Source organism: Stutzerimonas chloritidismutans (genome assembly GCF_051486945.1).
Classification (GTDB): domain Bacteria; phylum Pseudomonadota; class Gammaproteobacteria; order Pseudomonadales; family Pseudomonadaceae; genus Stutzerimonas; species Stutzerimonas chloritidismutans_B.
In genome coordinates this window covers 1,141,217-1,254,982 of record NZ_JAHVDX010000001.1, presented here as the reverse complement: position 1 = coordinate 1,254,982, position 113,766 = coordinate 1,141,217, and the positions used below count along the sequence as shown (strand labels likewise).

The following is a 113,766-nucleotide window of genomic DNA, read 5'->3' as shown; positions in this document are numbered from 1 at the left end:
CTCGAGCTGACCGTGGGCCGCGGTGACGGTGAAGCGCGTTATGCCGGACGCGGCATGGACGGCAGCCAGTTCAAGCGCGAGAGCGCGGCGCTGCGGTTCGAGCGGTCCAACCTTGGCGAGGTGCTGCAGAAGATCGAGGCGCGCGTCTACTACAACTATGCCGACCACGTCATGGACAACTTCAGTCTGCGCACGCCTTCGGGTACCGGCATGATGGCCAACCCCATGGCGGCCAACGTCGACCGGCGCACCCTGGGCGGCCGGTTGGCCGCGACCTGGCAGTGGGACGACTACACCCTGGTGTCCGGGGTCGATGCGCAGCGCAACGAGCACCGCAAGCGCAGTTCCCGCTACGACATGATGACCGGCGACTTCACGGCGCATGACCGTTTCGCCTGGGACAAGGACGCGGACTTCCACGATTACGGCGTGTTCGGCGAACTGACCCGTTCGCTGAACGATGATAGTCGCCTCATCGGCGGCGCGCGCCTGGATCACGCGACCACGCAGGACTACCGCAGCAGCGGCCCCTCGGCGGGTGACAGTCGCAGCGACAACCTGCCGAGCGGCTTCCTGCGCTATGAGCAAAACCTGCGTTCGCTTCCGGCAACGGCCTACGTCGGCCTGGGCCACACCCAGCGCTTCCCCGACTACTGGGAGCTGTTCTCAGGCGGTGCCAATGCCTTTGCCAACGTGAAACCGGAAAAGACCACCCAACTCGATGTCGGCCTGCAGTACAGCCAGGGCCCGCTCGATGCCTGGGCCTCGGCGTATGTGGGGCAGGTGCGGGACTTCATCCTGTTCAGCTACGGGACCAACATGATGGGCATGTCGACCTCTAGCGCCGGCAATGTCGACGCGCGCATCATGGGCGGCGAACTCGGCGCCACCTACCGCCTGAATTCGAACTGGAAAACCGATGCCAGCCTGGCCTATGCCTGGGGCAAGAACAGTTCCGATGGCCAAGCGCTGCCGCAGATGCCGCCGCTGGAAGGGCGCCTGGGGCTGGGTTACGAGCGCGGCGACTGGAGCGCGGCGGGCCTGTGGCGGCTGGTCGCGGCGCAGACCCGGGTGGCCGAAGGGAAGGGCAACGTGGTCAGTCGGGACTTCGATGAGAGCGCAGGTTTCGGGGTGTTCTCGCTCAACGGCGCCTATCGCCTGAACCGTCATCTCAAGCTGAGCACTGGCATCGACAACCTGCTCGGCAAGGCCTACAGCGAGCATCTGAACCTTGCCGGCAATGCCGGAATCGGCATGGCGGCGGACGAGCGCATCAACGAGCCGGGCCGCACCTACTGGGCTCGTGTCGACATGAGCTTCTGACCAGCAGCGCCATAAGCCGGGGCAGGGCGTTTTGCTGCTCCGGCTTGCCGGTTGGCCAAGCCGGCCGCGTCGACCGGCAGCGCGCCGCAGCGCCAGACGGCTTTTAGGGTGGGCTGGTGCCGTCCGGCGCGCCCGCTTGCGCGGCTCTCGTCACTTCGCCGGGTTGCCCAGACGTGGCGCGCCAGTCGCGCATGTCCGCGCCGCTCGGGTGCTGGAAGACGCGCAAGCCGAACTCCGGCAGGATCGCCAGCAGATGGTCGAAGATGTCCGATTGGATGCTCTCGTACTTCACCCACTGCACCGTATTGGTGAAGCAGTAGATCTCCAACGGCAGGCCATCTGCCGTCGGGCTCAGTTGGCGGACGATCAGCGTCATGGACTGATGAATGCCGCCGTGGCTGCGCAGATAGCGCTCCACGTAAGCGCGGAAGCTGCCGATGTTGGTGATGCGCCGAGTATTGACCGGCTCCTTGCCGCGCTCTTCTAGCTTGGCGTTCCACTCGTCGATCTCGCGGCGTTTCTCGGTGAGGTAGTCGTCGAGCAGGTTGAAGCGGTGCAGGCGCTCGCACTCGTCCGTGCTCAGGAAATGCACGCTCTGCTGATCCAGGTAGAGGCAGCGCTTGATGCGCCGGCCGCCGCTTTCCTGCATGCCGCGCCAGTTCTTGAACGAGTCGCTGATAAAGCGCTTGGTCGGGATATTGGTGATGGTCTTGTCCCAGTTCTGCACCTTCACGGTATGCAGCGCGATGTCGATCACGTCGCCGTCGGCGTTGAGTTGCGGCATCTCGATCCAGTCGCCGACGCGGATGATGTCGTTCGAGGAGATCTGCACGCTGGCAACGAGCGAGAGGATAGTGTCCTGGAAGATCAACAGCAGCACCGCCGCCATCGCGCCGAGGCCGGACAGCAGGATCAGCGGCGAGCGGTCGATCAGTGTGGCGATGATGAGGATCGTCGCAATCGCATAAATGGCGATCTTGATGACCTGCAGGTAGCCCTTGATCGGATGGACGTGAGCATCGGCACGGCGCTGGTACATCAGGTTGATGATGTCCAGCAGCGCGCCCAGGGCGAGCGCGATCGTCAGGACGATAAAGCCGCTACACACATTGCGCACCACGGTGACGGCCGCTTCAGGCAGGCCGGGCACCGCGTTGACCCCGACCGAGAGCACCAAGGCCGGAACGATGTTCGACAGGCGGCGGATGATGCCAAAGTCCTGCAATTGCGCATCCCGCGAGCTGCGCAGCACCTTGTATAGGCCGCGCACGAGGATGCGCTTGACCACCCAGTTGGCCAGCCAGGCGGCAAACAACAACGCCGCGCTGGCGACGAGTGTCTGGAGCTCGGGATGGGCCCTGAGCCAATCCATTGAACTGCTCAGTTCGTCCTGCATCGGTATGACTCCGTCATTGGGTAGCGGTCAGCGTATGAATTCGCGGCTGATCGAGCGGAACAGGTCCGTGCCGGCCTGTTCCATCCATTCGAAGGCGACCATTTCGCGCGACACGATCTGCGCGCCAGCCTGTTGCATGCGCGCGAGCCCGAGCGCCTTGTCAGTGGCGCGCCGGGAGCCGACGGCCTCCTCGACGATGAACACCTGGTTGCCGCGAGCGAGAAGGTCGAGCGTCGTTTGCAGCACGCAGATATGGGTCTCGATACCGCTGATCACGAACTGCTGCCGCTCGCCGCCGGGCCGTTTGAACAGCTCGCCGTCGCGGGCCGCCGAGAAATGCAGCTTCTCAATGATCGCGTCTTCGGCAATGCCGTCGCGCAGCGAGGCGAGCGTCGGACCAAGGCCCTTGCTGTATTGCTCGGTCAGCAGCACCGGCACGCCGACGCGCTGCGCGACCTGGATCAGCCAGGCACTGTGGTCAGCCAGCGTGGCGCCGCCCTCGATAGCGGGAAACAGCCGCTCTTGGATATCGACGATGAGCAGGGTGGATTGCTGCGGGTGGATGAGCATGGCGGCTCCTCAGGGTTTGAATGCGCCAATGAAGATAGACGGGTCGACGCGCGAATCGTTGAGGCTGACGTTCCAGTGCAGGTGCGGGCCGGTCGCGCGACCGGTCGAGCCGACCCGGCCGAGCACTGCGCCCCGGTCGAGCGCGTCGCCGACCTGCACCTCTACCTTGGACAGATGACAGAACATGCTGATCAATCCCTGGCCGTGGTCGACGAATACTGTCTTGCCATTGAAGAAGTAATCGCCGGTCAGGATGACCGTGCCGGCGGCGGGCGCCTTGATCGGTGTGCCGGCCGGCACGGCAAAGTCGAGCCCCGAATGCGGGTTGCGCTCCTGGCCGTTGAAAAAGCGGCGCAGCCCGAACGGCGAGGACAGCGGGCCGTCGACCGGCTTGTCGAATAGCAGATTGCTGGGCTGGCGCGCGCTGAATGCTCGGTAAGCGCGTGTCTGCTCGTTCAGTTCGCGCTCGATGCGCTTGAGATCGTCGGGGTTGGGATCAACCTGGCGCTGATTTTTAAGGGTGATGCGTTGTTCTCGATAGGTGCGGGGCGAGACGCGGAACGGGCGGGGCTGGCCGTCGACGTCGAGCGTCTGCTCAACGGCCTTGGTCGAGAGGGGAATGCCGACGATCGCGATCCAGCGCTGGCCGTCTTCACGGATCACCAGTACCGGCTTGCCATCGTACCGGGCACGTGGAGCACTGGCTGCATCGCCCAGGTCGACGACCGCGACGCCGCCCGGCACGGGTTTGTTCAGCAAGCGAGTGAGGAAGCCCTCGGCATGGGCGGGAAGGGCAAGCAGGAGGGTAATCAGCAAGGCGAAGGCGCGAAGCATGCGGGGATCCGTCTGGAGAAATGGCCCATCCTCGCGTAAACCTCCAGCCAGCGAAAGAGGCGGGGAGGCGCGGCTCACAGCGCGGTGGGCCTCCAAGGTGCCTCAGAGCAGCGGCAGGGTCACGGGTACGAGGTGGTTGTCCTCGACCCGCACGTCCAGTTCGCCTTCACCCAGGCGTGCCTTGAGCCGCTGGCCGGGTTGGGTCTGCTTGGCGCTGCGAATCGCCTGGCCTCGCTCGTCGAGCAGGATGCTGTAGCCGCGTGACAGCGTGGCGAGCGGGCTGACTACATTGAGTGTTTGCACTGCTGCCTGGAGCTGGTGCCGCTGACCCTTGAGCCGGTCCTGCATGGCGCGGGGCAGCCGCCCGGACAGATGCTCGAGGCGCTGTTTCAGGAGCGTGAGGTTACGCCCTGGATGTTGCGCATTCAGCCGGGTGTCCAAGCGTGCAAAACGCTCCTGTCCGGCACAGAGGCGGCGGTCAATGCCGCGCAACAGGCGCTGTTCGAGGTCGTCGATCCGCTGGGCTTGTTGCTGGAGGCGTTCGCCGGGATGACGCAGACGTCGCGTCAGGCTGTCGAGGCGGGCCCCGTCGCGATGCAAGCGGTCATGCATCCGCAGCAGCAACCGCTGGCGCAGGCCTTCGAGGCGCTGGCGCACGTCGGCGCTACTGGGTGCTAGCAGTTCGGCGGCGGCCGAGGGGGTTGGGGCGCGCACATCGGCGACGAAATCGGCGATGGACACGTCCGTCTCGTGGCCAACCGCGCAGACTATGGGCGTCTCGCAGGCGGCCACCGCGCGCGCTACGACCTCTTCGTTGAAGCACCAAAGATCCTCCAGCGAGCCACCACCGCGGGCGAGAATCAATGCATCGAAACCGCCACGATCGGCCAGTTCCAGCGCACGGACGATCTGCACCGTCGCGTCGCGGCCCTGTACCGGGGTAGGGACCAGCGTCAGCGCGACATGCGGTGCGCGGCGGCGGAACACGGTGATGATGTCGCGGATCACCGCGCCGGTGGGCGAGCTGACAATGCCGATCCGTCGCGGGTGAGCGGGCAGCGCGCGCTTGCCGGCTGCGTCGAACAGACCCTCGGCGCTGAGCTTTTCTTTCAGCGCCTCGAACGCCAGGCGCAGGGAACCGTCGCCCGCTGGCTCGACATTGTCGAGGATCAGCTGGTAATCGCCACGGCCTTCGAAGAGCGATACGCGGCCGCGAACCTTGACCGCCAGGCCGTCACGCAACGCCTGCCGCACGCGCAACGCGTTCTGGCGGAACAGGGCGCAGCGTACCTGGGCGTTCTTGTCCTTGAGCGTGAAATACAGGTGGCCGGAAGCCGGCTTGGCCAGGTTGGAGATTTCGCCTTCGACCCAGACCTGGGCGAACACGTCCTCCAGCAGCAACCGTGCGCGGTTGTTGAGCTGGCTGACCGTCAGCACTTCGCGGTCGAGATTCAGGCGTTGGAAAGGATCGTTGAGCATGGCGGCGATGATAAGGGAAACGGGCGAGGGGTGCTGCAACCGACCAGCCGGCATTGACCTCCCCTGGCGTGGCATTAAGCTGCGCGGCCACGACATCACCTGCAGAGCCGTTCATGGGCCACAGCCAAGCCATCATCGTCCCTCGCGTCTCCACCTTCCCGGGCCATGAAGCCAAGGCGCGCATGATCCTGCGATGGCTGGCCGAACGCCGCATCGTCGAGCCATTGCCCACGACTTGCGCGCGCGGCGCGGGTGGAATGGGGTATGCGATCGCCCCAGGAGCGCGCCGCGTGGTGCATCACCCGGACCGTTTGCCCTTCGGCGAAGCGATCAATGGATTGGAAGTCGTGCTTAAACGCTGCATCTATACACCCACCCGCGATTTCGCCGAGGAGGCCGGCTGCCCGGAGTGCCGTCGGGAAATCGGGGAAGCGTTGTTCGAGAGTCTGGACGAATGGATGCCGGCGCAGACGGAAAATTTCATCTGCCCTGAATGCGGTTTCGAGGACGACATCAACGGGTTTCTCTTCATCCCGGCCTGCGGTTTTTCCAACCTGGGCTTCATCTTTAACGGCTGGGGCGACGCGGAGTTCAAGCCCACCTTTATCGAGGAGTTTGCCGAGCGCCTCGGTTTTGCGGTGTCGCTGATCGTCGCTTCGGCGTGACCGAACGGTCAGTTCGGCAGCGACGCGCTCGGTGGTGTTTCTGGACACTAATGCGCGCGCATTGAGCGTAAGGGGCGGCGTGGGTATAATGCCGCGCTTCCTTTTTCCCGCCTGGGAGCCCCCGCCATGCTGCGTATCAGCCAAGAAGCCCTGACTTTCGATGACGTTCTCCTGATCCCGGGTTATTCCGAGGTCTTGCCGAAGGATGTCAGCCTCAAGACCCGCCTGACCCGCGAAATCGAGCTGAACATTCCCCTCGTTTCGGCCGCGATGGATACCGTTACCGAGGGCCGCCTGGCCATCGCCATGGCGCAGGAAGGCGGCATCGGCATCATCCACAAGAACATGAACGTGGAGCAGCAGGCGGCTGAGGTGCGCAAGGTCAAGCGTCACGAGACGGCTATCGTTCACGATCCGGCCACCGTCAGCCCTGAAACCAAGATCAGCGAGTTGCTGCGCAAGGCGCGCGAACTGGGCTTCTCGGGCTTCCCCGTGGTGTCGGGCAAGGAGCTGGTGGGTATCGTGACCGGGCGCGACCTGCGCTTCACGCCGAACGTCGGTGATTCGGTCGCCGCGATCATGACGCCGAAGGAAAAGCTGATCACCGTTCAGGAAGGCACTGGTCTCGAGCAAATCAAAGCCAAGCTCCATGAGCACCGCATCGAGAAGATGCTGGTCGTCGACAGCAATTTCCACCTGCGTGGCCTGGTCACCTTCCGTGATATCGAAAAAGCCAAGACCTACCCACTGGCGTCGAAGGACGATCAGGGTCGGTTGCGTGTCGGTGCTGCGGTCGGCACAGGTGCTGATACCGCCGAGCGCGTCGAAGCACTGGCAGCAGCCGGCGTTGACGTGATCGTCGTCGATACCGCTCACGGCCATTCGCGCGGCGTACTCGATCGCGTGCGCTGGGTGAAGGACAACTTCCCACAGGTACAGGTCATTGGCGGCAACATTGCCACCGCCGAAGCCGCGCTTGACCTGGTCAAGGCCGGCGCCGACGCGGTCAAGGTCGGCATCGGTCCGGGCTCGATCTGCACCACCCGCATTGTCGCCGGTGTCGGCGTGCCGCAGATCTCTGCCATTGCTAACGTCTCCGCTGCGCTCGAAGGCACCGGCGTGCCGATGATCGCCGACGGCGGTATCCGTTTCTCCGGTGACCTGTCCAAGGCCATCGTCGCCGGCGCCAATGCCGTGATGATGGGCTCTATGTTTGCCGGTACCGAAGAAGCCCCGGGCGAGATTGAGCTCTTCCAGGGCCGCTCCTATAAAGCCTACCGTGGCATGGGCTCGCTTGGCGCAATGTCCCAGGCCCAGGGCTCGTCCGACCGCTACTTCCAGGATTCCGCCGCGGGTGCCGAGAAACTCGTCCCCGAGGGCATCGAAGGGCGTGTGCCGTACAAGGGTTCGCTGGCTGCGATCATCCACCAGCTGATGGGCGGCCTGCGTGCCTCCATGGGCTACACCGGCAGCGCGACCATCGACGATATGCGCACCCGCCCGCAGTTCGTACGCATCACCGGGGCCGGCATGGCGGAGTCGCACGTGCATGACGTGCAGATCACCAAGGAAGCGCCCAACTACCGGGTTGGTTGATATTTCTGTCGCTGGAGGCTGAACGCCGAGCGGCTGGATGAGCACATGACTCCTTCAGCCGCTTGCGTTCAGCCTTCAGCCGTTTTTCCCAGGGGAAAAAAATGGCCCATCAAGACATTCACGCTCACCGCATCCTGATCCTCGATTTTGGCTCCCAATACACCCAGTTGATCGCCCGTCGCGTTCGCGAGCTCGGTGTTTACTGCGAGTTGCATCCGTGGGACATGAGCGAGGACGACATCCGGACTTTCGCCCCGCGCGGCATCATCCTCGCGGGTGGCCCCGAGTCCGTTCATGAAGCGGGCAGCCCACGTGCGCCGCAGATCGTCTTCGACCTTGGTGTGCCGCTGTTCGGCATCTGCTACGGCATGCAGACCATGTCCGAGCAGCTGGGTGGCCGGGTTCAAGGCTCGGACGAGCGCGAGTTCGGCTATGCACGGGTTGATCTGGTCGGCAAGTCCAAGTTGTTTGACGGCATTGAAGACCACATGGACGACGACGGCGTGTTCGGCCTCGATGTCTGGATGAGCCACGGCGACAAGGTCACCGATTTGCCGAAGGGCTTCCATATCCTGGCCAGCACGCCGAGCTGCCCGATTGCCGCCATGGGCGACGAGGAGCGTTGCTATTACGGCGTACAGTTCCACCCGGAAGTGACCCACACTCGCCAGGGCGGGCGCATTCTGTCGCGCTTCCTGCTGGAGATCTGTGGCTGCGAGGCGCTCTGGACGCCGTCCAACATCGTCGAGGACCTCGTCGAGCAAGTGCGCGCTCAGGTGGGTTCTGACAACGTTCTGCTGGGCCTGTCTGGCGGCGTGGACTCTTCCGTTGTCGCGGCGCTGCTGCATAAGGCCATTGGCGAACAGCTGACCTGCGTTTTCGTCGACAATGGCCTGCTGCGTCTGCACGAGGGTGACCAGGTCATGGCCATGTTCGCCGAGAACATGGGCGTCAAGGTGATCCGGGCTGACGCCGAAGCGCAATTTCTGGACAACCTCGCCGGCGAGGCCGATCCGGAAAAGAAGCGCAAGATCATCGGCCGTACGTTCATCGACGTCTTCGACGCTCAGGCGAGCAAGCTCGACAACATCCAGTTCTTGGCTCAGGGCACGATCTACCCGGACGTCATCGAATCGGCCGGCGCCAAGAGTGGCAAGGCGCACGTGATCAAATCTCACCACAACGTCGGCGGCCTGCCGGAGGAAATGAACCTCAAACTGGTCGAGCCGTTACGTGAGCTGTTCAAGGACGAAGTCCGCAAGATCGGGCTCGAACTCGGCCTTCCCTACGATATGGTGTATCGCCATCCCTTCCCGGGCCCGGGTCTGGGCGTGCGTATTCTCGGCGAAGTGAAGAAGGAATACGCCGACCTGCTGCGTCGCGCCGATGACATCTTCATCACCGAGCTGCGCAAGGCGGATTGGTACCACAAGGTCAGCCAAGCCTTCGTGGTATTCCAGCCGGTGAAATCGGTCGGTGTGGTGGGGGATGGGCGTCGGTACGCCTGGGTCGTCGCGTTGCGTGCGGTCGAAACCATCGACTTTATGACGGCCCGCTGGGCGCACCTGCCCTACGAGCTGCTGGAGAAGGTCTCCAACCGCATCATTAACGAAATCGAAGGTATCTCCCGCGTGACCTACGACGTGTCGAGCAAACCGCCAGCAACGATCGAGTGGGAATGATCGACCGTCCGGCAATGTCCGGCACTAACTGGCAATAGATGCCTTGGAGCCCGCGTAATTGCGGGCTTCTTGCATTTTGCGTGTGGAATTTTCTGGCAAGTTTTGGCAGCGGCAAGCAACTCTTTTGCGTGGTACAGATAATGGTAGTATCCAGATGAAATGCCATGCGCTGCCCTCGATACCATGGTGGTGTCGAGCTGGCTTCATGGTATTTATTTTAGGTTAGTCATTGATTTATAAGGGTTTATATCCTTTTAGATTGAGGCCTTTCTATCATGGTATTTCTACTTGGAGATTCGCCAGGGCGATGCTGACCGATACCAAGCTGCGCAACCTCAAACCGCAAGAGAAGCTATACAAAGCCAATGACCGAGATGGTCTTTATGTTGCGGTCACGCCTGCCGGCTCAATCTCATTCCGCTACAACTACGCAATTCACGGCAGGCAGGAGACCATCACCTTCGGTCGCTACGGGGTTGGTGGAATTACCTTGGCAGAGGCGCGGGAGCGCTTGGGTGAAGCGAAGAAGATGATCGCTGCAGGCAAGTCTCCTGCGAAGGAGAAAGCGCGGGCCAAGGCGCGCGTCAAAGATGCAGAGACCTTCGATGCTTGGGCCCAAAAATGGCTACGTGGCTATCAGATGGCTGATTCAACTCGTGACATGCGCCGTTCGGTCTATGAGCGTGAGCTGAAGTCGAAATTTGGTAGCCGAAAGCTCATCGAAATCAACCATGAAGATCTGCGAGCACTCGCTGACTCCATTGTCGAGCGCGGTGCCCCGGCGACGGCGGTGCATGCGCGCGAAATCGTACAGCAGGTGTTCCGCTGGGCAATTGAGCGAGGTCAGAAAGTTGAGAACCCCGCCGACTTGGTTCGTTCGGCAAGCATTGCCAAGTTCGAACCTCGTGACCGCGCATTGGCGCCTGATGAGATCGCCCTGATGTACCAGTATATGGACCGTATCGGTACTGCATCATCTGTGCGTGCCGCAGCCAAACTGTTGTTACTCACCATGGTGCGCAAGAGTGAGTTGACCAATGCCACATGGGGCGAAATCAACTTTACGGAGGCGCTATGGACCATTCCCAAGGAGCGCATGAAGCGTCGTAACCCTCATTTGGTGTTCCTGTCTAGGCAGGCCCTGGACTTCTTCATTGCGCTAAAGACCTTTGCGGGCGGCTCGGACTACGTTTTCCCGTCTCGTTACGATTCCGATCAGCCTATGAGCGCTGCGACGATCAATCAAGTGCTGACTTTGACCTATCGACTCGCGCAAAAGGAAGGCAAACCGCTTGGCAAGTTCGGGCCGCATGACCTGAGGCGTACGGCAAGCACGCTTCTGCATGAGGCAGGTTACAACACCGATTGGATTGAGAAGTGTCTTGCTCATGAACAGAAGGGCGTGCGAGCGGTTTACAACAAAGCTGAGTACCGCGACCAGCGGCGGGAGATGTTGCAGGATTGGGCCAATATGATCGATGACTGGACTGCTGGTAATTCCCGCTGATTTTTTAGCGGCTAAATTTCACGCTGATGTTACCGCTTCAAATGGAGCGCATCAGGAATGGACCCCAGCGCCTTCGATACGGCTTGGCGTCCGATTCCCAATCTTCGCCCAATCTCCGATTGACTGAAACCGAAGTGCAGCAGTGCAAGCATCTGCTTTTTTCTATCTGATAGCTTTGAATCCACCATGAGGCGCGCTTGATAGCGGAGTTCCGCCTTGTCCGCTGGCTGGGTTGTTTGGCCCAACATGTAATAGTAGAAATAACTGTCTACCAGCGGGGTCCCGGATGCTGCCTGTGGCGTGGACCGTTTCGCGCATTGACGGTTGAGCCTTGCGAGTTCGAGATCAAACTGTCCCTGGGATCGTTTAGCTGTCCGATACGTTGGGTTCCATGCGCCATCCATCCGCTTCGGCCGGTGCTTGAGGCAGTATCGGTGGCTGAGTTCGAGCTTTCTATGGTCGTCCAGTTCGACATCATTGATACGCCCATCAGCTATCGTCGCCATGAAGGCAGCGAACTCGGTTAGATTGCCGCAGAGATCGCAAAAACCATGTTTTCGTTGGCTATTTAGGTTGACGCCTTTTGCGGGGTTTGACGTTTTGGGTCGTTTGCAGGCGCAGTCCCAGACCAATTCTATAATTGACTCCAGGGTTGCGACAAAGCGCTGGTCTGTAGCGGTCTGCCTATCCTCCGTCTTGATAAATTGGCGTAGCAGCTGACGTTGCATGCGAACCATAGCGTCAAGTCCTACTAGCCGAATGATCGCGCTGAGACTAACGCCCGTACCAGATCCCGGCACGTATCCACTGTACTTGTCCGGAAGAGTCGTCATGTATGCGGCCACAGCGGGATCGATGACTTCTTCTATCAACCCAATGATTGGATAGCGCCGAGAAGATATGGAATACGGCTGCCAGCGCCCCTCGAATTTCCGAATGGCTTCCAAAACTGAAGGTGCGCAATTTGCCCATACGACGATGCTAAATTCTTTTCTCATGTCAACTATTATGGACAATTAACACGGTAAAGCAATGTGCACCGCTTGGCAGCATGAGGCAGGTATCGGTAATTGGAGGCCAAGCCATGCAAGCATTGCAAAGCAAGACGTTGATCAACCGAAAAAGGTTATCGGAGATAATCCCTCTCTCGACGCGAACTATCTATAACTTGGAGCAGCGGGGGGAGTTCCCGCGCCGTATCGTGCTTACTAGCAGAAGTATCGCGTGGGACTTGGCGGAAGTTGTAGAGTGGATTGAGGCACGCAGAGCGTCAGGTATTCAGGCAGCCCGCCCCGGCGACGAGAGGAGCTGATATGGCCCTCGACCTAATGGCAGGATTCACCAAGCTGCCTCCGCCGATAGATTACGTTTTACCTAATATGGTTGCTGGCACCGTGGGCGCACTTGTGTCGCCTGGCGGGGCTGGTAAGTCTATGTTGATCCTGCAATTGGCCATGCAGATCGCCGGCGGGCCCGACTTATTGGAAGTGGGGGAGCTGCGCAATGGCACGGTGGTGTATTTACCCGCCGAAGACCCACCTATAGCAATCCATCACCGTTTGCACGCCCTTGGCGCATACCTAACTGCCGAGCAGCGGCAATCCGTGGCTGATGGTCTGCTGATTGAGCCGCTAATCGGAAGATGTCCCAATATTATGGCGGTTGATTGGTTCGATCGCCTCAGACGGGCTGCCGAGGGGCGTCGTCTGATGATTTTGGATACCCTGCGCCGGTTTCATATAGAGGAAGAGAACGCCAGCGGGCCTATGTCGCAGGTGATCGGCCGAATGGAGGCCATAGCCGCCGATACGGGCTGCGCAATTGTGTTTCTGCACCATGCCAACAAGGGCGCCGCCCTGGCGGGCACTGGCGATCAGCAGCAGGCCAGCCGTGGGTCATCGGTGCTAGTTGATAACACCCGTTGGCAGTCGTATTTGTCAGGCATGACGCAAGTCGAGGCCGAGGAGTGGGGGGTTGATGAAGGTCAACGTGGGTATTTCGTCCGCTATGGCGTTAGCAAAGCAAACTACGGCGCACCTTTTCGGGAGTGTTGGTTCCGGAGGCACGAAGGCGGCGTCCTCAAGCCTGCTGTGCTCGAACGACAGAAACGCCTTTCACCTGCGAAGTTGAAGTCCGTAACGAGGGGCGGCAATGAAAACTGGTAACCAGGTCGCCCCGACCAGCACGGTATTGCAGGCACGAGTAATGATCTATCAGCCCAGTCAGCGTCCACGAGAGCTGGCGGGGCAATGGATGGACACCTGCTTCGGTCGATGCCGCGTAACCGGCAGGCTGGGTCAGCGTCATGCCGATATCGTGGAGTCCATGTTGTATGTGGCTGAACGCCGACGCGAAATATCAGACGGCGGCATCGAGCTGCTGATCGACCCGGCGAGGCTGCGCCGGATGCTATCCGATCACCAGTACAGCCACGACCGCATCAAGAAGCTGCTGACCGACCTGCGGGCCGCCACGGTAGAAATCGTGACGCCGGAGCTGGAGTGCAGTGGTGAGCGGATCATCGGCGGCCTGATCGACCACGTTATCCCGTCACCTATGACCCGACGTGATCCGCTCACTGGCGGCGTTCGCCATTTGTGGCGCGTCCGGCTAGGTGTTGCTCTGGTGATGCTGTTGGAAAGGGACTTGTCCCTTTACTACCCGCCTGGCCCCATCGCCCGGTTGCAACACGGGATCAGCCAGGCGCTTGCGCGGCATGTCCTGACCCACAAGCAACACCCGGCGGGAGGCTGGCACCTGGACACGTTGATTCGTGCCGTAGGAGGCGGAGCAGTCGATAGCATGATGCTGCGCAATTATCGGCGGCGGTTGAAGGAGGATGCCGCTGGATTGATCGAAGTCGGCATTGAGTTAGCCGCCGCGGACAGAGTAAAGCGTGTCACAGCGGCCCGATAGCGTGCCACAACGGCCCGATGGCGTGTCACAGCGGCCCGGCAGCGTGCCACAGCGGCCCGATTTTTTGCAGTTTTGGCAGGATATTCAGGATGTCTTAGGATATCCAGGCGGTGTAATTGCCCGCTTGAGACGGGCGCTTACACCTTTTTTGCGCACGGCCTGATGGTTCGCTCAATCGGTTTGAGGCCGATGGTTGGACGCCAAGGGGGAGGGAGGTGGCAGAGGCCATCTCTATACGTCGTCAGGCGACAAGTCCCCTGATTGTTGATTCAAGGGCTCGCTGCGATTTAGAGAATTAGCAGCTAAAGCGGCAGGGCGCTTCAGCTGCTAAATTTCCGCCATGATCTCAGAGGTGTTTGTATGCAAAGTCCAGACGAACACGCTGGTTTGCTGGTACGCATGGTATTGATTAAAGCAGCGGTGGCTGACGCGATAGGCGAGAATAGGCAGCTTGGCCTAAGTGATGTTGAGCCGTCGGCTAAGGAAGGAATTGCCGCAGAGGTTGCCGAGATTGACTTCTCGCGTTGGAAGTCTGTTCCAGTGGCGTAGCGATTGCCCCGGCACCATTTTTAATAGCTAGATTTCTCGTCTCGTCGGCCGCGATTAACTATCGCGGCGTTCTCATCGGCAGGTCTTACCGCTATCGCTTCCAGAACCGAGGCTGTTCGAGAAGATCTTCACTCTCCGACTGGCTTATGCCCCCGGCAACCGAAACCTCTTAGGTTTTCTTCCCCATCTGCCCCTGCCGCCTTAGCGAGTCCCCCCCTCTGGCGTTCAACCTGCTTTTTTGGTTTCGACATGCGCACGTAACTGTTGGCGTCGTGCTGTAGGAGCTGGGGACAATCGCTCGGAGCGCTCGGCTCCATCGAGACGTCATCGCTCTTGACCATGGCGCGCTTTTCGCCATCTCGGTGGTCTTGGATAGCCCACTTGTACTTCAGTTGTGCTCCAGTTGCGCTCCGGTGGTGTTCTGAAGGCTTTCAGCGGATATACCGATTGATGCTCAGTCGATGTTAGTTGATTTGAAGAACAGACAAAAACGCGGTGGAACTGCGGGCAAGACAGGTGAAGTAGGCCCACCCGCAAGCGGGCGGATCCTGCTTCACTTGCCCTAATTCGCGCTACGCGCTCAATCGGGAGTCTTGCTCTGCGAGGCTGTAACACGCGCAGGCTGAAAGCTGAGTGGAGGCTGGAAGTTTGTTACATCGGCTAGAAACACACCCAGGACGGCGTGCAGCAACACTGCTTACTGCCCGGCTCGCAACGCAGCCGGAATCTTTCCCTGTCTCGAATTTTGTCGGCACTTTCGAGGGTGCGGAATTCAGCCTGGCGAATGGAATCTGGGATAGCCGGCGCCTCTCCTTCAGAGCGATGAAACGAGAGCTAAGCATGCGTGGCGAGGGGCTTGGGCCTGTAAACGGCCGTGCATTACTGACGGTAGCTTCTGGTGGTCGCTGCTGCCGACGCAGGTGCGTTGAATTTATCAAGACCGCTTTTCGGCGAGACGAGCTCTGAGGTTTTACTACAGCCGTAATCTTTCCCCCATAGAGTTAGCTAAGTAATTGTGGGGGCGATGCGGGCTGAGCGTTATTTTCTCATGTTACGTCTGCGTGCCAGTTCGGCCTTCATCCGAGCCGATGATTCGGCCATATCTCGGCGAAGCTCTGCGAGTTCAACGTCCGTCAATGCCCGAACGTTTTCGTTGGAACCGTCCGCTTTGACTGGCAAGACATCGTTTCCGCCAATGTCACATTGTGTGGTGTCGTTTTCCCCCATGCGCACCTCCTAGTCTTCTGCTCGATAGCTCCACCACAGTCCGTATAGCGTCTGCGCGATAGGCTTCGAGTATGAGTCGCCACGTTACGCTGACTTACTGTTTTTACATTATGCCCGCGCACACCGAGCCGAGGCTGCGCGTCGTGCTGTAGATTGAAGGCCAAGCCCTCCGAGACAAAAAGCTCATGGACAGCCGCGATTGTGAGAATGCTTGCGCTTTGCTAGAGTGCAAGAGTATGCATCATAAAAAGGTTTTGAAAGATGCCATCTGTTACCGTTCGAAATGTACCCGATGAGGTACATCGTGCGATCCGCGTGAGAGCTGCTCAGCACGGCCGTAGCATCGAGGCCGAAATGCGCGACATCCTGGAGTCCGCGGTGAAGCCGAAGGGTCGGGTTAAGCTAGGCTCACTGCTGGCCGAAGTCGGTCGTAAGGCCAAGCTGACCGATGAAGAGTTCGCTTCCTTTGAGAGTATGCGCGATAGAACTCCCGCCCGTGCAGCGAGTTTTGAATGATTCTTCTCGACACGAACGTAGTTTCGGAGCCGCTACGTCATGCGCCCGAGGCCCGCGTTATCGAATGGATCGATGCACAACCGCTGGAAACGCTTTACCTGTCAGCGATGACCGTAGCCGAGCTGCGCGCCGGGGTGGCGCTTCTGCCGACCGGCAGGCGTCGTACGACGTTGCATGAAAGCCTGGAAAAGCAAGTGCTGCCCATGTTCGTTGGGCGCGTTCTGCCTTTTGATTTAGCTTGCACGCATGCGTACGCCGAAGCGCTGGCGATGGCCCGCAAGTCAGGTAGCGGCATAGAGGCAGCCGATGCGTGCATCGCAGCGGTCGCCCTTGCTAACGGATTTGTCGTTGCCACTCGCGACACAAGACCCTTTCAAGCTGCCGGTCTGACTGTTATCAACCCTTGGGAGATCTAGCCCTCACCCTGACGCCGTGAAATGAACATAAAGGCCGGGCTTCGGTGTCGCTCTGGTCAACTACCGATTAGCTACGTGGCGCAGCTATTCGATGACCCTGAAAGCCACTTTCAGAAAAGGTTATCGAACCATGAAGCACTTCCGCATTTTAGCGGCTAAAACCGCGCTCGCCGCCGTCCTGGTCGGCGGCATACACATCACGTCCACGCAAGCCGGAATTCCTGTCATCGACGGCACCAACTTGTCGCAGAACATCATGACGGCAATCGAATCGGTGGCCCAAACGCTCAAGCAAATTGAGCAGTACAGCACTCAGCTTCAGCAATATGAAAACCAGCTTCAGAACACGATGGCCCCGACCGCGTACATCTGGGATCAGGCGCAATCAACCATCAACGGCTTGATGAGCGCGACCAACACCCTGAACTATTACAAGAACCAGCTCGGCAGCCTGGACAGTTACGTCAGCAGGTTCCAGGACGTGAACTACTACAGGGGGACCCCGTGCTTTTCGGCCACCGGCTGCTCTGCCACTCAGTGGTCGGTGATGAACGACGTACAGCACCTCGCCAGTGAATCGCAGAAGAAGGCTAACGATGCTGTGTTCAAGGGCCTCGACCAGCAGCAAGACAACCTGACCTCGGATGCGGCGACGTTGCAGCGCCTCCAGACCGGCGCGCAAAGCGCTCAGGGCCAGATGCAGGCAATCGGATACGCCAACCAGCTCGCCAGCCAGCAGGCCAACCAGCTATTGCAGATTCGCGCCCTGTTGATAGCGCAGCAGAACGCCTTGGCAACCAAGATGCAGGCCGAGGCGGATAAGGAAGCCCGGCAGCTGGCAGCCGGCCTTACTTCAAGGGAGTCCAGGATCGAGCTTACGGCTAGCCCGAAAAACTGGCTCGAACTGACCCGCTGACGGAGGCAAGCATCATGAAAAAGGTAATGCTGCTTGCCGGCCTTGCGGCGGCGATGCTGTCCGGCTGCGACAACAAAACCGCCATCCCGCCCATGCCCGAAGTTAATGACACTAATTGCCAAGTTCAGGCAATCAAAATGATCAAGGACAACGCCACGCGCGAAACCTTCGCCGGGCTGTGCTCGCGCCGGACTCCGGCCGGCGGTGGCATCGCTCCGACCGAAAAGCCGCTGAACTGGTTGGAGTTGACCGACCCGAAGCACACCAATAAGCAGGAGGCGACACTATGAAAGCACTGCACAAGGCGGCGTTGATGGGGGCCATGCTCGCGGTTTACTCCTCGGCCGCATCGGCCCAGCTCACTAGCCAGGGAATGCTTGACCAAGTTGTGGCTGAGTTTGCCACTCGGGCCTCTGCTTGGCAGGCGGTGGTGATGAGCGCCGCGACGTATTTGTTCTGGACGCTGGGCATGATCTCGCTGGTCATCACGTTCGGCTTTATGGTGCTACGCAAGGCCGACATTGGTGAGTTCTTCGCCGAGTTCATCCGTTTCATGCTCTTCCTCGGGTTCTTCCTTTGGCTGCTACGCAACGGCCCGGAAATCGCCAATTCGATCATTCAATCACTGGCCCGGATCGGCGAGCAGGCGTCAGGGGTGGCGTCGGTGACACCTTCGAGCATTGTGGACGTCGGGTTCATGATCTTGAAGCAGGCATTCAGCAACTCAACAAATTGGTCTCCTGTGGATAGCTTCATCGGAGTGGTATTGAGTGTCGGCATCTTGATTCTGCTCACCGTTGTCGCCGTGAACATGCTTTTACTGCTCGTCTCGGGTTGGCTGCTGATGTACGCCGGAATCTTCTTGCTCGGCTTCGGCGGCTCGCGATGGACGTCGGACATAGCGATCTCCTACTACAAGACTGTTCTGGGACTAGCCGTGCAAATCATGACGATGGTGCTGCTGGTTGGCATCGGAAACGACCTGCTTTCAAGCTTCTACGCCAGGATGAACACCGGTGTGCAGAACTTTGACGAGCTGGGCGTGATGCTTGTTTTCTGCGTGGCATTGCTAATGCTGGTGAATCGTGTGCCACCGCTGGTGGCCGGCGTTATTACCGGTGCGGGCATTGGAAACGCTGGCGGCATCGGTAGCTTCGGCGCGGGCGCAGCTGTAGGTGTCGCGATGGGCGCGGCCAGTTTTGCGGCTGGAGCTGCAAGCATGGCGGGTAGCGCCGTGCTGAGTGGTGCAGCGAACCTCGCTGGCGGTACTTCGGCGCTCAATGCCGCTTTCATGAAAGCCCAGAGCGCAATGAGCGATGCAGGCGGAGGCGCTGACATGATGGCCAGCATGCGCGGCGAGGGTGCTTCGGCGGGTAACGAGTCGGCCAGTGCAGCGGAGACACCGTTCGCACAGGCGGCAGGCTTCGGCGATTCGTCTTGGGTTGCAAGTAGTACATCGACCGGTAACGGTTCGGGCTACTCAAGGGGTGGTGAGAAGTCCAGTACTTCGGCGGCCAGCGTTGGAGGCGGTGCCGAAAAGGTCGCTGATAGCGAAACCGATCTCTCGGGAGGCGCAGTGTCGAGGCAGCAGGGCGGTCCTCAGACTGGATCCGCCAGAACTGGCTCAGGTGGATTCACTCGTGCCGCAACACTCTCAGCGGGCGAATTAGCGAAGGGCGCAGGGACCGTGCTCAAGGGCAAGGCCCCGCAGCTCGCAGAGCGCTTCCACGAGCGCATAGACCAAACGATAGGCGGCCAAGTAGCAATGGCTATCCGGGGCGGCACGGCGGCCGATGATCCGGCCTTCGATGGGGACAGCTTAGCCGGAGAGCAGGTCGACAATGAAACCGCTGATCCCGATGGTGAGATCGCTGCTTTCGTAAATCGCTCGACACCATCGTAAAAGGCGCGTCGGCCGGTTTGGGGCCGGCCGACACTTCCACAACCCACCTGATAGAGAGGTGAATCATGGCAACCGCGAATTTTAACAGCGTAACCCAGGCAGTTCATTATGCAGCCGTACAGCTCGCAGCTTTGGACTGGATCGACCAGGAGGAGGCTCAGCAGCTCGGGCCGTTGGCTGAAGCAGTCGCCAACGCCTTCATGGTCGTCTTCTACCAGGCCGAAACTGGGAAGGCTACGCCAGCGGATTTCCGCGAGGCTCTGGACGCGGTGCGGCAGTCACTCGGCACGTAGTCTTCGCATCGGGAGTAGCAGGGAGGGGCAGCCAATGGCCACCTCTATCCTTTTTGTAGGCCGAAGACGAAAGTGAGGCGTTCCCAATGGGCGGCGAATCAGGCATGTACGGTTACTTTGTGTCCATCATGCGGCGGCTTTCCGAGCACTCTGCAGAGTCCCGTTTATAGGCCTCCGAACCAGAATGAGATGGGATTCAGCGCTGATCGGTAACGGCCACCGTCCAAATTTTCGGGCGTCGCAAGGAAGTGACGCCGCATAGCCGATTGGCCGCCAGCTGACCGGGAATCACCGCACCCTACGCCGCTTCGGCTTGTAGCTGCAGATGGGGAAGTTGGAGCAAGAGCGAAACTCCCCGTAGGGTCCCGTGCGCAGCACTAGCACACCTTGCTTGCAGACCGGGCAGGCCTCCTCTTGGATGGCCTTGCCCTCAGTGTCCACAACCACCACGGCCCCGTCTTCCTGCAGTTCCCGAAGGAACGTCGAGCACTGGCCTCGTGCGCTGAGCATGGTCACGGTGCGTCGGGCCCGGGTCAGGGCCACGTAGAACAGCCGGCGCTCTTCTCCCAACGGAAAGGTGTCGCCCTCGGGCATCGCCAGGGTCAACACCGGGTCGTCGGTGCGAGTGTTGGGGAAGCTACGCCGACGGTGTGCGCTGATCATTTCTGGGAGGATGACGTAATCCGCTTCGCTGCCCTTGGAGCGGTGGATGGTCAGGAACGATACATCGACCCAGCGGTTGAAGCGTCCCGGATTAATCGGCATATACTGCCGATCCGCGTTGTAGCGGCCCAAGACGTAAACGGACACTTTGCCGTTGCGGCCTGGTTGGATCGAGCCATCGCGCACCCCTTCGGCTAGATTCACCACGAACCGGTCGATGGCATCGGCTAACTGCTCTGTTTTATCCACCTGGAATGCCTGGAGGACCGGGCCATGGGCTGGGGTGGCCGAATGCACGCGCTTGGAGATCTGCCCAGGGTTTTTGGATACGAACGCGCTGGACACGTCGCACAACGCTTGAGGGCAGCGGAAGGTTTTCTCCAGCTTGAGCACCTGGCCGTGGCCAAACCATTCACGAAAACCCGTCATCACCGACACGTCGGCGCCTGCAAAGCGGTTAATCGACTGCCAGTCGTCGCCCACCGCGAAGAAGAAACGGCCCTTGTCTTGAACCAACCCGCGGCACAAACGGGCCCGGGCACGCGACGCGTCCTGGAACTCATCGGCCATCACCAAATCAAAGGGCGATTCCACTCGACCGCTTTCAAGGTGGCTGGCGGCGAGGTTGGGCATGTCCTCGAAGTCGATTCCGTTCTCGGCCGCCAAGGCTTGGTCCCATGCGCCCACCACTGGGCAGGCAATGTCGAGGAACATTTGGTGCCGCAGTTTGAACGTGTCGGCGGGCATCGCGTCCAACCGCCGCTGCAGGTCCGAAGCGCTCAGACCATTACTCTTGGCGTGGCTCATGAACGTGCGCACAAGTGCGATGAGTTCGATGGACTCCATGGGCTTTCGGCCGTCTCTGGGAATTTCCCGGTCAGGGTTGGGGTCGAGCACCAGCCCTCGGGCGGTTAGCTCGCGCTCTAGGCGATCGAGATCGTTGCCGTGACGTAAGCCATGGGAGGTGGTCTCAAAAAGGGCCGTGCCTTTTTCCGCGTGCAGCTGCCGCTTCCAAATTACCCCCTCAAGGTAACCTTCGAAGTGCTTTGGCGGCACGCCGTCCGCGTCGAGCGCAAAATGTTCGTGGAAAAGGCCCAAATCAGGGTAGTAGAAATCGGGGCGGTATTGCCGGTGCGTTTCGTCGGCAGTGCTATGGGGGTAGGGCGCTTCGTAGTCGTAGTTCACTCCGTTCAAAAAGAGAAGGTTGGCGATCATCACCTCTTCAAGGCTCTTCACTCGCTCACCGCGGTTGGTGACCAGCGCGCCCTTACCTTGAGCGTCCCAAACGTCGGCCGGTTCCGGAGCACCAGAGGCCGGCAAATCCCGCCCAAAGACGAAGCGGAACAAATCCCACTGGCGGCGAAACGCGGGGGAGCGATCTTTCAACAGATCTACGATCTCCGTGAGCTTGCGTACCCCACCGGCCGCGTCAGTGGCCCAGTCGGGTATGTCGGGCTTTTCTCCCGTGGCCTTGCCGATGAGGCGCAGGCCCAGGGCGTGGAAGGTGGAGGCCTCCACGGTCACGTCCGACATGCCCAATCGTTTAAACGCTTGGGCCGCGCGCTCCTTGAGTTCCTCCGCAGCTTGCTTGTTGAACGCCAGCAAGACGATCCGCTTGGGATCCACGAACCTGCGATGGATGGCGTAAGCTGCTTTGGCGACCATGGTGGACGTCTTACCCGAACCGGCCGAGGCCACGACCTGCACACGGTTGTCAAAGCACACTACGGCTCGCGCTTGCTCCCGGCTGAGCGGCTTGCTTTCCACCTGATCCAGCAGATCCTTGCAGGCCACCAGCTCCCTTTCCACGTGAGCAGCGTTGAGCGCGGCCCAAGCGGAGCGCTGGTCGGCCTCCCAAGCGTCCAAGGAGCGTTCGATCGCCTTCGCCGCCGGTCCTAAACGAACCGTCACGCCCGGCTTCTTCAAGCAGGAACGAACGGCTGCGAGGTCAACCGTGGGCTGGGCCGCTAGGACGGCGTCCTGCTGTTCGCGAGTGAACCAGCGCCGCTGCTCGGCGCAGGCTTGCTCCTGCTCGGCCTTATGCGCCAACCAAGCCTCGATCGTGCGCTGCGCGCCCTTGAGAAATGTGACGTCCTCTCGCAGGCGCTTCTCCCTCAAGGCCGCATTCAACGCTTGAACAACGGCTGCGCCCTGGGTGTTGGGCAGGCCATCGACTTTCAACTCACGGCTTTGCCCCGGGTGTAGCGTAATGTCCGTCCAGAACGTGCCCGCATGGACACGGTAAGATGCCTCGTCCTCGACGTTGACCGAATGTGTGTGGCGCCCCAACGTCAAGGCAAGTTCCAAGTCTTTCAAGCGCAAGCGCCAATCCGGTGATCTGGTTAGGCGCCGGCCCCACCATGAGGGGGACCATTGCTTTGTTGTGTCTTCCTGGATAAGCCGGTGCGGAGGCGTCACGTCGACCGTGTCAAGCACCTGGTCAGGAGGCACGGTCCGGGAAGGGCGAGTGTTCTCGTTTGACAGACTTTTTGAGTTCTTGGGATCGGTCATCAGCGAGTCTTATCGAGCCAGGCCACCGTTATAGCATCGCGGGTGCCCATGCGGGCTAGCTGCTCACTCGCCAGGTCGGCCATGCTCATGCCGTGTGTTGCCTCGTTGGCGGCTGCTTTGACCTCCATTGCCGCCAGCAATGTCGCTGAGATCGCTTTGAAGGTCAAATCCGTTCCCGATGATGTAGAGGGTGTTGGCGTTAGGTACGATCGTATGGACAGAGTGCAGTGTCTCCCAAGCGTAGCTGGCCGACCAGCGCGGCTGGAGAGAAGTAAGCTAACGTGGAGCATACCGTACGAACATCGGCTAGCCACGCCTATAGCAACAAAACCCAATTCGAACGCCCGCATGTCTAGTTCGCAGGCCATAGCCTCCAAAGCTTAATAAGGAATCAAGATGGACCGAAAGGATTTCAATTTTGCCATCCAACGTTTTCAGGCAGGCGAGAGGCCGTTTAGCTTCAGAGAGCCGACTTGGCATATTGTGGCTAACGACGGATCGTTGGTGCCCTTGAAGTATGTCTACGCAATGGCGTTGGGCGTCGATTCGCTCGATACCCACACCGATAAAGCCAAGGCTGCTGCAACAGCTGCTGGTTTTACGGTTGTTGCTATAGGCGAGGCCGGCGAGCGACGAGAGACCCGGTATTGGTGGGTTAATCACAAGCAGACATACAAGGCTGAGCTAGAGGGGGGCTACATCTGGTCGCCGAAGGAAAACCAGAACGGTTCCCGCAATCAGACATACATCAATCTCACCTTGGTGAGACCGGGCGATGTGGTGATCTCTTACGCTGGCGCCGAGATTCGCGCGATCGGCGTTGCCACAGGTGCACACCAAGAAAAGCCTAAACCGAAAGCCTTTGGGCAGGCCGGTCAGAACTGGTCGGAAACCGGTTGGTTTGTACCGGTGGAGTGGTCAGTTGTGAGTAAGGCTGTGTCGCCGAAAGCCCACCTCGCTCGCATCGTGGATCTCTTGCCAGAGAAGAACTCACCTCTACAGCGTACCGGCAATGGTAACCAAAGTTGCTACCTGGCAAGCATTTCTTCTGATCTAGGCTCGCTCATACTCAGCCTGATCCGAGCAGCTGACACCGCGGTTGTTGATCGAGTGAAGGAACTGGAGGACCAGCTAAAAGCTGATGAGGTAGAACAGGTGATCCAAGATGACGAGGCACTCTCTCCGACTGAGCGAGAGCAGTTGGTCCGCTCGCGTGTTGGTCAAGGGGCTTTCCGCCTCCACGTTATGGCGGTCGAGAAGGCTTGTCGCCTAACTGGGGTTGCAGATGGCCGCTTCCTGATTGCCAGCCACATCAAGCCCTGGAGAGACTGTACAAACGCTGAACGCCTGGACGGTGACAACGGCTTGATGCTCGCGCCGCACGTGGATAAGTTGTTTGACCGCGGCTGGATCTCGTTCGCTGATAACGGTGACCTGCTAATCGCGGCGGACGCCCCTCTCGCCGTAATAAATTCCTGGGGCTTCAATGCTGGCCTAAACGTCGGAGCTTTTTCGGCGAAGCAGCGAGGCTATCTTCAGTATCACCGCGAGGTAATCCTCCGCGGCCCACTGAATTGCTCCTGAGCTCGTAGAATCTTAATGACCGCTTCTGGCCGATGTCAGTCTCGGCAAGGTCCTGTTCCACGGGACGCTTTTGAGTCCGTGTTTAGCATCTGAAACGATGGTTGGCTGTAATGGTTAAAAAAATTCGGTTTTACGCCGTGGTACACGGACGACAAACAGGCATTTTCGATAAATGGAACGGTGGTGCTCGCGAAGCGGTTGAGCGGTTCAATGGTGCGCTTCATCGCGCTTTTAGCAGCCTTGAACTCGCTGAGGAATGGTACAGGCAAAATAGCCACACCCCTAAGTCCGCTCATTCTGCTGTTTACCATTTTGATACAGCCACAGCTGCTATAAAACCCGTTGAGTCTTTTCGGCAGATTCCGTTCGAAGGAACCGGCGCCAGAAAATTTGCTGTTTACTTCATTATCGATCCACATAGCGATGAACCGTTTTATGTTGGCGAGACGGGTAATTTAATTAGGCGTCAGAGCGCACATTTGAAATCAGCAACTAATAAAGGAAAACGTGCCTCGGCTAAGATTGCCCAGATTCTGGCCAGCGGTCAGCAGCCGGTCTTCAAAATTGTAGAATGGGTGGAGACCAAGGAGGCCGCATTAGCTGCGGAATCTCGTCGCATCAAGGAGTGTGTCGGACAGGGTTATACAGTATGGAACCGCACAAGAGAGCACCGTGAAATCAGTGAAATTTTCCAGGCCGCAAAAGTTCAGATGGACAGAGTAATTGGTGACGGCCCTATTCAGCTAGGGACGCACTCTTATACATCTCGCTTTGAATTCAAGACAAAATTATTTTATTACTTATCGAAACAGCCTTTTGGTCGGCTAACCCATCCTGTTGCGGTCGAAAAGTTAGGTTTGTTATGGGACACAACAAAATCCGGGACGGGAGCATTGGAATTTTGGTTAGTGCCTACGGATAAAGGTCATGCTTTAGAAGTGCTCGATTCGTATTATCAAAGAGTGCGTTTCAACTACCCCATAGCTATAGACCGTATCAGCTAAGCTAAAGAAATGATCGGGAGTGATACGAGCCTGAACGCTTGGCGTCATCAGGTCAGGATGAGCAGTCAGAAATTTCGACTGCCAAGCTCCACAGAATAGACAATGCCTATAAAGAGCGTGCCACGATATTACTTACTGGCTGTAATGAATCCACTACGGCCTCGTGACAGACATAAGGCTGCCAGCAACTGCCTTCGATATACGCCTGATTCTGGCCGATTCTGTTGAAAAAGTTCCGTCGCGATTTTTGCCCATGAAAGAGCGTGAGCGACGTTGAAATCTGGTGCGCTCAGAAGGCAGAGCTGCCTTGGTTTTTTACGTAGCAACGCCGAAATCGAGCATTTTTTGAGCTGCCGATAAGCAGCTCTCTCAGAGGCCGACTTTTTCAACAGAATCGGCCAGGAGCAGACACTCAGCGGTGTGCAGGAAGCCGGGACGATTCATTAACACCTTGCTGCCAGTTCTGAAAGGCATGGAATCGGCGCTAGCTGATATAACTATAATGCTTTGGCAACGATGCAGTACTCGCAGGGCTTCGAAAATTCAGAAACGGCAGGTGTGCACATGACAAAATTGAAGGTCTATGCTGATTTAGTAAATGACATTTTCGGTCCAGGAACAACCACCTTCAATATCGAAGCAACGACATCGAACGATGTCGTTGGAGCAATAGCCAGCATCACAAACTTTGAGGTTTTTAGGGGGAATTTTACAGCCCGTCTTCGCAGACTCCAAAGCGCAATTAAGTCAAATGAGGAAATTTCCGTTCCTATCATTAACGCGGTTAATGGTGTCGCCAAGCTAGGCGGATGGGAAGGCTACTACGCAGAATTGGCAGCACTGGATTATTTCTTAAGTGATGCAGAAACGGGGCCTGGAGAGATCAAACTAGACGTTACATATCCAGCATCAGCCGCAATTGCCTCCGAATTTGGAATGCAAAATATCAATTACGACTTGTGCATTCCTTCCTTAGGCGTCGTCTCCGATTTCAAAATTCTTTCAGACAAGAGCGGCGGAATTCTAGAAGGTATTTTTAAAGAGTTCCGCTCCACCAAGGGTATAGGTCGGCTAACGATCTTGCCTGAATACTCCGATGACGAGGATTATGAAATATTTCAAAGGCAACGCAGTAGCCTACTGAAAGAACTCATTGATGAAATCGACCTAACGATAAGACCCCCTTATTTTCGTAGCAAAATAATCGATGGCCTTTCCTATCGGTTCGGATGGGGAGCTGGTGTAGTGTTCGCGGAGAGTAGTTACGATTCGAAAACTCACGCATCAAATCACCAGCGGCTATTGGTGACACATGCAAAAAAATTTTCACGAAGAGATCCTACAATAATTATTTTTGTAGTGTTCCCCTGGGCTAGCGAAAGAATCATGCTTTTTAGCGAAATGGGTATTAGCCAAGAATTCATCTACAATCTCGGCTCTAAATTTTTTGACACGACTACAACTGCTCACACTGAGGCCAGAAGCATAAATAAAAATATAAAAACCGCAATCACACTTGCAGAAATATCTCGCCACTTATCCGGAATCATCCTGATTGAGGATAATGCCATTCTATCCACTGAAGATAATTCAACGTTGAAGACAAGCTATATATTTAACACTAACGCGATACACGATCTTCATGGCAGCAAACTAGAAACCTATCTAAAGCGGAGAGGCGCAGACAATCTTGCAACCTTGCCACCAAGATAGTGCCGCTGATAATTTCGTTCCCTAACCATGTGCGTCCATTATAGACGACATGCTTTCAAACGCGTTCTTAAGAACGACTACGGCATGCTCAACATTGTCCGAGTGGCAGATTGTTGGTCAATCGCGGCCCCTCACGACAGGCAGAAATCGGCCAAAAGCAGACTATTCCGCAGTGATTTAACAGACCGCCTTTGTGGCTTGAAGGTATCTATGAAGGAATGGGCAATTCAGACTGATCAAGCGAAACCATTGATATAATCCCCGGCCTAAAGACCGGGGATTCCTAACAACAGCTCCTAAGATTTGCATACCTTGGCCCAATAGTGGCTAAGCGACTTAAAGTGGCCAAGGTATTGGCCAACTCCGTAAGCCAGTATCAGGCAAGAGAACATCAGAAGGTACTTTGTACGGAGTACGAAATAGAACGATTCTGCGCACCCACCACTAGCTTTTGGCAGGTCTTCTAATGCGTAGGAGCCGGGAACTCCTCCGGTATAAACCACATCTTTGCAGCCGAAGGGGTAGCCAGAGAGGATCGTCATCTGTTCGTTGAGGCTCCAGAGAAGGCCAAGTCTCGGCTCGTAGCCGTCTGAGAGGATAATGCTGGCGATCATTGTGATGATGGCAATCGCTATCAGGATCGTACCTTCTTTCTGGTGATTACTACTTGGCAGTGGAGCTTTACCGATTGCTGGTGCAGCCACTGCGGCTTGTTCTGGCTCTGGTGTCGGGAGTTGCTGGGTTATTTGGGGCTCTTGGATATCGATTTCGATTAGGCACTCAGCCCCGGCTTGCTCGACGCGGGATTTGATCTTGTTAGCGAGGGTAAGGTTAGTGCCCTTTTTGATGGTGGCCTTGCTTGTAATCAGATGCTCAATTTCGCGCTTATTTTTAACCTGGATGAACGTCGACAGGTCTTCAATTACATCCTCCATCGTGCCGTTGAGAAGGTTGCCTGTCAGGCTCACATTAAATTTTTGCTCCATGTCATCCCCCGTGACTCACTGCATCAGTATGCCGCTTAGAAAGTGTCGTTCTTGCTCACCTGACGACGGTAACGCTCTACCTTGTGCGGATCACATTCCACCTTCACTCTTTTAACGTAATGAACTTCTACCGAGGTTGGGATGACGTCTAACGTCTCCTCGCGCACATCCTCATCCTCAGGGATATGATGAAATGCCATAGCCCAGGGGCTTGACGCCAGAGCAGTCTCAGCCTCGTCAGGCATTGGGACTTCCTCCCGCACGCAATAGTCGGGGTACCAACCATCACTGTCGCAACTCATGGTGCTGGCACTCAGCTCGACGCCTGATGGTAGATCCATGCTCTTCACGCGTGACGCCTTGTGGAACAGTACGATGTTGTCTCCCTCTTCTGACTGTGTCGAATTGAAGAGGATGCCGTCCAACGTCGGATCGTTTTCGGTCGCCAGGAAATCAGCCACCGCCTGCGTGGAGAGGTAGTCGAACTCCTGATCATCGGGCATCACCGGCCGCGTCATCTTGCGACCGAGCGATTGCAGGAAGGACACGCGCTCCAGCCGTTGGAGCAGCGTCGGGTCGAACACGCTCCCACCGTCTGACGCATTTTCAAGCGCGGAAAGATCCAGAAGGCGTAGAGGGCGGATGATTCTGAAAGTAGCCAGCGCGACCTGGCTACCCACTGGCGGCCGAACCTCAGCGAGAGCAACACCTGGAGAGGTGGCCCCATAGAATACCGAGATACCTCGGGCATTCATTCTGCCCGCTGCCGCAGCACGGGCGGGGGGAGAGCCCAGGTGGCGATCGGGACGGCAAAGTGCCTCTTTAAGCGGCTCCTCCGACTGGAACACTCGCGCTCTGAAAAGAATCGCAATCGACGTACCGGGGCCAGCGTCGACAACAACCGGCTTGCCATCCAAGGTGCCGAGCTGATCTATCCTCCCGAAAACAGCTGCGAGGTGTTCTGTAGCTGCCCGAGAAAAGTACCTGGCCTCAGTTTTCAGCGTTCTCTCGAAATACCGCCACTCATACTGCCAGGTAGCGTCGCTAGAATCCTTCTGCTCATAGTACGAGTCAGCGTCGAACTCGCACTCGTCTCCCATGGCCGCCGTGTCGAAGTCAGAGTGCCGTTCACCGAGAACCTCCAGTACATCTGCAACCGCCTCATTCGGGATGCGGGCTGCGCCTTCGATAGCATCGTAAACGGGCTCACCGTTTCGCTCCCATTCGTAATCCGACTCTCTATCCCGCAGTAGGCTTTGCTGCCAATCATCCGGCTCATTGGATGTGCGAACGTAGTGTTCGGCGAATGCTTGCTCAATCCGATCCGCGAGTTGTTCGATCGTCCAGCATTGGCCTTCACTCTCACAGTAGGAGCACACCGCGATCTCGCCTGTGGATGCAATCTCGCTGGAAAGGAACGGCTCCTCCACACACTGGTCGCAGATCCACAGCTCTTCACCTTGCTCGTTCATCGAGCCTCCCCGAGATTCCAGATCATCAGCCGACAACTGATGCTCGCCAACTTATTCCGGCCCTGAACCGTAGAAGATTTGAGGTCTGCATTACAATCGGCGACAGACCACTATTTGGTGCTGATGGGCCGCTACGGTCGAGAACAGCCCGTTGCTAACGGCTGCTGTTGGGCCGAAAGCTGCCCGCAGATAAGGGCCAGATACGGAAACTCTGAAGTACCTTAGTGTGCAGGTTCCGGTTTCCGCTTATATGGTGGATCAGCAGGAGGAAGACAATCTTTGAACTCCTCGTAGATACCTGCCATTTTTCCGGCCTCCGGTGGGACACCAGCAAGGATCAGAAGTAGGTTCCCCGCAATTCCGAGCAGCCCATTCGAATGCCGTATCTCCATCAGAACCAGCTCTAGCGGGAAACCCTTTCCGTGGCGATTCACCGCATGGATGCCCCCATGCACGAATGAACTCAAAGGTCGCCACGAGTAGTGCTTGAATTCTTTGAGATGCGCCACTGGGGCGTGCGGCGCCTTCTCCTCAATTGCCTCTAACATTTGGCTGAGCATGGGGATTTTGCTGGCTTGCTTAGCGGTTTCCTCGGTGAGCTCAGCAAGCATTAATTCAGCTTGGTTATCTGTTGCCACGTAAAGCGCCCAAAGCGCGCGAACAAGGGATTCATACTGAACACGAAGGAGAGCAGCGGCAGATGTGTACAAACCTGCTGCCACCAGATGCTTCACGCTTCGAGCGTGCTCGAATCCGAGGCTAGCGAGTGACCTGGCTGCCCGAAGGCGGCTGGTACTGTCAAAAAGTGGCAATGCCAGGAAACTAGCAAGACGGTTCTCTAGTAGAGCCGAGCGTGAAAGCAACTGATCAATGACCATTCAAGTCAGCCTAATGAAATTCTTAATGCCCGGTACTCTACCTTCAGCAGGTCCTCTCCGCTTACGGCCAAAACCTGCCTATCGCGACCGGGTAATTACCGCCAGAGTTCGGCATTGCAAAACACGACATCATCCGCCAAGGCTTCGTAGAGCAGCTTCTTCCATCCATTGACCAGCAAGCTAGGGGCATTAGCCCCTGAGCGGAGGAAATCAGAAAACTCTTCTGGGGGCAGCCTTCTGAAATAGCTCTCACGCAAGTCCATCAGGGTGCTGAGTTCAGAGCCCGCTTGGATGCTGTAGCGCTCGGCAATTCTGAACAGGTCAAAATGATTTACTACCCTTGCCTTGTCCTCATCACTCCAGTCATCCGGCGGACTGGCGCTATAGGTGATCGTGCACGGGCTGGTGTGGGATACGGAAACGCTGATCCACCTTTCCTCGAAAAACTGTCGTTTGTCCAGATACGGATGAAGCGGTTGGCGATACGAGTGATCAATCAGGGGGTTGCGCTTGTCGGTATTACAATCACGGCAGGCAGGAATCAAATTATGGGGAACGATCGCCAGCTTCGGATAGTTGGCCTTTGGAAAATAATGATCCAGGGTTCGAGGCTGTCCTATTCCTCCACATGTCGGGCAATGATCACCTGCAGCCACCAAGATAGAGTCGTAGAGCGCTCGGCCAGGCTCTCGCTTCACCATGTAGTAGTCATAAAGGTAAACCAACTCGCTTTTTCGAATGTCGTCGATCACGAAAGGGTCTTCCCCCTTAACCGACCTCAGATATGGCATTTCCCAAGTGGATCCAGCAGCGACTCTTTCGATAAATTCAGCTGCGTTGGCGGTGATACTTGGAAGAACGCTCCTCATTCTGTCTCGCTGCTGATCATCGATGATCGCAGAAGTGCAGGCCATGTAGGCTTCCTCGGGAGAGTAGCTCGGGGCAAACAGTTGCTTCATGCCTGACCCGTCGAATCACGCTCAGCGATTAACGCTCGAAGAACTGCTTGCCCTTCGAGTCCTACTCTTCCACCAAATTTTCGAAGGATCACGTCAAAGCTGTGTCCTTCGGCAACTTCAGCAGCAAGCAGTGTATGAAAACCCGAGGATGCCACCTCCAAGCCAAAAACTTCCCGGGTCAGAATCCCCACATTCTCGCCGAACGTCTCGACTGTTGGCCGCTGCGCTGAGGCTACCAAGTTAGAACGATGAATTTTCCATACACACGACGCAGGAATTTCTTGGAGCACCACGGGCGAGTGCGTGGCCACGATCGCTACACCGTTACGATCCAGAAGCAGCTCACTCAACGCCCGAATCAATGCGGATAGCAGCGGCGGATGCAGATGACTCTCGGGTTCATCCATCAGGACGAGAGTTTTTTCTTCGACCCGTTCGACCAGCTTGGTGATAGTCAGCAGCACGACCGAATGGCCGGAGCTAAGGTTTGAAAAGATTTCGTTGGCGGTCTCGGTCCATTCTTCGCCGCTCAAGGACAGAAGCCGTTCGAATCCCAAACCTGCAAAATTCTCGTCAGACTGCAAGGTTGTGACGGCCTGCCGCCAACGATTGCGCTTATGCGTATCCCGTAGGCACCCCCTCATGCCGGCAAGGAAGTCAGATTTGAGAGCGTCTCGGCGCTTCAGCTCATGCCATGCGTCCTCACCTTTTGACTTCAACCCGACATAGAAAAAACAGGTGCCTTTGGCTGGATCTGGCTGCTCTGGAGGTGGATCGAAGGGATCAAATGCGCTAAAGGATATGAGCACTACGCTGCTGAAGAAATCCGGGGTAATAACCTCCCGTTGTTGCCGCCAATAGTTATATTGGTGAATTGCATCTGCGCCGGTGTGGCCATTGTGAATGGCATTGGTGATGCCGTTGAGGATGGTGGTTTTCCCTATGCCATTTCGCCCGATAAGCGCGTGCACATTTGTTAGAGGCGTCGAATCAACGTCTACCTCGAAACTCAACTCAATCCCGGCGGTAGAGCTGTCAGACTGCTTCGTATAGACGAAGGAGAAATTGGTTCTAACAGCACCGCCACGGAGCACTCTCGTGAATTGATTTTTGACGCTGCTCAAGCTTACATCGCGCAACAACGAGATTGAAAACACGGGCTCATCTTTTATCGTTTCCAAAATTTCAGGATCGGCGACGATGTCATTCATCCCACTTAGAAAGTCAGGCCGCAGCTCGTCCGAGAGCGAGTTCGCAATCTTCTGGTAGTACTCGACATTGGTACCGAGTGAAAAGAAGCCCTCTGGAAGCGTCTCAAAAGAATCCGGAAGCTTGGATCGAGTGGCCGTGGAAGTATCCTGCCCTTTGAACCCAATCTTTACGTTCTCAAGGTCGTGGGCTTGGCCAAATTCGTCAAATACGATCACATAGAACATCGTGATGAAGCTGTGATCGTTCCAGCGGTCATATTTCAGATAGGCAGCACTAACTCCGGCGCTCGGGAATTTATCTTCCCTGCCTATAATGTGAAATTTCATTTTTCCCTGCTCGTAGTAGAGAGCCTCTACGCCGGGTCGAAGCCCACGAGGCTGATTTTCTTAATCTCGCGGCCAGTGCCCAGCACCATCTCAATCTTCTCTTCGCACCGAAATCGGTATCGATTGCGCAGCGTAATACCTGCAAGGTTGATACCTGAACCTTCTTTCACTCCGCCGCTATATGCAACTCCATCGACGAAGATTTTCCATAAGCCAGCAGTAGCATCTGCAGAGTCCACGACGCCAACTAACTCAAGGCTCTCCACGCTTAAGTCTTCGCGCAGTAGGCAACGCTGAATAATATTCTGTGCGGTCGCAACACGGATCCGGCTTTGATTCGAGCTATGCATCCCTGGTGTTGACCAGCGGTTGGTGAGCTGGCAATCATTTTCCGTAATGAAGTTCAGCAGCCCAATTAACGATGAAGCTGCGTGACCCTTCAGTTTTGCGAGGAACTGCATGGCATCATCGGTATTGTCAGCTACGTCCAGAAACTCATTGAGTGTCTGGAATGCGATGATCAGCGCCTTATTCTCTCCCAACATGTCACAAGGCTCGGCGCTGCGTACCTGAACAGTGAAGGAGCCGTAGCAGAAACCAAACACATCGGACTCATACGGATCTTCGCCCTTGGGAATCGGCTTGCCCGCCGCCTTAGCAGCGGTTCTTGCCAGATTCTTGAGCACCCCTTGATAAATATTCAGGAAGGCGGATAGCTTGCGAGTCCTGATACGTGGCTCTCGCAAAGACTCTGGAACACCGAGCGACGCATATGCAACGGTGGCATTCAGCTCTTGCGCCTTGATCAAAACCTCGTCGTTGAGCGAGAAGGTCAAACCAGGTTCTGGCAACAACTCTTGCGCCACTACCTCCATCTGCGCACGCTCAATATCGAACGGTTCGATCAAGTCATCTGGTGTGGCAAGGTAGAACTCGGGAATCTCTGGTTCCTCGTATACCTGCCTCAGGTCAATCTTCCCACCCAGCAAATCGTCACAACGCCTGCCTGAAACTGGCGCACAGAGGAACGCAGGGCCTTTAGCAGCTACCTCAGAGATCATGCAAACGTAGCGAACGCCAATTAGATCACTCGCAATGAACACCTGCGGGTAGTCATAGTCGAGCAACACATGCAGAAGCTTGATTGCTTTCATGCCTCGCCCTCAATAGCGCACGCCAGATTGAATCGCCTGGAACGCCACCAAGAATAGTGGCTGCCATTGCCGGTTTTCATCGCAACCCCATCAGCCTGGCCGAGGATGACCTTCACCTTAGCCTTGTGCTTATGGATAGCGAGTTTCAGCACCGCATCTAAGTCTTCCGGATTTTTGAACACGGATATTGCATGAGCCTGGCACTCGGGAACGCGGAAAGTCTTTTGCGGGAACAATGCACGATGAGAGAGGAAATCTGCTTCCGCTGGCTCGGCACGTTCACAAAGTCGGTAACAAACGAAGCCATCAAGACTGAAAGCCCCGGAAGGCGGGCATTGCTCAGGTAGCTCCTCATACCACTCGTGATTCACATCCATGTCACTATTCCGATGATCGATAAAGCAGTGAACGTCATATGCTAGCCACCACGTGGCGATGGTGTCACGACATTTGCTTAGGCTGCCTTCTATTCCACTGCCAAAGAACAGCTTCAGAGGTTTATTACCAGCAGCCTTAGGTCGAGTATAGGCGTCGTTGAATGACAGCTTCTGGCCGAATCCAGCCGGTCGGCTCAGGCAGAAACCGGCCAAAAGCTACCGGTCGTGACTGGTGGCTCCAGTCATAGGTCGGGGATGTCTATAGGGGGCGGGGGGAGTTCAGACAGGCTCTCAAACGTGTTTTGATCCTTTATGGTATTTTTCATGGTTTTAAAATCGTTAGTGCCTTATAGGCTTCGTAATTTCTGGTCTGTGCTGGGCTATTGATAATAGAGTGGGAGTAATCAAAAACCCCGGCATTCGCCGGGGTTTTTTTATCAATGAAGAACGGCAGCGGTGTCGATGCGTCGCCAGATGGCCTCGGCAAAGCTGTAAAGGGCAAAAGCGATTAGCCCCAGCCCGATCAGCGATAGCCAGAACGTGCCGAAGGGCAAGCTTTGCAGGGCGTTGAGTGCGTCCTCGAGTCCCGGCGGTTCGGTTGGCTCGTAGCGTCGGCCTCCGCTGAACAGCATCCCGGCAACGACCAGGAACGCCACCCCGCGAGCGATGAGGCCAGCGCGCGATACCGGGCGGACCCAGCGCATCACGTCGTCCGATGCGTAGAAGTATTTCTCGAACTTGGCTTTCCAGCCTTTGATGATGTGGGCAATTCCGACGCCAAGTGGAATAAGCGCCACGACATAGACGAGGTAGTTCGAGAACTGCCAGCCAAGCAGGCCAGACAGAAAATCGCCGCCTCCACTGCCACCACCGTTTTGTGATTGGCCCAGCGAGCTGCCCAGAAGCCCTAGCGTGAAGAGCGCGAGCAGGGTGTACGTCACGCAGCTGCCGATCAGCCCAGCGCGTATTGCGATGCCCTTGGCATCGGTACCGTGATCTTCAGGGTCCGCGATGGCTTGGGTCAGGCGCCATGCCGCGTAAGCCGCAAGGCCTACAGCCATGATCCAGAGCAAGGTCTCGCCGAAGGGCTGCCCCAACAATTGCACCAGCGCGCCTTGGGTACCGACCGTTTCGCCGTTACCGCTTGCAGCGAAAAAGGCAAAGGCGCCGATGATCAAATAGACGACGCCGCGTGCGGCGTATCCGCTGCGCGCGAGCCAGACGATGCCGCGCGACAGTTCTCCCTTAGGGTGCTTGGCTGGGTTGCGCATTAGGTTTCCTCCAGATTGGTCGCAAGTCGAGCCGACGAAGCTGTAGACGCCCATCAGCGACGGGGGGTTCGATCTGGTCGTTTGGTGCCGCTGGTAGTCCGAAGATGCCTGGCGGCACCAGACCCTGTAGCATGTTGCAAATGCGAGGTATTCCTTTTCTGTGCGGCTCGCATGTTCTATGGAAGCAAGATGACTTTTACTCGACGAAAGATGTTGACCGGGCTGGCCGGACTGGCCGTGCTTGGCGCCGCAGGCAGTGGCGCGCGGTATTGGCTGGGCCGTCCAGCCGCCCCGATCACCCATGACTATGAGCTGATTGCAGCGCCTCAGGACCTCGAGCTGATCGCTGGACACCAGACGCCAGCTTGGTGCTACGGGGGACGCGCGCCAGGGTTGGAACTGCGCGCACGTCAGGGCGATTGGCTGCGTGTACGTTTCACCAACCACTTGCCCGAGCCGACGACCATTCATTGGCACGGTATTCGTGTGCCGCTCGAAATGGACGGAGTGCCCTATGTCTCGCAACTGCCGGTTTTGCCCGGTGAGTCGTTCGACTACCAGTTCAAAGTCGAGGACGCGGGCAGCTTCTGGTATCACCCGCACACGACCAGTGCTGAACAGCTGGGGCGGGGACTCGTTGGGCCGCTGATCGTCGAGGAGCGCACACCCTCCGGCTTCATCCACGAGCGCACGTTGTCGCTGAAGAGCTGGCATGTAGACAAGCAGGGCGCCTTCACCGATTTCAGCGTGCCACGAGAGGCTGCGCGTGGCGGCACGCCCGGGGTCTTGTCGACCATTAACGGCGAGCATGCGCCTTTGCTGGACCTGCCGGCAGGTCAGGTCGTGCGGCTGCGGATCCTCAATCTGGACAACACGCTGACCTACCGGCTCAACCTGTCTGCGGGCGAGGCGCGCATCTACGCCATTGATGGTCATCCAGTAGAACCACGTGTGCTGGGCAAGGACTATTGGCTCGGCCCCGGCATGCGGCTCGACCTCGCGCTGAGGGCACCGCAAGTGGGTGAGCAGATAGCCCTGCGTAATGGTCCGCTGCGCTTGGCAACGTTCACGGGGGCGGGCACAGGCGGCGAGGCCGTCTGGCCGGCTGCGCTGCCGCCGAACCCCATCGCCGAGCCTGACCTGGCGAAGGCAGAAACGCTGCGGTTCAATTTCGAATGGGCGGGCACCCTGTCCAGCGATGCGGGGGAGGGCAAAGCGTTTACTTTCTGGCAGGTCAATGGGCAGGCCTGGGATATCAACGACAAGACCTGCGCCGACCGGCCAATCGCAACCTTGAAGCGAAACGGTCATTACATCTTCGAACTGCGCAATCTCAGCCAGTACCAGCATCCGATCCACTTGCACGGCATGACCTTCAAGGTCATCGGATCGAACCGCCGGCGCATCGACCCGTGGTTCACCGACACTTACCTGTTGGGCAAGAACGAGACGGCGCGCATCGCGCTGGTTGCTGATAACCCAGGCGTATGGATGTTTCATTGCCATGTCATCGACCACATGGAAACCGGGCTGATGGCTGCGATCGAGGTGGTTTGAGCCAAGCGGTTATGAATGAGCGCGCGGGGCGGCGGGTGGATATGGCGGGTACAATCCGCCGGTCCGACCATCATGCAGAGCCAACATGAAAAGACCCCTGATCATCGATCGCAGCCAGGACGAGCACTTCATGCGCGAGGCGCTAGCACTGGCAGCCCAGGGTGCCGAGCGCGGTGAAGTACCGGTCGGCGCTGTGCTGGTGCAAGGCGGTCAGGTCGTTGGGCGCGGCTTTAATTGCCCAATCTCCCGACATGATCCGAGTGCGCATGCCGAGATGGTCGCGATCCGCGATGCGGCGTCCAGCTTGGAGAACTATCGCCTGCCGGGTAGCACCCTATATGTGACCTTGGAGCCGTGCAGTATGTGCGCCGGGCTGATTGTCCATTCGAGAATCCAGCGAGTGGTGTTTGGCGCGACCGAGCCGAAGGCGGGCGTGGCACTGAGCCGGGGCCAATTTTTCGAGCAGGCCTTTCTCAACCACCGGGTATTGGTGGAGGGTGGGCTGATGGCAGACGCATGCAGCGCAATGCTCAGTGACTTCTTTCGTCAGCGTCGTTTGATCGGGCGCAAAGAGCCCGCCGCCGACCAGTAACCTCAGATATCGCTGCTGTAACGGCGCACGCCAGTTTCGGGCAGCTTCTCATGCGCGGCGACGCTGCCTTGGGCGGGGAACACGACCAAGTGATCCGCTGCAATGGCGATGCCCACCGAGTCGCCGGTGCGAAAATCGGCGTGGCTGGGAAAGATGCCCTCGAGCTGGTTGCCGGTCGGCAATTGCAGGCGATACAGCGTCGAGGCGCCAAGGAATGTCTTGCCGACGATCAGGGTCTTGAGGCTGCTCTCCGGTGCGTAGACGATGTCGTCGGGGCGCAATAGCACGTCTACTGAGCTACCGGCGGGTATGACGTACGCGCGATTGCCACGGATAACGCCGAGCTCGGTCCGCACGGTCTCGGGGTCGAGCAGCTGGCCCCGAATGAAATAACCCTGGCCGATGAAGCTCGCCACGAAGGGAGTCAGTGGTTCGTGATACAGGTTGTAGGGCGTATCCCACTGCTCGAGTCGGCCGTCCTTGAAGACCCCGACCTGGTCGCTGACGGCAAACGCTTCTTCCTGATCGTGGGTCACCAGGATGGCGCTGGTCCCCCGCGCTTTGAGAATTTCGCGCACTTCGTGGCTGAGGCGTCGGCGCAGGTCGCCGTCCAGGTTGGAAAAGGGCTCGTCGAGCAACAGGAGCTCGGGCTCGGGCGCCAGGGCGCGGGCGAGCGCGACACGCTGTTGCTGGCCGCCGGACAGCTCATGGGGATAACGCTTGGCGAGCGAGGTGAGGTGCACCAGCTCGAGCATCTCGTGCACGATTCGCTCACTGTTTGGATGCTTGCGAATCCCGAAGCCAACGTTCTCCGCCACTGTCAGGTGAGGGAATAGCGCATAGTCCTGGAACACCATTCCGATCCGGCGCTTTTCCGGTGCCAGGGTATGGCCCTTGCGCGAAATGAGCGTGTCGCCGAGCTGGATTTCCCCTGCATTGACGGGTTCGAAGCCCGCAATGGCCCGGAGCGTGGTCGTCTTGCCGCAGCCGGACGGGCCCAGCAGGCAGCCGATTTCCCCGCGGTTGAGATGCAGGTTGAGATGCCGCACGACGCTTTGAGCGCCGTAGCCGCAATCCAGCTCGCGCAGCTGAAGCAGCGGCCCGCTGCTCATGCGTGGTGGTAGGCCGGTTCGACCAGGAATTCCAGCAGTGCCTTCTGCACGTGCAAGCGGTTTTCAGCCTGGTCCCAGGCCACCGAGCGGGGATCGTCCAGCAGGTCCTGGCTGATCTCCTCACCGCGATGGGCAGGCAGGCAGTGCATGAACACAACGTCCTTGGCGGCCATGTCCAGCAGCGCGCGATCCACTTGATATGGACGGAAGGTGGCGATACGCGCCGCAACTTCTTCTTCCTGCCCCATCGACGCCCAGACGTCAGTGCTGATCAAGTGGGCCCCGTCAGCGGCTGCACGCGGGTCGCGAAGCACCTGGACCCGGTCGCGGGCCTTCGCCAGCAGATCAGCCTTCGGCTCGTAGCCCTCCGGGCACGCGATACGCAATTGGAAGTCGAACTGAATGGCAGCTTCTATATAGGTATTGCACATGTTATTGCCATCGCCGATCCATGCCACTGTCTTGCCGGCGATGCTGCCGCGGTGTTCATGAAAGGTCTGCATGTCGGCCATCAGCTGGCAGGGGTGCAGGTCATCGGAGAGGCCATTGATCACCGGGGCCGCGGAATGCGCGGCGAACTCGGTCAGTGTCGAGTGAGCGAAGGTCCGGATCATCACGGCATCGAGCATGCTTGACATCACGATGGCCGAGTCGCAGACCGGCTCTCCACGGCCCAGCTGCGTGTCGCGCGTGGACAGGAAGATCGCCTGGCCGCCCAGCTGGATCATGCCGGCTTCGAACGATACGCGCGTACGGGTCGAGGCCTTCTCGAAGATCATGCCCAGCACGCGGTTCTTGAGGGGTTCGAACAGGACGCCGCGCTTGCGCAGATCCTTCAGCTCGATGCCGCGACGTACCAGGTCGTTAAGCTCCTGGGGCGTGCAATCCATCAGTGAGAGAAAATGCCTTGCGCTCATATCAACTACCTTTATTGCCGCCGCCACGGCCAGGATTTCAAGAAAGCAGAAAGGGCCTACGACAGCGGGTCGCACGGGGAGCGACGAAACGGGAAAGGCGCGATCTTATCCAGAAAGGCTTTGACGGCGCAAATCGACCGCGAACAGCCATAACGGGGCATTAGGCGGCGCTACTGGAGCTGGCGTGGGCGCCGCGGAGAACGCAAAGCCGAGCCCTGCACTCGGCTTTCCAGCGTCAGTTCTGTACAATGCGCCGCAACCGTGACTAGCCGAGGTGCCCCATGGATATCATCGAAACCATCAAAGAGCAGATCGAAAAGAATCCGATTCTGCTGTACATGAAAGGCTCGCCGAATGCGCCGCAGTGCGGTTTCTCCGCGCGTGCGACCCAAGCCCTCATGGGTTGCGGCGAGAAGTTCGCTTACGTCGACATCCTTCAGAATCCCGAGATCCGCGCCAATCTGCCCAAGTACGCCAACTGGCCGACCTTCCCGCAGTTGTGGGTCAATGGCGAGTTGGTCGGGGGTAGCGACATCATTCTGGAAATGTTCGAAAAGGGCGAGCTGCAAACCCTGATCAAGGATGCTGCGCAGCAAGCGGGCGCTTGATGAATCCGGCTTACTGCTCAAACAACAAACCCGCCTGATGGCGGGTTTGTTGTTTGAGCAGGGATGAAAAGCGGGAGCACGCGGCTCCCGTTCTTCGACGAGGCGAGCGCCTGTTATTCATCCATTTGCGATTGCAGGTAGTTCTCGATCCCTACTTTATCGATCAGGCTCAACTGGGTTTCCAGCCAGTCGATGTGCTCTTCTTCGGATTCGAGAATATCTTCGAGCAGTTCGCGGGTGCCGTAGTCACCAACGCTCTCGCAGAAGGCGATCGCGACCTTGAGGTCTTGCATGCCGCCCTGTTCCAACTTGAGGTCGCATTCGAGCATTTCCCGCGTGTTCTCGCCGATCAACAGCTTGCCGAGGTCCTGCAGGTTGGGTAGGCCTTCGAGAAAGAGAATGCGCTTGATGAGCTTGTCGGCATGTTTCATCTCATCGATGGATTCCTCGTACTCATGCTTGCCGAGTTTGCCGAGGCCCCAGTCCTCATACATGCGTGCATGGAGGAAGTACTGGTTGATCGCAACCAGTTCGTTGCCGAGGATTTTGTTCAGGTGCTGAATGACCAGCTTGTCGCCTTTCATGTCTGTACCCTGCGTGGAATCGGGTTCGTGATGTGCGCAGTCTGGCCACGAAGGTGCAGGCTGTCAAACCTAAGTCATTGAATGTTAACGAGTAAACCGAAATGGGAATACGTCTGTTCTGCGCCTTGCCGGCAACTCTTTGATTTGCAGCAATAAAAAAGCCGGGCATGTGCCCGGCTTTTCGAATTCGATTTTGTATCAAGCAGGTACGAAGCCTGCTGGGTAGGCGAGTGCAGCGTTGGCTCCCTGGATGTCGCTCAGGGTGTCGCGAACGACCTGTTTGGCCAAGCACGCACATTTACCGCACTGAGTGGCGACCCCTGTCGCTTCGCGGACCTCACGATAGCTGCAGCAACCTTCATAGATGGCCTCACGGATCTGGCCATCGGTAACACCTTGGCAAAGACACACGTACATAGAACTACCCGTTGGGTCTGCGAATGGTGGTGATGCTAAATATAATGAGAATGATTGTCAAAGTGCGCTCGTCGGGTTTCGCTACCGGCCGGCGCCGCATCGATGGCGATGTCGTGTTTGGCATGGAGTACACTGCGACACCTTTTTCCGCCCGGAGCCGACATGGCCCTGCAAGCCACGCCTTATAAAGTCGAAATCAACCTCACCGACCTCGACCGCAACGTGTACCAAGACCTGCGTTTCACGGTGGCTCGGCACCCTTCGGAAACCGAAGAACGCCTGGCCGCACGGTTGATCGCTTTTGTGCTCTGGTATGGCGAGCAATTGGCGTTTGGTCGTGGGCTGTCCGATGTCGACGAGCCGGCGTTGTGGGAGAAGAGCCTCGACGACCGAGTGCTGCATTGGATCGAAGTGGGCCAGCCCGATGCTGAGCGCATCACCTGGTGCTCCCGGCGTGCCGAACGCTTCAGCCTGGTGGCCTACGGCAACCTGCGGGTCTGGCAGACCAAGGTGTTGGACGCGGTGCGCAGCCTGAAAAAAATCAACGTGGTTGCGGTTGATCAGGAGGCGCTGGAAACCGTGGCGCAGGATATGCCGCGCGCGATCAACTGGAGCGTGATGATCAGCGAGGGCGCGCTGTTCATCACAGACGAGCGGGGCCAGCACGAGGTCCCGTTGCAGTGGTTGATCGGCGGGCGCGACTGAGGAGCCGTGCGCGAGCCGGCTCCTCGCGTATCAGGATTGCCAGAACTGCAGCAGGGCATTAAACGACATCACCACACCTACTGCGGTCGCGACCATCGCGAGCAGACCGAACAGGAGCATCCAAGTCGGGTGCTGATAGCGGTCGCCAACGATGGCTGGCTTCTTGGCAGCCCATAGCACGCAGCCAAGCGCCAGCGGTAAGACCAGGGCATTCAGCGTCCCGGCTACTACCAGCACTTTCACAGGCTGGCCGACCAGGCTGTAGATCAGCGTCGAGCAGGCGATGAAACCAATCACCACCCAACGGTTGTTGCGCTCGATGCCTTTGTGCAGCGAGTACATGAACGTCACGCTGGTATAGGCTGCGCCGATCACCGACGACACCGATGCGGCCAACAGCACTACGCCGAAAATCTTGTAGCCGATGGTCCCCATCGAGTGCGAAAACACCGAGGCGGCCGGGTTGCCCGGGTCCAGTGCCAAGCCCTGGCTGACCACGCCCAACGCTGCCAGGAATAGACAGATCCGCACGACACCGGTTGTGGCGATCCCCGTCACGGCGGCGCGCGTAACCACGCCGACGTTCTCGACGCCGGTGATGCCCGCCTCGACCAAGCGGTGCCCGCCGGAAAACGAGATGTAGCCGCCTACTGTGCCGCCGACCAGCGTCACGATTGGCAACAGCAAAATCATGGGATCGTCCGGGTTGAAGCTGCGGTTGATCGCTTCCAGCAGCGGTGGGCTCGATTGCAACATCGCGTAGCCGATCATGCACAGCATCACCAGCCCCAGCAGCTGCATGACCGAGTCCATCACGCCCTTGGCGTTGCGCAGCAAAAAAAGGCCGATGATCAGCACGGCGGCGATCAGCGAGCCGATCACTGGCGGGATCCCGAAGATGACATTCATCGCCAGCCCGGCGCCGCCGATATTGCCGATGTTGAACGCGACGCCGCCGAGCACGATGAAAGCGGAAATCAGATGCCCGACACCCGGTAGCACCCGGTTCGCCACGTCCTGGCCGCGTAGGTTGGCGACGGTGATGATCCGCCAGATGTTGAGTTGAGCGCCGATGTCGATCAGCAGCGAAATGACGATCGCGAAGGCGAAGCTCGCCAGGTATTTCTCGGTGAACAGGGACGTCTGGGTGAGGAAAGCCGGACCGATCGAGGACGTCGCCATGATGAAGATGGCGCCGCGCAGGACGTTTCGCTGGGACGCGGTGGGTGCGCTAGGGGTGGGGTGCATTGGGTTACCTTTTTTCTTGATGTTGGGGCAGGTAGGAAATGCAGCCGGGGTGGGCCCGGTGAAGGGTGTAATTTTTCTTGTTCTGGGCGGCAGTTCAGTCGCCGGCCGTGTGCATCCGCGTTGGTTGGCTGGACAGATGGGTGTCGAAGAGGTCCCGCCAGAGCGCGAGTGCGCGACGTTGCGCCTGCTGGGCGACCGCAAGCCCGACTGGCTGGAATCGCACCTCGGTGCCCGGCAGGCACTGAGCGAGCTGTGCCACGGCCAGCGGCGTCAACGCGCCGAGCCGAGGGTAGCCGCCGATGGTCTGACGATCGTTCATCAACACGATTGGTTGGCCATCGGGCGGCACCTGGATGGCACCAAGCGGGACGCCCTCGGAAACCATGGATTGCCGCGCAGTGCGCAATGCCGGGCCGAGCAGGCGTATGCCCATGCGGTCGGCGCGCTGGTCGACCGTCCAGCGCGCATTGAACGCGTCGAATAGGCTTTGGCCGTTGAAGTCGCCGATCTGCGCGCCCAATACCACAGGGAGCGGAGTGCCCGAGTCGAACAGGCTGACGTGACCGGGCGGCAGGCGGCGTGGTTCCAGCTCGGCGGTCGCCAGCCAGCTCAGGCGATCGCCTTCGACCAGGGTGCGGCCATCGCCGTGCAGCCCTCCCAGGCCTTCGCGGCGGACCGTGGCGCCGCTGCCCATCAGCTGAGGCGCAACAAAGCCGCCCGGCGCTGCCAGGTAGGCGCGCACGCCTTGTTTCGGAGTGGCGAAGCGCAAGCGCTGGCCGCGACGGATGCGAAAGCTGCGGCCAGGCTCGACTGTTTGTTCATCGAGCGTCGCGCCCAGATCCGCACCACACAGCGCCAGGCAGCCATCGGCCTCAGCGCGAAGCGTCAGATTGCCCAGCGTGATTTCGAGGGTGGCCGTCTGAAAGGCATTGCCCAGCAGCCCGTTAGCCCAGGCATGCGACACCCAGTCCGCCGCGCCGCCTTGTGTCACGCCCAGGTGACGGACACCGAAGCGGCCCATGTCCTGGAGGCTAGCCAGCGCTCCGCTGCGTTCGACGATTAGCGTCATGGCGTTTCCTCAAATGGACGGTCGTCGCCACCAAGGCGGATGAATTCGGCTCGGTCGATCGGCTGAAAGCGAACCCGGTCGCCAGGTTGGCAGAGGCTGTAACCATCCAGATCCCTGTCGAACAGGCGGGCCGGACTGCGGCCGATCAGGTTCCATCCGCCCGGCGATACCAGCGGATAGATCGCAGTCTGGCGATCGGCGATGCCGAGGCTGCCGGCCGTGACCTGTTGGCGAGGCGTCTGCAAGCGCGGGCTGGCCAGGCATTCGTCGACCAGCCCCATGAAGGCGAAGCCCGGCGCGAATCCCAAGGCGAACACTTGATATGCCCGCTCGCTGTGGCGTCTGATGACGCCCGCCACCCCCAACCCGCTGCGTTGGCCGAGCCCCTCGAGGTCCGGGCCCACGCTGGCGTCGTACCACACGGGGATCTGCAGTTCACGCCGCTCGGCATCCGTTTCCGGTTCCAGGCCTTCCAGCGCCTCGGCGATGCGCTGGCGTGCCTGACGGTCGTCGAGCATGTTCAGATCGTAGTGAACCAACAGCGTGGTGTAGGAGGGCACCAGATCGATGAGTGCCGGGCCAAATGTTTCGTGCAGGCGGCGAGTTGCGGCGAGCAGCCAGGGCATGTGGGCTTCGTCGATAGCCTCGAACAGGCGCACCATCAGGCTGTCGATGCCGACCACCTCGATGCGTGGGTTCATGCCGGCAGGGCCTCAAGTGCCTGGCGGATGCGCTGCACCGCGGCGATCGAGGCCGCGTTGTCGCCATGCACGCACAGGGTGTCGACGCGAAGGGTCAGGGCGGAGCCATCGCTGGCGGTCAGCGGTTCACCGCGAGCCAGGGCCAGGGCCTGCGCCATAACGACCTCGGCGTCGTGATGGACGGCTCCCGGCTGGGTGCGCGAAACCAGCATGCCGGCCGGGTCGTAAGCGCGATCGGCAAACGCCTCGAACCATAGGGTGATACCCATCTCGTCGGCCATCGCCTGTGCCGCGCCAGTGTCGCGAGTCGACATCAGCATCAAGGGCAACGATGGCGCGTACCCCCGGACCGCACGCATCACCCCACGCAGTAGCTCAGGGTTGCGCATCATGTCGTTGTAGAGCGCACCGTGCGGTTTCACGTAGCGCACCTGGGTGCCCTCGGCACGGCAGATGCCGTCCAGCGCACCAATCTGATAGAGCAGCATGTTCTCGACTTCATCCGGGCTGCAGGCCATCGATCGGCGGCCGAACCCGACCAGATCGGGGTAGGCGGGGTGTGCGCCGATCTTCACATGGTGCTGCACCGCCAGCGCGACGGTGCGGCGCATGATTTGCGGGTCTGACGCGTGGAAGCCGCAAGCGACGTTGGCGCAATCGATGTAGGGCATGACCTCCGCATCCAGGCCCATGGTCCAGGCGCCAAAGCTCTCGCCAATGTCGCAGTTCAGAAGCAGACGTTTCATAACCATCCTCGCTAGCGGCTCGCGAAAGCTTGCCGATGAACATGAAGACTACATTGATAAAACATCAACGAATTATCAATAACTTTTTTCTGTGTCTTCCCTGGCGGCCCCCGTCTCGTGCATTGCTGTATGCTTGCGCTCCTCGATTCACTGGGCGCGGCAACGCTACGCCCCGACAGGCCATGGTCCGCTAGATGGTTGATTCCAAACTCCCTCGTCCGTTGCGATCCCCGATCGTCGCCTCGGCCCACCTGGCCGAGCAGTCCCAGGAGTTGTCTGAGCTGGAATACGGCATCATCGTCGCCAGCGCCGCGCTGATGCGTTGGATGGAGCGCTGCATGAAGGCGTCCGGCGCGGTAGAGATGAACGCGCTGGATGTGATGGTGCTGCACAACCTGACCAGCCGAGGGCGTGCGAAGCGACAGGCGGACATTTGCTTGTTGCTGAACGTCGAAGACACCCACACCGTGACTTATGCGTTGAAAAAGCTCGGCAAGCTCGGCCTGGTCGAAGGCGAGAAACAGGGCAAGGAAATGTTCTACCGGACGACCGACAAAGGGCGCGAGCTGTGCCAGGAATACGCCGATATCCGGCGCGAATGCCTGATCGCCTCGTTCGAGAACCTGAACGTCGACCCGGAGGACATCCATCGTCTGGCCGGCTTGCTGCGCGCCATGTCCGGCCTCTACGACCAGGCTGCGCGCGCCGCCACCTCGCTTTGATCCACCCCATGCTGCTCGCCGGATAACCTCAGATGCGCATCGAACCCCGCCCGCTTCCCGAACGGCTTCCCGACCTGGGCGACCTGCCGCCCCTGCTGACGCGGCTCTATGCCGCGCGCGGCGTGCAGTCGGTGGCTGAACTGGACAAAGGCCTCGCTCGGCTCATTCCCTACCGGCAACTCAAAGGTATCGACGGCGCAGTTGCGCTGTTGGTCGAGGCACTCGAGCGCGGCCAGCGGATCCTGTTCGTCGGTGACTTCGATGCCGATGGTGCCACGGCCAGCACCGTCGGCGTGCTTGGGCTGCGCCAGCTCGGCGCCGCGCATGTGGACTATCTGGTCCCCAATCGCTTCGAGTACGGGTACGGCCTGACGCCTGAAATCGTCGCCGTGGCGCTCGAACGCCAGCCGGATCTGCTGGTGACTGTGGACAACGGCATTTCCAGTGTCGAGGGTGTCGCTGCGGCCAAGGCCGCCGGGCTCAAGGTGTTGGTCACGGACCACCATCTGCCGGGCCCGGAAATGCCCGGCGCTGACGCCATCGTCAACCCCAACCAGCCCGAGTGCAGCTTTCCGAGCAAGTGCATCGCTGGCGTCGGCGTCATCTTCTACGTGCTGCTGGCCCTGCGTGCGGCGTTGCGCGAGAACGGCTGGTTTTCGCGCACCGGGCGCGCCGAGCCCAACCTTGCCGAACTGCTGGACCTGGTCGCCCTCGGCAGCGTGGCTGACGTGGTGCCGCTGGACGCGAACAATCGCATTCTGGTTCATCAGGGATTGGCGCGAATCCGTGCCGGTCGGGCGCGGCCTGGTTTGCGCGCAATTCTGGAAGTCGCCGGGCGCGACCACAGCCGTATTACCTCGACCGATCTCGGCTTCATTCTCGGCCCACGCTTGAACGCGGCGGGGCGCCTCGACGACATGGCGCTGGGCATCGAGTGCCTGCTCTGCGAAGACGAAGCGCTGGCCCGTGATATGGCCGTGCAGCTCGATCAATTGAACCAGGACCGCAAGGGCATCGAGCAGGGCATGCAGCGCGAGGCCCTGGCGCAGCTCAAGGAACTGGCTGTCGAGGACATGCCGTTCGGCCTATGCCTGTTCGATCCAGACTGGCATCAGGGGGTCATCGGCATCCTCGCGTCGCGCCTGAAGGAGCGTTACCACCGGCCGACGATCGCCTTCGCTGACGCCGGCGAGGGCCTGCTCAAAGGGTCGGCGCGCTCTGTGCCGGGCTTTCATATTCGTGATGCGCTGGATGCCGTCGCCGCCCGTCACCCGGGGCTGATCAGCAAATTCGGCGGGCATGCGATGGCGGCAGGGTTGTCCCTGCCGGAAACCAATTTTGGTGCCTTCGCCACGGCCTTCGATGCTGAAGTGCGGCGTCAATTGTGTGAAGACGACCTGACCGGGCGGCTGCTGACCGACGGGCAATTGAGCATCGAAGAGTTTCACCTCGAGCTGGCCAAGGCACTGCGCAACGCCGGGCCTTGGGGCCAGCATTTTCCCGAGCCGGTCTTCCATGGCGTATTCCAAGTGGTCGAGCAGCGGCTGGTCGGCGGCGAGAAGCACCTGAAACTGGTACTCAAGAGTGAGTGCGGCTCGCTGACGCTCGACGGCATCGCCTTCAACGTCGACCGCGAGCTGTGGCCAAACCCGACGGTGCGCTGGGCAGATGTGGCCTACAAGCTCGACGTCAACGAGTTTCGAGGGCGCGAAAGCGTGCAATTACTCGTCGCGCACCTCGCCGCGCGCTAGGGAACCCCGCCAACGCCGCCAACCCCGCCAAAAGGGCCGCAGATTGGATTTGCGGCTCTTCACATGATCGGTCATCTGAATCGAACCCTATTTGCCACGCCGTGCTTGATTGGCGGCTTCGCGGCGCCGGCCTAGAGTGACTGGATTACAAAAACGATCCAGTGGAGCCTGCCATGAGCGAGACGACCCGGCACTACCGTGCCTGCCACTTGTGCGAGGCCATTTGCGGCCTGACCATCGAGACCCGCGACGAGCAAATCCTGTCGATCAAGGGCGATCCGGCCGATCCCTTCAGCCGCGGTCACATCTGCCCCAAGGCGGTCGCCCTGCAGGACATCCAGAACGACCCGAACCGCTTGCGCCACCCCATGCGGCGTGTGGGAAACGAGTGGCAGGCGATCGACTGGGACGAGGCTTTCGCCCTGGTCGCCGACCAACTGACCAGCATCCGGGAACGCCATGGCTCGAATGCGGTGGCGGTATATCAGGGCAATCCCAGCGTCCATAACTACGGCCTGATGACGCACAGCAACTATTTCCTTGGGCAGTTGAAGACGCGCAACCGCTTCTCTGCCACCTCGGTCGACCAGCTGCCGCACCACCTGACCAGCCTGATGATGTATGGCCATGGTTTGCTGATCCCTATCCCGGACATCGATCACACCCGCTTCATGCTGATCCTCGGCGGCAACCCACTGGCCTCCAACGGCAGCATCATGACCGTTCCTGATGTTGAAAAGCGGCTCAAAGCGTTGCAGGCGCGGGGCGGGCGGCTGGTGGTGGTTGACCCGCGGCGCAGCGAAACCGCCGCGATGGCAGACCAGCACCTGTTCATCCGTCCCGGTGAGGATGCCGCTCTGTTGCTCGGTTTGCTCAGCACGATATTCGATGAAGGCCTGAGTCGGCCGAGCGCGTTGCCGATCGAGGGGCTGGAGGAGCTGCGCGAGGCGGTCATGCCGTTTTCCGCCGAGTCGATGAGCCTGCGCTGCGGTGTGCCCGCCGAGCAGATTCGCCAATTGGCCCGGGATTTCGCGGCGGCGGATGGTGCGGTCTGCTATGGCCGGATGGGCGTTTCGACGCAGGCCTTCGGCACGTTGTGCCAATGGCTCGTCCAGGCGATCAATTTGGTCACCGGCAATCTAGATCGTGTCGGCGGGGCGCTCTGTACGGAGCCTGCCGTCGATCTTGTGGAAAACGCCTCCGGCGGGCATTTCAACCGCTGGCAGAGCCGCGTCTCCGGCTTGCCCGAATATGGCGGCGAGTTGCCAGTGTCGGCATTGGCCGAAGAGATGCTCACCGAAGGCGAAGGGCAGGTGCGAGCATTGGTCACGGTGGCGGGCAACCCGGTGCTCTCGACGCCGAACGGGCGCCGGCTGGAACAGGCGCTGGACGGGCTCGAGTTCATGCTCAGTGTCGATTTCTACATCAACGAGACCACCCGCTACGCCGACCTCATTCTGCCGCCCACCGCACCGCTCGAGCATGACCACTACGACAGCACATTCAACCTGCTCGCCGTTCGCAATGTCACCCGCTTCAACGAGCCGGTGTTGGACAAGCCAAACGGGGCGCTGCATGACTGGGAGATATTCATCGGGCTGGCCAGGGCCTACGCGACGCGAGCGGGCCTAGAGCTCAAGCCCAGCCTCGCGCCGCAGCAGATGATCGACATGGGCCTGCGGGCCGGACGCTACGGCGATGGCCACCCGCTGGGTCTGAGTCTGGCCCGCTTGCGCGAACACCCGCACGGGATTGACCTCGGTGCGCTCAAACCGAACCTGGCATCACGATTGAAGACCGCCAATCAGCACGTGCAGGCGGCGCCGGCCCTGTTTCGTGCTGACTTGCAGCGATTCGCCGCGCAGGCTGCGCCGTTGGGCACTGGGCTCGTGCTCATTGGCCGCCGCCACGTGCGCAGTAACAATTCCTGGATGCATAACTATCACAGGCTAGTCAAAGGCAAGCCGCGGCATCAGCTGCTGATGAACCCGCTGGACTTGGCCCGGCTGGGCCTGGCGGATGGGCAGCGCGTACGGGTTCGCTCGCGGGTCGGGATGATTGAGGTGGATCTGGCTGCCAGCGACGAGATGATGCCGGGTGTTGTCAGCCTGCCGCACGGCTGGGGGCATGACCGGCCAGGCGTCCAGCTGGACATCGCCAGTCAGCAGCCGGGTGCGAGCGCCAACGACCTGACCGACGAGCGCGAGCTCGATAGGTTGTCGGGCAATGCCGTACTCAACGGTGTGCCGGTCTCCGTCGAGGCCGCCTGAACGGCGGCGGCAGGGTGGCCCAGTGGCCTGCCGGTTGCACACAAAGGGTTACGCCTGGTAAGCAAAGTCGCGGAAACAGTCTGTACTGAAGGATGTCCATTAACGCATCCATGCAGTCGAGGTTTCCATGACACAGCTCTTCCAGCCGCTCACCCTGCGCCAGTTGACACTGCCGAACCGCATCGCCGTCTCGCCCATGTGCCAATACTCGGCGAAGGCCGGCATGGCGAACGACTGGCACCTGGTTCACCTGGGCAGCCGCGCCGTGGGCGGGGCCGGGCTGGTCATCATCGAGGCTACGGCGGTGTCCGCGGACGGCCGAATTTCGCCGGAGGATCTGGGGATCTGGTCCGACGAGCACGTCGAGCCGCTTCGGCGCATCACTCGGTTCATCGAGGCGCAGGGATCATTTGCGGGCATCCAGCTGGCGCACGCCGGGCGCAAGGCAAGCACCTGGCAGCCCTGGCTGGGGCGCCATGGCAGCGTACCTATCGCTGCGGGGGGCTGGACGCCGGTAGGTCCGTCCACCATCGCGTTCGACCCGGAGCATGCCGTGCCGACGGCGCTGGACGAGGCGGGGATCCAGGGCGTCATCCAGGCCTTCGTCCGCGCGGCTGAGCGCGCATTGGCCGCCGGTTTCAAGGTGGCCGAGGTGCATGCCGCGCACGGCTACTTGCTGCATCAGTTCCTCTCGCCACTCTCAAACCAGCGGCAGGACGGCTACGGCGGCTGCTTTGACAACCGTATCCGGCTGTTGCTGGAAGTGACTGAAGCGGTGCGGGCTGTCTGGCCACAGGAACTGCCGCTGTTCGTGCGGCTTTCGGCGACCGATTGGGTCCAGGACGGCTGGAATGCCGAGGAAACCGTCGAGCTTGCGCGCCGGCTCAAGCCGTTGGGCGTGGACTTGATCGATGTCTCTTCCGGCGGAACGGCAGTCAATGCGGAAATCCCTGTGGGTCCCGGTTACCAGACTCAGTTCGCCGAGCAGGTGCGCCGCGAGGCGGGCATCGCCACCGGCACCGTTGGCATGATCACCGAGGCAGTCCAGGCTGAGCACATCCTGCGCACCGGGCAGGCCGATCTTATCCTGCTGGCGCGCGAGTTACTGCGCGACCCATATTGGCCGCTGCATGCCGCCGAAGACCTGCGCGACGCTTCTGTGCCATGGCCCGCGCAGTACGTGCGCGCTGCGCATCGCAACACCCCGATCCGGCAAGTACCCGATCCGCTGGATTGACCGCTCTCTTTATCCCAGAACCAGGTGACCCATGAAGACCTCAGGATTACTCGATCAGCTGCTCAAGTCGGGGCAGGACCTTTTGCAGAAGAAATCCGGCTCCGTGTCCCGATCCTCCCCGGCGCCGGGCGACCCGCTCGGCGACCTGCTATCCGGCGTCGGCGGCCCCTTGGGCAGCGTGCTAGGCAGTGGCGGCGGACGGGGCGCCCTGGCGACCGGCGCGCTCGGCCTGTTGCTCGGACGCAAGGGCGGTCGCCGCCTCGGCGGCAAAGCCGTCACCTATGGCGGGCTCGCGGCGCTCGGCATGCTGGCTTACAAGGCCTATGGCAACTGGCAGGCGCAACAGGCCACCGCGACGAACCCGAGCGCCACCCAGCCGAGCCCGACGCGGACCGAGCCGAAGACAGTGGATCGGCTCCCTCCCGATCAGGTCGAGGAGCACAGTCGCGCGATCCTCAAGGCGCTGGTCGCCGCGGCGAAGGCCGACGGGCACGTCGATGAACAGGAACGCCGGATGATCGAGGCCGAACTGGCCCAGCTCACCGAGGATGCGGAGTTGCAGCGCTGGCTCGAGGCTGAGCTGAATAAGCCTCTGGACCCGGTGGAGATCGCCGCAGCCGCCACTACGCCAGAGCTGGCTTCGGAGATGTACCTGGCCAGCGTGTTGATGATCGATGAGGATCAGTTCATGGAGCGCGCCTACCTCGACGAGCTGGCGCGCCAGATGGGGCTCGACGCTGGCCTCAAGGCCGAGCTCGAAAGCCAGGTCCGCGGCGTTTCCACCTGACCCTACCGGTGCTGGGCACGCCATCAGGCGTGCTCGGCGGGCCCGGATGGGCTGTCAGCCTCGGGTGGCTGCGCTATAATCGCCGGCTTTTCGCCAACGTCCGATCGAGAGCTGCCCACCATGGAAATCAACCCGATCCTCAACAGCATCAAGGACCTGTCCGACCGCACCCAGTCAATTCGGGGGTATCTTTGACTACGATCAGAAGCATGATCGCCTCGTCGAAGTAAACCGCGAACTCGAAGATCCGAACGTCTGGAACAAGCCCGAATATGCCCAGGGCCTGGGCCGTGAACGCGCCACCCTGGCGCAGATCGTCGAAACCATCGACGATCTGACCGGTAGCCTGGCCGATTCGCGCGACCTGCTGGAAATGGCCGCTGAAGAAAACGACGAAGGCGCCGTGGACGACATCGTGGCCGAAGTCGAGCGCCTGCGCGAAATCCTCGAGAAGCTCGAGTTCCGCCGCATGTTCAGCCACGAGATGGATCCCAACAACTGCTACCTCGATATCCAGGCCGGTTCCGGCGGTACCGAGGCCCAAGACTGGGCCAACATCCTGCTGCGCATGTACCTGCGCTGGGCCGACAAACGCGGCTTCACTGCCGAGATCGTCGAGCTGTCCGAAGGTGAAGTCGCCGGCATCAAGGGCGCCACCGTGCACATCAAGGGCGAATACGCCTTCGGCTGGCTGCGCACCGAGATTGGCGTGCATCGCCTGGTGCGCAAGAGCCCGTTCGACTCCGGCGCCCGTCGCCACACCTCGTTCTCGGCGGTATTCGTATCGCCCGAGATCGACGACAAGGTGGAGATCGAAATCAACCCGGCCGACCTGCGCATTGATACCTACCGCTCCTCCGGCGCTGGTGGTCAGCACGTCAACACCACCGACTCGGCGGTGCGTATCACCCACGTGCCGACCAACACCGTGGTGGCCTGCCAGAACGAACGCTCTCAGCACGCCAACAAGGACACCGCCATGAAGATGCTGCGGGCCAAGTTGTACGAGTTGGAAATGCAGAAGCGCAACGCCGCCTCCCAGGCGCTGGAAGACAGCAAGTCGGACATCGGCTGGGGCCACCAGATCCGGTCCTACGTGCTCGACGACTCGCGCATCAAGGATCTGCGTACCGGCGTGGAACGTAGCGATTGCCAGAAGGTGCTCGACGGCGACCTCGACGGGTACCTCGAAGCCAGCCTGAAACAGGGGCTCTGAGCGCAGCCGCACGCCTCAAGCCGCAGCACCCCATTGAAACGATTTGACCGGGACGACCCGCAATGAGCGAACAACCGCTGAACCAGCACGCCATCCTAGAGGAAGAAAACAAGCTGATCGCCCAGCGCAAGGAAAAACTTGCGGCCGCGCGCGAGCAGGGCAATGCCTTCCCCAATGACTTCCGTCGCGACAGCTACTGCAACGACCTGCAGCTGAAATACGCGGACAAGACCAAGGAAGAGCTGGCAGAAGCGGCCATCCCGGTGAAGGTTGCCGGGCGCATCATGCTCAACCGCGGCGCCTTCATGGTCCTGCAGGACATGACCGGACGCATCCAGGTCTACGTCAACCGCAAGACACTGCCGGCCGAGACGCTGGAAGCCATCAAGCATTGGGACCTGGGCGACATCATCGCCGCCGAAGGCACCCTGGCACGCTCGGGCAAGGGCGACCTGTACGTCGAGATGACCGGTGTGCGCCTGCTGACCAAGTCGCTGCGCCCGCTGCCGGACAAGCATCACGGCCTGACCGACACCGAACAGCGCTACCGTCAGCGCTATGTCGACCTGATCGTCAACGAAGAAACCCGCCACACCTTCCGTGTGCGCTCCCAGGTCATTGGGCACATTCGCAAATTCCTCAACGAGCGTGACTTCCTGGAAGTCGAAACGCCGATGCTGCAGACCATTCCCGGCGGCGCCGCAGCCAAGCCGTTCGAGACCCACCACAATGCGCTGGACCTGCCGATGTTCTTGCGCATCGCGCCGGAGCTCTATCTCAAGCGCCTGGTGGTCGGCGGCTTCGAGCGCGTCTTCGAGATCAACCGCAACTTCCGTAACGAAGGCGTCTCGACCCGGCATAACCCCGAGTTCACCATGCTCGAGTTCTACCAGGCCTACGCCGACTACGAAGACAACATGGACCTGACCGAGGAGCTGTTCCGCGAGCTGGCGCAGCTGGTGCTCGGCAGCACCGACGTGCCCTACGGCGACAAGGTGTTCCATTTCGGCGAACCCTTTGCGCGGCTGTCGGTGTTCGACTCCATCATGAAATTCAACCCGGACATCAGTGCCGACGATCTCAACGACATCGACACCGCGCGTGCGATCGCCAAGAAAGCCGGCGCCAAGGTGCTGGGCTTCGAAGGCCTGGGCAAGCTGCAGGTGATGATTTTCGAGGAACTGGTCGAGCACAAGCTGGAGCAGCCCACCTTCATCACCCGTTATCCGTTCGAGGTTTCGCCGCTGGCACGCCGCAGCGATGACGACCCGAGCGTCACCGACCGCTTCGAACTGTTCATCGGCGGACGCGAGATCGCCAACGCCTATTCCGAGTTGAACGACGCCGAAGACCAGGCCGAGCGCTTCCATGCGCAGGTGCGTGACAAGGACGCCGGCGATGACGAAGCCATGCATTTCGATGCCGACTTCGTCCGCGCACTGGAATACGGCATGCCGCCGACGGCGGGCGAGGGCATCGGTATTGACCGTCTGGTGATGCTGCTGACCAATTCGCCGTCGATCCGCGACGTGATCCTGTTCCCGCACATGCGCCCTGAGGCCTGACGGGGAGCGGCGTGTCCAGGGGTATACGCGATACGGCGGCGGGTTGCACCCGCTCTACGGAATCGGGCAACGCTGCCGATATGTCGGACGTTGTGCTTGCGTAAGGCGAGTACAACCCGCCTTGGTTGGCCTGCGTTCGTCACGCGCCCCGCCACCGGCCCGGTTGGCGAACCGTGCACGCTTTGCCGGGGTCCGCTGCTGTATAACCTCAAGGCTACGGACCATCACTGACGAGGTACGGATGAATTCGCGTAATAACCTGGACGAATACCAACTGACGGTGCGTGGCCTGTCGGACCGCATCGTCGAGGCTCAGACGCCGGTCCGTGTGCTTGATGCGGTCAAGTGGGACGAAAGCATTCGCCAGCGTTTCTTCGCCGCCGGCGGTCGCGAGCTGCCGGAAGTGAGCCGTGCCTACTACGAAGGCCGTCCGCTGTCCTTCGATTCCAGCGCGAAGAAGGAAGAATTCCAGAACATCGAGCGTGACATTACCCGCCAGCTCGGCCAGTTCAATCCGGTCGGGCAGATCATGCGCCGCATGTGCAAGGAATACCGCATGGTGATCCGCATGCTCGAAGCGCGCGGTACCGCCGATTTCGGCCTGATCTCCCAGGAGCTCTATGGCGCGGCGTCCGATGCCTTCCACGCCGGTGACCCTACGCTCGCCGACCTCGGGCTGATGCTCTCCGATTACCTGAACAACATCGCCGATCGCGGCGATTTGAAGGACGAGGCCAAGACCGTCAACGCGCCGCAGGCGGTCGAAATGCTGCAGAGCCGGCTGGACAAAGTGTTTGGCGAAGGCGAGGGCGTGATCCGCGTCTTCGAATCCGACGGCATCCTCGCGGACGCTGCGGCCGGCGCCGACTACATCAAGATCCGCAGCGACGCGATGTTCAACGAACGCGACGTGCGCGCGCTGGAAGTCCATGAAGGGCTGGTGCACGTCGGCACCACGCTCAACGGCCAGAACCAGCCAATCTGCACCTTTCTCGCCAAGGGTCCGCCGTCCTCGACCGTGACCCAGGAAGGCCTGGCGATCCTGATGGAAGTGATCGCATTCGCCTCCTACCCGACCCGCCTGCGCAAACTGACCAACCGCACGCGCGCCATCCACATGGCGGAAGAGGGCGCGGATTTCCTCGACGTCTTCGCCTTCTTCCGTGAACAGGGTTACGGCGACGAAGAGAGCTACAGCAACGCAAGCCGCGTCTTTCGTGGGTCGACGCCCGATGGCTTGCCCTTCACCAAGGATCTGTCCTACCTGAAGGGTTTCATCATGGTCTACAACTACATCCAGCTCGCGGTCCGCAAAGGCAAGCTGGAGCAGATCCCGCTGCTGTTCTGCGGCAAGACCACGCTCGAGGACATGCGAACGCTGCGCCAATTGGTCGAGGAGGGCATGGTGGTGCCGCCCAAGTACCTGCCGCAGCAGTTCCAGGACCTCAATGCGCTTTCGGCCTGGATGTGTTTTTCGAACTTCCTCAACCATCTGAGCTTGGATCGAATCGAGGCCGACTACGCCAACATCATCTGAGGCGCGACGGATCGCGCCTCCCGTTTCAACGCTTAAGCAAGGATGCTATCGCCATGGACACCCCCGTCTTCGCCCGCCGTTCGGACCTGATGGACCGCACGGTCTCCGCCTCGCTCTATAACCTGATCATTGGCCTCACGCTCTGCTGGGGGCTGCTGATCAATTGGTGGATGGTCACGAGTATTCCGGTCGGGGCGATCCGCGATATCCATCCCTTGCTGTTCATCGGCGGTTACCTGCTGAGCGGCTTGGCAGGCATTCACCTCTTTCACCGATCCAATCAGCCCTGGGTCAGCTTCGTCGGCTACAACTTGGTGGTGGTGCCCTTCGGCCTGGTGGTTAACCTTGCAGTGAGCCGCTACGACGCCAGTCTGATGACCGATGCGATCCGCGTCACCGCCTTCGCCACGCTCGTGATGCTGACGCTGGGCACGCTGTTTCCACGCGTCTTCGCCAGAATCCCCGGGGCGCTCACCGTTGCGCTGCTTGCGGTATTGGTGGTCGAACTGGTCGAAATTCTGGTGTTTAACATCCGTCACGCCATGATCGATTGGCTGGTGGTACTGATCTTCTGTGGTTACATCGGCTACGACTGGGGCCGGGCGAACCAGATCCCCAAGACGATCGACAACGCCATCGACAGTGCCGCTGCGGTCTATATGGACATCATCAACCTGTTCCTGCGTATCCTGCGCATTCTCGGGCGCAAGTAGCCGCCGCGCCTCGGTGCGCAGTGGTGGGGCGCCCAGTCAACCAGCCGCAACGGAGGCCGCCGTGTCTAGCCACGAACTTGAATACGAAATCCTTGGGCAGTCCGCGCAGAGCGTCGAGATCCTGCTCGACCCGGGGGAAACCGTCATCGCCGAAGCGGGTGCGATGAACTACATGACCGACGGGGTGCGTTTCGAGGCGCGCATGGGCGATGGCTCCAGCAGCGGGATGCTCGGCAAGTTGTGGGGCATGGGCAAGCGGATGATCACGGGCGAATCGCTCTTCCTCACGCATTTCACCCATGAAGGTAAAGGCAAGGCGCGTGTCGCGTTCGCCGCGCCCTATCCGGGAACCGTCGTGCCGGTGGACCTGGCATCGGTGGGCGGCACCTTGATCTGCCAGAAGGATTCCTTCCTTTGCGCCGCCTTCGGCACGCGGATCGGCGTCAGCTTCAGCAAGCGCATCGGTGCCGGCTTCTTCGGCGGCGAAGGCTTCGTTCTGCAGCGCCTGGAAGGCGATGGCCTGGCCTTCGTGCACGCCGGCGGCACCGTAATCCGCAAGGAGCTCAACAACGAAACCCTCCGGCTGGACACGGGTTGCCTCGTCGCCTTCACCCAGGGGATCGACTACGACATCCAGCTTGCCGGCGGGCTCAAGAGCATGTTGTTCGGTGGCGAGGGGCTGCTGCTGACGACCCTCAAGGGCACCGGCAGCGTCTGGATCCAGAGCTTGCCATTCTCACGGCTCGCCGAGCGTGTGTTCGAGGCGACCTACCAACCGCGGGGCGAAACGCGGGCCGGGGGCAAATGAGCCGACCTTCGCCCCGCCAGATTTGCCACAATCCGCTTTTTTGCTTCTACCGAGATCATCCATGTCCGATCGCAACCTGATTCCCTACATCCTCACCGCCGTCGGCACCGTTATCGGAACGGTCGGGGTGCTCAGCTATTACGGTTATGTGCACATAGCCAAGCCTGAGGATGCGCTGCTGCTGGCTGACTTCACCATGCTAAAGACTATCCCCGGCGAGGACTACAAGGTGTCCCTGGACCCGGCACCGCAGGTGGCGCAGTGCATCGACGGGGTGCTGGTTCTGTTCGATACCGAGCACAAGGGGCTGACCGGCGTGTTGGTCGACAAGCGCAAGCGCGCCATCCGTTGCATGGGGCAGGAAACCCCTGTGGAGCTCAAGTGAGCAATAAAAAAAGCCCGCCTTATTGGCGGGCTTTTTCTTTTCGGGCACCGGCGTCGGCGCCGTGCTGCGTACATCACTCCATGGACGAACGCGGCGCGACGCGCTGGTTGTCGTTGGAAATAGTGACTTCCACGCGACGATTCATCGCCCGGCTCGACGGCGAATCGTTGCTCGCCACTGGGTATTGCTCACCGTAGCCTACGGCCTGGATCCGCTGGGGATCGACGCCGGCACGGGTCAGCGCGCGGCGTACGGCCTCGGCGCGGCGCTCGGAGAGCTGCTGGTTGTACGAGTCGGAACCGGTGCTATCGGTGTAGCCCTCGACCACTACCTTGCGTTCGGGATTTTCGTTGAGGAAGTCGGCGAGTTTCTGGATGCCACGCATGCCGGACGGCTTCAACTGGGCTTTGTCCAGGTCGAACAGCACGTCACCGAAGGTAACCAACGTACCGCGCTCGGTTTGCTTGGCCTGTAGATCTTGCTGCAGCTGGCGAATTTCTTCCTGCTGGCGACGCAGTTGTTGCTCACGAGATTCCAGACGGGCCTCGGCGCGCTTAGCTGAGGCTTTTTCAATTTCCTGCTCTGCGGTGCGCAGCGCGATGGTTTGCTCGGCCAGCTCCACTCGGCGCTTGGCCAGGTAGGCGAGTTGGTCGACGCGCTCTTCATCGGCATCGTTCTGATAGGCCGTAGTGGCACGGTCGAGTGCTTTTCCGGCGTCTTCGGTCTCAAGCGCAGCCATACGGTTGGAGCGCGGGTCGCTCTGCAGCTGGGCATACTGGCCGCGAACCTGTTCCAGGTTTTCGTTCGGCTGCGACGAACAGGCGGCAAGGCCGACAGCCATGGCCAGCGCGGTGGGGATGGTCAGTAGTTTGTTCATAACGGGTCATCCTGTGCTGAAGGCTTGAACGTGATCAACGGGTGCCGCGCATGCTTTCTTCGCGCAGATCCTCGATCCCTTTGTTGGCTTCTTCGACTGCCCTCTTTGCTTTGGCAGCCTGGGCCTTGCGCTCGGCAACGCGGGCGTCCCACTCGGCCTGCTCGGCGAGCTTGCGAGCCTTGTCGTAGTTTTCCTTCTGCATTTCCAACTCGGCCTGCTTCCACTTTTCCTGCGCAGCGCGCATTTCAACGGCAGCGTATTCAGTGCCGCCTGCGCTCACGGCGCTACGGACAGCCGACTCGGTAACGGCGAACTGCTCGTTCGGCGGGTTGCCGGCACAACCGACCAGCAGCAGGCCTCCCAGGGCCACGGCGGCCAGCTTGGGAACCTGGAAGCGCGACAGAGGGCTTGCGAGGGATTTCATTTTCATGGCCAGTCTCCAATGCAAATGTTGCCTGACGGATCGGAACAGCGCCCGCGGGCGTCGAATCGCGGCCTGGCCGCTTATTAGCGATCAGGGCGGGCATATTTTTGTGAGGCCATCGCGCTGCAATCGTTCAACGAAACGTGCGCCGACACGTCTGCAGCGCCGCTTCGGGCCACTTCAGTTCGCTTCCCGCTCGGCCAGCAACCGTTCAAGATGCTTGCGCGATAGAGCGAGAAAGCGCGGCGTCGGACCAACATCCTCATAGATCGGGTCGCCCTGCTCATCGGTGGAGATCACTTTGGTGCCCTGCTTGTAGGGCAGGCTGGTCTCGATGGCCTCGAGTGCGGCGCCGACCAGCTCGCCCAGCAGTTCCTCGGTGCTGCGCTTGGGGTACATCTCGGCCAGCGCAGCCAACCTCGCCGCGCTCTCGACATCCAGATGGATGCGGTACTCCTGGGCGCTCATCCGGCCGCTTGCGGTGCTTTCCCATTCGCGGACCAGTTCGGATATTTTCATTGCGCGTCATCCTTAGCTCGCCACCGCGAGCGATTCGAGTGAGTGGTTGCGCGGCTACCGGGCGCTCTTACCCGACGCCTTGTCATCGGCGGCTGCGCTGGGCACTCTGTTTGGAGGTTTTTACCGCGCGGCCGTTCAGCACTCGTTACGGCGCGTCCTCACTGATGCGGCAGGGGAGAGGAAACATGGCGAAGATCGATGCGCGGCTGCGCGAGAACGTCCATCTGCTCGGTGAGCTGCTGGGGAAGACAATCCGTGAACAGCATGGCGAGGCGTTCTTCGACAAGATCGAGCGCATTCGCAAGGGTGCAAAAGGCGCGCGGCGAGGATCGGCAGATGGCGCGAAGCTGTTGCAGGAAACGCTGGACGGCCTGGCCGACGACGAATTGCTGCCCATGACCCGAGCCTTCAATCAATTCCTCAACCTGGCGAACATCGCCGAGCAATACCACCGCGTCCGGCGCCGGCAGCCGGGGGAGCTGGCACCTTTCGAGTCCGGCGTGCTCGGCGGCCTGTTGGAGCGACTCAAAGCCGAGGGATTCGGCCAGGACGTCATCGCCCGTCAGGTTGGCCGGCTGGAGATCGAACTGGTGCTAACGGCGCACCCGACCGAGGTGTCGCGGCGCACGCTGATCCAGAAGTACGATGCCATTGCCGCGCAGCTCGCCGCGCGGGACCACACCGACCTTGGCGCCGCGGAGTTGGCGCAGATCGAATTGCAGCTGCAGCGCCTGATCGCCGAAGCCTGGCACACCGAAGAGATCCGTCGCAGCCGGCCGACCCCGGTTGAAGAGGCGAAGTGGGGCTTCGCGGTGATCGAGAATTCTCTCTGGCAGGCATTGCCCAACGTGTTGCGGCATACCGACCTCGCACTGCGCCGCAGTACGGGGCTTCATCTTCCACTGGATGCGGCACCCATCCGCTTCGCGTCGTGGATGGGCGGTGATCGCGATGGCAATCCGAACGTCACGGCGGCCGTGACGCGTGAGGTATTGCTGCTGGCGCGCGGCGTCGCGGCCAGCCTGTTCCTGAAGGACATGGACGGCCTGATTGCGGCGCTGTCCATGCAGAGCGCCACCGAAGAGCTGCTTGCCCAGAGCGGCGAGACCGCCGAGCCCTACCGGGTATTGCTGAAGCAGCTACGCGGCCGTCTGCAGGCCACGCGTGACTGGGCGCGCCAGGCGCTGTCGCATGACCTGCCCGCACCGCCCGACGTGCTACAGGACAACCGAGCGCTGCGCGAGCCGCTGGAACTCTGTTATCGCTCCCTGCATGCCTGCGGCATGGGCGTCATCGCCGACGGCGCGCTGCTCGACACCCTGCGCCGTGCTGCCGCGTTTGGGCTGTTCCTGGCGCGCCTGGATATCCGTCAGGATTCGACCCGGCATGCCGCCGCGTTGGCCGAGATCACCGACTACCTTGGCCTCGGCCAGTACGATCAATGGGATGAACAGCAGCGGCTGGATTTTCTACAGCGCGAGCTGAACAACCGTCGGCCTCTTTTGCCGCCGGACTTCCAAGCCTCCGCTGAAACCGCCGAGGTGCTCGCGACGTGCCGGGTTGCCGCGCAGGCGCCGGGCGCATCGCTGGGGTCCTACGTGATTTCGATGGCGCGCGGTGCTTCCGATGTGCTGGCCGTGCAGTTGCTGCTCAAGGAGGCGGGTCTGCAACGACCGATGCGCGTGGTGCCGCTGTTCGAAACGCTTGATGACCTGAACAACGCTGGCCCGACCATCGAATGTTTGCTCGAACTGCCCGGCTATCGGCAGCGGCTGCATGGCCCGCAGGAGGTCATGATCGGCTACTCCGACTCAGCCAAGGATGCCGGTACGACGGCGGCGGCCTGGGCGCAATACCGCGCACAGGAACGGCTAGTCGAAATCTGCCGCGCGCATGACGTCGAGCTGCTGCTCTTCCATGGCCGCGGCGGTACCGTTGGCCGCGGCGGCGGCCCGGCTCATGCGGCGATCCTGTCGCAGCCGCCGGGCTCGGTCGCTGGACGCTTCCGCACCACCGAGCAGGGCGAGATGATCCGTTTCAAGTTCGGCCTGCCCGACATTGCCGAACAGAATCTCAATCTCTACCTGGCTGCAGTGCTCGAAGCGACGCTCCTGCCGCCACCGATGCCGGAGCCGGACTGGCGCGAAACCATGGACCGGCTGGCCGCCGATGGCGTCGAGGCCTACCGTGGCGTGGTGAGGGATCATCCACAGTTTGTCGACTATTTCCGTCAGGCCACGCCAGAGCAGGAGCTGGGACGTCTGCCGCTCGGCAGTCGCCCGGCCAAGCGCCGCGAAGGCGGGGTCGAAAGCCTGCGGGCGATTCCGTGGATCTTCGCCTGGACCCAGACACGGCTGATGCTGCCCGCCTGGTTAGGCTGGGAGCAGGCGCTGCGCCAGGCGCTGGCGCGGGGCGAAGGGGATCGGCTTCAGGTCATGCGCGCGCGATGGCCCTTCTTCACCACGCGCATCGACATGCTTGAAATGGTGCTGGCCAAGGCGGATGCCGAGATTGCCCGGCGCTACGACGAGCGGTTGGTCAGCGCTGATTTGCAGCCGCTCGGTGCGGATTTGCGTGACAGATTGTCGCAGGCGGTCGAGGCCGTGCTGGGCCTGACCGGACAGTCGCAGCTGCTGGCCCATAGTCCGGATACGCTCGAGGCGTTCAGCCTGCGCAACACCTACCTGGACCCCCTGCACCTCATGCAGACCGAACTGCTGGCGCGCTCCAGGCAGCAGCGTAACCCTGCCGAAAGCCCGCTGGAGCAAGCCCTGCTGGTCAGCGTTGCGGGGATCGCCGCTGGGTTGCGCAACACCGGCTAGGCATCTGCGCCCAACGAGGCCTGCCGGTATCGCCGCTTGCGGCGGGCTTTGAGCACCGTCGTGAACCGGGCACCGGCGCGCCCGCAGCTGGCACCTGGGCGGAGCGGGGCGCCGCTTGTCTGGCTACTGTGCGCTGTGTATCGTGTTCAACCTTTTGTCGCATGGCGGCAAACCAGATTTGTTGATCCGCCAGGTTGTTCGGCCAGTCATCCGGGCCTGGCGGCGCCCCTTTTTAAGAAAAGTCGAGGACTCATCCATGCGCGTGATTCTGCTGGGAGCGCCCGGTGCCGGGAAAGGTACACAGGCACGCTTCATCACCGAGAAGTTCGCCATTCCGCAAATCTCCACTGGCGACATGCTGCGCGCGGCGGTCAAGGCTGGCACCCCGCTGGGCTTGCAGGTCAAAGACGTCATGGATAGCGGCGGGCTCGTCTCCGACGCCATCATCATCGCGCTGATCCAGGAGCGCCTGCAGCAGGCAGACTGCGCCAACGGCTTTCTGTTCGACGGTTTCCCGCGCACCATCCCCCAGGCCGAGGCGTTGCGCGACGCAGGCGTCAAGTTGGACCACGTCATCGAAATCGCCGTGGACGACGAGGAGATCGTCGGTCGCCTCTCGGGCCGTCGCGTGCATCCAGCGTCGGGGCGTGTGTATCACACCGAGCACAATCCGCCGAAGGTCAGCGGCGTCGATGACGTGACGGGCGAAGAGCTGGTCCATCGCAAGGACGACCTCGAAGACACCGTTCGCCATCGCCTGAGCGTCTATCACTCCCAGACCCAACCGCTGGTGGCGTTCTACCGGAACCTCGAAGCGGCTGAAGGTAAGCCCAAGTGCAGCCGCATCGAAGGCGTTGGCACGGTCGAGGAAATCACCACCAAAGTGCTCGCCGCGCTGAGCTGATCCCCGCAGCGCCGCCGCCAGGAACCCCGCCATCGCGGGGTTTTGTTTTTTCAGGCTGATGGTTTGTCGGGCCGCGGCCCGCTCAGGTTTGGATGCCGCGTTGCTGCTACAATCGCCGCCTTTTCACAGAGCTGAACCGCCGATGTCCACGTTGCTCGCCCTCGATACCGCCACTGAAGCTTGCTCCGTCGCGCTGCTGCATGACGGCCGAGTGCTGAGCCATTACGAGGTGATTCCGCGCCTGCACGCGCAGCGCCTGTTGCCGATGATCCAGACCCTGTTGGCCGAAGCCGGGATCAGCCTGTCTGCGGTCGATGCATTGGCATTCGGTCGCGGCCCGGGCGCTTTCACCGGCGTGCGGATTGCGGTTGGCGTGGTGCAGGGGCTGGCGTTCGCGCTGGAGCGGCCAGTCGTGCCGGTATCGACCCTGGCGACCATCGCCCAGCGCGCCCGCCGAGAGCAGGGTGCCGAGCAGATTGCGGTGGCCATCGATGCCCGCATGGACGAGGTGTATTGGGCCTGCTACCAGGCGCAGGGCGATGACCTCCAGCTGGCTGGCCTCGAGGCCGTGCTGCCCCCCGAGCAGGTCAGCCTGCCGCGCGACGCGGACGGTGCCTGGTTCGGTGCTGGCACTGGGTGGCGCTATGCCGAGCGGTTGGCGGTGCGACCGGCTGGCATCGACGCTACGCTGCTGCCCCATGCCGAAGACCTCTTGAGCCTGGCGCGGCATGCGTGGGCGCGGGGAGAAGCCGTCGAGGCGGAACAGGCGCAGCCGATCTACCTGCGGGACAACGTCGCGACCCCCAAGGTCCAACGCTGACGACGGCGACGGGCGGCGTTGCGTAATTTCAGGCCGCTCGCTAGAGTCGCGGCACTTGCCACAGGTGAATGATGCGCCTAAACGGTCTCGCCCCTTCAGCCTATCCCATCGAACGCCTTCCTCAGCGGGACAGCGCGACGGCGCCTTATCGCGAAAGCGAAAAGGCTGCGGAACAGGCACGCGAGTCGATCGTCACGCCGGCCAATCAGGCCGATGCCACCTACGAACAGCAGTCTCGGCCGGGCAAGAGCGAATCGACCGACTATGCCTCGGTCGTCTCTGGTGATTTCATGCCGTCACGCTTCGAAGCCATGATGGAGCGACCATTGACCAGCCGCGCAGCGCAGGCGCTGCAAAGCTACGGCACCACGGCGAGCTTCAGCCCGGACGTCGACGCTCACGAAGTGCTCGGTCTGGACCTCTACGCCTGAGGCGTAGCCGTTTCGCTTGAACCTGCCTTATTTTCTTGGTTGCCCATCCTGGAACGAGCCTGCCTGGCGCGGTGCGCTGTATCCGGCCGAGGCGTCGTCGAGCGCCTTTCTCGACGGCTATTGTCGAGTGTTCAACAGCGTTGAGGGCAATACCACGCTTTATGCGTGGCCTTCGGAAAAGAAAGTCCAGCGCTGGGCAAGCCTGATGCCCGAGCCATTTCGCTTCTGCGCGAAGCTGCCGCGTGAGATCAGCCAGGCGCCCGACCTGCGCGACACCGGCGACCTGCTCGCGGCCTTCCGTACCCTACTTGGTCCACTCGGGCCACGAATCACACCCTTTTGGTTGCAGCTGCCGGCTAGCTTTGGGCCGAGCCGTCTCGGCGAGCTGGCCGGGCTGATCGACACCCTCGGCCGGCCGCTGGCCGTGGAGGTGCGCCATCCAGCGTTCTTCGCCCGTGGCCAGGAGGAGCGGGCGCTCAATCGCCTGCTGCTCGACCGAGGCGTCGAACGCATCTGCATGGACACCCGCGCGTTGTTCAGCTGCCACTCTCGAGACCCCGCGGTGCTGCATGCGCAAAGCAAGAAGCCGCGGCTACCGGTGCGTCCGACTGCTTTTAGCCTGTCCCCGCAGGTGCGGTTTGTGGGCCATCCGGAACTCGAAGCCAATGATCGCTTTTTGGCGCCCTGGCTGGACAAGGTCGCCGGCTGGATCGAGGCGGGCAAGCGACCGCACGTTTACTTGCACACGCCTGACAACCGGCTGGCGCCCGATCTGGCGCTTCGCTTCCATGCGCAGTTGCGCCTCCGGCTACCCGGTTTGCCGGTGCTGGAGCTGCCAGCCGTGCGGAACGAGGCGCAACTGTCGCTGCTGGGCTGAGGCTGGCGCGCAACCTTGGCGCAACGCCGTTGCCGAACCTGCATGACGATGGGTCGTTTCTTTCTGCTCCTGCTGATGCTCGGCGCCGGGTTCGTCTACGCGGTGTGGCGAGGGCATGTCGACATTCCGGGAGAGTGGAACCCTTGGGCGCCGTTGGATATCCGCGAAACGCCCAACCTGCTTACGCCGTTCAAGCTCGAACGTTTGCAGCACAGTCGCTCGCTGTGCAAGCAGGCGCTGGCGACCTCTGGGCTGGACTACACCGCTTTACCCGACAGCACGCCGCAGGCTGGATGCCCGGTCGAGAACGCCGTGAGGGTCCGCGGCTCGGCCGTTCGCTTTAACGCGCCCTTCATGGCGACTTGCCCATTAGCGGCTGCGTATGCGCTGTTCGAACGGCACGGGTTGCAGCCGGCAGCCGAGAAGGTGTTCGGCCAACCGGTCGTGCGTGTCGATCATTTCGGCAGTTTCGCCTGCCGCAATATTGCGCGCAGCAACCGCCGCAGCCAGCATGCATCGGCCAATGCGCTCGACCTTGCTGGCTTTCGGCTTGCCGACGGCACGCGCATCACGGTCGCGCGCGACTGGAACGGAGATGGCGATAAGGCGCGCTTTCTCCGGGCGGTGAAAGCGGCCGCCTGCGATGCCTTCAGGATTACCCTGAGCCCCGAGTACAACGCTGCGCATCATGACCATTTCCATGTCGACATGGGTGGCTTTGGCCTTTGCCGCTAAAGCGGGCCGCCGCAGGCTCTGGCAGAATGCGCCGTTTCCCCCGCCGAGCACTGCCATGTCCGACAGCCGCCCAATCGTCCGTGTCGAAGCGCTTGCCCCCTCATTTGTCGGGCAGGCGCAGGCCTGGGCAAGCCGTCTCGAGTTGCCGTTGCAGGCCGAGGATGCGCAGTTCGCCCTGCAAGTCGGGGAGGGCGGCTTGCAGTTGCAGTCGGTCGAGCCACAGGCACCGGGTCCTGTGCGGGTGGATTTTCTCGAAGGCGGAGCGGCGCATCGTCGCCAGTTCGGCGGTGGCAGCGGGCAGATGATCGCCAAGGCCGTGGGCATACAGCCCGGGATTAGGCCCTCGGTGCTCGACGCTACGGCTGGTCTCGGTCGTGACGCCTTCGTGTTGGCGACCCTGGGTTGCGAGCTGGTGCTGTGCGAGCGCCAGCCGTTGATCGCCGCCTTGCTCGAAGACGGCCTCTCGCGTGCGGCCATGGACGCTGAGGTCGGCCCCATCGTTGCGCGCATGGGCTTGGTACAGGGCAACGCCATCGAGCGGATGGCGCGGTGGGAGGGCGAACCGCCGCAGGTCATTTACCTCGACCCGATGTTTCCGCACCGCGACAAGAGCGCGCTGGTCAAGAAGGAGATGCGCTTGTTCCGGCCGTTCGTGGGCGACGACCTGGATGCCTCGGCCTTGCTCGAACAGGCGCTTGAGCTGGCGAGCCACCGCGTGGTGGTCAAGCGGCCGCGCAAGGCGCCGGCCATCGACGGCGCGAAACCGGCTTACTGCCTGGAAGGCAAGTCCAGTCGCTACGACATCTACCCGAAGAAGAAGCTGCAGCCGGCTCAGTAGCCTCGCGCCGGATCGACCAGATTGGCGAGCGGCCGGCCGTCACGCAGCGCGCACAGGTTCTCCGCGACCACCCTGGCGGCGCTGCGCGCATCGGTCATTGCCGCCACGTGCGGCAGTACGGTGATCTTCGGGTGACGCCAGAACGGGTGTGACCCCGGCAGCGGCTCCTGGCGGAAGACATCCAGTACTGCGTGGCCGAGCTGGCCCCGCTCCAGCGCTGCGATCAGGTCATCCTCCACCAGATGCGCTCCGCGGCCCAGATTGATCAGCCCCGCGCCCGCTGCCAGCGCATCGAACAGACGTGCATCGAGCACGCCTTCGGTCTGAGCCGTCAGTGGCAGAAGATTGATCAGAATATCGGTGCGCTCGAGCAGCGCCGGCAACTGGGCTTCACCGTGACAGGTTTCGATGCCGCTTATCGACACCGGTCGGCTACTCCAGCCTGCGATGCGGTAGCCGAATCCGGCCAGTCGCTCAGCACAGCAGCGGCCCATCTGGCCCAGGCCAAGCACCGTCACCCGAACGTCATCGGCCCGCTTTTGCGGCCATTGCTCCCACCGCGACGCCTGCTGCTGCGCGGCGTAACGGAAGAAGCCGCGATGCAGCGAGAGCGTTGCCCAGACGGCGGTTTCGGCCATCGCCTGGTTCATCGCCGGGTCGACCATACGTGCAATGGGCACTCCATGCGGCAGGCTGGCGTCCTGCATCAGCCGGTCGACGCCAGCCCAGAGTGACTGGATCAACCGCAGGTTGGGCAAGCCCTGTAGCGCACCGGTGGGTGGGTTGGCGACAACGGCCACTTCGATGCGGCTCGTCTCGATGCCGTCTAGCGTGGTGTGCCAATGGGCGTCCGGGTAGGCGGCCTGGAGGGCGGCGAGCCATTCGTCGCGCTCGGCCTCGTCGAAGCTACCGCAGAGCAGGATGTCCATGAATCGCTCCTTTAGGATTTCTGGTCGAGGTTAACGGGGCTGCATGGGGCTGTCTTGCTTGATCTCGCTCAATGCTTGCGGTCGAGGTTGTGTCGAGCCGTTACGTTCGGCTTGCGTAATCGTGGCGACGGTGGCATTGGTAGATCAGGCCGTTTGAGGCTGAACGGTGGTTACCCCGATCGCGTAGAAGGAACAAGCGTATGCAAATTCAAGTTCATAGCGATAACCACATCGAAGGCAGTGCCCGTCTCGTCAATTGGGTCAGTGCCAGTGTCGCGGACAAGCTGGACCGTTTCGATGACGGTGTGACCCGGGTCGTGGTCCACCTGAACGACGAAAACGGCGTCAAGGCTGGCTCCCACGACAAACGATGCCAGATCGAGGCGCGGCCGAAGGGCCAGCAGCCCGTGTCCGTTTCGCACAAGGCCGCATCGCTAGAGCTGGCCGTTGACGGCGCCATCGACAAGTTGAACAACGCACTCAAGCACCAATTCGGCAAGCTGCGCAGCAAGCGAGCCTCGGCGCCCGTCCCGCTGGAAGGCGAGACGCTTGAAGTCGAAGGTCGCGACGCCTTGCTCGAGGCTGATTTCTACGACGACCAGGCCATGCGGGCCATCTGACCACTCATCCGAACAGGCGGGCCTGCCAGACGCGGCCCGCTGCTTCAAACCCCCTTGGATGCATGCCGGCGGAGCCTTCAGCGCTCCGCCACGCTTCGCCAGCGAGGCGACCATCGGACCTTCTTATCCCGTAGTGCTGTGCTAAACCTTAGAGACGAACCGCGCCAGGGTGCCTCGCACCCCGTTTGGCTGCGGACCGTAACGAGAGGGGGACAATCCAGGCGCACGGGCACAGCCAGATCGCCCAGTGCCACACAGCGACGAGGTGAACCATGACCATGATGCAATGCGAGTACCGAGACCACGTCATCACCGCTGAAGTGATGGAACATCCCGGCACGCCGACGCCATGGGCCGGTGGATGCCGCATCAGTAACATGCAAGGCCAGACGACCCGGCGCATGGCGCTTCCGGTTGGCCATGCCTTCATGGCGGAGCTGGAACAGGCCCAGCGCGCCTCCATCGCCCACGGAAAATGGCTCGTGGACCAATGCCTGGACCACGGCCGTCAACTGTTCAGCAAAGCAGCCTGATCCCGCCACGGGCCTCGCTTATGCAGCGGGGCCCGTCTTTCCTCCCGTCCGTGTGGCGTTCCGTTCGTTGAACTGTGTTTGCCTGCGCGCCTCTATCTAACTAAGTGGCCTGCTGAAGCAGGCACAAGACCGATCAGCCTGAGGAGGCGTTTCATGGAACTCCCGAACAAAGACATGAGCACCCTGTTCGAGCAACTGGGCCTGCCATCCGATCCGCAGAGCATCGACGACTTCATCGCTCAGCATGCGCCGCTGCCGAATGAAGTGCGGCTGGCTGACGCGCCGTTCTGGAATGAGTCGCAACGAGCGCTGTTGAAAGATGAATGGATCGAGGATGCCGAATGGGCACCCATCGTCGACGAGCTCAACGTGCGGCTGCACGAGGAGCAGAAAGAAGCCTGACCGGCCAGGCGGCTTGCGGGGTTGGGCCTGTCGTCGCCGATTCACTAGAATCCGCACGCCCAACCCAATCCATAAGGATCGCCATGACCTCGCAACCAATTGCCTCCGGGCTCGACATCGATGCGCGCTATGCCTGTGCCAAGGCGCTGGCCCAGGAGGCCGCGCAACTCGGGATGGATTTCTACCGAAAGCGCGATGCCTTGACCGTCGAGCACAAGGGTGACGATCCGCAGGACGTTGTCAGCATTGCGGACAAGCAAATCGAAGCCTTCATCCGTGACCGATTGACCGAGCGTTTCCCTGAAGATGGCTTCCTGGGCGAAGAAAGCGGCTCAGCGGACCTCGGCGCGCGATGCGTCTGGGTCATCGACCCCATCGACGGCACGGCGTGCTTCGTCAATGGGCTGCACAACTGGTGCGTGTCCATCGGCTTGCTTATTGACGGCCAGCCGCACCTGGGCGCCATTGCCGATCCCAACCACAACGAGCTATTCCATGGCTGCCTGGGCAAGGGTGCATTCGTCAACGACGCGCCTTTGAAGGTCAGCGCGGCCACGCACGTGGGGCAGGGCGTGACCGCCACGGGCACCTTCCATCCGCGCGGCAAAGAGCACTTCATTCCGTTCATGGAAAAGCTGCTGGCCGAAGGGGGCATGTTTTTCCGCAACGGCTCCGGCGCATTGATGACCGCCTACGTGGCTGCGGGGCGGCTGCTCGGCTACTACGAGACCGAGCTGAAAAGCTGGGATTGCATGGCCGGTCTCGTTTTGGTGAAAGAGGCGGGCGGCCGGGTCAATGATTTCTTCCGTAACGATGGGTTGTTGCTAGGCAATCCTTATCTTGTCGCCTGTCCAGGCGTATATCCGCAGCTGGCGGAGATGATCGGGCCGTCGCTCGACGATTGAGTAGTGAAATCAGCCGATAACGGCTAGGCATTTGGTCGCTGGCACCGACGGGTGTAAGCGCGACCGGCAGGTACGAGACCCCCGAAATCTGATCGCCAGCAAGCTGGCTCCTACAGGTCCGCGGAGTTCTGTGAGCGCTCGCTAGATGACGAACTGGGTGCTGCAGCGTTTTCGTTTCGGTACGGCGAGGCGTCTGAATAGCTGATCGCGAGCAAGCTCGCTCCTACAGGGTTCGAGTAGTCCTTTGTAGGAGCCGGCTTGCTGGCGATCAGTGCTAAGCCGAGAACCGAGATCAAAAAGCCTCACCAGTGAATTGCACCCAGCGAGGCCCCGATGCCTGTTAAGTCCGCAGTTCAGGCGGAACGGTGCCGCCATGTTCTGCGAGCTTGTGCATCACGGTGCGATGCAGCCAGGTGTTCATCTGGGCTGAATCGCCCATCTTGTCCTGCGGGCAGCCCAATTCTGTAGCGAGCTCTTTACGCGATTCCAGGCTGCTATCCAGACCCAACAGTTTGAGCAGATCGACAATGGAGGTGCGCCAGTTCAGCTGCTCCGGATGATTGGCGGCCATGCCATCGAGCTTGGCAGGCACATCCACCGCGCTGGTTGATGTTCCAGTTGAATGAGCCATGCCCTCGGGGCTGGGAGCAACGCCGGGCGGCGTGGTCGTGGCGTTGTGCGCAGCGGTAGGCCGCTCCGAATCAACGACGGTATCCGGCGCGTGCTGGTTCGGCGTGTTGTTCGGGTCGACTGGCTTGTGCGCTTCGTTGCTCACGCCGCCCATGCCGAGTTTGTCTTTGATCTTGTCGAACAGGCCCATTTCGATTCCTCTGCCATTTAGTGGTGATCTTTGGACCACCGTGACGTCTTGAGGATTCGGCGCCGCAGGTCGGGAAGCGCGCTGTTCCGCGGCTTACTGCTCGGAAGTCACGACCCGTTGCGGGGTGTCGCTTGATGCTGAAGGGGCGTCGGTACCACCGCCCAGCGCTATATACAAACTCACCAGGTTCTGAATCTGTGCACGCTTGACCTCAATGAATGCCTGTTCGGCATCGAACAGGTTGCGCTCGGCATCGAGAACCTGCAGGTAATTCACTACACCTTCGGCATAGCGCTCTCTTGCGAGGTCGGCAATGCGTCGCAGCGTGTCGACATTTTCTTCCTGCGCGGCGACCTGTTCTGCCAGATAGCGTCGGCCGGCGAGTGCGTCAGCCACTTCGCGAAAGGCGGTTTCGATGGCGCTTTCGTACTGAGCCACCGCGACGTTTTCCCGGGCTTCGGCGACGGTCAGGTTGCCGCGATTTCGACCGAAGTCAAACAGTGGAAGGGTGATGCTCGGGCCAATGCTCCAGGTGCGATTGTCCCGGCTCACCAAGTTGTTCAGCTCGTTGGAAATGTACCCGAAGCTGCCGGTCAGGGAGATTTGCGGGAAGAATGCAGCTCTCGCCACGCCGATGTTGGCGCGTGCTGCACGCAGCTCCAACTCGGCACCCAGGATGTCGGGACGCACCAGTAGCAGCTCCGACGGCAGCCCGGCATCCAGCCGCACCGGATCGATCTGTTCGGCCAACGGTAGCGGCGTCGGCAAAGGCCCTTGCAGTTCGCCCCCGATCAATTGAGTGAGGTAGTTGACCTGCTCGGCTCGGATCAGGCGCAGGCTTGCCAGCTCTGTCTTGGCCTGGGTCAGCAGCGCCTGTGCCTGGTTTAGATCGAGCGCCGAGGTGATCCCTGCCTCGAAGCGAACACGGGCAATGCGCAGGCCGTCGCGGCGGCTCTGCAGCGTCGCCTCAGCCAGTTCGATCCGTGCTTCAGCGCCGCGGACGGCGAGGTAGGTCGTGGCCACATCGGCAATCAGCGACAAGCGAAATGCCCGTTGCGCCTCGATGGTCGAGAGGTATTGAGCGCGCGCGGCTTCGGTGAGATTTCGCACGCGTCCCCAGAAGTCGAGTTCGAACGCCGATATGCCAAGCCCTACCGAGAACTGCTCGGTGATCTGACCGCTTGAACCGCCCGCTGCGCCCGAGCTAACGCCTCCGGCGGAGCCGCGACCGGCCTGCCCAGCGCTGCCGGTCGGAAAGCGGCCCCGGCTGGCATCAGCCGTCGCAGCCAGCGTCGGGTAGCGGTCGGCACCTTGCACGCCAAACTGGCCGCGGGCTTCTTCGATTCGCGCTACTGCGATCTGCAGGTCGCGATTCCGCTGCAGAGCCGTTTCGATATACAGCTCGAGTCGTGGGTCCTCAAGAAAGTCGCGCCAGGCGATCTCGCTGGCCAGCACTTCGCCGTCCATGGGTTGGTAGTCGGCAGGATATTGCGCGGCGCTGGGGGAGGGCGGCCGCTCATGGGGCGGTGCGAGCTGGCAGCCAGCAAGCAGAGCGGCCATCAGCAGAGGCGCCAGTTTCGTGAGCCGGTCAGGCATTGTCTGGCGCCTCTTTTTCCTCGGCGGGGTGCGCCTTGTCTTCGGCTGTCGGCGGCCGACGCTTGGTCAGCCAACGACGCACGGAGAGATAGAACAGCGGGATATAGAACAGGCCCAGCAGCGTCGCGACGATCATGCCGCCCATGACGCCGGTACCGACTGCGACCCGGCCAGCCGCGCCGGCGCCGCTGGACAGTACGAGGGGCAGCATGCCGAGAATGAAGGTGAGCGATGTCATCAGGATCGGCCGGAAGCGCAGGCGCACCGCGTTCATCACGGCATCGGTCAGGCTTTTGCCGTGGCCTTCTTCTTCAATGGCAAACTCGACGATGAGGATCGCGTTTTTCGCCGACAGGCCGATGATGGTCACCAGCCCCACGTTGAAATAAACGTCTGCCGGCAGGTCTCGAATCATCGCGAACAATATTGCGCCCAACGCACCGAAGGGCACCACGAGCAGCACCGCGATGGGCACTGTCCAGCTTTCATAAAGCGCTGCCAGGACCATCAGCACCACCAGCAACGACAAGCCCAGCAACAAACCGACCTGGCCGGAAGCCTGCTGCTCTTCCAGCGAGGCGCCGGTCCATTCGTAGCTGAAGCCGCCCGGCAATTCAGCGGCCAGCCGCTCCATCTCCGTCATCGCTTCGCCTGTGGTCGAACCGGGTGCGGCACTGCCGGACAAGGTCAGCGCAGGGTAGCCGTTGTAGCGCTGCAACTGCGTTGGGCCCTCGGTCCAATCCACGGTGGTAAAGGCGCCGAAGGGCACGCTTTCGCCTTCATCGTTGATCACTTTCAGATCAAGCACATCCTGTGGAGTCATCCGATAGGGGGCATCCGCCTGCAGCAATACTTGCAGGACGCGCCCGTCACGGTTGAAGTCGTTGGCATAGGCGCTACCGAAGGCGATTGCCAGTGTTGCGTTAACCTCGTTGATCGAAAGCTCCAACGCGCGGGCCTTGATGCGGTCGATGTTGACCCGCAAGCGTGGCGCGTCGTCTGCGCCCTCCGGCCGGACGCTCTGTAACACCGGGCTTTCGCTCGCCTTGCCGAGCAGCTGGTTGCGTGCGTCGAGCAGCGCCTGATAGCCGAGACCTCCGCGGTCCTCGAGCTTGAAGGTAAAGCCGCCCGCCACGCCCAGTCCGGGAATCGAAGGTGGATTCAGGGCAAACACGCGGGCTTCGTTGATCTGCGAGAAGCGGCCCATGGCTTCGCGAACCAAGGCCTGAGCGGAGCTGCCGTCTTCGGTGCGTTGCTCCCAAGGGATAAGCCGTACAAACGACATCGCATGGGCCTGGCCCTGGCCGAAAAAGCTGAAGCCGTAGACCGTGATAGCGTCCTCGACCAGCGGGTGGTCGGCGTAGAACGCCTTGACCTGTTCAATGGCTTCTTCGGTGCGCTCGACCGTTGCGCCAGCGGGCGCTTGGATGACCGTCATCAAAGAGCCCTGGTCCTCGTCCGGTAGAAAGGCGCTGGGCATCCGCAGGTAGAGAAAGGCCGTCAGCGCCAGCAGGCCGACAAAGGCGAACAGAAACCAGATCGGTCGCGCGAGCATGCCGCCGACCGCATGGTGATAGCGGTCCGTGGTGCGCTCCATCCAACGGTTGAAAGGACTGAAGATGCGTTGGCCCAGGCCGGGCTTGCCGTCGTCCGGCTGGCTAGGTTTGAGCAATGATGCGCACAGTGCGGGCGTCAGCACGAGTGCCAGCAGTGTCGAGGTGGCAACCGCAATTGACAGCGTCACGGCGAACTGTCGATAGATGCCCCCTGTCGAGCCCGGAAAAAATGCCAGCGGCACGAATACCGCGATCAGCGCGAGGGTCGTGCCGATAATGGGCGCGGTGACCTGCTCCATGGCTTTGACGGTCGCTTGATAGGGCGGCAGCTGCTCCTCGTCCATGATCCGCTTGACGTTTTCCACCACCACGATGGCATCGTCCACCAAGGTACCGATCGCGAGGACCATGCCGAACAGGCTCAACAGGTTGATCGAGAAGCCGGCAATCCACAGGCCGAGACAAGTGCCCGCCAGGGTGATCGGGATGACGATGGTAGGGATGACGGTGGTGCGCCAGTTCTGCAGGAACAGCAGCATGACCAGCACCACCAGCGCCATGGCCTGGAGCAGCGTGACCACGACTTGCTGAATCGACGAGGCGATGAAGGGGGTCGAGTCGAATGGCACCGTCCAGGCTACGTCTTCCGGAAAGCCTTCGGCCAGTTCGCCCATGCGTTGCTTGACCGCATTGGCCGTGTCCAGCGCATTGGCCCCCGGCGACAGTTGCACGGCCAAACCCGCCGCCGGTTGGCCGTTCAGCTCGCTTCGTGAAGCGTAATTCTGTGCGCCCAGCTCGACCCGAGCGACGTCACGCAAGCGGATGGCCGATCCATCCGGGCCGGCACGAAGAATGATCGAGGCGAATTCTTCAGGCGTGGAAAAGCGCCCTTGGGTCTCGATGGGCGCATTGATTTCAGTGCCCTCGGCCAGTGGTAGATCGCCCAGTGCGCCGCCCGCGGACTGGCTGTTCTGCTCCTGTACGGCGGCGAGCACATCGGCCGCAGAAAGTCCGAAGCTGGCCAGCCGATCGGGGTTCAACCAGATCCGCATGGCATAAGCGGTATAGAACTCGCGGATATCACCCACGCCCTGTACGCGGCGCAGCTCGTCAAGCACGCGTGTTGTAGCGAAATGGCCGAGCTCCAGCGTGCTCATGGTGCCGTTCTCAGAGAACAGCGAGATGATCAGCAGAAAATCCCGCGAGGCCTGGAATACCTGAATGCCCTGTCGGCGGACTTCTTCCGGTAAGCGCTGCTCGACGCGACTAAGGCGGTTCTGCACCTCCATCTGCGCAATGTCGATGTCGGTGCCGGCTTCGAACGTCAGCTCGATCGAGGCGCTGCCGTTGGAGCGGCTCGATGAATCCATGTAAAGGAAGCCCTCGACACCGTTGAGCTCCTGCTCGATCACCTGGGTGACGTTGGTTTCGAGCACCGAGGCGTCAGCGCCGGGGTAGGTCACGCTGATGCGCAGCGTGGGCGGTGCGATGCTCGGGTATTGCTCGACGGGCAACGAGCGCAGGGCCAGCACGCCACCCAACAGAATGCCCAGCGCAATGACCCAGGAAAAGACTGGACGCCGGATGAAGAACGCTGGCGTCATTGGCTGGACTCGGTCGCGCTCGACGACTCTGGCGCTTCCGGAGGCCCTTCAGGCTGGTAAGGGGTGGTCCGTACCGCTGCACCACTACGGACGCTGCCGCCCCCCTCGACGATCACAACGTCGCCTGCAGTGAGACCATCACGAATTACCCATTGGCTGCCCTGCAGTTCGCCAAGTTCGACTTCACGTGAGGCTACGTTGTCGTCCTTGTCCACGAGCAGGACGCGGGCAGCCTGATCGTTGACTATCACTGCACGCTGGGGAATCAGTACACCGTTTGGGCGAGTACCGGCATTGATTCGCGCACGCACGAACTGCCCAGGCAGCAAAAGCCTGTCTGGGTTGGGGAATTCAGCGCGTAACGCCACGGTGCCTGTGTTTTCGTCAATGCTCATGGCGTAGAAGTTGACGTAGCCCAAGTGTGGATACTCGGCGCCATTTTCCAGGATCAGCTTGACCTCGACGCGGCCTTCCTCCGGTAACTTCAGGGCGCCAGACGCCAGCTGCGCTCGTATGCGCAACAAATTGGAGCTCGACTGAGCAAAGTTGACATACACCGGATCGAACTGCTCGACGGTGGTCAGCAGCGTACCTTCGCTGGCGCTCACCAACGCACCTTCGGTGACCTGGGCCCGCCCGGCGCGGCCTTCGATCGGTGACTCTACGGTGGTGTATTCCAGCTCGAGAGCAGCCGACTGAACATTGGCTTCTGCTTGCGACACGTCTGCTTTGGCGGTGCGCAACGTGGCCAACGCGGTGTCGTATTCCTGCTGACTGATGGCCTGTTTGGCAACCAGGCCCTTATAACGCCTGACGTCCTGCGCGGCATTCAATGCCGTGGCTTCGGCTCGCTCCAGTGCTGCTTTTGCTGCTTTGAGGTTGGCGCGCATTTCTCGCGGATCGATCTGGAACAGTGGCGTGCCGACCTCCACGTCGGTGCCCTCTTCGTAGAGCCGCTTCTGGATGATGCCGTTGACCCGCGCACGGATCTCGGCGATGCGAACGGCCTGAACGCGTCCCGGAAGCTCGATGATGTTAGGAATCGGCTTGGGGTCGACCGTGATCACTTCGACTTCAGGTGGGGGTGGTGCGGCTTGCTCGGCAGGTTTGTCCTCAGAGCAAGCTGCCAGCAGTAGCGCTGAGACGCTGATCAGCGCGGCGTGTTGCAGAAACTGCCTCATTCAGTCCGACCTTTTTGTATCGCTCCGTCTTCGCTGCGGTATAGCGCGCTGACCTACACTCGACCGCAGCGCACCGGACGCGGTTCCGGTTTTTACGCCTGCTCCGCCCATATCGAGCCGTAGCGCTCCCTGTCAGGCAGGGTGCGCTTCAGTTTTGAGGGGTATGAACCACGATGTTCTGCCGCGCCTGGTCCGGCAGTCCGACGCCGGCAGCGCGCAGCGCACCGACCAGGCTCTTGCGCACCTCCGAGGCGGTAGAGACGAAATCGGAGCGGCGCGAGTCGCACCAGAACTGGACGTCGAAGAACAGCTCGCTCTGGCCCAACTCGCTCAAGCGGACCGAGGCTGGCGGTTCGGCAAGCACGCCAGGTGTTCCCTGGGCAGTGTCCCGCAGCAGCTGGGTGGTGGCGTCGATGTCGACACCGTAGCTGAGGCGGCACACCACCTTTCCCCGGCGAACCGGCGCCGCCGTGTTGTTGGTGACTCGGGAGGTGAAGGTTTCGGCATTGGGCACCAGGACCCGGCGCCCGTCGTAGGTGCGAATCTGCGTGGCGCGCAGCTCGATGCGCTCCACGCTGCCTTCGGTCTCGCCGATGATGATCTGGTCGCCGAGCTGGAACGGCCGCAGCGTGAGAATCAGCAGCCCGCTGACGAAATTCGACAGGATGTCCTTGAGTGCGAAGCCCAGAGCCAGGCTAGTCAGGCCCAGGCCCGTTGCCAGGGTGCTCGGTTCCAGGCCAAAGGCGCTGGCGGCGACGATCAGGCCGAGCAGCCAGACGGTGTAGTAGCTGACCTGACGCACTAGGTTCTCTACCGTCCGGTCCTTCACCAGCCGTGCGAAGACGACCCGCGTGAGGGCGCGCACGCCGGTAGCCAGCCCCCAGAAGAGCAGCAGCACGAGCAACGCGGCGAGAATGCGCGGAATGATGCTGACGGCCGATTCGAGAAGGCGCGCGAAAGCGGTCTCGACGCTGACCTGTACGGACGTGACGAAACGGCCTCGGTCCGAGTCGCGCCGCTCGACGGCACGCACCAGCGCCCGGTCGATCAGTGCTGCCCAGTCCCGCGCGAGCACGTCCAGCCGTTGCCCATTGGCGTCGGCATCGGCTGGCGTTACCACGACAAGTGGGCGCCCGGCGACGCTGATCTGACGGGCTTCACCGTCTTCGCCAGCGGCTTCGATACGCGAGCGGGTGATGCCCTGCGGCGTCTCTAGCACGGCCGCCAGCTGCCGTTCGACCTGCCGGGCACGAGGCCGGGCTTCGAGTTCGGCGTTCGGGCCGATGCGAAACAGCGCACGGCCATCCAGGCGTACCGTAGCGACGCCCTCTTGCGCGACACTCGCTGGCGGCGCGAGCAGCAGCATGAACAGCACGATGAGCGCCAAGAGCGGTGAGTGACGCAGGCGTGGCGCGGAGAAGGAAAGCGGGGTCATGGTGCGGCCGTCCAGGAACCGGATACGACCAGGCCGCCGGGGTGCGGCGGCCTGTCGATGTTCATGCAACGTGCGGCGGTGTGCGTACCGAGGCCGTGGTTGCGTTTGGGTCGTATCGCGTGGCTTAGAAGATCAACGCGAACAGGCCGATCACCACGAGCAGGCCGATCAGGAAGATGATGCCGATGGTGCTACCCAGAAACTTCAGCATGAGGTTTCTCCTTCACAGTGGGTTCACTATGTCCGACTGGGGTAGGCCCCGAACGTTCAGAACAACCGGCGGCCGGTTCTGCAGCTACAGATATTTCCAGATCAGTTGCAGCCCCGCGATCAGTACGCCAACGCGGGCGATGCGGTAGAACAGGGCGTGGTCGATGCGCTTGTGCAGCCATAGCCCGGTCCAGACGCCGAAGGGGACGATGGGCGCGAGCGTCAGGCTGAGCAGCAGGTTCTCGCGTGTGAACTGCCCGAGCGCGGCGTAGGGAATGAGCTTCAGCGCGTTGGTCATCAAGAAGAAGAGGTTGATGGTCGCGACGTAGCGCAGCTTGTCCAGTTGCTGTGGCAGCAGGTGCATCATGATCGGCGGCCCGCCGGCATGTGCAACGAAACTGGTGAAGCCTGCGATGGACGAGAGCAGCGTGCCGCGTCCGCGTTGCAGGGGGCGCGGCTTGTCGTTGCGCGAAACCAGCCCCAGCAACACGAAGCCCACGGCGATGCCGCCCATGAGTAACCCGATCAGGCGCTCGTCGAGCATGCCGAACGTCAGCGAGCCCAGGGTAATGCCGATCAGCGCGCCCGGCAGCATGACCTTGAGGTTGGCCTTGTCCCAGTGCCCGATGTAGGCGCGAAGGCCGACCACGTCCGCGAGGCAGAGGATCGGCAGCATCACCGCCGCGGCTTGTTTGGGCGAGATCGCCAAAGCCAGCAACGGCACCGCAATGCCGCCAAGCGCACCGCCAAAGCCGCCTTTGGAGACGCCCGTCAGGAAAATGGCGGGCAGCGCGAACAGCAAGAAATCGTTGAGCGTCATATTGGAAGCCGGGCCGTGTCGAGGAATAGTGAGCCGCATGCCGTGGTCTGCATGGTTATCACAGCCAGACAGGGTGACCTATGACTATCGCTACGGCAATCAGGCGCTCCGGTGCGGCGGCCGCCGGCTCAGCGTTGGGCCTGGCGCTGACTCTGATACCAATGTCAGCCCATGCTGCACCGGCGGACGACCTGGTCAGCCAGATCAACGCGTTTCGTGGCGAAGAGGCAAGCTGCTCGGGCGAGGAGGGCAAGGCTGTCGCGCCGCTGGCACCGAACGCCTCACTTGACCTCAAGCCGGCGACCACGGGCGCGCAGCTGCAACAGCGCTTGCAGGCGTCCGGCTACCGGCCGGCGAAACTTCAGGCCATATCGATTTCCGGGCCGGCTAGCGTGCAGGCGGCGATGAGCGCGTTGCGGCAGCGCTACTGCGAGCCGCTGCGCAGCCAGGATTACGCCGAGATCGGCGTTGCGCACGAGGGCAACACTTGGCAAATCCTGCTGGCCAAGCCGCTGCTGCCGCCGGATCTGGGCGATTGGAAAACGGTGGGCCAGTCCATTCTCGAACGAGTCAATGCGGCGCGCAGTCAACCTCGGCGGTGCGGTGACCAGGCGTTCGAAGCCGCTCCGGCGCTGGGCTGGAGCGATACGCTGGCCGACGCCGCTCTGGCGCACAGCCAAGACATGGCCCGGCGCGATTACTTCAGTCATCGCGCGCCGAACGGCGAGCAGGCCGGCGATCGGGCGCGCCAGGCGGGCTATCGCTGGTCGCGCGTTGGCGAGAACATCGCGGCGGGGCAGGGCTCGGCCGAGCAGGTGGTGGCAGGGTGGCTTGCCAGCCCAGGCCACTGCGCCAACATCATGAATGCGGATTTCACCGAGATGGGCGCCGCCTACGCCACCGACAAGGCCAGCACGGCGGGCAGCTACTGGACGCAGGTATTCGCCACGCCGCGCTGATGCGGCTCAGGCGCTATCTTCAAGCCAGAGGTGCGCCGCGGTGCCCTGGTGGTCTTCGAACGCCCTGACCGTCAACCCGGGAATCAGCGTGCCTTCGATCTCGGCGGCCTTGCGGACCCATTCCTTGGCGCAGACCACCGCGCAGCGATCGAAGCGACGCATGAGGCGAAACAGTTGCGGAATGCGCGCCAGCTCCACGCCGACGGCGCCCAGCGTGGGCATGTCGAAGTCGCCGATGCGCCAGAGCAGTTGGCCTGCGGTGATGCCCTCGGATTTGCGCCAGAGTTCGTCCAGGGCGAAGCGCATGTCGTGGCTGTCCAGCTTGCCGGAAAAATCGATCTCGATGCGTTTGTCGCCAATCCGCGTGACGTGAAACATGGCCATCCTCCTCGATGCCGAAGCGGCTGTCTCTGAAGTTGTAGCCCAGGCCCGCCTGCCGCGCCTCACACCGGTGGTGCAGGGCAAGCTAACCGCGCGCGTGCGGATGCTGAACGCCGAAGGGTGGACACGTGAAAGGCGGTGATGCTGTATCAACCGAACAGGGTAGAAGCGTTTGGGCGAGGTGCTGGCGGAAAGGGGGCGAAACGCCCCCGTGTGAAACGGGGGCGGGCGATCAGTCCTGGCGGCTGGTCACTTCCAGCAGGTGGTAGCCGAACTGGGTCTTGACCGGGCCTTGCACCTGGTTGAGCGGGGCGCTGAACACGACGGTGTCGAATTCCTTCACCATCTGGCCGGGGCCGAACGAGCCGAGGTCACCGCCCTGGCGGCCGGACGGGCAGGTCGAGTTGTCCTTGGCGACCTGAGCGAAATCGGCACCGCCTTCGATGGCAGCTTTCAGCTCATTGCACTTCTCTTCGGTGGGTACCAGGATGTGGCGGGCAGTGGCACGGGCCATGGTTGTACTCCTCTGTTGGAAGCCGCAAAGCCTACCGGAATCGCCCCGCCAATCAAACGCTGCCGGCAGGTGCTGTTCAGCTTCTCGCCTTTAGCCAGTCGTTCTTAAATGCACTCCAGAACAGTTGCAGGCTGTTGAACCGGGTGTCGACGGCATCGATGTAATCATCCAACCGCTCGATTTCGCGGTGCTGGGCTTGCTGCTCCTGCGCATCGATGCGTTCGAGCTGTGCCTCCAACTCGTCGAGCGACTCTCTTAGTTCGCGGATGCGGTTCTCGGTCTGGATGCGGCGTTCGTGTTGCATGCAGTTCTCCAGGCGGGTTCAGAGTTGGCTGCCGCCGATCAGCAACAGCGGCAGCGCGAAGAACACACCGCCAATATAGGCGCCTACGTACAGCTTGCTGCGCTGGGCCAGGTTGGCGAGGGTATTGGCGATGGCCGGTGGCACGCCCCGTAGCACCGGAAGAACATAGATCAGCAGAATGCCGAAGAGGTTGAACAGCAGATGCACTAGCGCGATCTGCATCGCGAGTTCCGCCGTAGGGCCGGCAATCGCCGTGGCTGCCAGCAGTGCGGTAACGCAGGTGCCGATGTTGGTTCCGAGGGTAAAGGGATAGACCTGCTTGAGCGTGAACACGCCGGTGCCGGCCAGCGGCACGATGAGCGAGGTGGTCGTCGACGAGGACTGCACCAGAACGGTAATGAGCGTACCGGACGCGATGCCGGACAACGGGCCCCGGCCCACGCTGGCGTGCATTACTTCCTTGGCCCGCCCGACCATGACCTTGCGCAGCACCTTGCCGATCGCCTGCACCACGAACAGGATCAAACCGATCCCGATGATGATCAGGGCCACCCCTGGCCAGACTTTTCCCGGCAGCCAACTTACGCTCGCAGCCAGTAGATCACTGGCGGGCGAGAGCAGGGCCTTCATGAAATTCATGCCACCCATGTCCATGCTGGCGTCGTGAACGAGCAGGCCCGCCAAGGCTTCGGACAGCCGCTGCAGCGGATGGAAGAGCAACTCCAACGGCAGCAGGATCGTCACGGCCGTAACGTTGAAGGCGTCGTGCACGGTAGCGGCAGCAAAGGCTCGATGGAATTCTTCACCACTGCGGAGATGCCCCAGGCTGACGATGGTGCTGGTCAGCGAGGTGCCGATGTTAGCGCCCATGATCAGTGGGATGGCAATGGGGATTGGCAGGCCACCAGCGACCATGCCGACGATGATCGAGGTAACCGTGCTGGAGCTCTGGATTAGCGCGGTCGCCGCCAGCCCGATCATCAGCCCGACGAAGGGGTTGGTTGCAAAGGCAAATAGCTGCTTGGCATTGTCGCCGGTAGCGGCCTTGAAGCCGTCGCCGATGGCGCCAACCGCGGCCAGCAGGAGATAGATCAGCGTCACTACCAGCAGCCAGGACAGCCATCGATTGGTCATCGAGGTGGACGAGCGAAGTGCACCGGTATCCGTTGTCATCAGCCAACTCCCGTGAGTGCGTGTAGCTCGACGGTGTGGGCAGCGCATGAAGCCTTGATGACCGCAGCGGCTTCGGGCGACGAACGGATCAGTGCGCGGCGTTCAGCCTGCGCAAAGCCCTGGCGTAATCCTCACGGGGCGATCGGAGCGTGAACGTATCGGTGCTCGTGAGCTGCTCCCCATACAGCGACCGGTAGTTCAGGTTGAGCTCGATGCGGTGTTCGGTGAGCAATTTCAGGCTTTCATGCAAGCACAGCTGCATGCTCGGGTCGGTGATCGCCAAGAGCGCAATTTCTTGATCCTCCCGAATGGCCGCACCGGCCGGGATCCAAGAGCGGGTGAAGCAGATGGTCTCAATATCCATGGCCACCAATGCCTCTTCCCAGAAATCAGCCGTCAGGTCGTAGGCAGTGCCGTCGAACACGATTGACGCACGATCGATGATCGCCGGGCCAAGGCCGAGGTTTGCCAGGTAAAGCCCGTTACGGGCGCGTGGCCCTTCGAGGTATGGCGTGGCGACGATGAGCCGCCGCACGGACAGGCGGTTGTGCTCGTTGCCCACCCAGCCTTGCCACAGTGAGGCGCCAAGCGCGAGGGTTGCGAAGCCGATGGCACCAACGGAGAGCAGGTTGTTCATGGCGACGGTATCCCGGACGGGTGGCGGACCGATGCCAGGACACGGCGGTGGGCGACGTCATGCCCGGCGTTACTTCAGTTCGGACCGACAGGCGTCCGCAAAGTTACCGAGGCATGACCCATGCGCCCCAAACCGGGGCACCACGGTTCAGGCAGCGTCGCTGTCGTGGCGGGATGCCGGCTGTTCACGCAGGTGGGCTTCCAGGCGGGCCCTCTCCGTGGCGTGGAACGCCAGGCCGAGCTTGGTCCGGCGCCACAGGATGTCGTCCACCTCATGGGCCCATTCTTCCTGGCGTAAATACTCCACCTCCCGCGCATGGAGCTGTTGGCCGAGGTCCGGGCCGAGCGCATCGACCGAACGGGCGCTCCCGAGCATGCGCCAGACGCGGCTGCCATAGAGCGTCGCCCAGCGCCGGGCAAGCCGATCGTCGAGCCCTTGGACCTGACGTTTGAGGTCGGCAACGAGCGCGTCGGGAGTGGTCATCTCCTCCCCGCCGGGCAGCGGCGATTGAGCTGTCCAGCTGGCGCCCATTTGAGGGAAGAATGGCTTGAGTTGCGCCATCGCCGACTCGGCGAGCTTGCGGTAGGTGGTCAGCTTGCCGCCGAACACCGAGAGCAGCGGCGCTTGCTTGTCCTCGGCGGCCAGCGAGAGCGTGTAGTCGCGGGTCACAGCGGACGGGTTGTCCGACTCGTCATCGCACAGCGGCCGGACACCGGCGAAGGTGTGCACGATGTCCGACGGCTGAAGCTGTTTGCGAAAATGCGTGTTGGCAACGCCTAGCACGTAGGCGATCTCTTCATCGCTGATGCTGACGGTGGCCGGGTCGCCGTGATATTCGCGGTCAGTCGTGCCGATCATGGTGTAGCGATCCAGATAGGGGATCGCAAAGACGATACGGCGATCCTCGTTCTGCATGATGTAGGCCTGATCGCCTTCATACAGCTTGGGCACGATGACGTGGCTGCCCTGAATCAGGCGAATACCGTAGGGCGACCGCTGCTGCAGGTTCTCACCGATGAACTGCGCTACCCAGGGGCCTGCCGCGTTGACGAGCGCCTTGGCGCGGAGGGAAAAGCGGGCGCCGTCTTCGCGCTGCAATTCCACGTGCCAGATTCCTGCAGCACGTTTTGCGCTCAGGCATCGGTTACGGGTATGGATATGCGCGCCTTTCTCCCGTGCCGCCATGGCGTTGAGCACCACCAGGCGGGCATCGTCTACCCAGCAGTCCGAATATTCGAAACCGCGCGTGATTGCAGGCTTGAGCGGGCTTTGAGCGTCGAACCGCAGGCCGCGGGAGGCGGGCAGCTTTTCGCGCTTGCCAAGATGGTCATACAGGAACAGCCCGGCGCGGATCATCCAGGCTGGGCGCAGATGCGGGCGGTGCGGAAGGACGAAACGCATCGGCTTGACGATGTGCGGCGCCTTGGCCAGTAGCACTTCGCGCTCGGCAAGTGCTTCGCGGACGAGGCGAAATTCGTAATGTTCGAGATAGCGCAAGCCGCCGTGGATCAGCTTGCTGCTGGCGGATGACGTATGGCTGGCCAGGTCATCACGCTCGCAGAGGAAGACCGAAAGCCCCCGCCCAGCCGCATCGGCTGCGATGCCCACTCCATTGATGCCTCCGCCGATCACGGCGATGTCGTAGAGCTCGGCGACGGGGCTGTTGGAATCGGTCACGGGAATCTCCTCAAGAACGAACATTTATTTTCGAATACGAACATCCTAGCGCAGAAGAATTCACCTCTCCAGTCGCGATGTTCGTTTTTTATATCAAAAGAAAATAATCGAACCGATTTGAGCAATCTATTGGTGTTGACCTGGCGGGCCCGAGGAGGGCGAAACATTGGCGGGCAGCGGGCGAATAAATTCGGCCCTACGGATCCCGCACCGTAGGGGCGAATTTATTCGCCCGGCGGAGGCTGGCTCAGGCTGGTCCGCCGGTGACTTGCAGCTTGAGCTTGTGCCGAGTCAGTACACCAGGAAGCCTCAGGCTCTCGAAGGCCGCTTGGGCGGTGATCGGAGTAGAGACGGGAAGGGCAGAGAAAAAACGGACCGCGTGGTGAGCACACAGGCTGGAGGACCGAGGGCGAATAAATTCGCCCCTACAGATCCGCGCTGTAGGGGCGAACTTGTTCGCCCGGCGGCGGTTTGGTCCACCCTATCAGTCCGTCACTTCCAGTTTGACCTTGTGCCGGCTAAGCAGCTCGAGAAAAGCCTCTGGCGGCTGCGCTTCGGTGAACAGCATGTCGATCTGTTCCAGCGAGCCCAGGCGGGTCATGGCGTTGCGCCCGAACTTGCTTGAGTCGGCGGCCAGAAATACCTGGCGAGCGTTGCTGATAATGGCCTGAGAGACGCGTACTTCCTGGTAGTCGAAGTCCAGCAGGGTGCCATCCTCGTCGATGCCGCTGATGCCAATCAGCGCATAGTCGACCTTGAACTGGCTGATGAAGTCGGCCGTCGCCTGGCCGACCACGCCGCCGTCGCTGCGCACATTCCCGCCGGCAATCAGCACATCGAAATCTTCCTTGGGACTGAGGATGCTCGCCACGTGCAGGTTGTTGGTAATGACTTTGAGGTCTCGGTGATTGAGCAGCGCGTGAGCGATGGCTTCGGTGGTGGTGCCGATGTTGATGAACAGTGAGGCCTGGTCGGGGATGTGCTGCGCCATGGCATCGGCGATGCGGCGTTTCTCGTCACGCATCTGGCGGGCGCGTTGGGTATAGGCGGTGTTCTGCACACTGGAGTCATGGGCGGCGCCGCCGTGGTAGCGGCGAAGCAAGCCGGCTTCGCCGAGTTGGTTGATGTCGCGGCGGATGGTCTGGGGCGTGACGGAGAACTGTTGGGCCAGCTCTTCAATGCTGACGTAGCCGCGCTCGCGGACCAGTTCGAGAATGCTCTGCTGTCGTGGGGCCAGACTCATGGAGGCTTCCTTCTTATCGATATGGCAGAAGGATGCCGCAGTATGGTCGTCGATAAAAGCTGTGTTCGTTTTCGAAGCGTGGCGCCGGGCGCGGAAACGAATCCGCGCCCGGCGCCGTCGGCTGGAGCTACCGCTTAGCCCTCTTCCCAGTCGCGGGTGCGACCCACGGCCTTCTGCCAACCTTTGTAGAGCGCTTCGCGCTTTGCTTCATCACAGGCCGGTTCGAAGATGCGCTCGATGGTGGCTTTGCTGCGCAGCTCATCCAGGCTGCTCCAGAAACCCGTCGCCAGGCCTGCGAGATAAGCCGCGCCGAGGGCAGTCGTTTCCTTCATTTCGGGCCGCTCTACGTGAGTGCCGAGCAGGTCGGCCTGGAACTGCATGAGGAAGTTGTTCGCCACCGCGCCGCCGTCTACGCGGAGCGAGCGCAGGCGCTCACCGGCGTCCTGCTGCATGGCATCGAGCACGTCACGGGTCTGGTAGGCGATGGATTCGAGCGCGGCGCGGATGATGTGGTCGACCTTCACTCCGCGCGTCAGGCCGAACAGGGCGCCACGGGCACGCGGGTCCCAGTAGGGCGCGCCGAGGCCGGTGAAGGCGGGGACGAGGTAGACCCCATTACTGTCCTGCACCTTGGTGGCGAAGTACTCGGAATCCAGCGAATCGTTGATGACCTTCAGTTCGTCGCGCAGCCACTGCACGGTGGAGCCGCCGTTGAAGATGGCGCCTTCGAGCGCGTAGTTCACTTCGCCCTTGGGTCCGCAGGCGATGGTGGTCAGCAGCCCGTGCTCGGACTGCACGGCCTTGGTTCCGGTGTTCATCAACAGGAAGCAGCCGGTGCCATAGGTGTTCTTTGCCTGGCCCGGCTCGACGCACATCTGGCCGAACAGCGCGGCCTGCTGGTCACCGGCGATCCCGGCAATCGGGATGCCGGTGCTCTGGCCGGAACCGAGGTAGGCGTGGCCGTAGACTTCGGACGAGGAGCGCACGTCCGGCAGCATTTCGCGCGGGATATCCAGCGTCTCCAGCATCACTGGGTCCCAGTCCAGCTTGTGGATGTCAAAGAGCATGGTGCGCGAGGCGTTGGTGTAGTCGGTGACGTGGGCTTTGCCCTGGGTCATCTTCCAGATCAGCCAGCAATCGACGGTGCCGAACAGCAGCTCGCCGCGGCGGGCCCGCTCACGGCTGCCTTCAACGTGGTCGAGAATCCACTTGATCTTGGTGCCCGAGAAGTAAGGGTCGATGACCAGCCCGGTGGTCTTGCGTATGTGCTCTTCCATCCCGTCACGCTTGAGCTGATCACAAATCGGCGTGCTCTGGCGGCTCTGCCAGACGATGGCGTTGTAGATGGGCCGGCCGGTGTTCTTGTCCCAGACGATGGCCGTTTCGCGCTGGTTGGTAATGCCGATCGCTGCGACCTGTTCGTTGGTGATGCCGGCCTGGGCCAGTGCCTCGACGAACACGCCGCTCTGGGTGGCCCAGATTTCCATGGGGTCGTGCTCGACCCAGCTGGGTTGCGGGTAGATCTGCGCGAATTCGCGCTGGGCAATAGTGACCACGTTGGCGTTGCGGTCCAGCACGATGGCGCGGGAGCTGGTGGTGCCCTGGTCGAGGGCGACGATGAATTGCTTGTTGTTCTGAGTGCTCATGGTGTCGATTCCTTAGTGAGCTTTATGGGCAGTGACATCGCGTTCGGTAAAGTGGTCGGCCTCGCTGGTGGCGCATGCGCCGTTGCCCATGGCCGGTAGGTGCTTGCAGATCAGCGCCTTGTAGCCGGCAGCGCCGAGACACGCGCCCACCACTGGCGCGACCAGTGGGACGAGGAAATACGGGATATCCCGGCCACCGGTAAAGGCCACGTCGCCCCAGCCGGCGATGAAGGTCATCAGCTTCGGTCCGAAATCACGTGCCGGGTTCATGGCAAAGCCGGTCAATGGGCCCATCGCGCCGCCGATGACAGCGATCAACAGGCCGATCAGCAGGGGCGCCAGCGGGCCGCGTGGCAGGCCATTGCCGTCGTCGGTCAGCGCCATGATCATCCCCAGCAGGATAGCCGTGATCACCACTTCCACCAGGAAGGCCTGGCCGATGGACAGCGACGGGTGCGGGTAGGTCGAGAACACCGAGGCCAGCTCCAGGCTGGCCAGGCTGCCACGCGTCATCTGCTGCGCTTGTTCGAAATCGAAAAACAGGCTGCTGTACAGACCGTACACCAGCGCCGCCGCGCAGAACGCGCCGGCAACCTGGGCAAGGATATAAGCCGGGACCTTGTGGCGTTCGAAGGTGCCGAACAGCCAGAGCGCGATGGAGACAGCAGGATTCAGGTGCGCGCCGGAAACACCCGCCGCGAGGTAGACCCCCATGCTGACACCGATACCCCAGATAATGCTTATTTCCCAAAGACCTAGCTCTGCACCGCCCAGCTTCATGGCGGCAACGCAACCGGTCCCGAAGAAAATGAGAAGGGCTGTGCCGAGGAACTCGGCGATACATTGACCCCGGAGCGTCGGGGTGGACGGACTGCTCATGCGCAACCTCTTTAAATGGAGCTGTTGTTTTTATTGATCCGATACGGCGCGGTTCGGAAATGTTCGGTTCCGAAAAAGTAAGGTCAAAAGTGAGGGCTGTCAAAGCTAAATTTCGAACATTTAGCCGAAAAGATGACGTTTCGCGCGATGAGCAGGTTCGAGTGCCGGAAATCCGGCGGCAAGCCCGCCAGGGCCGGTCACGTAACCGCTCACTCCCAGCCCGCTAGCCAACTTGAGTTCACGCACCACACGGCGTGCCTGCCGCGCCGAACGCAGCCGTTGAAAAGATGCTGGTGCCGCGGCGACGCGTGCTAGAGCCGGTCGAGGGTCGCGGGGTCAGGTTGCCCTGCGTAGAAGGCAGCCAGCACGCGTCGATAGGTGGCGGAATCACTGGCCGCGTCGAACAGCGTCATGCTCGAGCGCAGCTTGATGTCATCTGGCGAGCCGAGTATCTCGCGGGCCGTGCGGTCGGTGTGCTGCAAAAGCGCGTTGGCACACTGCTCCAACCGCGGGCCGAGCAGCGGATGGTTGAGGTAGGCGACGGCCTCGTCGCGGCTCTGGATCGCATAGCGTCGCGCCATGGCGCTGTGGCCCAACCCCGCAATCTGCGGAAAGATGAACCACATCCAATGGCTTTGCTTGTAGCCAGCGCGCAGCTCGGCGAGCGCTTGCGCATAAACTGGCTGTTGCGCCTCGACGAAACGGTGCAGATCGTGCGGATCGCTCATGGCATGTCTCGATGATGTGTACCCGTATCTAGACGCTTGGAAGAGGCCGTCGATCCCTCTCGGGGGAGGCGTACGCCGAGTGGTGGCTGATCGCGAGCAAACCCGCTCTTACACGAGCGCTGCCGTCATGTCATTGAACGCCATGCTTGCGGGTTCCAGAGCCGCTCCGACCAAAGCACAACCTTGATGGACAGCTGTGATGGATGGTCGCCGCATCGGTAGGAGCCAGCTTGCTGGCGATCCAGCACCGGCCCCATCGTCTATCGCCTTTCGTTGAAGCAGCTCTGGCACAGCCTGAACTGTTTGCCTGCAATAGGCATGGCCTTGCCGCATTTCTGGCATTGGCGCGCGCCGCCGGACAGTTTGCGACGGTCCGAACTGCGCGGTTTGCGCTGTCGGGAGAGCTCGCGAGTAATGGCGCCGTTGAGCAGGCTGCGGTGGCTTTCGGCCTGTTCCAGGGCAGGAAAGTGCGCAGGCAGGGTGCGCGCCAGGTGCAGGTAGGTTTCGATGACGTGCAGCGAACTTTCCAGCGACGCCAGGTCCGCATCGATCAGCAACCGTGGCAGCGGAACCTCCTTGTCCTGCGCGACCTTCTTCAGCCACTGCTGGGCGTGATGGCTGGCCGGGCTGTCCAGACCACCACGGATCGGCGTACACGCGAAAATCCAGCGCAGGGGCAGGTCGATGGTCGGATCGTCGATCAGCTTGATCCATTCAGCCAGTTCGTCCGGCAGGACGGAGATGAATTCAGCACCGTAATTGATGTTGCGGTTGAAGGTCAGCCAGGCGCGCAACAGGCTGGGCTCGTTCATCAGTTCAGCGATAGCCTGCAGGTGTTCGATGGACGGCCGCACCTGGAACTGCGTGAGGTCGACGGGCAGGTCGGCGCTGTGAAACAGACGCTTGATCGATTGCAGCGTCTGCGCATCGAGGGCGGTGATCAGGCCACTATCGTGGTGGCCGAAGCGCCCGGCGCGGCCGCCGATCTGCTTGACCTCCTGCACCTTGAGCTGGCGGTTCTGGATGCCGTCGTACTTCTCGTCGGTGTAGAAGCACAGGGTATGCGCAGGCATATTCAGGCCCATGCCTACCGCGTCGGTGGCGACCATGATGTCCGCCTCACCTTCGCGAAAACGCCGCGCCTGCTCACGGCGCACCTCGGGCGAGAGGGCGCCGTAGACCACCGACACGCTCTTGCCAGTCATCTCCAGCAGCGCCTTGAGTTCAAGCACCGTCTTGCGGCTAAAGGCGACGAGCATCGAGCCGGGCTCGAGCTGCTTGAGAGTAGTGGCGCGTCGCGACACGTCGACCGGAGAGAGGCGCTTGGTACGCTTGACGACCAGTTCGTCCTCGCAGAGATCAGACAGTGTTTTCAGGCTCGGCTGGATCAGCTCCGGGCCCGTCATGATCAGGTCCTGCGTATAGGCGCTGACGAGCGCGTCGACCCAGGCCCAGCCGCGCTGCGAGTCAGCCATCATCTGGACTTCGTCGATCACCACCACGTCCCAGGATTCATGACGAAAGCGGGCGAACTCTTCCACGGTGCAGCAGTAATGCGTAGCGCCCTCACGGATGATCTCTTCTTCGCCAGTGACGAGAGAGCACGGCACGCCCATCGACTCGATGCGCTCCTGGTTCTCCAGCGCCATCAGGCGCAACGGGGAGAGGTAGATGGCGTGCTCGACAGCGGTCATGGCCTCGATCGCCTGGTGCGTCTTGCCGCTGTTGGTCGGGCCGAGCAGGGCGGTCCAGGTACGGGTGATGCGCCTGGCGGCATACAGCTTGTGGTAGTGGACGAAGCGCGGGTTGTTCTCCAGCAGCACGGCGAAGGCCATCTTCTCGCGATGATCCTCACGGGCGAAACGGATGGTCCGACGCAGTTTCTTCGGTTCCATCATGAACACTTCGGTCAGGCGCTTCTCGCCGAGCAGTTGCAGATCGAAGTCGCCAGCCTCGTCCATCATCATGTCGAATTTGGCTTGCAGCGCCTCGCGATCTTCCTGTTTGATCGCGGCGACTTCTTCCGTGGTCAACACATGGCCCTGGCCGCCCGGGATGCGCCGCTGCATGTCCAGCGCGACTTCGCCGTGGCGCAGCTCGACGACATAGCGCAGGTCGTGCAGCACTTCGTTCAGCGTATCCACGGCGCGGGCGGCGAAATCATCGAGGCGTGACAGCCGCTCAGGCAGGCGCTCCAGGCTGCGAGCCTTCTGCTCCTCACTCATGTGGGCGAAGGGCCGCTCCAACACGCGGAGCCGGTCGCGGGCCAGGCCCTCGATGGCGTCGCTGACATGCCGCTCGAACGCTTCGGCGGAATCGCTATCCGGGATGCGCAGCGCGAGGTCGGCTTCTAGCAGGGTCTGTACCGAGCCGCAGTCGAGCATTACCGAAACGCCGAACAGGTCCACCGTGCAGCTGAACGCGTTGACGTCGCGGTTGAGCAGCCGGCCGACCAGGCTGGTGGGTTCCGGCGCCCCGAGAACCGCTTCGACCGCAGGGGCCTCCAGGCCCAGCCAGAACAGCCTTGCGGCCCGGCCGATTTCTGGTGGTTGGTGACCGAGGTAGGTGCTGAACCACTGCTCCTGGTGGTTCTTCTTCGGCACGAAATCCGGGTGCCGCTCTGCCGCCCAGTCGAGGAAGCGCTGAAGGCGCTCGAGCTTGACGGTATTGCGGTGCTTGGCTTCGGCCTTGCGCATGATCGACCCCTCACTGATCAAAAGACTGCCCAGTTTGGACAATCGCGCGCGGCAATACGAGCAGCCGTCTCGACTGGTGGATCTGCCGGTGCGGACGCGGTCTCACTCCGGCTCGCCGAGTAGCGCCCGAGTGATCGCCTGGCCAACCTGCTCGAAGGCCTCCCCGGCTTCCTTGTTTTCGTCGAGGTCCTCGGCGCAGGCGACGACGATGACCGTGTTGGCTTGGCCTTCGGACAGCGGATCGATCACCCCGACATGGCAGGCCCGCTCCAGTTGCGTGCCCGTCTTCTGGATGAAGGGCGCTTCTTCGGGAAGACCGGCTTCGAGGCGGTAGGCGTCGTAGCGGTCGAGTTTCATGTCCTTGTAGAGCAGGTCGCGGCTGGCGTCGGACAGCAGGTCGCCTTCGACGAGCTTCTGCAGCAAGGTGCCGTACGCCTCCAAGGTGCTGGCATTGAGATTGCGCGCGTAATAGCGCGCATAGGCCTGCTCCATGCTCTCGGCGTTGAGTTCGGCGGTGCTGATGTTCAGCACTCGAGCCACGGCTTCGTAACGGGGCTTGCTGAAGGGCGCTGACGCCAGCTTGACCAGCTCGATATTCGGTAGCTCGCGAGCGTCCGGGTGCAGCTCCCCGTAAACGTCGCGTCGCACCTGGGTGAAGTCGGTGATGCGCTCGAACCCGGTGCCGCCCATGTTTTCGCGGGTGCGTTCATTGAGTCGGTCTTCGCCGACCAGCCGGATCAGCATATTGGCGGCGGTGTTGTCGCTCTCGATGAGCATTTCGTTGAGCAGATTGCGCACCGAATAGGCAACGCCCTCGTCTTGCCAGACGAGGTCGCCCGAGCCGTCGACCTTGTTGCTGGCCTGGAGGGTCATTTCCTCGTCGAGGCGATGTTCTCCCTGGTCGACGCCCTGCAGCACCGCGATGGCGATCGGCACCTTGACCGCTGAACCGAGGTACCAGAAGCGGTCCGCCTCGTACGCTAACGTTTTGCCATCGCCTAGGTGCTTGACGTAGACGCCCAACTGGCCGGGCGATTGCGCGTCGATGGCTTGGATATCCTGCTCCAGCGCGTTACGCCATGAATCCGACCAGGCTTGTTCCTTGTAGGCCCAGAGGGCCAGGCCGGCACCGGCCAGAATCGGCACCGCCAGCAATTTTCGAACGAGGGTCATAAGCGCAGCACTCCGGAGGCGGTAATGGCTTCGCCGGCACCGCGCAGGGCGTGTTCGGCCTTGGCGGTGGAGCCGGCGCCGCGTACGCAGGCGACGACCACGATGCGCCCGGACGGATCGGCCAGGCGGAAGGGCGGCGGGGCGATGAGCCCGGCATCGCAGATGCGCGACACCTGCGTGCCTGTCTTGTGGGCATAGCTCACGGTTGGGGGTAGCCCCGCCTTGATCCGCTGTTTGCCGGTCTGCACGCGTGACATCACGCCGAGCAGGTACTCGGTACTGGCGGGTGATAGAGCTTTACCCTCGACCAGCGCCGCGAGCAGCTCACCGTAGGCTTGCAGGCTGGCTGAATTGTTCGGCGTGGCGTAATAGCGTTCGTAGGCTTCGCTCAGGCGCAGCGGGGTGAATGACGATTGCGGCACGCCGAGCAGGCGGGCCAGCAGCGCCAAACGGCCGGACTCGCTGCGTTGCTGCTTGAGGCGCAGAAAATCGCGGCCCGACAGCTGTCGCGCATCGGGGTGGAATTCGCCGAAGATCAGGCGCCGGACGTCGGCCAGCCGGGTGATGGGCCCGAAGCCGCCCGGCGCGAGTTCGGCCGTCACCGCATTGACCGCTTCGAGCCCGACAAGGCTGATCAGCAAATCGCTGGCGGTGTTGTCGCTGTGGATCAGCATCTGGTCCATCAGGTAGCTCACGCTGAGCTCGGTGCCGGGCGCGTGGCTGTTGGTCGGCCCGGCGCCATCGACGTAATCGGATTCCATCAGGCGCACGGTGGTGTCCAGGCTCAGGCTGCCTTCGTCGACGCGGCGCAGGATGGCGATCGCCACGGGGACTTTCACGGTCGAGGCGAGATACCAGCTTTCCTCCGCGTGGTAGGACGCCGAGACGCCGGTATCGAGATCTTTGAGATAGACCCCCAGCTCGCCGGCGGTATCGGCATCGACCTGGGCGATGCGCTCGAGAAACGATTCGGCCCAGCCGAACCCTTCCCGGGCGGCGGCCGGCAGCGATGTGGTGATGAGAAACAGGGCCAGCACCAGGGGCAGGGCATGGCCGGCAAGGCGGTGGTGATTGACTCGGAGCAGCACTGCGATGGGTCTCCAGCGAGTGAGGTTGTGCGTTGGACCCCGCCCGTCGTGGCCCGTGCGCCGGCCAATGGTGACTAAATTCGTCCCGCCGCTGCCGCTGCGCTCGCTGATCGAACGAAGCCTCCCGGCGGGCGTCCTACTGCTGGTTGAGGCTCAGAGAAGTGGGAGCGGCGAGTGGAGCAGGTCAGCAGGGACAAGTTCATCGGGCTCGAATGGCTGCGCTTCACGCTCGGCCTGTACATCCTGTGCTTCCACACGTTGCACAACTATGCAGCGGATCTGCCCGGCTGGATGGCCGATCTCACCGGCGTTGGTTTCTTCGCCACCAGCAGCTTCTTCGCGCTGTCGGGATTTCTGCTGGCCCACGTCTATTGCCAGCAGGGGCGCATGCGCGAGCCGGCGCGAAGCTTCCTCAGCCGACGCTTCGCCAACCTTTACCCACTGCACCTGTTCTCGTTGGCGCTGACGGCAGTGGTGTTGCTGATCATCTCCAACCTCGGTATCCCGCCGGATGACGCCAAAGCCACGCTGCGGTTCGTGGTCTATGACACCAACGAGGACCTGGGCGCCGCGTCCCGCGAGACGCTCGAGCACTTCATGAGTAACGGCGAGCTTGCGCTCAATTTCGTCCTGCAGCTGTTGATGCTGCAGGCGTGGAACCCCTATTACCTGACGTTCAATCCGCCGCTGTGGTCGATCTCCACGCTGTTTTTCTTTTACCTGACCTTTCCTGTGCTGGCGCCGCGGCTGATGCGTGCCGACCGTACGCTCGCCTGGCTGGCGCTGGTGATTCTGCTCTACCTCTTGCCGCCGCTCTGGGTGATTCAGCAGCAGGAGTACGGCATTCCCTATACCGGCATGCTGCACCGCATGCCCTTGCTGCGCCTGCCCGAATTCCTGGCGGGTATCCTCGCGTACCGGTTGTATCGCCAGCATCAGGCGGCGGATCGCGTGCCGGGCGTAGCGGTGCGCGTACTGATGGGCGCGTTCGTGCTGTTCTGCTTTGTCGCTGCCATCCAGCTGCTGAAGGGCGAAAAGTACTGGTATTTCCTGCTGCACAACGGGTTGTTGTTGCCGGCTCAGCTGATGCTGATCTACCTGTTCGCACTGATGCGCTCGCCGTCGAGCGAGGCGGTCAATCGATGGGCGCAGCGCCTGGGGACGGCGTCGTTGCCACTGTTCGTGCTGCATGTTCCGGCCTTTGTGCTGTTCTCCCGATCAGAAAAGCTGCTTGGCGTGTTCTCGCCGCGTTGTTTCGATGACTGGGCTGCCTGCGCCGCGCAGGCGGGAGACCAGAGCTTGTCGCTGTGGCTGTACCCGCTCTATGTGTTGTTGACCGTCGTGCTCTGCATCTGGGCGCAGGAGCATGCCGTGGTGCCCACACGCCGATGGCTGCTTCGCTGGCTTCCCGTGCGGCCGAAGCATGGATGAGCAACAGCTGCCAGTGTGGCTCGGTACCGCCGGCTGGAGCCTGCCGCGGACGCTGTGGCCGCGATTTCCTGAAGTCGGCACGCACCTGCAGCGATACGCGGGCTGCCTGAACGCCGTTGAGATCAACAGCTCGTTCTACCGCGCGCACCGGCCCGCGACCTATGTGCGCTGGGCCGACAGCGTGCCGGCGGGCTTCCGCTTTTCCGTCAAGGTGCCTCGTCAGATCACCCACGAGCGGCGCCTGGCAGCGTGCGAAGCGCTGCTCGACACCTTTCTGAACGAATGCGGCCACCTCGGCGAGAAACTCGGTTGCCTACTGGTGCAATTGCCACCCTCGCTGGCCTATGAGCCGGACGTGGCAAGGCGCTTTATCGATACGCTGAGGGCGCGCCACTCGGGGCCGGTCGCAATCGAACCAAGGCACACCAGTTGGCTTGCCGCCGACTCCCTGCTGCACGACGCGCAAATCGCGAGTGTCGGTGCTGACCCGGCGCCGTTCACAGGCGCCGCCAAGCCGGGCGGCTGGCCTGGTATGCGCTATTACCGCCTGCACGGCTCGCCCCGCATCTATCACTCGCCCTATGGTGCGGACTGGCTTGCGGCCCTGGCCACGCGGCTGGTTGACGAGACGGCGGTGCCGTCGTGGTGCATCTTCGATAACACCGCCAGCGGCGCCGCCACGGCCGATGCGCTGGCGCTTGGCCGGCTCCTTGAGCAACGGCTTGGCTGATCGCGGTCGACACAAATCGAAACGCTATGCCCGCCGGCCGTCGAAGCGCCTGCACGCTTTTCCTCTACTGTTGATGGACGCGTTCACGATGAAGGAGTCGTTCGATGAAGAAAGCAGGCGTGGCCCTGGCATTGACCGGCATGCTCGGCGTTGCCGTAGCAGCCACCGTGGTCAAGCCACTGGCGTATGAGATCGATGGGGAAACCTTCGAAGGCATGTTGGTTTACGACGATGCCGTCAGCAAGCCGCGGCCTGGGCTGGTGATGGTGCCGAACTGGCTGGGCGTCACTGAGCGTTCCGCTGAAAAGGCGGCGCGGGCGGCGGGCGACCGGTACGTCGTGTTCATGGCTGACATGTACGGCAAGTCCGTTCGGCCCTCCAACCCGGACGAAGCCAAGGCTGCGGCGTCCGCGGTACGGGGTGACCGCCCGTTGATGCGCAAGCGCGCCCAGGCGGCGGTAGAGGCGTTCCGGGCACAGGACGAGGTGGCTATCGATACCTCGAAAATGGCCGCGATCGGCTTCTGCTTCGGCGGCGGCAGCGTGCTGGAACTGGCGCGCTCGGGCGCGGACCTGGACGCCTTCGTGTCGTTCCACGGCAACCTCGATACGCCTGATCCAAAGGATGCCCAGCAGATCAAGGCGCCGGTGCTGGTGCTGCACGGTGCGGACGACCCCGCCGTGCCCAAGGAGCAGGTCGATGGTTTCATCGCCGAGATGAAGGCCACCGACGTCGACTGGCAACTGGTGAGCTACGGCAACGCCGTGCATTCGTTCACCGATCCTTACGCCAATGTGCCGGGTCGCAACGAGTACAACCCGGAGGTCGCACAACGCGCCTTCGAGGCGATGAACGACCTGCTCGACGAAGTGTTCGCCACGCGCTGAGCCGTGGTCCTCAGCGTGGAATGATCCGCACTCGGCCGGCGGTGTTGTCGCGCCGCGCGGCCCGGTCGTTTTCGGCACGACCGGGAATTGAGCCGTCCTCGGCGCCGCGATCCGGCGTAGCCATGCCGTTGAGTTCGCGCTCATCGACGCTGACCGAGGCCGCGTCGGGGTAGCCGGTCGTCAATGTCTCGGTGCTGGCCGTCACGGGCGTCGCGTCATCCGTGCCCCAACTGGCGCTGCGCTCATCGATGTCGATCGCGCCGTTTCGCTCCATCGTCTGCTCGACCGCCTTCACCTGGCTGTCGTCCTCGAGCGTGACGGTGACGATCGTCGAGCCGCGACGGGCTGCCTCGGGATAGCGGCCGGCATGCTGGCTCGATTCGTTGCCGAAAAGCTTGTGAAAGAAGCTGCCGACTTTCTCGGCCACCGTCGCATCGCCGCCAGGCTCTTCGCCGATCACGTCCACGCGGCTGCTGTTGACGGTTTCAGGATTGAAGGAGGCGGAAATCTGGATGGCATCGCTGGCGACGCCCTGGCCGAGCAGGTCGCTCTTGACGCGTTCGGCTTCGGCGTAGCGGTCGAACGCTGCGATGAGAATCTGTGTCATGACGTTACCTTTTCATGGGCAGCACAGGCTGCGTTTCGTCCGCGGCAGGCCGCTCGACTCGAGCGCCTGCCTTCCTGACTGTTGGGCGTGGCAGGCGCGACGATGGTTCCGTGTGCAGGCGTTACCTGATGCTTCGTTTGCCACAATGGTGCGCGGGCGAACCATGCGGGGGCGCATCAATGCGCCCCCGCGGGGCGGGGTGGCGATCCTCTGCACCAGCATCTTGCGCAGCCTTGCAAGGTGGCGTTCGAACACCGTCAAACTGTTCCGGTTCACTTTGAAAGTGTTCCGTTAGTTATTTCGAATATGCCCGCTTTACAGATCTCCGACCCCTCATAACGCCCGATCTAGAGCGCCTGGCACGCTAGCTGCTATGTCCTTTTCGCCTAGGTGAAAGAAGCTGCTTCGTTATGCGCGCCGGTACTGGGATGCGTCCCGGCACGCTTGAACATATGACGAATCAAGGAAAAAACATGGTGGAAAGTTTGGGTGTAAGCAGACGCACGCTTCTAGAGTGGATCGGCAAGACGGCCGGCGCAGCCGCCATGTACCAGGCCATGACTTCGCTGGGCTTCGCTGCCGAGAGCCACGCCGACGAGCAGTTCGGCCTGAGTGGTGCGCCCAGTGGCACATCGGTGCTGGTGTTAGGCGCGGGGCTTGCTGGAATGACGGCGGCTTACGAACTGCGCCGTGCCGGGTACAGGGTCAAGGTGCTTGAATACAACGCCAAGGCCGGCGGCCGCTGCTGGACACTACGCGGTGGCGACCGCTTCGCCGAACTCGGTGGGGCTGTGCAGACCTGCCGTTTCGACGAGGGGAATTACCTCAACCCGGGGCCCTGGCGCATTCCTTATCACCACCATGCAGTACTCAATTACTGCAAGCGCCTGGGTGTGAAGCTCGAGCCCTTCATGCAGGTCAATTACAACGCTCTGGTGCATTCGACCGAGGCGTTTGGCGGCATGCCCAAGCGTTACCGTGAGGTTCAGGCGGACTTCCAGGGGCACGTCGCCGAGTTGCTTGGCAAAGCGGTCAACCAGGGAGGGCTGGATCAAAGCCTCACCCGTGAGGATCGTGAACGACTGTTCGAGTCGCTGCGAGCCTGGGGCGCTCTGGATCACGATGGGCTCTATCGCAAGAATATGGAATCGAGCCTGCGGCGCGGCTTCGCGGTCGATGCGGGCGGCGGTCTGATGCCGCTGCCCGAGGCTTCCGACCCTATCGATAGGCAGGCGCTGATTCAGTCAGGTCTCTGGAAGAAGCTGATCGACGGGCAGGAATATGAGTTCCAGAGCAGCATTTTCCAGCCAGTCGGCGGTATGGACATGATCGCTAAGGCTTTTGAGCGAGAGGTCGGTGAGCTGATCCGCTATGGCTCGAAAATCACGCGTATCGAGCAGGACGGGCAGGGCGTGACTGTCACCTACCAGAACAGCGATGGCAGCGGCGCAGCGATGCAAGAAACAGCGGATTGGTGCGTATGCACATTGCCGCTATCGATTCTTGGGCAGATTCCGGTCAGCGTCAGCCAGCCAATGCAGGCGGCAATTCGTGCTGTGCCTTATGACGCGTCCGTAAAGATCGGCTTGCAGTTCAAGCGCCGCTTCTGGGAGCAGGACGAGCACATCTACGGTGGCATCAGCTACACCGACACGCCGATCGAGAAGATCAGCTACCCCAGTACTGACTATGGCAAGGCTGGCTCGGGCGTGCTGTTGGGCGCGTATATCTGGGGGCCGAATGCATATGAATTCACCGCCATGACGCCCGAGGAGCGAGTACGGAAGGCAGTCGAGTACGGCGCCCAGTTGCATCCCCAGTACCGTGACGAGTTTGACAACGGGGTCGCAGTTGGGTGGCACCGTGTGCCCTGGACACAGGGCTGCTACGGCATGTGGACGGATGAAACACGCGAAAAGCATTACCGCACCCTCTGCCAGATCGACGGGCGCATCGTGCTTGCTGGCGAGCACGCATCCTACATACCGGCGTGGATGGAAGGGGCTATTCGCTCCTCGCAAAACGCCATCGAGCGCTTGCATACCCACATCGTCGCTACCCAGCGTGCAGCCTGAGCCGAAGGAGAGTTCCATGCAGCACCTTAACCGTGGTCTAACCGCCGCACTGGGCCTATTGGCCATGACCTGGCTGTCCGGGCCCGCTCATGCAGCCCCAGCACCCATGCTGTCGAAGGGTGACACCTTCGACGAGCAGAGCGGCGAAGCGCTTTTTCATGGCATCTGCCAAGGCTGTCATATGGACGGCGGGCAGGGCGCGATGGGCGCCGGCGCATATCCCGCGCTCAAGGCCAACCCGCGCGTCGCGGCAGCCGCCTATCCGATCTACATGGTCGTTAACGGCCAGGGTGGCATGCCTGGCTTCAAGGACTACCTGAGCGACCAGCAGATCGCCGAGGTGGTCAACTACGTCCGTAGTCACTTCGGCAACCAGTACGCCGACGTCGTCGATGCCGATGACGTTCGCAAAATCAGCCTTCGCTGACCCTCTACCGATTCTGGAGATGTATATGTTCCGTACCTTCCCCCTCGCCGCCACGTTGTTTTGTGCTGCCGTCGCCAGTGTTCAGGCCCAGGCAGCCGACGAGGTGATCCGTCACAAGATTCCTGGTTCGGACTTCCCAATCTCACTTGCAGTGGAAATCCCGGCGAGTGCAACCGTGGTCAATCTCAGCGGAGCAGTACCCAAGATCAATGAAGGCGACACGGAGGCACAGACTGTCAGTGTGTTGCAAAGCATCGAGGGCACGCTGGATCGCCTAGGCCTCGGTATGAAGGATGTGATCAAGATGCAGGTCTTTCTGGTCGGCGACCCTGCCAATCAGGGAAAGATGGACTTCGCCGGTTTCATGAAGGGCTACACGCAGTTCTTTGGCACCGAGGCGCAGCCCAATCTGCCAACGCGCTCGGTATTCCAGGTTGCCGGTCTAGCCAATCCGGCCTGGCTTGTCGAGATCGAGGTAACGGCTGTTCGGCCCTGATGCTGTGCCCGGGCCTCACTGGCCCGGGCTCGGTTGTGTCAACCGTTCACCACCTTCCCGCCATTGATGTGGATGGTCTGACCGCTGACGTAGGAGGAATCTTCGCAGGCGAGGTAGACGTATGCCGGGCCCAGCTCAGAGGGTTGGCCGCAGCGGCCCATGGGCATCTGGCTGCCGAAGCCTTCGAGCATCTGCGGGTCGTGCCGGCCGATGGTGGCCGGCTGTAGGGGCGTCCAGATCGGGCCGGGCGCGATCTGGTTGACGCGGATCTCGCGCTCGATCAGCTGTTGCGACAGGGCGCGGGTGAAGCCGTCGATGGCGCCCTTGGTCGCGGTGTAGTCGACCAGCATCGGGTTGCCGATGAACGAGTTGATCGAGGTGGTGTTGATGATCGAGGCGCCGGCCTTCAGGTGGGGCAGGGCGGCGCGGGTCAGGTAGAAGTAGCCGTGGATGTTGGTGGCGAAGGTGGTTTCCCACTGCTCGTCGGTGATGTGTTCCAGCCGAGTGCGCACTTCCTGCCGTCCGGCGTTGTTGACCAGCACATCGAGGCGGCCGAAGGCCTTGACCGTCTGCTGCACCGCGTCGTTGCAGTAGCGACTGTCACGCACGTCGCCGGGTAGCAGCAGGCAGCGCTGGCCCTCGGCTTCGATCATCTGCTGCGCCGCGGCGGCGTCCTCGTGTTCATCCAGGTACATGATGGCGACGTCCGCGCCCTCGCGGGCGAAATGCACCGCCGCCGCCCGGCCGATGCCGCTGTCGCCGCCGCTGACCAGCGCGACCTTGCCGGCCAGCTTGCCGCTGCCCTTGTAGCTGTCGCGAATGAACTCGGCGGGCGGGTTCATCTCGCTTTCCAGGCCGGGCTGGCGGTCTTGCTTCTGCGCGGGAATTTTGGGGTAGGCCATGACTGCTCCAGGTGGGTGGGTCGGTCTAGTTACGGCTGATACCCGCCGGGAAAGTTTCGGTCGGGTGCCGAGCGGGGTAGAGAGGACCGACCGTCGGAAGCGTGGCTTTCCAGGATAGTGGCACTTGGCTATTGCTTGCTTTGATCCTATAGTCCCGCCCCGCCCCGCCAAGGATGGCCGCCGGGCCCGTGCCGGGTTTTCCAGCCGTCCACACCCACACCACCTGCAAGGGATTGATGATGAACACCAAGCTACGCCTCGCTACGCCGCTGATCGCCGCGCTGCTGTCCGCCTGCACGGCCACCACCTCGTTACGTGCCACCGATTCCGACCTGGCCGTCAAAATCAATCAGGATGCACCCCTGGTGCTGAAGAACCCGGTCAGCAAGACCTACAAGACCACCAGCTTCGGCCAGTACCGCTTTCGCGCAACGCGTGAGGGTATGGAGCCGATGTACGGACTGATTCCCCTGAAGTTCAACGGTGGCTACCTGGCCGCCGATATCCTGTTCTTCGCTCCGGCAGCGTTCTACAACCTGCGCGAGGTCTATCCGTTCTACGAATTCGACGTGGAGGCGGGGGTGGTGCGCTACAAGAAGAACGAGCAGGACCAGTGGATCAGCTACAAGCCGACCGCTGCCGAAGTGGCCCGGGCACGGGCTTATTTCAACGAATAAACCGCGCCCTGCTGGTCGGCCGTGCGCATCGTCACGGGCCGGCCAGATGGCTATCACAGCTGCCCGTTTCGACCGTCATTCGGCGAGGGGACTGTCCTTCAAGGGTGGCGCGTTCCGCACGGGCTTTGTCTTACAGGCGCCGCGTCGCCGCCGCTGGTCGCCGGGGCTGCGCGATGCCTGACAGCGTCCCGCGCCGGGCGTAGAATCCGCGCCGCTCAGACCTGCCACCTGAAACTTCTCCCGAACCCGTACCTGTCCTCGCGCTTGCTCGAAGCGGCGGGAGAGTTCGTCGTTGGGCTCCAGGCGCATCGTCCTTTTCATCACCGCCCTTCGCGCTGACCTCCGTTCGGGAGGCTCTGGCGGCCGAAGGCATTGCTTTTCAAAACGGCCCGAATGAACGAAACCCAAAGCACCACCGGCGGGAGCTGGCTCAGTGTCGTCGCACTGGCCCTGGCCGCCTTCATCTTCAACACCACCGAGTTCGTCCCGGTCGCCTTGCTCAGCGATATTGGTCGCTCGTTCGACATGCCGCCGTCGCAGGTCGGGCTGATGCTGACGATCTACGCCTGGGTGGTCGCGCTGATGTCGCTGCCGATGATGCTGATGACGCGCAACGTCGAACGGCGCACCTTGCTGATGTTCGTCTTCGTGGTGTTCATCGGCAGCCATCTGGTGTCGAGCGTGGCCTCGAGCTTCGGCATGCTGATGGTCAGTCGTGTCGGGATTGCCCTGGCGCATGCGGTGTTCTGGTCGATCACAGCGTCCCTGGCGGTGCGTGTGGCGCCGCCGGGTCGGCAGGCGCAGGCGCTTGGGTTGCTCGCGACAGGCAGTGCGCTGGCCATGGTGCTGGGCATCCCGCTGGGGCGTGTGGTCGGGGAGATGCTGGGCTGGCGGACCACCTTTCTCGCTATCGCGATCATCGCCAGCCTCGTGGTGATTTGCCTGGCGCGCACGCTGCCACTGCTGCCGAGCCAGAACTCCGGTTCGCTGCGCAGCCTGCCGGTGCTGTTCCGCCGGCCAGCGTTGGTCGCGACCTATGTGCTGACAGCACTGGTGATCACCGCGCAATTCACCGCTTACACCTATATCGAACCTTTCGCGCAGACCATCGCTCACCTAAGCGGCGACCGCACCACGGTGCTGCTGTTGCTGTTCGGCGGCGCCGGCATCCTCGGGTCGATGCTGTTCAGTCGCTACAGCACCCGCTATCCACGCGGCTTCCTGATCACCGCGATTACGATCATGTGCGCCTGTCTGTTGTTGCTGCTGCCTGCCTCGCGCGACAGCGCTTTGCTCGGCGCGCTGGTGGTCGTCTGGGGGATCGCCGGAATGTGCTTTGGCCTGGCGCTGCAGGCCAAGGTACTGAATCTCGCCTCGGACGCGACGGATGTCGCCATGGCGATGTTCTCGGGCATCTATAACGTGGGCATTGGTGGCGGCGCGTTGATGGGCAGCCTGGTGGTGCGCCACCTGGGCCTGGCGGACGTGGGCATCGTTGGTGGGTTGCTGGCGTTGGCCGGCGTGCTGCTCTGCTGCTTCGCTACCTACCGCTTTGCCCGTCCGGCCGAGCCGGCGGTCGGCTGAGGGGCCAGGCCTGCGGCGGTGAATCGAGCGTCGTGCCAGTTGCGTCGCTTGAGCAGTTGACGGCGTGCATGAGGTTCGCCCCACGCACGCCGCCTTCGGTCAGTTCAACTCGTTGGCAAAACGGCCCACCGCACTGACCACCTGCTTGGCGCCGTCCTGAATCTCGACAATCACCGAACCCGCCTGGTTGGCGAGCGACAGGCCCTGAGCGGCTTGCTCGCGGCTGTTAGCCATCTCGCGCACGGCATCATCGACGAGCGCCTGGTTCTTCTGTACCACGCTGACGATCTCCTCGGTGGCGGCGCTGGTGCGGCCGGCCAACTGGCGTACTTCGTCGGCTACCACTGCGAACCCGCGACCCTGCTCGCCGGCCCGCGCTGCTTCGATGGCCGCGTTGAGCGCCAGTAGGTTGGTCTGCGCGGCGATGCCTCCAATCGTCTGAACAATGGAGCTGATCAGGTGCGACTGCTGGCCCAGGGCTTCGATGCCGTGGGTGGCTGATTCGACCTCTTCGGCGATGCGCTGCATCGTGGCGACGGTGTCCTTGACCACCACGGCGCCGCGTTCAGCACTCGTATCGGTCTGCCGGGACACGTCATAAGCGATGCTCGCCGCTTCGCGCACTTCCTGCTCCCGGGCGACCTGATCGGTGACCACGCTGGCGAACTTCACCACCTTGCAGAGCTTGCCTTCGGCGTCGAACACCGGGTTATAGGTGGCTTCCAGCCAGAGATCGCGGCCGTGGCTGTCAACGCGCTTGAAGCGATTGGCGATGAATTCGCCCCGATTGAGCGTTTCCCAGAAGGTTTTGTATTGCGAAGAGCTGGCCTCTTCCTGGGTGCAGAACATGCTGTGATGCTTGCCGACGATCTGCTTGAGCGAATAGCCGGTGCCCTGCAGGAATTGCTCGTTGGCAGTGACCACGGTGCCGTCCAGGTTGAACTGGATGACCGCGGTCGAGCGCAACAGCGCGTTGATGAAGGCTTCGTTCTCCTTGGCCATCTGCAGCTCGCGTGTCACTTCGCGGGCGAAGCCGCTGATGTGGTGCAGCCCACCTTGCGCATCGCGGATCGGATACCACTCGATGTGCAGCCAGACGAGGTTGCCGTTGCTGGCCAGGAAACGGTAGTTGTCGCTGATGGGGTCGTGCTTTGCTACGGCTGCTCGGAAGTTGTAGTAGCAGGGCAATTGTTTCACGTAGGCGGGAACAATCTCCGCCATGGCACGACCAGTCAATTGCTCGGGCTGATAGCCGAGGGCCTTGGCGAACGCTTTGTTCACCGTCTTCATCCTGAGCTCCGTGTCCAGCGTGATGGACAGCTTCGTCGCTTCGATCTGCTCGCGCAGTTGACGAAGCTGCAGCAGTTCCGCTGTTTGCTGTTCGAGTTGTTTTTTGAGGTGGCTGTTGAACATGGTGCACCGAAAGGTGAGTAGACGTGCCAGGGCTATCGGCGTCGGCGGCAGATACTTGATGCGCGCTCGTCGCTGGGCGGTGCGTTTGAGCCAGTTCCACGCGCGCGCCCGACGCACTGGCGAACCGGGCGCGCCACCTGTCAGTCCGCTCGCTCCAGTCGCACCCGAATCACGCCGGCGCGTGTGCTGGCGATGCGTTCGAAGGCGGCTTTGGAGAGGTCGATGATGCGCCCGCGCACGTAGGGGCCACGGTCATTGATGCGCACCACCACGCTCTTGCCGTTGCGGGTGTTGACGACGCGAACCTGCGTGCCGAACGGCAGCGTGCGGTGGGCGGCGGTCAGCGCTCCCTGGTCGAAGCGTTCGCCGTTGGCGGTCTTCTTGCCGTGGTGCTGGTTGCCATAGAACGATGCCTTGCCCTGCCCGAGAACGGCGGCGGTTTCAGGCGCAGGCGGTGGAGACGTGGGCGGCGGGGTTCTGAAAGGAGTGGAGCAGCCGGCGAGCACGGCGGCGAGGAACAGAGCGGTCAATCCACGGGCTGGCCTTTGAAGCATGATCGATCCCTGTCTGCAGGCGTTTGGGTGATGGAGCATAGCCGGGCGCGGTGTGCCGTGCTGCCCGGCACGCATGCAGACACCGCCAGGGGCGGAAGTTCATTCGGCCGAAGCGCCGGGACGGGGCCGCGGCGCGCCTGACCTTAATGCGCCGGCTTGCTGCGGATGGTCTTCATCAGGTCAGCTGGGGTGATCTGGCCGACCACGCTGCTGGCGCTGCCCGGTTGCGGCAGGTTGAGGATATTGCCCTTGATCTTGCCGATCACGTGCATCTCGCAGGGCTTGCAGTCGAACTTCAGGGTCAGCACCTCGTCGCCATGTACCAGCTGCATTGGCGCGACCTTGGTGCGCACGCCGGTCACGCCCTTGGCCTGTTTCGGGCACAGGTTGAATGAGAAGCGCAGGCAGTGCTTGGTGATCATCACCGGCACTTCGCCGGTTTCCTCGTGGGCCTCGTAGGCCGCATCGATCAGCTGCACGCCATAACGGTGATAGAAGGCCCGGGCTTTCTCGTTGTAGACGTTGTAGAGGAACGACAGGTGCGATTCGGGATAGACCGGCGGTGGCACGCTGACCGGCTTGCGCGCGCCGCGCGGGCGGATGGCCTCGCGCGCGTCGGTCAGCGCCTCGATGGCTTCGCGGCGCAAGGCCTTGAGATGGGAGTTGGGGATAAAGAAGGCCTGCGGTGCATCCACGTCCACCTCTTCGGCGTGGTAGATGGTCGTGCCCAGCTGGCTCAACAGGTCGGCGATCTGGCTGGGCACCTGTTCCGGCTTCTTCGCTTCACCAAAGGGGCCGGCCAGCGAAACCGTGGCGTAGGCGCCCTCTTCGCTGGTGACATGTAGCTCCAGCTCATCGGCGCGCAGCTTGGCCAGCCAGCGCACGCCGACGCGGCGCTCGGCAGACGTCTTTAGCAGCGCTTGCTGCCAATTGTGGTCAAGGTTGCGGTTCAGCGGATGGTTCGGGCGTAGCTGGCGGATCGCCGCCGGCATTTCATTGGGCTCGACGCGGTAATGCCACAGTGGTTGGCCGTCTTCTTCGAACTGACTCAGCGGCTCGACCACGCTGGCGCGGAAACCCACCACGTCGCGCTTGACCAGCACGTTCAGGCCATCCCCGTTGGACAGTGGCTCCCGGGTCTGGACGGTGAGGTCGTGCTTGCCCACCTTGAGCACTTCGCCCACGGCAAGGCCCGTGAAGGTCGGCGAGTCGAAGGCGCCGATGTCGATCTTACGGTCGGTGACGAAGTAATCCGTGCTGCCACGGTGGAAGGTCTTGTCCGGGTCGGGCACGAAGAAATGATCGGTGCGGCCGCTGGAGGCGCGGGCCAGATCGGGGCGGTCCTCGAGGATGTCGTCCAGGCGCTGGCGATAGTAAGCGGTGATGTTCTTCACGTAGCTCACATCCTTGTAGCGGCCTTCGATCTTGAATGAGCGCACGCCGGCATCGACCAGCGCGCGTAGGTTGGCGCTCTGGTTGTTGTCCTTCATGGACAAGAGGTGTTTTTCGAACGCGACAACCTGGCCCTTGTCGTCCTTCAAGGTGTAGGGCAGGCGGCAGGCTTGCGAGCAGTCGCCGCGGTTGGCGCTGCGGCCGGTCTGCGCGTGAGAGATGTTGCATTGCCCGGAGAAGGCCACGCACAGCGCGCCGTGGATGAAGAACTCGATGGCCGAATCGACCTCGTCGGCGATGGTGCGGATTTCCTGCAGGTTCAGCTCGCGCGGCAGCACCAGCTGGGAAAAGCCGGCCTGGGATAGAAACTTCGCTCGCTCCAGGGTGCGGATATCGGTCTGGGTGCTGGCATGGATCTCGATCGGCGGAATGTCCATTTCCATCACGCCCATGTCTTGCACGATCAACGCATCGACACCGATTTCGTAGAGCTGCCAGATCAACGAGCGGGCGGCTTCGAGCTCGTCGTCATGCAGGATGGTGTTGATGGTGACGAACACCCGCGCATGGAACAGGTGGGCGAATGTCACCAGCTCGGCGATGTCTGCCACGCTGTTCTCAGCGTTGTGCCGTGCCCCGAAACTCGGCCCGCCGATGTACACCGCATCGGCGCCATGCAGGATGGCCTCGCGAGCGATGGTGGTGTCCCGAGCGGGGGAGAGCAGTTCGAGATGGTGCTTGGGCAAGGACATGGGCGCGGACCGGGTGCAGATCGAAAGGCGCGCATTGTAAAGGCATACGCAGCTTTTGGGACTGGCCGCCGGGCGTATGGCGGCGCGGCGGCTGTCCGAGCGATCGAGCCCCCGCGTCAGATGGGCTTTCGTGGCGAACTGCCATTTCTAGAAATAAATGATTACACCTCTCATTAGCGATTGATTACTATCCGTCTTCGTCGAGCCGGAGGCTCACGTTAGAAAAACAAGGTGAGCAGTAGCCACCACTTGATCGAAGAGGGGGAATCGAGCATGACGGCTTTGAAATCGGGCGCCCGGACACAGGCGCCGTGGCGGCGAACCACCACAGCAGTGCTCTGCTGCGCGCCATTGGTTGGTACGACCATGAGCGTGTACGCGCAGGAAGCCGAGCCAGGTGCCGGCGACGAGCCGTATCGCCTGGCGCCCATCATCGTCAACGCTAACGCCTCTGCGGGCGACGACTCGGCCACGGTGGTCGCGCAGGAGCTTTGGGTGGGCGGCAAAGTGCCCACCAGCATCCTCAACACGCCTGCTTCGGTTTCGGTGGTCACCCAGAAGGAAATCGAGCAGCGCAGCGCCAGCACCACCGAAGAAGTCCTGCAATACACCCCGGGGGTGGTCACCGATTACTACGGCACCGATGACCGTAACGACTATTTCCAGATCCGCGGCTTCCAGGCCACCACTTACCGTGACGGCCTGACTCTCGGCTCGATGCGCGGTGTTCGCGAAGAGCCCTTCGCGTACGAGCGGATAGAAATCCTGCGTGGCGCCAACTCGACGTTGTTCGGCCCGGCGGACCCGGGCGGCTCGGTCAACTTCGTGACCAAGAAGCCGCGCTTCGAATCCTTTGGCCAGGGCTATGTGACCTACGGCTCCTTCGACCACAAGGAAGTCGGGATCGACGTCGGCGATGCGCTCAATGACAGCAAGACCCTTGCCGGCCGCTTCACCGCCAAAACGCAAGACAGCGAGCGCGAGTACGACCACTCGCAGGACGACAATCATCTGGTGATGGGTGGCTTGACCTGGGAGCCGACCGCGTTCACCTCGGCCACGCTGGTGGTGGATCAGTTGCGCCAGGACACCACGCCCAATAGCGGTGGTTATCCCAAGGACAGGGAATACGACCGCGATGAGTTTTTCGGCGAGCCGACGTACAACTTCCACGATGTCGAGCGCACCAATATCAGCGCCACCTTCAGCCATGATTTCGACAACGGCTTCGTGCTGCGCAGCAACCTGCGCCATAGCGAGCTGGAGGATGCGTACGGCTATGTCTATATCAACGATAGCGCCGGGCGCACCGGCACCCTGGTTGACCGTGGTTACCTGGGGGTCTATAGCGAAGCCGAGCAGCTCAATGGCAACTTGATGCTGCAGTACGACGCACGCTTCGGGGACATCGATAGCAGCAGCATCGTGGGTGTGGAGTATCTTGATTCTTCTTCCGAGAACGTGTCCGTCTATGGCTCCGCCGATGCCATCGACGTTACCAATCCGGTATATCGTGGCGTATCGCCTGCAATCGTCTATCAGGATAGGGACCTGGACACGACCATCAAGTCCGTTTTCCTGCAGCAGAACCTGTCGTTCTATGAGCGTTTCATTGTCACGTTCGGCATGCGCAATGATTCGATGGACGTGTCGGAGACTGACTACCTTGCCGGTACCAAGACTTCAGACAGCTTCTCGGAAAACTCCTTCCGCGGTGCCCTGACTTATATCGTCAATGACGAGGTTTCCACCTATATCAGCGTTGTAGAGTCTGTTTCCCCGCCTGAAGTTGGCGTGGTTCCCGAACGGGGCAAGCAGTATGAAATTGGTGTGAAGTATGCCCCCACCGGTATGAATGCCCTTTTCTCAGCAGCGGTCTACGACCTGACCCAAGAGGACATCGCCGTTGCGGTGGTGCAGTCCAATGGTGTCATCGACCAGCAGACCGTGGGTGAACAGCGCGTGCGTGGCCTGGATCTGGAAGCGAAGGCTGAGCTGACGGAAAATTTGTCGCTTATCGGTGGCTACTCATACATGGACACCGAAGTGCTTCGCGGCGCCGTGCAGTCCTGGACAGGGGCAGGTTATGAGGTCGTATCGATCAAGGGTAATGAGATCGTCTCCGCGCCCAAGCATTCGGCCTCGCTATGGAGCTACTACAACGTGCCCGGAACGGATGTCAGCGTAGGCCTTGGCGCTCGCTATGTCGGTTCCTATTACTTCGGCACCTTCAACGACACCGGCAAGAGCGATAGCGCCACCCTGTTCGATGCCGCCTTCAACTACCAAATAGCCAAGGGCACCGATCTGGCCGTCAATGTCAGCAACCTGTTCGACGAGCAGCATGTGGTTGGCTCGGGCACCGCGGATTACTACAACCCGGGCCGCGAGATCACGGCGAAGGTCAGCTACAACTGGTAACGGCGTCATCCGATCCAGGCAAGGCTCCGGCCTTGCCTGAATCGGCTACCCCTTCGCCTGCTTTGCCTGGCCGTCAACAGCAGGTCGTTCTGGTTGCCGGTTGGTTTGGCCTTGCAATGCCAAGCCAACCGGCGATGTCGCCTCTGTCGCGTCCTGCACTCAGCTGTCGAAGCGGCTCACCTCGAGCCCCGTGCCCACCGGTAGCAGCACGCTGCTCAACTTCGGCGTGCGGGCGATGGCCTGGCGGTAGCTCGCGGCTCGCTCCCCGCCTGGGCGGATCATGTTGTCGGCGACGATGATCGCGCCGGAATTGAGCTTCGGATAAAACCGCTCCAGGCAAGGCACATAAAGATCCTTCCATAGATCAAGCAACACGAAATCGATTCGCTCTGGCATGGCGTCGATCAAATCGAGCGCATCGCCTACCTGGAAATCGATGACGCTCGCCAGGGCTGCCTTTTCGGCCATGTCGCGGGCGAAGTCGGACTTGTGCTGGTGCAGTTCCATGGTCACGACACGGCCACCACTGGCTTGCGCCGCCTCGGCAAGCCAGAGCGTCGAATAGCCGAAGGAGGTGCCCAGCTCGAGTACATTGGGTGCATCGAGGCTGCGAACCAGCGTGTTGATCAACTGCCCGGTATCCGGACCGACCGCGAGAAATGCATGGGTGCGCCAGTCGGCGTTAGTCGCCTGACCAGCTAGGCGCTGCTCGCGCTCGTCTTGCAGGTGCTTGTGGTATTGGTCGAACACGGACCTGACACGATCGTCCATCGAAGCCTCCGAAGTGCTTAGCTGTGGCCAATCAGTGGATGGGCTTGATTGGCCTCGGTGATGATTAGTGGACGTTATCAACAAAAAGTTTGCAGCCGCCGTGAGCCTAACGCTAGGCAGGCCGGGGAGCGGTAGGGGAGCGTTTCGTTCATCAGATCGTCCGGGTAACGCCGGTAAGTCCCGCGCAGTCGGCTGCTCCGGCCTGCATCCGCTGACTGCCGTTTGACCTGGCCAATCGCTGCGAGTCGAGCAGGTCAGCCAACCAGCACTGTTATGGCCCATATGATTCCACCGGCCAGCGGTAGCCCTGTCGCCATTCGGGGCGCATAGGGAATCAGCATCAGCAGGGCAAAGCCAGTGAGCGAGATCAGGCCGAACCAGGCGACCACCGCCATGCCGGTGGGCCAGACGTGACCGGCTACATACACGGCAAGGCCGAGCAGCAGACTGCCAGCCGGAACACAGAGGCGACGAAGCCGAGCAGGTATTCGCGGGTTGACCAGCTGTTTCCAGTGGCGCTCTTTTCCAAGGCAGAAACCCAGCATG

At 61.4% G+C, this 113,766-nt stretch carries 108 protein-coding genes and 1 pseudogene (2 of these 109 only partly in view); 55 read left to right on the top strand and 54 right to left on the bottom strand.

The features are described 5' to 3' along the window. On the top strand, positions 1–1,323 hold the 3' portion of the coding sequence (locus KXR72_RS05685; protein WP_437420106.1) for a TonB-dependent copper receptor. 798 nt of this gene lie to the left of the window's left edge; 1,323 of the gene's 2,121 nt are visible here — the last part of the coding sequence; the start codon falls outside the window, past its left edge; it ends in the stop codon at positions 1,321–1,323. A gap of 103 nt (positions 1,324–1,426) precedes the next feature. Here KXR72_RS05685 and KXR72_RS05680 read toward each other — a convergent pair whose 3' ends face one another. The 4 genes from KXR72_RS05680 to xseA all read right to left on the bottom strand — a co-directional run bounded on the left by KXR72_RS05680 (position 1,427) and on the right by xseA (position 5,602). Beyond that, positions 1,427–2,719 (bottom strand): mechanosensitive ion channel family protein, encoded by a 1,293-nt coding sequence (locus tag KXR72_RS05680; RefSeq protein ID WP_437420105.1) that lies wholly within the window; start codon positions 2,717–2,719, stop codon positions 1,427–1,429. 27 nt (positions 2,720–2,746) lie between these two features. Beyond that, entirely contained in the window at positions 2,747–3,289 is a 543-nt protein-coding gene (locus KXR72_RS05675) for a hydrolase (RefSeq protein ID WP_437420104.1), read from the bottom strand. Between the two features lie 9 nt (positions 3,290–3,298). Next, positions 3,299–4,123, bottom strand: coding sequence for a peptidoglycan DD-metalloendopeptidase family protein (locus tag KXR72_RS05670; protein ID WP_437420103.1), 825 nt, complete (start codon positions 4,121–4,123; stop codon positions 3,299–3,301). A gap of 102 nt (positions 4,124–4,225) precedes the next feature. Further along, positions 4,226–5,602: an exodeoxyribonuclease VII large subunit gene (gene xseA / locus KXR72_RS05665; RefSeq protein ID WP_437420386.1), complete on the bottom strand. Its 1,377-nt coding sequence runs from the start codon at positions 5,600–5,602 to the stop codon at positions 4,226–4,228. 113 nt (positions 5,603–5,715) lie between these two features. Between xseA and KXR72_RS05660 the strand changes: the two genes are divergently transcribed. The 4 genes from KXR72_RS05660 (at position 5,716) to KXR72_RS05645 (ending at position 11,052) form a co-directional block, all read left to right on the top strand. Next, on the top strand, positions 5,716–6,267 hold the full coding sequence (locus KXR72_RS05660; RefSeq protein WP_437420102.1) for a sugar ABC transporter ATPase: 552 nt from the start codon (positions 5,716–5,718) through the stop codon (positions 6,265–6,267). Between the two features lie 126 nt (positions 6,268–6,393). After that, positions 6,394–7,863, top strand: a complete 1,470-nt coding sequence (gene guaB, locus KXR72_RS05655; protein WP_437420101.1) for an IMP dehydrogenase — start codon at positions 6,394–6,396, stop codon at positions 7,861–7,863. Positions 7,864–7,964: 101 nt separating this feature from the next. Then, the gene (gene guaA / locus KXR72_RS05650) at positions 7,965–9,545 is read left to right on the top strand and encodes a glutamine-hydrolyzing GMP synthase (protein WP_437420100.1); all 1,581 of its coding nucleotides are present in this window, start codon (positions 7,965–7,967) and stop codon (positions 9,543–9,545) included. 307 nt (positions 9,546–9,852) lie between these two features. Continuing rightward, positions 9,853–11,052: a tyrosine-type recombinase/integrase gene (locus tag KXR72_RS05645; protein WP_437420099.1), complete on the top strand. Its 1,200-nt coding sequence runs from the start codon at positions 9,853–9,855 to the stop codon at positions 11,050–11,052. 29 nt (positions 11,053–11,081) lie between these two features. Here the strand turns inward: KXR72_RS05645 and KXR72_RS05640 are convergent, their stop codons facing one another. Further along, the gene (locus tag KXR72_RS05640; protein ID WP_437420098.1) at positions 11,082–12,050 is read right to left on the bottom strand and encodes a LuxR family transcriptional regulator; all 969 of its coding nucleotides are present in this window, start codon (positions 12,048–12,050) and stop codon (positions 11,082–11,084) included. 53 nt (positions 12,051–12,103) lie between these two features. Here KXR72_RS05640 and KXR72_RS05635 point away from each other — a divergent pair, with 53 nt between their 5' ends. From KXR72_RS05635 to KXR72_RS05590, 10 genes are all read left to right on the top strand, one after another. Next, positions 12,104–12,364, top strand: coding sequence for a helix-turn-helix transcriptional regulator (locus KXR72_RS05635; protein ID WP_437420097.1), 261 nt, complete (start codon positions 12,104–12,106; stop codon positions 12,362–12,364). Position 12,365: 1 nt separating this feature from the next. Next, positions 12,366–13,217, top strand: coding sequence for a helicase RepA family protein (locus tag KXR72_RS05630; RefSeq protein ID WP_437420096.1), 852 nt, complete (start codon positions 12,366–12,368; stop codon positions 13,215–13,217). Further along, the gene (locus KXR72_RS05625) at positions 13,204–13,968 is read left to right on the top strand and encodes a hypothetical protein (RefSeq protein ID WP_437420095.1); all 765 of its coding nucleotides are present in this window, start codon (positions 13,204–13,206) and stop codon (positions 13,966–13,968) included. The genes KXR72_RS05630 and KXR72_RS05625 overlap by 14 nt, the downstream gene beginning before the upstream one ends. 360 nt (positions 13,969–14,328) lie before the next feature. Next, positions 14,329–14,517 carry a hypothetical protein gene (locus KXR72_RS05620; RefSeq protein WP_437420094.1) on the top strand — a complete coding sequence of 63 codons (189 nt, stop codon included), beginning with the start codon at positions 14,329–14,331 and terminating at the stop codon, positions 14,515–14,517. Positions 14,518–16,005: 1,488 nt separating this feature from the next. Next, complete coding sequence (locus KXR72_RS05615) at positions 16,006–16,260, top strand: FitA-like ribbon-helix-helix domain-containing protein (RefSeq protein ID WP_437420093.1); 255 nt, start codon at positions 16,006–16,008, stop codon at positions 16,258–16,260. Further along, the gene (locus KXR72_RS05610; RefSeq protein ID WP_437420092.1) at positions 16,257–16,676 is read left to right on the top strand and encodes a type II toxin-antitoxin system VapC family toxin; all 420 of its coding nucleotides are present in this window, start codon (positions 16,257–16,259) and stop codon (positions 16,674–16,676) included. Before KXR72_RS05615 ends, KXR72_RS05610 begins: the two co-directional genes overlap by 4 nt. A gap of 130 nt (positions 16,677–16,806) precedes the next feature. Beyond that, complete coding sequence (trbJ, locus tag KXR72_RS05605) at positions 16,807–17,592, top strand: P-type conjugative transfer protein TrbJ (RefSeq protein WP_437420385.1); 786 nt, start codon at positions 16,807–16,809, stop codon at positions 17,590–17,592. 26 nt (positions 17,593–17,618) lie between these two features. Beyond that, on the top strand, positions 17,619–17,882 hold the full coding sequence (trbK, locus tag KXR72_RS05600; RefSeq protein ID WP_437420091.1) for an entry exclusion lipoprotein TrbK: 264 nt from the start codon (positions 17,619–17,621) through the stop codon (positions 17,880–17,882). Next, positions 17,879–19,495, top strand: coding sequence for a P-type conjugative transfer protein TrbL (trbL, locus tag KXR72_RS05595; RefSeq protein ID WP_437420090.1), 1,617 nt, complete (start codon positions 17,879–17,881; stop codon positions 19,493–19,495). Before trbK ends, trbL begins: the two co-directional genes overlap by 4 nt. 65 nt (positions 19,496–19,560) lie before the next feature. Continuing rightward, complete coding sequence (locus tag KXR72_RS05590) at positions 19,561–19,788, top strand: type I toxin-antitoxin system ptaRNA1 family toxin (RefSeq protein WP_437420089.1); 228 nt, start codon at positions 19,561–19,563, stop codon at positions 19,786–19,788. Positions 19,789–20,076: 288 nt separating this feature from the next. Here KXR72_RS05590 and KXR72_RS05585 read toward each other — a convergent pair whose 3' ends face one another. Both KXR72_RS05585 and KXR72_RS05580 read right to left on the bottom strand, forming a co-directional pair. Then, the gene (locus tag KXR72_RS05585) at positions 20,077–22,869 is read right to left on the bottom strand and encodes a UvrD-helicase domain-containing protein (protein ID WP_437420384.1); all 2,793 of its coding nucleotides are present in this window, start codon (positions 22,867–22,869) and stop codon (positions 20,077–20,079) included. 92 nt (positions 22,870–22,961) lie between these two features. Further along, positions 22,962–23,129, bottom strand: coding sequence for a hypothetical protein (locus KXR72_RS05580; RefSeq protein ID WP_437420088.1), 168 nt, complete (start codon positions 23,127–23,129; stop codon positions 22,962–22,964). Between the two features lie 229 nt (positions 23,130–23,358). Between KXR72_RS05580 and KXR72_RS05575 the strand changes: the two genes are divergently transcribed. The 3 genes from KXR72_RS05575 to KXR72_RS05565 all read left to right on the top strand — a co-directional run bounded on the left by KXR72_RS05575 (position 23,359) and on the right by KXR72_RS05565 (position 27,263). Further along, positions 23,359–24,546 (top strand): HNH endonuclease, encoded by a 1,188-nt coding sequence (locus KXR72_RS05575; RefSeq protein WP_437420087.1) that lies wholly within the window; start codon positions 23,359–23,361, stop codon positions 24,544–24,546. 110 nt (positions 24,547–24,656) lie between these two features. Beyond that, a complete protein-coding gene (locus tag KXR72_RS05570) occupies positions 24,657–25,550 on the top strand; it encodes a ribonuclease H1 domain-containing protein (RefSeq protein WP_437420086.1) in 894 nt (297 codons plus the stop codon). A 564-nt stretch (positions 25,551–26,114) separates the two neighbouring features. Beyond that, positions 26,115–27,263, top strand: coding sequence for a hypothetical protein (locus KXR72_RS05565; RefSeq protein WP_437420085.1), 1,149 nt, complete (start codon positions 26,115–26,117; stop codon positions 27,261–27,263). A gap of 296 nt (positions 27,264–27,559) precedes the next feature. Here the strand turns inward: KXR72_RS05565 and KXR72_RS05560 are convergent, their stop codons facing one another. From KXR72_RS05560 to KXR72_RS05525, 8 genes are all read right to left on the bottom strand, one after another. Then, positions 27,560–28,249 carry a hypothetical protein gene (locus KXR72_RS05560; RefSeq protein WP_437420084.1) on the bottom strand — a complete coding sequence of 230 codons (690 nt, stop codon included), beginning with the start codon at positions 28,247–28,249 and terminating at the stop codon, positions 27,560–27,562. 35 nt (positions 28,250–28,284) lie between these two features. Continuing rightward, complete coding sequence (locus tag KXR72_RS05555) at positions 28,285–29,721, bottom strand: RES family NAD+ phosphorylase (protein ID WP_437420083.1); 1,437 nt, start codon at positions 29,719–29,721, stop codon at positions 28,285–28,287. Between the two features lie 221 nt (positions 29,722–29,942). Beyond that, positions 29,943–30,599, bottom strand: coding sequence for a DUF6988 family protein (locus KXR72_RS05550; RefSeq protein ID WP_437420082.1), 657 nt, complete (start codon positions 30,597–30,599; stop codon positions 29,943–29,945). 95 nt (positions 30,600–30,694) lie between these two features. Beyond that, on the bottom strand, positions 30,695–31,558 hold the full coding sequence (locus KXR72_RS05545) for an HNH endonuclease (protein WP_437420081.1): 864 nt from the start codon (positions 31,556–31,558) through the stop codon (positions 30,695–30,697). Next, positions 31,555–33,096, bottom strand: a complete 1,542-nt coding sequence (locus tag KXR72_RS05540; RefSeq protein WP_437420080.1) for an AAA family ATPase — start codon at positions 33,094–33,096, stop codon at positions 31,555–31,557. Before KXR72_RS05540 ends, KXR72_RS05545 begins: the two co-directional genes overlap by 4 nt. A gap of 26 nt (positions 33,097–33,122) precedes the next feature. Then, positions 33,123–34,250, bottom strand: coding sequence for a hypothetical protein (locus KXR72_RS05535; protein WP_437420079.1), 1,128 nt, complete (start codon positions 34,248–34,250; stop codon positions 33,123–33,125). Then, the gene (locus KXR72_RS05530; RefSeq protein WP_437420078.1) at positions 34,247–34,627 is read right to left on the bottom strand and encodes a hypothetical protein; all 381 of its coding nucleotides are present in this window, start codon (positions 34,625–34,627) and stop codon (positions 34,247–34,249) included. Before KXR72_RS05530 ends, KXR72_RS05535 begins: the two co-directional genes overlap by 4 nt. Before the next feature lie 437 nt (positions 34,628–35,064). Further along, positions 35,065–35,898, bottom strand: coding sequence for a DUF1206 domain-containing protein (locus KXR72_RS05525; RefSeq protein ID WP_437420077.1), 834 nt, complete (start codon positions 35,896–35,898; stop codon positions 35,065–35,067). 189 nt (positions 35,899–36,087) lie between these two features. On the opposite strand from KXR72_RS05525, the gene KXR72_RS05520 reads away from it, so the two are divergent. Next, the gene (locus KXR72_RS05520) at positions 36,088–37,455 is read left to right on the top strand and encodes a multicopper oxidase family protein (RefSeq protein WP_437420076.1); all 1,368 of its coding nucleotides are present in this window, start codon (positions 36,088–36,090) and stop codon (positions 37,453–37,455) included. 85 nt (positions 37,456–37,540) lie between these two features. Continuing rightward, complete coding sequence (tadA, locus tag KXR72_RS05515) at positions 37,541–38,047, top strand: tRNA adenosine(34) deaminase TadA (RefSeq protein WP_437420075.1); 507 nt, start codon at positions 37,541–37,543, stop codon at positions 38,045–38,047. A gap of 2 nt (positions 38,048–38,049) precedes the next feature. On the opposite strand, the gene KXR72_RS05510 is transcribed toward tadA, so the two are convergent. Both KXR72_RS05510 and argF read right to left on the bottom strand, forming a co-directional pair. Beyond that, positions 38,050–39,159: an ABC transporter ATP-binding protein gene (locus KXR72_RS05510; protein WP_437420074.1), complete on the bottom strand. Its 1,110-nt coding sequence runs from the start codon at positions 39,157–39,159 to the stop codon at positions 38,050–38,052. Beyond that, entirely contained in the window at positions 39,156–40,076 is a 921-nt protein-coding gene (argF, locus tag KXR72_RS05505; RefSeq protein WP_437420073.1) for an ornithine carbamoyltransferase, read from the bottom strand. The genes KXR72_RS05510 and argF overlap by 4 nt, the downstream gene beginning before the upstream one ends. A gap of 281 nt (positions 40,077–40,357) precedes the next feature. On the opposite strand from argF, the gene grxD reads away from it, so the two are divergent. After that, positions 40,358–40,684, top strand: a complete 327-nt coding sequence (gene grxD, locus KXR72_RS05500; RefSeq protein WP_437420072.1) for a Grx4 family monothiol glutaredoxin — start codon at positions 40,358–40,360, stop codon at positions 40,682–40,684. 113 nt (positions 40,685–40,797) lie between these two features. Here the strand turns inward: grxD and bfr are convergent, their stop codons facing one another. After that, positions 40,798–41,268, bottom strand: coding sequence for a bacterioferritin (gene bfr / locus KXR72_RS05495; protein ID WP_437420071.1), 471 nt, complete (start codon positions 41,266–41,268; stop codon positions 40,798–40,800). 198 nt (positions 41,269–41,466) lie between these two features. Continuing rightward, complete coding sequence (locus KXR72_RS05490) at positions 41,467–41,685, bottom strand: bacterioferritin-associated ferredoxin (protein WP_437420070.1); 219 nt, start codon at positions 41,683–41,685, stop codon at positions 41,467–41,469. Positions 41,686–41,847: 162 nt separating this feature from the next. On the opposite strand from KXR72_RS05490, the gene KXR72_RS05485 reads away from it, so the two are divergent. After that, complete coding sequence (locus KXR72_RS05485; RefSeq protein ID WP_437420069.1) at positions 41,848–42,390, top strand: YaeQ family protein; 543 nt, start codon at positions 41,848–41,850, stop codon at positions 42,388–42,390. A gap of 30 nt (positions 42,391–42,420) precedes the next feature. Here the strand turns inward: KXR72_RS05485 and KXR72_RS05480 are convergent, their stop codons facing one another. From KXR72_RS05480 to KXR72_RS05465, 4 genes are all read right to left on the bottom strand, one after another. Continuing rightward, entirely contained in the window at positions 42,421–43,638 is a 1,218-nt protein-coding gene (locus KXR72_RS05480; RefSeq protein WP_437420068.1) for an NRAMP family divalent metal transporter, read from the bottom strand. Positions 43,639–43,732: 94 nt separating this feature from the next. Next, positions 43,733–44,707, bottom strand: coding sequence for a biotin-dependent carboxyltransferase family protein (locus KXR72_RS05475; RefSeq protein ID WP_437420067.1), 975 nt, complete (start codon positions 44,705–44,707; stop codon positions 43,733–43,735). Beyond that, positions 44,704–45,408 carry a 5-oxoprolinase subunit PxpB gene (gene pxpB / locus KXR72_RS05470; protein ID WP_437420066.1) on the bottom strand — a complete coding sequence of 235 codons (705 nt, stop codon included), beginning with the start codon at positions 45,406–45,408 and terminating at the stop codon, positions 44,704–44,706. Before pxpB ends, KXR72_RS05475 begins: the two co-directional genes overlap by 4 nt. Next, positions 45,405–46,154, bottom strand: coding sequence for a 5-oxoprolinase subunit PxpA (locus tag KXR72_RS05465; protein ID WP_437420065.1), 750 nt, complete (start codon positions 46,152–46,154; stop codon positions 45,405–45,407). Before KXR72_RS05465 ends, pxpB begins: the two co-directional genes overlap by 4 nt. Before the next feature lie 194 nt (positions 46,155–46,348). Here KXR72_RS05465 and KXR72_RS05460 point away from each other — a divergent pair, with 194 nt between their 5' ends. From KXR72_RS05460 to KXR72_RS05410, 11 genes are all read left to right on the top strand, one after another. Continuing rightward, on the top strand, positions 46,349–46,876 hold the full coding sequence (locus KXR72_RS05460; protein WP_437420064.1) for a winged helix DNA-binding protein: 528 nt from the start codon (positions 46,349–46,351) through the stop codon (positions 46,874–46,876). 32 nt (positions 46,877–46,908) lie between these two features. Then, positions 46,909–48,627, top strand: coding sequence for a single-stranded-DNA-specific exonuclease RecJ (gene recJ, locus KXR72_RS05455; protein WP_437420063.1), 1,719 nt, complete (start codon positions 46,909–46,911; stop codon positions 48,625–48,627). A 173-nt stretch (positions 48,628–48,800) separates the two neighbouring features. After that, positions 48,801–50,897, top strand: coding sequence for a molybdopterin oxidoreductase family protein (locus KXR72_RS05450; RefSeq protein ID WP_437420062.1), 2,097 nt, complete (start codon positions 48,801–48,803; stop codon positions 50,895–50,897). Between the two features lie 127 nt (positions 50,898–51,024). After that, positions 51,025–52,134: an NADH:flavin oxidoreductase/NADH oxidase gene (locus KXR72_RS05445; RefSeq protein WP_437420061.1), complete on the top strand. Its 1,110-nt coding sequence runs from the start codon at positions 51,025–51,027 to the stop codon at positions 52,132–52,134. A 31-nt stretch (positions 52,135–52,165) separates the two neighbouring features. After that, positions 52,166–52,921 carry a tellurite resistance TerB family protein gene (locus KXR72_RS05440; protein WP_437420060.1) on the top strand — a complete coding sequence of 252 codons (756 nt, stop codon included), beginning with the start codon at positions 52,166–52,168 and terminating at the stop codon, positions 52,919–52,921. Between the two features lie 120 nt (positions 52,922–53,041). Then, a protein-coding gene (gene prfB, locus KXR72_RS05435; protein WP_437420059.1) for a peptide chain release factor 2 occupies positions 53,042–54,137 on the top strand; the annotation gives its coding sequence in 2 pieces (ribosomal slippage) (positions 53,042–53,113 and positions 53,115–54,137; 1,095 coding nt in all). A 62-nt stretch (positions 54,138–54,199) separates the two neighbouring features. Further along, complete coding sequence (gene lysS, locus KXR72_RS05430; protein WP_437420058.1) at positions 54,200–55,702, top strand: lysine--tRNA ligase; 1,503 nt, start codon at positions 54,200–54,202, stop codon at positions 55,700–55,702. Between the two features lie 241 nt (positions 55,703–55,943). Next, complete coding sequence (locus KXR72_RS05425) at positions 55,944–57,239, top strand: flavohemoglobin expression-modulating QEGLA motif protein (protein ID WP_437420057.1); 1,296 nt, start codon at positions 55,944–55,946, stop codon at positions 57,237–57,239. Between the two features lie 53 nt (positions 57,240–57,292). Beyond that, the gene (locus tag KXR72_RS05420; protein WP_437420056.1) at positions 57,293–57,952 is read left to right on the top strand and encodes a Bax inhibitor-1 family protein; all 660 of its coding nucleotides are present in this window, start codon (positions 57,293–57,295) and stop codon (positions 57,950–57,952) included. A 61-nt stretch (positions 57,953–58,013) separates the two neighbouring features. After that, entirely contained in the window at positions 58,014–58,760 is a 747-nt protein-coding gene (locus KXR72_RS05415) for a TIGR00266 family protein (RefSeq protein ID WP_437420055.1), read from the top strand. Between the two features lie 61 nt (positions 58,761–58,821). Next, a complete protein-coding gene (locus tag KXR72_RS05410; RefSeq protein ID WP_437420054.1) occupies positions 58,822–59,145 on the top strand; it encodes a hypothetical protein in 324 nt (107 codons plus the stop codon). 73 nt (positions 59,146–59,218) lie between these two features. On the opposite strand, the gene KXR72_RS05405 is transcribed toward KXR72_RS05410, so the two are convergent. From KXR72_RS05405 to KXR72_RS05395, 3 genes are all read right to left on the bottom strand, one after another. Beyond that, positions 59,219–60,022 (bottom strand): OmpA family protein, encoded by an 804-nt coding sequence (locus tag KXR72_RS05405; protein ID WP_437420053.1) that lies wholly within the window; start codon positions 60,020–60,022, stop codon positions 59,219–59,221. A gap of 34 nt (positions 60,023–60,056) precedes the next feature. After that, the gene (locus tag KXR72_RS05400; protein WP_437420052.1) at positions 60,057–60,452 is read right to left on the bottom strand and encodes a DUF4398 domain-containing protein; all 396 of its coding nucleotides are present in this window, start codon (positions 60,450–60,452) and stop codon (positions 60,057–60,059) included. A 174-nt stretch (positions 60,453–60,626) separates the two neighbouring features. After that, positions 60,627–60,965, bottom strand: a complete 339-nt coding sequence (locus KXR72_RS05395; protein ID WP_437420051.1) for a pilin assembly protein — start codon at positions 60,963–60,965, stop codon at positions 60,627–60,629. Positions 60,966–61,150: 185 nt separating this feature from the next. On the opposite strand from KXR72_RS05395, the gene ppc reads away from it, so the two are divergent. The 7 genes from ppc to KXR72_RS05360 all read left to right on the top strand — a co-directional run bounded on the left by ppc (position 61,151) and on the right by KXR72_RS05360 (position 68,392). Next, positions 61,151–63,787, top strand: coding sequence for a phosphoenolpyruvate carboxylase (ppc, locus tag KXR72_RS05390; protein WP_437420050.1), 2,637 nt, complete (start codon positions 61,151–61,153; stop codon positions 63,785–63,787). A gap of 256 nt (positions 63,788–64,043) precedes the next feature. Continuing rightward, a complete protein-coding gene (gene adk / locus KXR72_RS05385) occupies positions 64,044–64,691 on the top strand; it encodes an adenylate kinase (RefSeq protein WP_437420049.1) in 648 nt (215 codons plus the stop codon). 142 nt (positions 64,692–64,833) lie between these two features. Further along, complete coding sequence (gene tsaB / locus KXR72_RS05380) at positions 64,834–65,511, top strand: tRNA (adenosine(37)-N6)-threonylcarbamoyltransferase complex dimerization subunit type 1 TsaB (RefSeq protein WP_437420048.1); 678 nt, start codon at positions 64,834–64,836, stop codon at positions 65,509–65,511. Between the two features lie 71 nt (positions 65,512–65,582). Further along, positions 65,583–65,942, top strand: a complete 360-nt coding sequence (locus tag KXR72_RS05375; RefSeq protein ID WP_437420047.1) for a hypothetical protein — start codon at positions 65,583–65,585, stop codon at positions 65,940–65,942. Positions 65,943–65,958: 16 nt separating this feature from the next. Next, positions 65,959–66,819: a DUF72 domain-containing protein gene (locus KXR72_RS05370; protein ID WP_437420046.1), complete on the top strand. Its 861-nt coding sequence runs from the start codon at positions 65,959–65,961 to the stop codon at positions 66,817–66,819. A 42-nt stretch (positions 66,820–66,861) separates the two neighbouring features. Further along, the gene (locus tag KXR72_RS05365) at positions 66,862–67,554 is read left to right on the top strand and encodes an extensin-like domain-containing protein (RefSeq protein WP_437420045.1); all 693 of its coding nucleotides are present in this window, start codon (positions 66,862–66,864) and stop codon (positions 67,552–67,554) included. A 55-nt stretch (positions 67,555–67,609) separates the two neighbouring features. Beyond that, a complete protein-coding gene (locus tag KXR72_RS05360; protein WP_437420044.1) occupies positions 67,610–68,392 on the top strand; it encodes a class I SAM-dependent methyltransferase in 783 nt (260 codons plus the stop codon). Here the strand turns inward: KXR72_RS05360 and KXR72_RS05355 are convergent. Further along, on the bottom strand, positions 68,386–69,321 hold the full coding sequence (locus KXR72_RS05355) for a 2-hydroxyacid dehydrogenase (protein WP_437420043.1): 936 nt from the start codon (positions 69,319–69,321) through the stop codon (positions 68,386–68,388). The genes KXR72_RS05360 and KXR72_RS05355 overlap by 7 nt on opposite strands. Before the next feature lie 200 nt (positions 69,322–69,521). Between KXR72_RS05355 and KXR72_RS05350 the strand changes: the two genes are divergently transcribed. The 4 genes from KXR72_RS05350 to KXR72_RS05335 all read left to right on the top strand — a co-directional run bounded on the left by KXR72_RS05350 (position 69,522) and on the right by KXR72_RS05335 (position 71,781). Then, the gene (locus tag KXR72_RS05350) at positions 69,522–69,941 is read left to right on the top strand and encodes an HPF/RaiA family ribosome-associated protein (RefSeq protein ID WP_437420042.1); all 420 of its coding nucleotides are present in this window, start codon (positions 69,522–69,524) and stop codon (positions 69,939–69,941) included. Between the two features lie 272 nt (positions 69,942–70,213). Further along, on the top strand, positions 70,214–70,474 hold the full coding sequence (locus tag KXR72_RS05345) for a hypothetical protein (protein ID WP_437420041.1): 261 nt from the start codon (positions 70,214–70,216) through the stop codon (positions 70,472–70,474). Between the two features lie 153 nt (positions 70,475–70,627). Further along, positions 70,628–70,876, top strand: a complete 249-nt coding sequence (locus KXR72_RS05340) for a DUF2789 domain-containing protein (RefSeq protein ID WP_437420040.1) — start codon at positions 70,628–70,630, stop codon at positions 70,874–70,876. An 83-nt stretch (positions 70,877–70,959) separates the two neighbouring features. Further along, positions 70,960–71,781, top strand: a complete 822-nt coding sequence (locus KXR72_RS05335; RefSeq protein ID WP_437420039.1) for an inositol monophosphatase family protein — start codon at positions 70,960–70,962, stop codon at positions 71,779–71,781. A 340-nt stretch (positions 71,782–72,121) separates the two neighbouring features. Here the strand turns inward: KXR72_RS05335 and KXR72_RS05330 are convergent, their stop codons facing one another. The 6 genes from KXR72_RS05330 to KXR72_RS05305 form a co-directional block, all read right to left on the bottom strand. Next, positions 72,122–72,601 carry a DUF3597 domain-containing protein gene (locus tag KXR72_RS05330; protein WP_437420038.1) on the bottom strand — a complete coding sequence of 160 codons (480 nt, stop codon included), beginning with the start codon at positions 72,599–72,601 and terminating at the stop codon, positions 72,122–72,124. A gap of 93 nt (positions 72,602–72,694) precedes the next feature. Further along, positions 72,695–74,197: an efflux transporter outer membrane subunit gene (locus tag KXR72_RS05325; RefSeq protein WP_437420037.1), complete on the bottom strand. Its 1,503-nt coding sequence runs from the start codon at positions 74,195–74,197 to the stop codon at positions 72,695–72,697. After that, positions 74,190–77,357, bottom strand: a complete 3,168-nt coding sequence (locus KXR72_RS05320) for a multidrug efflux RND transporter permease subunit (protein ID WP_437420036.1) — start codon at positions 77,355–77,357, stop codon at positions 74,190–74,192. Before KXR72_RS05320 ends, KXR72_RS05325 begins: the two co-directional genes overlap by 8 nt. After that, positions 77,354–78,538, bottom strand: coding sequence for an efflux RND transporter periplasmic adaptor subunit (locus KXR72_RS05315; RefSeq protein WP_437420035.1), 1,185 nt, complete (start codon positions 78,536–78,538; stop codon positions 77,354–77,356). Before KXR72_RS05315 ends, KXR72_RS05320 begins: the two co-directional genes overlap by 4 nt. A 148-nt stretch (positions 78,539–78,686) precedes the next feature. Then, a complete protein-coding gene (locus KXR72_RS05310; RefSeq protein WP_437420034.1) occupies positions 78,687–79,973 on the bottom strand; it encodes a mechanosensitive ion channel family protein in 1,287 nt (428 codons plus the stop codon). A 295-nt stretch (positions 79,974–80,268) separates the two neighbouring features. After that, the gene (locus tag KXR72_RS05305; protein ID WP_437420033.1) at positions 80,269–81,003 is read right to left on the bottom strand and encodes a sulfite exporter TauE/SafE family protein; all 735 of its coding nucleotides are present in this window, start codon (positions 81,001–81,003) and stop codon (positions 80,269–80,271) included. Between the two features lie 80 nt (positions 81,004–81,083). Here KXR72_RS05305 and KXR72_RS05300 point away from each other — a divergent pair, with 80 nt between their 5' ends. Further along, on the top strand, positions 81,084–81,962 hold the full coding sequence (locus KXR72_RS05300) for a CAP domain-containing protein (RefSeq protein ID WP_437420032.1): 879 nt from the start codon (positions 81,084–81,086) through the stop codon (positions 81,960–81,962). 6 nt (positions 81,963–81,968) lie between these two features. On the opposite strand, the gene KXR72_RS05295 is transcribed toward KXR72_RS05300, so the two are convergent. Then, positions 81,969–82,340, bottom strand: a complete 372-nt coding sequence (locus KXR72_RS05295; RefSeq protein WP_437420031.1) for an STAS/SEC14 domain-containing protein — start codon at positions 82,338–82,340, stop codon at positions 81,969–81,971. Here KXR72_RS05295 and KXR72_RS05290 point away from each other — a divergent pair. Then, positions 82,339–82,485: a hypothetical protein gene (locus KXR72_RS05290; RefSeq protein WP_437420030.1), complete on the top strand. Its 147-nt coding sequence runs from the start codon at positions 82,339–82,341 to the stop codon at positions 82,483–82,485. The genes KXR72_RS05295 and KXR72_RS05290 overlap by 2 nt on opposite strands. 90 nt (positions 82,486–82,575) lie before the next feature. On the opposite strand, the gene KXR72_RS05285 is transcribed toward KXR72_RS05290, so the two are convergent. The 13 genes and pseudogenes from KXR72_RS05285 to KXR72_RS05225 all read right to left on the bottom strand — a co-directional run bounded on the left by KXR72_RS05285 (position 82,576) and on the right by KXR72_RS05225 (position 96,101). Beyond that, a complete protein-coding gene (locus KXR72_RS05285; protein WP_437420029.1) occupies positions 82,576–82,857 on the bottom strand; it encodes a peptidylprolyl isomerase in 282 nt (93 codons plus the stop codon). Positions 82,858–82,933: 76 nt separating this feature from the next. Next, positions 82,934–83,161, bottom strand: coding sequence for a hypothetical protein (locus KXR72_RS05280; protein ID WP_437420028.1), 228 nt, complete (start codon positions 83,159–83,161; stop codon positions 82,934–82,936). 18 nt (positions 83,162–83,179) lie between these two features. Then, positions 83,180–84,334, bottom strand: coding sequence for a Na/Pi symporter (locus KXR72_RS05275; protein ID WP_437420027.1), 1,155 nt, complete (start codon positions 84,332–84,334; stop codon positions 83,180–83,182). 88 nt (positions 84,335–84,422) lie between these two features. Then, positions 84,423–84,971, bottom strand: coding sequence for a hypothetical protein (locus tag KXR72_RS05270; protein ID WP_437420026.1), 549 nt, complete (start codon positions 84,969–84,971; stop codon positions 84,423–84,425). A gap of 147 nt (positions 84,972–85,118) precedes the next feature. Next, the gene (gene glpD, locus KXR72_RS05265; protein ID WP_437420025.1) at positions 85,119–86,672 is read right to left on the bottom strand and encodes a glycerol-3-phosphate dehydrogenase; all 1,554 of its coding nucleotides are present in this window, start codon (positions 86,670–86,672) and stop codon (positions 85,119–85,121) included. Between the two features lie 460 nt (positions 86,673–87,132). Continuing rightward, positions 87,133–87,891, bottom strand: a complete 759-nt coding sequence (locus tag KXR72_RS05260; RefSeq protein ID WP_437420024.1) for a DeoR/GlpR family transcriptional regulator — start codon at positions 87,889–87,891, stop codon at positions 87,133–87,135. A gap of 134 nt (positions 87,892–88,025) precedes the next feature. Continuing rightward, a complete protein-coding gene (glpK, locus tag KXR72_RS05255; protein ID WP_437420023.1) occupies positions 88,026–89,537 on the bottom strand; it encodes a glycerol kinase GlpK in 1,512 nt (503 codons plus the stop codon). A gap of 12 nt (positions 89,538–89,549) precedes the next feature. Then, the gene (locus tag KXR72_RS05250) at positions 89,550–90,416 is read right to left on the bottom strand and encodes an MIP/aquaporin family protein (protein WP_437420022.1); all 867 of its coding nucleotides are present in this window, start codon (positions 90,414–90,416) and stop codon (positions 89,550–89,552) included. Between the two features lie 174 nt (positions 90,417–90,590). Then, positions 90,591–90,707: pseudogene (murG, locus tag KXR72_RS05245) on the bottom strand (undecaprenyldiphospho-muramoylpentapeptide beta-N-acetylglucosaminyltransferase); the annotation flags it as partial. 20 nt (positions 90,708–90,727) lie between these two features. After that, entirely contained in the window at positions 90,728–91,144 is a 417-nt protein-coding gene (locus KXR72_RS05240) for a DUF1810 domain-containing protein (RefSeq protein WP_437420021.1), read from the bottom strand. A 260-nt stretch (positions 91,145–91,404) separates the two neighbouring features. After that, a complete protein-coding gene (locus KXR72_RS05235; RefSeq protein ID WP_437420020.1) occupies positions 91,405–93,840 on the bottom strand; it encodes a helicase-related protein in 2,436 nt (811 codons plus the stop codon). Between the two features lie 102 nt (positions 93,841–93,942). Then, positions 93,943–95,013 (bottom strand): serine hydrolase, encoded by a 1,071-nt coding sequence (locus KXR72_RS05230; RefSeq protein WP_437420019.1) that lies wholly within the window; start codon positions 95,011–95,013, stop codon positions 93,943–93,945. Beyond that, entirely contained in the window at positions 95,010–96,101 is a 1,092-nt protein-coding gene (locus tag KXR72_RS05225; protein ID WP_437420018.1) for a serine hydrolase, read from the bottom strand. The genes KXR72_RS05230 and KXR72_RS05225 overlap by 4 nt, the downstream gene beginning before the upstream one ends. 174 nt (positions 96,102–96,275) lie before the next feature. Between KXR72_RS05225 and KXR72_RS05220 the strand changes: the two genes are divergently transcribed. The 3 genes from KXR72_RS05220 (at position 96,276) to KXR72_RS05210 (ending at position 99,149) form a co-directional block, all read left to right on the top strand. Continuing rightward, positions 96,276–97,532 carry an acyltransferase family protein gene (locus KXR72_RS05220; protein ID WP_437420017.1) on the top strand — a complete coding sequence of 419 codons (1,257 nt, stop codon included), beginning with the start codon at positions 96,276–96,278 and terminating at the stop codon, positions 97,530–97,532. After that, positions 97,525–98,262: a DUF72 domain-containing protein gene (locus KXR72_RS05215; protein WP_437420016.1), complete on the top strand. Its 738-nt coding sequence runs from the start codon at positions 97,525–97,527 to the stop codon at positions 98,260–98,262. Before KXR72_RS05220 ends, KXR72_RS05215 begins: the two co-directional genes overlap by 8 nt. A 140-nt stretch (positions 98,263–98,402) precedes the next feature. Then, the gene (locus KXR72_RS05210) at positions 98,403–99,149 is read left to right on the top strand and encodes a dienelactone hydrolase family protein (protein ID WP_437420383.1); all 747 of its coding nucleotides are present in this window, start codon (positions 98,403–98,405) and stop codon (positions 99,147–99,149) included. Between the two features lie 10 nt (positions 99,150–99,159). On the opposite strand, the gene KXR72_RS05205 is transcribed toward KXR72_RS05210, so the two are convergent. Beyond that, positions 99,160–99,756, bottom strand: a complete 597-nt coding sequence (locus KXR72_RS05205) for a hypothetical protein (protein WP_437420015.1) — start codon at positions 99,754–99,756, stop codon at positions 99,160–99,162. 545 nt (positions 99,757–100,301) lie between these two features. On the opposite strand from KXR72_RS05205, the gene KXR72_RS05200 reads away from it, so the two are divergent. From KXR72_RS05200 to KXR72_RS05190, 3 genes are read left to right on the top strand one after another with little or no spacing between them, the layout of a single operon-like run. Next, positions 100,302–101,831 carry a flavin monoamine oxidase family protein gene (locus KXR72_RS05200; RefSeq protein ID WP_437420382.1) on the top strand — a complete coding sequence of 510 codons (1,530 nt, stop codon included), beginning with the start codon at positions 100,302–100,304 and terminating at the stop codon, positions 101,829–101,831. 16 nt (positions 101,832–101,847) lie between these two features. Then, the gene (locus KXR72_RS05195; protein WP_437420014.1) at positions 101,848–102,258 is read left to right on the top strand and encodes a c-type cytochrome; all 411 of its coding nucleotides are present in this window, start codon (positions 101,848–101,850) and stop codon (positions 102,256–102,258) included. Positions 102,259–102,283: 25 nt separating this feature from the next. Then, positions 102,284–102,754, top strand: a complete 471-nt coding sequence (locus tag KXR72_RS05190) for a RidA family protein (protein ID WP_437420013.1) — start codon at positions 102,284–102,286, stop codon at positions 102,752–102,754. A gap of 38 nt (positions 102,755–102,792) precedes the next feature. On the opposite strand, the gene KXR72_RS05185 is transcribed toward KXR72_RS05190, so the two are convergent. Then, positions 102,793–103,656 (bottom strand): SDR family oxidoreductase, encoded by an 864-nt coding sequence (locus tag KXR72_RS05185; RefSeq protein ID WP_437420012.1) that lies wholly within the window; start codon positions 103,654–103,656, stop codon positions 102,793–102,795. Between the two features lie 239 nt (positions 103,657–103,895). Between KXR72_RS05185 and KXR72_RS05180 the strand changes: the two genes are divergently transcribed. Then, positions 103,896–104,333: a hypothetical protein gene (locus KXR72_RS05180; protein WP_437420011.1), complete on the top strand. Its 438-nt coding sequence runs from the start codon at positions 103,896–103,898 to the stop codon at positions 104,331–104,333. Between the two features lie 393 nt (positions 104,334–104,726). Then, complete coding sequence (locus KXR72_RS05175) at positions 104,727–105,917, top strand: sugar transporter (protein ID WP_437420010.1); 1,191 nt, start codon at positions 104,727–104,729, stop codon at positions 105,915–105,917. Between the two features lie 99 nt (positions 105,918–106,016). Here the strand turns inward: KXR72_RS05175 and KXR72_RS05170 are convergent, their stop codons facing one another. The 3 genes from KXR72_RS05170 to KXR72_RS05160 form a co-directional block, all read right to left on the bottom strand. Next, complete coding sequence (locus KXR72_RS05170) at positions 106,017–107,330, bottom strand: methyl-accepting chemotaxis protein (RefSeq protein WP_437420009.1); 1,314 nt, start codon at positions 107,328–107,330, stop codon at positions 106,017–106,019. A 140-nt stretch (positions 107,331–107,470) separates the two neighbouring features. After that, on the bottom strand, positions 107,471–107,884 hold the full coding sequence (locus tag KXR72_RS05165; protein ID WP_437420008.1) for a septal ring lytic transglycosylase RlpA family protein: 414 nt from the start codon (positions 107,882–107,884) through the stop codon (positions 107,471–107,473). 143 nt (positions 107,885–108,027) lie between these two features. Then, on the bottom strand, positions 108,028–110,028 hold the full coding sequence (locus tag KXR72_RS05160; RefSeq protein ID WP_437420007.1) for a peptidase U32 family protein: 2,001 nt from the start codon (positions 110,026–110,028) through the stop codon (positions 108,028–108,030). A gap of 366 nt (positions 110,029–110,394) precedes the next feature. On the opposite strand from KXR72_RS05160, the gene KXR72_RS05155 reads away from it, so the two are divergent. Then, complete coding sequence (locus KXR72_RS05155) at positions 110,395–112,449, top strand: TonB-dependent siderophore receptor (RefSeq protein ID WP_437420006.1); 2,055 nt, start codon at positions 110,395–110,397, stop codon at positions 112,447–112,449. Positions 112,450–112,608: 159 nt separating this feature from the next. On the opposite strand, the gene KXR72_RS05150 is transcribed toward KXR72_RS05155, so the two are convergent. Then, the gene (locus KXR72_RS05150; protein WP_437420005.1) at positions 112,609–113,220 is read right to left on the bottom strand and encodes an O-methyltransferase; all 612 of its coding nucleotides are present in this window, start codon (positions 113,218–113,220) and stop codon (positions 112,609–112,611) included. 254 nt (positions 113,221–113,474) lie between these two features. Then, positions 113,475–113,766, bottom strand: the 3' portion of a protein-coding gene (locus tag KXR72_RS05145; RefSeq protein ID WP_437420004.1) for a DUF3325 domain-containing protein. Its footprint extends 47 nt past the window's final position; the window shows 292 of its 339 coding nt (coding positions 48–339); its start codon lies beyond the right edge, outside the window; it ends in the stop codon at positions 113,475–113,477.

Coding starts and splice junctions, on each gene's coding strand:
- trbJ (WP_437420385.1), top strand. CDS start 16,807: ATGAAGCACTTCCGCATTTTAGCGGCTAAAACCGCGCTCGCCGCCGTC.
- KXR72_RS05160 (WP_437420007.1), bottom strand. CDS start 110,028: ATGTCCTTGCCCAAGCACCATCTCGAACTGCTCTCCCCCGCTCGGGAC.
- KXR72_RS05205 (WP_437420015.1), bottom strand. CDS start 99,756: ATGACACAGATTCTCATCGCAGCGTTCGACCGCTACGCCGAAGCCGAA.
- KXR72_RS05645 (WP_437420099.1), top strand. CDS start 9,853: ATGCTGACCGATACCAAGCTGCGCAACCTCAAACCGCAAGAGAAGCTA.
- KXR72_RS05620 (WP_437420094.1), top strand. CDS start 14,329: ATGCAAAGTCCAGACGAACACGCTGGTTTGCTGGTACGCATGGTATTG.
- KXR72_RS05635 (WP_437420097.1), top strand. CDS start 12,104: ATGAGGCAGGTATCGGTAATTGGAGGCCAAGCCATGCAAGCATTGCAA.
- KXR72_RS05520 (WP_437420076.1), top strand. CDS start 36,088: ATGACTTTTACTCGACGAAAGATGTTGACCGGGCTGGCCGGACTGGCC.
- KXR72_RS05335 (WP_437420039.1), top strand. CDS start 70,960: ATGACCTCGCAACCAATTGCCTCCGGGCTCGACATCGATGCGCGCTAT.
- KXR72_RS05270 (WP_437420026.1), bottom strand. CDS start 84,971: ATGAACAACCTGCTCTCCGTTGGTGCCATCGGCTTCGCAACCCTCGCG.
- ppc (WP_437420050.1), top strand. CDS start 61,151: ATGGCGAAGATCGATGCGCGGCTGCGCGAGAACGTCCATCTGCTCGGT.
- KXR72_RS05295 (WP_437420031.1), bottom strand. CDS start 82,340: ATGTTTCACGTCACGCGGATTGGCGACAAACGCATCGAGATCGATTTT.
- KXR72_RS05550 (WP_437420082.1), bottom strand. CDS start 30,599: ATGGTCATTGATCAGTTGCTTTCACGCTCGGCTCTACTAGAGAACCGT.
- KXR72_RS05175 (WP_437420010.1), top strand. CDS start 104,727: ATGAACGAAACCCAAAGCACCACCGGCGGGAGCTGGCTCAGTGTCGTC.
- KXR72_RS05195 (WP_437420014.1), top strand. CDS start 101,848: ATGCAGCACCTTAACCGTGGTCTAACCGCCGCACTGGGCCTATTGGCC.
- KXR72_RS05310 (WP_437420034.1), bottom strand. CDS start 79,973: ATGACCCCGCTTTCCTTCTCCGCGCCACGCCTGCGTCACTCACCGCTC.
- KXR72_RS05625 (WP_437420095.1), top strand. CDS start 13,204: ATGAAAACTGGTAACCAGGTCGCCCCGACCAGCACGGTATTGCAGGCA.
- KXR72_RS05290 (WP_437420030.1), top strand. CDS start 82,339: ATGGCCATCCTCCTCGATGCCGAAGCGGCTGTCTCTGAAGTTGTAGCC.
- KXR72_RS05210 (WP_437420383.1), top strand. CDS start 98,403: ATGCTCGGCGTTGCCGTAGCAGCCACCGTGGTCAAGCCACTGGCGTAT.
- KXR72_RS05360 (WP_437420044.1), top strand. CDS start 67,610: ATGTCCGACAGCCGCCCAATCGTCCGTGTCGAAGCGCTTGCCCCCTCA.
- KXR72_RS05560 (WP_437420084.1), bottom strand. CDS start 28,249: ATGGAGCAAAAATTTAATGTGAGCCTGACAGGCAACCTTCTCAACGGC.
- KXR72_RS05555 (WP_437420083.1), bottom strand. CDS start 29,721: ATGAACGAGCAAGGTGAAGAGCTGTGGATCTGCGACCAGTGTGTGGAG.
- KXR72_RS05285 (WP_437420029.1), bottom strand. CDS start 82,857: ATGGCCCGTGCCACTGCCCGCCACATCCTGGTACCCACCGAAGAGAAG.
- KXR72_RS05375 (WP_437420047.1), top strand. CDS start 65,583: ATGCGCCTAAACGGTCTCGCCCCTTCAGCCTATCCCATCGAACGCCTT.
- lysS (WP_437420058.1), top strand. CDS start 54,200: ATGAGCGAACAACCGCTGAACCAGCACGCCATCCTAGAGGAAGAAAAC.
- KXR72_RS05425 (WP_437420057.1), top strand. CDS start 55,944: ATGAATTCGCGTAATAACCTGGACGAATACCAACTGACGGTGCGTGGC.
- KXR72_RS05155 (WP_437420006.1), top strand. CDS start 110,395: ATGAGCGTGTACGCGCAGGAAGCCGAGCCAGGTGCCGGCGACGAGCCG.
- KXR72_RS05475 (WP_437420067.1), bottom strand. CDS start 44,707: ATGACGCTAATCGTCGAACGCAGCGGAGCGCTGGCTAGCCTCCAGGAC.
- guaB (WP_437420101.1), top strand. CDS start 6,394: ATGCTGCGTATCAGCCAAGAAGCCCTGACTTTCGATGACGTTCTCCTG.
- KXR72_RS05530 (WP_437420078.1), bottom strand. CDS start 34,627: ATGGATGTGAATCACGAGTGGTATGAGGAGCTACCTGAGCAATGCCCG.
- KXR72_RS05660 (WP_437420102.1), top strand. CDS start 5,716: ATGGGCCACAGCCAAGCCATCATCGTCCCTCGCGTCTCCACCTTCCCG.
- KXR72_RS05215 (WP_437420016.1), top strand. CDS start 97,525: ATGGATGAGCAACAGCTGCCAGTGTGGCTCGGTACCGCCGGCTGGAGC.
- KXR72_RS05165 (WP_437420008.1), bottom strand. CDS start 107,884: ATGCTTCAAAGGCCAGCCCGTGGATTGACCGCTCTGTTCCTCGCCGCC.
- bfr (WP_437420071.1), bottom strand. CDS start 41,268: ATGAAAGGCGACAAGCTGGTCATTCAGCACCTGAACAAAATCCTCGGC.
- KXR72_RS05185 (WP_437420012.1), bottom strand. CDS start 103,656: ATGGCCTACCCCAAAATTCCCGCGCAGAAGCAAGACCGCCAGCCCGGC.
- KXR72_RS05440 (WP_437420060.1), top strand. CDS start 52,166: ATGAAGACCTCAGGATTACTCGATCAGCTGCTCAAGTCGGGGCAGGAC.
- KXR72_RS05610 (WP_437420092.1), top strand. CDS start 16,257: ATGATTCTTCTCGACACGAACGTAGTTTCGGAGCCGCTACGTCATGCG.
- KXR72_RS05330 (WP_437420038.1), bottom strand. CDS start 72,601: ATGGGCCTGTTCGACAAGATCAAAGACAAACTCGGCATGGGCGGCGTG.
- KXR72_RS05490 (WP_437420070.1), bottom strand. CDS start 41,685: ATGTACGTGTGTCTTTGCCAAGGTGTTACCGATGGCCAGATCCGTGAG.
- xseA (WP_437420386.1), bottom strand. CDS start 5,602: ATGCTCAACGATCCTTTCCAACGCCTGAATCTCGACCGCGAAGTGCTG.
- tadA (WP_437420075.1), top strand. CDS start 37,541: ATGAAAAGACCCCTGATCATCGATCGCAGCCAGGACGAGCACTTCATG.
- KXR72_RS05480 (WP_437420068.1), bottom strand. CDS start 43,638: ATGCACCCCACCCCTAGCGCACCCACCGCGTCCCAGCGAAACGTCCTG.
- KXR72_RS05280 (WP_437420028.1), bottom strand. CDS start 83,161: ATGCAACACGAACGCCGCATCCAGACCGAGAACCGCATCCGCGAACTA.
- glpD (WP_437420025.1), bottom strand. CDS start 86,672: ATGTTCGTTCTTGAGGAGATTCCCGTGACCGATTCCAACAGCCCCGTC.
- KXR72_RS05405 (WP_437420053.1), bottom strand. CDS start 60,022: ATGAACAAACTACTGACCATCCCCACCGCGCTGGCCATGGCTGTCGGC.
- KXR72_RS05450 (WP_437420062.1), top strand. CDS start 48,801: ATGAGCGAGACGACCCGGCACTACCGTGCCTGCCACTTGTGCGAGGCC.
- KXR72_RS05170 (WP_437420009.1), bottom strand. CDS start 107,330: ATGTTCAACAGCCACCTCAAAAAACAACTCGAACAGCAAACAGCGGAA.
- KXR72_RS05325 (WP_437420037.1), bottom strand. CDS start 74,197: ATGCCTGACCGGCTCACGAAACTGGCGCCTCTGCTGATGGCCGCTCTG.
- KXR72_RS05630 (WP_437420096.1), top strand. CDS start 12,366: ATGGCCCTCGACCTAATGGCAGGATTCACCAAGCTGCCTCCGCCGATA.
- KXR72_RS05615 (WP_437420093.1), top strand. CDS start 16,006: ATGCCATCTGTTACCGTTCGAAATGTACCCGATGAGGTACATCGTGCG.
- KXR72_RS05240 (WP_437420021.1), bottom strand. CDS start 91,144: ATGAGCGATCCGCACGATCTGCACCGTTTCGTCGAGGCGCAACAGCCA.
- KXR72_RS05180 (WP_437420011.1), top strand. CDS start 103,896: ATGAACACCAAGCTACGCCTCGCTACGCCGCTGATCGCCGCGCTGCTG.
- KXR72_RS05250 (WP_437420022.1), bottom strand. CDS start 90,416: ATGAGCAGTCCGTCCACCCCGACGCTCCGGGGTCAATGTATCGCCGAG.
- KXR72_RS05345 (WP_437420041.1), top strand. CDS start 70,214: ATGACCATGATGCAATGCGAGTACCGAGACCACGTCATCACCGCTGAA.
- KXR72_RS05545 (WP_437420081.1), bottom strand. CDS start 31,558: ATGAAGCAACTGTTTGCCCCGAGCTACTCTCCCGAGGAAGCCTACATG.
- KXR72_RS05340 (WP_437420040.1), top strand. CDS start 70,628: ATGGAACTCCCGAACAAAGACATGAGCACCCTGTTCGAGCAACTGGGC.
- KXR72_RS05275 (WP_437420027.1), bottom strand. CDS start 84,334: ATGACAACGGATACCGGTGCACTTCGCTCGTCCACCTCGATGACCAAT.
- KXR72_RS05260 (WP_437420024.1), bottom strand. CDS start 87,891: ATGAGTCTGGCCCCACGACAGCAGAGCATTCTCGAACTGGTCCGCGAG.
- KXR72_RS05535 (WP_437420079.1), bottom strand. CDS start 34,250: ATGAAAGCAATCAAGCTTCTGCATGTGTTGCTCGACTATGACTACCCG.
- KXR72_RS05575 (WP_437420087.1), top strand. CDS start 23,359: ATGGACCGAAAGGATTTCAATTTTGCCATCCAACGTTTTCAGGCAGGC.
- KXR72_RS05465 (WP_437420065.1), bottom strand. CDS start 46,154: ATGAAACGTCTGCTTCTGAACTGCGACATTGGCGAGAGCTTTGGCGCC.
- tsaB (WP_437420048.1), top strand. CDS start 64,834: ATGTCCACGTTGCTCGCCCTCGATACCGCCACTGAAGCTTGCTCCGTC.
- KXR72_RS05675 (WP_437420104.1), bottom strand. CDS start 3,289: ATGCTCATCCACCCGCAGCAATCCACCCTGCTCATCGTCGATATCCAA.
- recJ (WP_437420063.1), top strand. CDS start 46,909: ATGCGCATCGAACCCCGCCCGCTTCCCGAACGGCTTCCCGACCTGGGC.
- KXR72_RS05410 (WP_437420054.1), top strand. CDS start 58,822: ATGTCCGATCGCAACCTGATTCCCTACATCCTCACCGCCGTCGGCACC.
- KXR72_RS05510 (WP_437420074.1), bottom strand. CDS start 39,159: ATGAGCAGCGGGCCGCTGCTTCAGCTGCGCGAGCTGGATTGCGGCTAC.
- KXR72_RS05460 (WP_437420064.1), top strand. CDS start 46,349: ATGGTTGATTCCAAACTCCCTCGTCCGTTGCGATCCCCGATCGTCGCC.
- KXR72_RS05235 (WP_437420020.1), bottom strand. CDS start 93,840: ATGCGCAAGGCCGAAGCCAAGCACCGCAATACCGTCAAGCTCGAGCGC.
- KXR72_RS05365 (WP_437420045.1), top strand. CDS start 66,862: ATGACGATGGGTCGTTTCTTTCTGCTCCTGCTGATGCTCGGCGCCGGG.
- KXR72_RS05190 (WP_437420013.1), top strand. CDS start 102,284: ATGTTCCGTACCTTCCCCCTCGCCGCCACGTTGTTTTGTGCTGCCGTC.
- guaA (WP_437420100.1), top strand. CDS start 7,965: ATGGCCCATCAAGACATTCACGCTCACCGCATCCTGATCCTCGATTTT.
- KXR72_RS05400 (WP_437420052.1), bottom strand. CDS start 60,452: ATGAAAATGAAATCCCTCGCAAGCCCTCTGTCGCGCTTCCAGGTTCCC.
- trbL (WP_437420090.1), top strand. CDS start 17,879: ATGAAAGCACTGCACAAGGCGGCGTTGATGGGGGCCATGCTCGCGGTT.
- KXR72_RS05315 (WP_437420035.1), bottom strand. CDS start 78,538: ATGAGGCAGTTTCTGCAACACGCCGCGCTGATCAGCGTCTCAGCGCTA.
- KXR72_RS05540 (WP_437420080.1), bottom strand. CDS start 33,096: ATGAAATTTCACATTATAGGCAGGGAAGATAAATTCCCGAGCGCCGGA.
- KXR72_RS05200 (WP_437420382.1), top strand. CDS start 100,302: ATGTACCAGGCCATGACTTCGCTGGGCTTCGCTGCCGAGAGCCACGCC.
- trbK (WP_437420091.1), top strand. CDS start 17,619: ATGCTGCTTGCCGGCCTTGCGGCGGCGATGCTGTCCGGCTGCGACAAC.
- KXR72_RS05525 (WP_437420077.1), bottom strand. CDS start 35,898: ATGCGCAACCCAGCCAAGCACCCTAAGGGAGAACTGTCGCGCGGCATC.
- grxD (WP_437420072.1), top strand. CDS start 40,358: ATGGATATCATCGAAACCATCAAAGAGCAGATCGAAAAGAATCCGATT.
- KXR72_RS05445 (WP_437420061.1), top strand. CDS start 51,025: ATGACACAGCTCTTCCAGCCGCTCACCCTGCGCCAGTTGACACTGCCG.
- KXR72_RS05300 (WP_437420032.1), top strand. CDS start 81,084: ATGACTATCGCTACGGCAATCAGGCGCTCCGGTGCGGCGGCCGCCGGC.
- KXR72_RS05670 (WP_437420103.1), bottom strand. CDS start 4,123: ATGCTTCGCGCCTTCGCCTTGCTGATTACCCTCCTGCTTGCCCTTCCC.
- KXR72_RS05230 (WP_437420019.1), bottom strand. CDS start 95,013: ATGACCCTCGTTCGAAAATTGCTGGCGGTGCCGATTCTGGCCGGTGCC.
- KXR72_RS05395 (WP_437420051.1), bottom strand. CDS start 60,965: ATGAAAATATCCGAACTGGTCCGCGAATGGGAAAGCACCGCAAGCGGC.
- adk (WP_437420049.1), top strand. CDS start 64,044: ATGCGCGTGATTCTGCTGGGAGCGCCCGGTGCCGGGAAAGGTACACAG.
- KXR72_RS05420 (WP_437420056.1), top strand. CDS start 57,293: ATGGACACCCCCGTCTTCGCCCGCCGTTCGGACCTGATGGACCGCACG.
- KXR72_RS05640 (WP_437420098.1), bottom strand. CDS start 12,050: ATGAGAAAAGAATTTAGCATCGTCGTATGGGCAAATTGCGCACCTTCA.
- KXR72_RS05320 (WP_437420036.1), bottom strand. CDS start 77,357: ATGACGCCAGCGTTCTTCATCCGGCGTCCAGTCTTTTCCTGGGTCATT.
- KXR72_RS05350 (WP_437420042.1), top strand. CDS start 69,522: ATGCAAATTCAAGTTCATAGCGATAACCACATCGAAGGCAGTGCCCGT.
- KXR72_RS05570 (WP_437420086.1), top strand. CDS start 24,657: ATGGTTAAAAAAATTCGGTTTTACGCCGTGGTACACGGACGACAAACA.
- pxpB (WP_437420066.1), bottom strand. CDS start 45,408: ATGAACCCACGCATCGAGGTGGTCGGCATCGACAGCCTGATGGTGCGC.
- argF (WP_437420073.1), bottom strand. CDS start 40,076: ATGAGCGCAAGGCATTTTCTCTCACTGATGGATTGCACGCCCCAGGAG.
- KXR72_RS05150 (WP_437420005.1), bottom strand. CDS start 113,220: ATGGACGATCGTGTCAGGTCCGTGTTCGACCAATACCACAAGCACCTG.
- KXR72_RS05565 (WP_437420085.1), top strand. CDS start 26,115: ATGACAAAATTGAAGGTCTATGCTGATTTAGTAAATGACATTTTCGGT.
- KXR72_RS05680 (WP_437420105.1), bottom strand. CDS start 2,719: ATGCAGGACGAACTGAGCAGTTCAATGGATTGGCTCAGGGCCCATCCC.
- KXR72_RS05590 (WP_437420089.1), top strand. CDS start 19,561: ATGGCAACCGCGAATTTTAACAGCGTAACCCAGGCAGTTCATTATGCA.
- KXR72_RS05305 (WP_437420033.1), bottom strand. CDS start 81,003: ATGACGCTCAACGATTTCTTGCTGTTCGCGCTGCCCGCCATTTTCCTG.
- glpK (WP_437420023.1), bottom strand. CDS start 89,537: ATGAGCACTCAGAACAACAAGCAATTCATCGTCGCCCTCGACCAGGGC.
- KXR72_RS05355 (WP_437420043.1), bottom strand. CDS start 69,321: ATGGACATCCTGCTCTGCGGTAGCTTCGACGAGGCCGAGCGCGACGAA.
- KXR72_RS05485 (WP_437420069.1), top strand. CDS start 41,848: ATGGCCCTGCAAGCCACGCCTTATAAAGTCGAAATCAACCTCACCGAC.